This window comes from Zunongwangia mangrovi, assembly GCF_900112105.1.
In the GTDB taxonomy this organism is placed as follows: domain Bacteria; phylum Bacteroidota; class Bacteroidia; order Flavobacteriales; family Flavobacteriaceae; genus Zunongwangia; species Zunongwangia mangrovi.
In genome coordinates this window covers 1,209,013-1,324,355 of sequence record NZ_FOKV01000001.1, presented here as the reverse complement: position 1 = coordinate 1,324,355, position 115,343 = coordinate 1,209,013, and the positions used below count along the sequence as shown (strand labels likewise).

Genomic DNA, 115,343 nt, shown 5'->3' with positions numbered 1-115,343 from the left:
TGTTTAATGAAATGACGTTTTTTATAAATGAGATTTAGATTTCTCCGTTTCGCTACGCTACAGTCGAAATGACATTGAAAGTACATTGTCTAATTTCTAAAATCTAACAGCGAAGCGATCTAATATCTAACTTCTAGCCTATACTCTGCACTACTTCTTTTTTGGCTTCTTTTTTAGATCCATCGAATCCTTCTACTCCGCCAACCGTAGTATATTTAAGTACGTATTTTTTATCTGGGAAAATTCTCGCATAAGCACTTTGGCACATAATTGCTGCTTCGTGGAAACCAGATAAGATCAATTTTAATTTTCCTTTGTAAGTATTCACATCTCCAATCGCATAAACTCCAGGAATATTGGTTCCATAATCGTAAGAATTGTCAACTTTAATGGCATTCTTTTCGATCTCTAAGCCCCAATTTCCAATAGGGCCTAATTTTGGAGACAAGCCAAACAATGGTATAAAATGATCTACTTCTCTTAATTCTTCACCGCGCGCTTCATCTTTATGACGAATTACTACTTGCTCTAAATCATTTTCTCCTTTAAGGCCAACAACTTCAGCATTGGTGATCATCTCAATTTTGCCGAGTTTTGATAATTCAGACACCTTTTCTACAGAATCTAAAGCTCCTCTAAACTCTTTTCTTCTATGAACTAGGGCTACTTCTTCAGCAACATCTGCTAAATAAATCGCCCAGTCTAAAGCTGAATCTCCACCACCGGCGATCACTACTTTTTTACCACGATAAACTTCTGGATCTTTAATAAAGTACTCTACTCCTTTATCTTCGTAATCTGCAATATTTTGGATAGGCGGCTTACGAGGTTCAAAAGAACCTAAACCTCCTGCAATAGCTACTACCGGAGCATGGTGTTTTGTTCCTTTGTTAGTGGTCACGATAAATGTACCGTCATCTAACTTTTCTAAAGTTTCTGCACGTTCACCTAAAGTAAATCCTGGTTCAAAAGGTTTTATTTGTTCCATCAAATTATTCACAAGATCACCGGCATTGATTTCTGGGAAAGCCGGAATATCGTAAATTGGTTTCTTAGGATAAATTTCTGAACACTGCCCACCTGGTTGCGGTAAGGCATCTATTAAATGTGTTTTTAATTTTAATAATCCCGCTTCAAAAACGGTAAATAATCCTGTGGGGCCTGCTCCTATGACAAGGATATCTGTTTCAATCATTTTTATCTTTCTTTACGATTAAGGATTCGGTTATTGTATTTAATTGTTCCACCTTGGCTTCAAAATCGCCTTTGATGGTTTTTCGATATTTATTAAGATTTTCGACCATTTTATTTACATCTTCCGGAATCACCTCTTCGAAAAACTGACGTAAACGCTTGGCCGTTGTTGGCGATTTCCCATTGGTAGAAATCGCTATTTTCACATTGCCTTTATTTACAATTCCGCCCATATAGAAATCACATAACTCGGGCGTATCTGCAATATTTGCAAGCAAATACCGCTTTTTAGCATGCTTGTGCACTCTTTTATTAAGTTTTGCATCATTGGTTGCAGCTACTACAACGTGCCGTCTTTTAAGAAATTTTCTTTTATACCTGCTTTTGATCAACTTTACACCATGTTTTTTGGCAAGAGCTTCAGTTTCTGGCGCAAACCACTTGGCTACGACCTCAACATTGGCATTGGGACTCGACTTCAATAAAAAATGAAGTTTCTCATGCCCAACATTACCTCCACCTACAACAAGGATGTTTAAGTTGTTTACTTTTAGAAAAACAGGATATAATTCGTTTCTTGCTTGCATATTTTTTTAGCTATTAGCTCAAAGCTTCAGCAATTAGACCTCAGCGGAAATTAAAACTAGTTCACAGTTTACGGTTTACAGTTTGCTGTTCTTTTTAAAAAAAATCAATATTCAAGATTTAAAATTCCTTAGAATATGACCAAGGTTCTATTTTATTGATTTTTATAATTTAATTACAACTTAAAATAGTTCACAGTTTACAGAATTAATTACAGAACACTATTTTTAATATTTACAATTTATTGATCTAAATTCTAACAGCGATAGCGGTCTAATCTCTATGTTCTAATTACGCTGCTCCTATCTTCAAAAACTTTGAATATTCTGAAGCTGAAAATCCGCTTGCTTCTTTGATCTCTTTGGGTAATTGATGACTTTCTTTCACCACTTCACCAATAACGATAATTGCGGGTGCGGTTAAATTCTTTTCAGCAACTACTTTTTCTATTGTTTTAATGGTTCCAAAACCAGATTGTTCGTTAATTGTAGTTCCATTCTGAATGATTCCTACTGGCATATCTTCTTTCCCAAATTCGCTAAAAATCTTTACAATTTCAGCAAGCTTACTCATTCCCATCAAAATAACAACCGTAGCTGTAGATTGTGCAGCCAGGTAAACATCACTGGATAATTTTCTCGCTGAAGTTGTTCCGGTGATCACCCAAAAACTTTCGGCAGTTCCGCGTTGTGTTAGCGGAATTCCGACGCTTGCAGGTACCGCGATAGAAGAAGTTATTCCTGAAACTACCGCAGTATCTAAACCTTTGCTTTTGGCGTAATTGATCTCTTCTGAACCTCTTCCGAAGATAAAAGGATCACCTCCTTTTAAACGCACTACATGTCCACGTTCATTGGCATAATTCACAATAAGATCGTTGATCTCATCCTGAGAATAACGATGCTTATTTTTACGCTTTCCTACATAAATATGCTCGGCTTGCGGCGCATATTCCAGCAATTCACGATTAATAAGTGCATCGTAAAGCACCACTTTCGCCGATTTTAGCGTATTTAATGCTTTTAGTGTGATAAGCTCTGGATCACCCGGACCTGCACCAACAACACTTAATTTTGGAAGATTATACATCTTGTACCTCCTTTGTTCTATAAGCATCTACTCTTTTTAAAAATAAACGCGCATCTTCAATATATTTTTGAGCAAACTCTTCACTGGGTTCATGTTCATTTAATTGATACGTGAACTCTTTGAAAGAAGTTGAAAGTTCAATTTTTCCGGTTTCTACAAATAACTCGTCAAACTGAGAAATGATTCCCGCCTGTGTATTTGTCTTTACATCATCTGCGATCAATAAAGCTTTTGCTGAATTTACGATAGATGTGTAAGAGTGATAAATAGAATCTGACCATGCTTTACGATCGATCGCGCTTTGTGCGTTATCAATTTTCTCTTCACTTTCAAAAAGTAAAGTTGCAATAAGATCGATTACCACACCGGCACATTCACCAACACCAACTGCTTTGATATAAGGCTTCTCGTGTCCCCAATCAATAAAATCATTCTCACTAAGTTCTGATGTATCTGCAAGATCTTTTAATAGATCGTAGAAATAAGTTTTCCCCTGGCGATCGTAATATTGGATGAACTTCTCGTCTGCTTCAGCATTTGCATCAAAATCATTCAGCAATAATCTAAGTGCTTCAGGACCACGTTTACTTGGCACTTTTACCACTTTATCTGCAAAACGACCTTCGCCATTCCCAAGAACACCGCCACCAAGCAACACCTGTAATGCCGGTGCTACAGCTTTTCCAGATTTGATAGACATTCCTTGGAAACCAATTTCAGCCATATTATGCTGCCCGCAGGCATTCATACAACCGCTAATTTTAATGGTAATATCTTTTCCATTGATAAACTGTGGATATTCTTCTTTTAAAACATCTTCCAAAACATCTGCAATTCCCGTACTACTTGCGATTCCTAAGTTACAGGTATCTGTACCGGGACAAGCCGTGATATCTACCGTTTTATTATAGCCAGTTTCTGCGTAACCTAATTTCTTTAATTCAGTATAGAAAAATGGTAAAAATGCTTCTCTTACGTGACGAATTAATATATCCTGACGCAAGCTTAGACGAATTTCGTTACCTGCATATTTTTTGATTAGATCTGCCAATTGTCTTGCTCCACCGGTATAAAAATCTCCTAGCGGAACTCGGATTCCTACAGCAAATAATCCTTCTTGTTTCTGCGGAATTACATTCGTATTTCTCCAAACTTCATAATCTTTCTGATCTTCAATTTCTACTAAAGGAACCTCTACATCCTGAAGTGGTGGAGCAGCTTCAAATTTTTCGATATGAAATTCTGCTTTCTCCTGAGACAAGGCTTTTTTCTGCTCGTCTACTAATTCTAAGAAAGCTTCTAATCCTATATCCTTTATTAAAAACTTCATTCTTGCTTTTAATCGTTTTGCACGTTCACCGTGACGATCAAAAACGCGAAGTACAGATTCTATAAGTGGGATGATTTCTTCAGCATCAATAAAATCGTATAATTTATCAGCATGGCGTGGTTGTGAACCAAGTCCGCCTCCTAACATTACTTTAAATCCGCGTTTTCCATCCTGCAGTTTTGGGATAAAACCAAGATCATGAATATAACTTAGTGCTGTATCCTCATCTGTTGCAGAAAATGCGATCTTAAATTTACGCCCCATTTCCTGGCAAATAGGATTCCGTAGAAAAAACCTAAAAGTAGCATCTGCATAAGGAGATACATCAAAAGGTTCGTCTACATCTACACCAGCTGTTGGGGAGGCTGTCACATTTCTTACTGTATTACCACACGCCTCACGAAGCGTAATATCATCTTTCTCAAGTTGTGCCCAAAGCTCGGGCGTACGCTCTAAGCTTACATAATGAATTTGAATATCCTGGCGAGTAGTAATGTGTAATCTCCCGGTAGAATATTCATCTGAAACATCTGCAATACGATGTAATTGTTCTGAAGTTACTTTTCCAAAAGGCAGTTTTATACGAACCATTTGTACTCCAGCCTGCCTTTGGCCATAAACTCCACGCGCTAGGCGCAGGCTTCGGAATTTCTCTTCGTCTGCTTTGCCTTCGCGAAACAGGCGAATTTTCTTTTCTAAATCGATGATGTCTTTTTCGACAACAGGATTTTCAATTTCGGTTCTAAAACTTTGCATGGATAAATTATTTTAATTGAGGGATCTGCTTTAAACAGATGTAAATAAAAAAGTCCTTTTTCGGTTTACACTTAAAAGGACTTTATATATAACTAAATACAATCATGACTTTTAAGTGCATTTAATGCAACGCAAACACATCGATCTACACCACATCACTTTTGTATTTACTATAAAATTCATTTTTAATATTGGTTAAATTGAACACCACTTTTATTAAGCGTGTAAACCACATTCTCTATTAGCAAGTACTTTTGTAGGATCAAAATACTTATGCTCGTTAGGAAGATTATGTTCTTCTAGATAAAGATCCAGTTTTTCATCACTCCAGTGGTAAAACGGACTAACCTTTAAAAGTCCATCCTTACTATAACTAAGAATATCGATACTATCACGAAAAGCAGTTTGTCCTTTACGAAGATTTGTAAACCAAATATCCGGTTGTTGCTCTCTCATTGCTCTTTGGAAAGGTTCTAGCTTTACCTGGCGAGTGAACTCATCATGATCTGAACTATCTACTTGTGGAATCCCACCAAACATAGCATCACGATAAGCTGCAGTTTGCTTAGGGATATAGATCTTCACATTTAGATCTAAAGTATCGATCACTTCTTTGGCATGTTTATAAGTTTGTGGAGTATTATATCCAGTATCACACCAAACCACCTGAACATCAGATTTTATTTTTGAAACAGCATGTAAAATTGCCACCTCATAGGGTCTAAAATTAGTTGTTACAACTGGACGCTTACTGTTTAAAATTACCCATTGGATAATTTCTTCAGGGCTTATGCCTTTTAATTGCTGATTAAGGATTTTTAATTCTTTCTCTGTATACCTTTTCATAATCTTCTCTTTCCTGAAGTCCACTTTTCTATTCGTATTTTTCAAAACCTATTAACCTATCGATTTAGTAGGTTATTAAAACAAAAGTAATCTTCATTTTGTTATACACCAACAAATTGTGGATTATTTTTTGATTTTTAACATTTTATATTTTTCGAAAACGCTTATGTAAGATCTGCAAGTGTATTATCGCCCAAAACATTTAGAGTACTATCTCTAACCTGGATCATTAATTTATGAACAGAACAGGTTTTTTCATCTGGGCAATCATCACACTTTTCGTAGTAATTAAGACTTACACAAGGCACCATGGCAATGGGGCCTTCTAAAACTCTTATGATCGCAGTCATCTTAATATCCTTTGGTTCCTTGATAAGATAGTAACCACCACCTTTTCCTTTTTTAGAACCTAGAAATCCAGATTTTCGTAGTATTAAAAGAATACTTTCCAGAAATTTTTGAGAGATATTTTCACTCTTTGCAATTTCTGAAGTTTGCACAGGATTTCTTTCTGGCTGCCTGGCTATAAAAGTTAAAGCCTTAATTCCGTATTTCGTTTTCTTTGAAAGCATATGGCGAAGATAAATAATTTTAATATTTCATCCTTCGCCACAAACTTTCGCAAAATTCATTCATTTTTAAAGAACGTATGGGTAGGTCGTAAAGTTTTACCCTAACTAACAAACATTATGATAAAGCTTGTTTTATATCTGCTATAATATCATCAATATGTTCTAAACCAACTGATGTTCTAATTAATCCATCTGTAATCCCAACTTCTAATCGATCTTCTTCACTTAGCTTGCTGTGCGTTGTACTTGCCGGATGTGTAACTATACTTCTTGTATCTCCTAGATTAGCACTACGAGAACAAAGTTGTACGGAATTCACAAATTTTCGCCCAGCATCGATGCCTCCTTTAATCTCAAATGATATAATATTACCTCCTAAACGCATTTGCTTTTTAGCAGTCTCGTATTGAGGATGCGATTTTAAAAATGGATATTTTACATGCTGAACGTTTGGATGTGTCTCTAAGAATTCAGCTAATTTTAGTGCATTTTCAGAGTGTTTTTCTAAACGCACCGCCAGTGTTTCTAAACTCTTTGAAAGAATCCAGGCGTTAAACGGACTCAAAGCCGGGCCGGTGTTTCTGGAAAATAAATAGATCTCTCTAATAAGATCGGCATTACCAACGGTTACTCCGCCTAAAACTCTACCCTGTCCATCGATCATTTTTGTTGCCGAGTGGATCACCAAATGCGCTCCATATTTAATAGGATTCTGAATATAAGGTGTCGCAAAGCAGTTATCGATCACTAAAATAAGGTTATGTTTTTTAGCAATCTCACCTAATTTTTCTAAATCGATAATATCTACTCCCGGGTTGGTTGGCGTTTCAGCAAAGATGATTTTAGTCTCTGGCTTAATTAAACTTTCGATCTTTTCAACCTCGTTTACTTTAAAATAGGTATGCGAGATATTCCACTTCGGAAAAAACTTTGTAAAAAGGGAATGCGTACTTCCAAAAACAGATCTGGAAGAAATTACATGATCGCCACTATTTAATAAAGCTGCAAGTGAAGAGAATACGGCACTCATCCCGGTAGCGAAAGCGTACCCGGTTTCTGCACCTTCCATTTTGGCTATTTTTTCAACAAATTCTGAAGTATTAGGGTTCGAGAACCTGCTGTAAATATTCCGTTCTTTTTCTTCAGAAAACGAAGCGCGCATATCTTCAGCATCTTCAAAGATATAACTTGATGTAAGATACAATGGCGAAGAATGTTCTAAGAATTGTGAACGTTCTATTTGCGTACGTATGGCTTCGGTTTCAAAATGTGGAGTAGACATAGTATTAAAATTATTGTTTTTATCGCGGTGACCTGCACCATTCTTTCTGTAATCTAAATTATAGCTTTTAATAGCTATTCCCTAATTTTTATTGGCACCGCCAAAGGGTATTATACCCCAAGGTGGTTTACTTTATTGAAGAATTTTCAACTCTGCTTATCTAAAATCAAAAAAAATCCCCCGGAACATTTCTGCCAGAGGGATCTTCGAAATTAAATATATAACTAAGAAATACTTTCTGGCACTACTAAAATTGTACAGGCATATGCATTCGCATGCCGCTATCTGTAAAATTAGTTCTTTTAATAAATTGATTCATTTTATACTTCAATAAAAAAAGCCGCTGTTCTACACAGCGGCTTTTGCAATTTATATTTTCGATTTATGCAATAGAGCGCGCTGAAGGAAAATCCCACATCATCATAAAGCGCATCATATTGATAAAAATCATTTTTCGTTCTCTTTTGAGATTACAAAGATAAATGCGGAAATATTTCTTAACCAAAAAATTCGATAAAAAAATTTCAAATTATTTTACCTAAGACTTAGAATCTATGCAAAGATTTATCAATTATCACCTATATACTTCAGCATAAAACAGGACTAGACCAAAATTCAGCAAAAATCAAAATTCTCAAAAACCGGAAGCAAAAAACATTTCAAATTAAAAAGTCGTTAAAGAAAGTTGGAGTAAACACAATTTTTATACATTTGTAGCCAGTTTAATAACAGGGAAAGATTTGACTGATTGCAACCCTAATACTTCTGAAGAATTTAGAAGTATGCCAAATTCGAAGAACTTGGTTAAAATGCTAAAGCAGTGATACTTTTTATAGTCTGCCTTCACGTCAAATTTAGCCCGTCTTTTATAATATAAAGAGAAGATTTATGGCTTATTTATTTACTTCAGAAAGTGTTTCTGAAGGACACCCCGATAAGATTGCAGATCAGATTAGCGATACTTTATTAGATAATTTCTTAGCTTTTGATGAAGAATCTAAAGTTGCCTGCGAAACCTTAGTAACTACAGGACAGGTTGTTTTAGCCGGTGAAGTGCGCTCTAATACATATCTTGACGTACAGCAAATTGCCCGCGATGTCATTAACGATATTGGATATACAAAAGGTGCTTATCAATTTAGCGGAGACTCCTGTGGTGTGATTTCCTTGATCCACGAACAATCACCAGATATTAATCAGGGTGTAGATCGTGCAACAAAAGAGGAACAAGGTGCAGGTGACCAGGGAATGATGTTTGGTTATGCTACTACAGAGACTTCTAACTTTATGCCTTTGGCTCTGGATATTTCCCACAAAATGGTGTACGAACTTGCAGAGCTAAGACGCGAAGGAAATGAAATTCCTTACCTGCGCCCAGATGCAAAAAGCCAGGTAACTATTGAATATAGTGATGATAACATTCCGCAGCGAATCGTAGCTATCGTACTTTCTACCCAGCATGATCAGTTTATGGATAATGATGAAGAAATGTTGGCTAAAATTAAGAAAGACATTATCGAAATTTTAATGCCGCGAGTAATCGCTCAATTACCAGAGTACGTTCAGAAATTATTTAACGACGATATTAAATATCACATTAACCCAACTGGGAAATTTGTGATTGGTGGGCCACACGGTGATGCGGGACTTACTGGTAGAAAAATCATTGTAGATACTTATGGTGGTAAAGGAGCCCACGGTGGTGGTGCTTTCTCTGGAAAAGATCCTAGTAAAGTAGACCGATCTGCTGCTTATGCTTCAAGACATATTGCCAAAAATCTTGTTGCCGCTGGTGTTGCAGACGAAGTTTTAGTGCAGGTTTCTTATGCGATTGGTGTGGTAGAACCTACCTCAATCTCTGTAGACACTTACGGAACTTCTAAAGTTGAAATGAGTAATGGCGAGATTGCTAAAAAAGTAGGGGAGATTTTTGATATGCGCCCGTTTGCTATTGAGGAACGCTTAAATCTTAGAAATCCTATTTATCGTGAAACAGCGGCTTACGGCCACATGGGTAAAGAACCTAAAAAAGTAACTAAGATCTTTAAAAGCCCTTATAGCGGTGAAGTAAAGAAAGAAGTTGAATTATTTACCTGGGAAAAACTAGATTACGTAGATAAAGTAAAAGCCGCTTTTGGATTATAATCCCAGCTAAAAATATATAAAAAATCTCGATTTTCGAGGAAAAGTCCCCTGCTAATCAGGGGACTTTTTTTATTCATCTTATTTCCATTATTAAAATTATTAACGTTTATTTGGGAAATCATTAACACTCCTATGAAACGCTTAAAATCAATCTGCACGTTAATCGCGTGTTTCTGGCTGTGTGCAATATCAGCACAAAACAATAAAGTTTTTCAATCAAAAACACCAGATTGGGTTACACCAATAGAAGCTAATCTTTCTTCAGAAAAAAAAGAACTCGACAATGCACCATTTCTTTATTTGCTTGTCGATACCCAATATAATTTAATAGAAGAAAGATCATTTCATCGTCTCGCTTTTAAAGTTCTTAATAGCAAGGGCGTACAGGAAATGAGTGACTTTACTATCGAATTTGATCCAGATTATCAACGCCTGTTTTTACACAAAATCAATATTTACCGTGATGGTGAAGTGATCGATCAATTAGATCTAAACCGAATAAAAACTGTACAACGAGAAACCAATCTAGAACGTCATTTGTATGATGGCAGCCTATCTGCACTTTTTAATCTAACAGACGTAAGAGTTGGTGATATTATTGAATACAGCTACGGAAGGCAGGGATTTAATCCTGTGCATAACGGAAATTTTTCTACAGAAGAGTACTTAGAATATTCGCTTCCTGTAGTGAATATCTACGGAAGATACCTGGTACCTAAAAACAATGATTTTGAGATCAAATTTTTTAATGGCGCTGCAAAACCAGAAGTTACAGAACATGCCAATTACAGAGAATATGTAATTAAAAACGATGATCCTAAAACCATTCTTTACGACAATAACACACCTTCCTGGTACGAATCTTCAAAATCTTACCAGGTCTCCCAATTTCAATCGTGGAATGATGTTGCAAAAAATTATAATCAATTTTATCAAATATCGGCTTCAGATAGAAACTGGTTGCAGGCAAAAGCAAAAGAAATTGTTGAAGCAGATACCATTTTCGACGATCCTATTGTACCGCTAACAAGATTCGTTCAGGATAAAATAAGATATTTAGGTTTCGAAAATGGTTTAAGCTCTCACAAACCTAGTAATCCAAAAGATATATTTAACCGCAGGTATGGCGATTGTAAAGACAAATCTTTTTTACTAAGCGAACTTTTAAAGGCTTACGATATCGATGCGCATCCTATTTTGGTGAATTCTTCCTACGGAAACACTATCGACGAAGATTTACCTTCGCCAAACTCTTTTGATCATTGTATAGTACAATACAACAGGTTCAATAAAAATTATTTTATAGATCCTACAATTAACAATCAGGGGGGCGATGCTGAAGAAATTTTCACACCAGATTATGGATTCGGACTCATTTTAGACGACACTACTTCAGCACTTACAAAATTCGAACCTGTAGATTATGGCAAGACCAATATCACAGAAACTTTTATTATCGATTCTATTGGCGGGCCAACACGTTTAAAAGTCGAAACGATTTACAGCGGTTATAAAGCAGATCTTACCAGGGCTGAGTTTAATGGAAATGGATTAAGCAGCATTCAAAAAAGCTACCTCGATTTTTATAGTTTGGCTTACGCCGATATCGAAGTTGCTGAAGAAATTTATTTTAAAGATGATCGCGACCAGGAAAACACCTTCACAGTTTACGAAGAATACGTGATCCCAAATCACTGGGCAACAATGCCAGATGACGCAGACCAGATTTACTCAGAATATTATGCCTTGGCGATCGATAATTATATGTTTCCGCAGAAAACAGCAAAGCGGGAATCCCCATATTATATAAACAAAAGCACCAATATCGACTACAACATCGTCATTTTTACTCCGGAAAAATGGGGTGTAGAAACCGATTACTACAAATCTGACAATCCTTATTTTGAATATACTTATGAAACTAAATATTCGAATGCGAGAATCGATATTATTCATAAATATAAAACTTTAAATGACCATGTTCCCGCTGAAGATTATTCAGATTTTTTAAAAGCTCATGAAAAAGCTGCTGAAAATATTTCTTACTACCTAACCTATAGACCTGGACTTGCAAATAGTTTTGCTTCAAACGCTGATTCTAATATTTCATGGTTTGCAGTGATTTTATTTTTGGTTGTATTTAGCGGAGTAGGTTTTTTATGCTATTTACTCTACATCAAATTTGATATCCCATCTAAAGCACATCCAGACGATCATCGCCCAATTGGTGGCTGGCTAGTTTTAGTAAGTATTGGCTTATGTATTACTCCAGTCGCGATAATGGGAGAATTTTTAACAGGGGAAATATTCACTCTAGACTATTTTGTTTTAATGGCTAGTGGTAAAATTAGCATATTTCTATTTCTAATCTTATTGGTTGTATTGCATTCTGCACTAGTTGCCTACTCGATCTTTATGATTATCATATTCTTTAAAAGAAGGACTATTGTTCCTACTTTGATGATCGTGCTTTATGTATTCAATTTTATTATTAATCTTCTGTCTACATTTTTTGTTTATTTTATCCCTACACTTCAAACCGAAATTGGATTAGGCGAAATCTATATAGATCTAGCACGATCTATAATTTTGGCTATAATCTGGATTCCTTATTTCTCTATGTCCGAAAGGGTAAAAGACACTTTTGTAAATACGTACAACAAGAAAAAAATCGAAGTGAAAGATATCGAAAACTTGAATTTAGCTAAAGATAAGGGTTCGCTGAATTCTTAAAAATTAAGCCTTAAAACATCTAAAATCTCCTGATTAACTTCAGGGGATTTTTTATATCCTCCATTTCGCATAAGCAAGTATAAATCGTGCTACACTTTTGTAACGAAGTTCAGATCGTTCAAAATTATTGATATTCTGAAAACGATAATATTGAGTATTGAATAAGTTTTGTGCATTAAAACCGAAAGTCCAATTGCTTTGCTTAGGTCGATATTCAGCATTTATTAGGCTACTTTCAAAAAATTGATCGTCTACCAGAAATAATTCATTTTTAAGGTTCAAAAAATCTTATCGTTGATTCTAAAAACATTTTCAAAACTGGTCGAGTAATTTTCAATATTGGTTAAATTTCCTTCAATTTCTCCTGAATTTCTCATATAATTCAGCTGAAAATAAAAATCGTAATTCCCTTTAAAATAGGTTGTTCCCCGCAGGTAAAGATTTTGCGATTTATTCTTAATTAAAGAAAACTGATCATTCAAGACCGATGGCCTGGTAAACCACATTTGATTAATTCCAAGTTTGGCGGTCATATTCAATTTATCAATAAAGGTGGTTACCCCAGCATTCAGATTTAAAAAATCTTCAGAATTTGTATAAAATAAAGACGAGAAATTATAGTTTTCAGCAATAAAATTCTGGCGTAAAAAACTGTTTTGATAATCTACATAAGACAGTGTTGTACTCAGTAAAAATCGATCTTTTACTTTATTCAAAATATAGCTAAGGGAATAGCGGTGACTTTTTAGAAGTTCTACTTCCTGTGCTCCATATTGAATACTCCTGTAACTTTTTAAAACGCCAAAACCGGGCAAAGAACTAAGCCTTGGTAATTCCTGCTGAAATTTATAAGAAAGCCTAAAATTGCCAAAACTGTTTTTTAACCAACGATACGAAAGTTCAGGATTATAGATTAGATATTGATCTTTAAAAAAAGAATTCCTATAATCTACAATATCGCTTGCTATTTTCGCATTCATATCCATTTTTTCATTTATCTGGTAAGCGAGCTTTAGCCCTCCTCTAAAACTTAGCTGCCGCGAATCATTACCACCACTTAAGCTATCGATCGCGATTTCAGCATTTATTTCGTTTGATGTTCCGGTAAATTCCTCGTCTAAATGCTGCACTCCGCCAAAAAAACTATACGACCATTTCTTTTTCCTGAAAACGAAATCGGCCTCAATCCCCTGATAGTTTAATGTTGTTTTATAATTCCCGGTTATCGCTTTATCGGCTTCCAGAAAAGAAACCGGCGAAGCTGTAAAATCCTCGTCTAAATTTTTATGGGCTACATATCCATAAATGATCATAGCGCCATTTTTAATCTTTTTGCTGAAATTAACATCGGTTTCCAGATTTCTTTCCTGAGTGTCTAAATCCTGATCGATCAAATCGTTATTAAATTGAAGCGAAGTACCAGAGGCATAAGATTTCAGATCGACCACATTTGTAAAATTTAAATAATGATCTTTAGAAATCGCACTCGAAATTTCGATCTCATTTCTAAAATTCCGTGTTTTTCCTGCAAAATCATGTTGTTCATTATAGGTAATTGGATCATCCAGAAAATAAGTGTAACTACCGCCAAACTGCTGATCCAGCTGTTCGTTTATATACGATGTGGCGGCTCTTAATTTAGTGTCTTCGCTTAAAGGCTTATTGATTAAAAAATGATCGAAAAACTTTTATTCTGAATGTAATTTCGCTCATCGAGCATAATTGTACTTTCCTGTAAATACACCTGTGGATCTAATTTTATTGAAAAATCCTTATCAAAATCATTGAATCCTGAACTATTTTCTGAGACATAATTAGAAAGCTGTTCGTCTGCCCATTCGCCAGTATTATTCCATTTTCCTAGATTGAGGAATTTTATTTTTTCCTTAATCAGCCCCAGATTACTCTCTAGCTTTGAGCGTTCGCGGTTACCAATTCCGGCAGTATTTGTTCCAAAAAGTACCGTTTTTCGATCTTCCTTTAATTTTAGATTTAAGACTTTGGCATCTGAATTTAAGAACTTTTTTAAAACGGGATTTTCTTCATAATTGCTTATTACCTCAACTTCGTCGAGCACTTGAGCGTCCAGGTTTTTTGAAATGATCTTATAATTATTATCGGCCAAATCATCTCCTTCGATCAGTATCTTTTTAATGTACTGTCCCTGCGCTTTAATATTCCCATCGCCATCAATTTCGACACCGGGAATATTGCGCAAAACATCTTCTACGGTTTGTTCGGTTTTATTGGTAAAGGCGCTGACTTTATAACGTAATGTATCGGTTTTAATAACAATCTTTTCATCTGGTTGTAGTAAAACTTCGTCCAGGCTTTCTACCTGCGGTGCCAGTTTTACACTATAAGATTGTTGATTTTTAAGCAAAGAAATTTCTTGCTTAGCAAAGCCCATGCTGTTGGCGACCAAAACTAAATTTTCCTGAAATTCTGGAATACTCAGTTTAAAAACACCTTTTGCATCGGTGTAGCCAAAAGCCAGAAAACGGGTATCCTGCTTTAAAATTACAGAAGCGCCCTCGATGGTTTCACTTGTAATCGAATCCTGAACAATTCCCTGCACTACAAATTCACCCGATTGTCCATAAGTATTTCCGAGGCAGGCAAAAATAAAAACAACTAAAATCTTATTGATCGTCTGCAAATCCTTCTATATAACTTCTTAGCATTAAATTCTGGGTTTTATTGTTTACGTAAATGCCTCTTATATTTGCACTCTCAGCACTCATTCTACCTGAAATCAAAGCTCTTTTTAAAGACTCGATCATATGATTTTTAAAATCTTCAGTACTCATCCATTCCCCATCATGTTCGATTGGTTTTAATAAATATGATTTATCGGTAGGATATTCTATAGATTTAAAATACCAGTAAATTTCTTTGTTGGTATCATAAGCTTCCAGAATTAAGCCGGGCAAGCCTTGCATTTTCCAAGGGCCAATAGGTAACGGAATTTCGGGAGTAAACCAGGCCGTATAATCCCGACCTCTAAAATGAGCGGTAGCTTTATTAGCTGTAAACTTCCCGATGGCTTTAGTTTCCGAAGAAATATTCCAATCGATTTTGGGAGTATGATCTTTTATATAACTAAAACCTATATCTCTAGAAGTAAAAATTCCTTTTTTAAAATCGTTGTAATGTCTAAATCCTATTTCATTAGTAGTAACAGTTCTGGAGATTCTTGCGGTGCCTTCAAAATTACGTTGTTCTCTAATATGCTCCCCTTCCAGAGAATCCATCCTTGTAATGTATAAAGAACGATTGTTATCGAAAACTAATATAGCGTTTAGATCAGGACCCACCGGCGCTCCAGCTCCCATACTTTGTATTTCTCCGTAATAAACTAAACCTGTTTTGTTTTGGCTAAAACCATAAAAACTAAAAAGGAATGTACAGATTAATAATGTGAGTCTAATCATCTAAAATTCATAATTGAAATAAATTACATAAACTTAAGAAAAAAAACACTTACAACTCTTAGGTATAAAATTATATCTTGAATATTTAGATTTTCAGTCTATAATTCACTTCACTAAACCCTTTTCGATTTTATCTTTTTCTTCGGAATTTCTTAACAGCAGAGGGGCCTTTTAATCCTTAAATTGAGGATTATAACAAAAGCAATCCCATGTCTTTTTTCAAGAAAGTAAGAAACACGGTAAACCTGTTAAAGTCGGTTGATATGGATCAACTGGCAAAAATCAACAAACAAATCGATTTATCTGAAGCCATGAAGACTTTAGGTAAATTAGATGAGCGCCAGCTCGCCGGACTCATGAAAATGTTAAAAACCAAGCGTAAAAAGTCACAAAGTGACCTTCCTCCTATCGATGGAGATTTTTACAATTTGGATTACAAGCTTACCGAAGAACAGCGGGAACTTCAAATGAATGTCCGCAACCTTATGGAAGACGAAATTCGCCCATTAATTAATGACCATTGGAATCGTGCAAAATTCCCATTCGAAATTATCGAAAAGTTCAAAAAACTAAATATTGCCGGGATTCCTTACGAAGGTTATGGCTGCCCTAATCTTCCGTTTTTAATGGAAGGGATCATTGCCCAGGAAATTGCGAGAGTCGATGTTTCTACCTCAACTTTTTTTGGTGTACACAGCGGCCTGGCCATGGGCTCTATTTATTTATGCGGTAGTGAAGAACAAAAGCAAAAATGGCTTCCGCAGATGCAAAAATTAGAGAAGATCGGTGCTTTTGGTTTAACCGAACCCAATGTAGGATCTGGTGTTGCCGGCGGATTGGAAACTACCTGTAAATTTGATGGCGAAAACTGGATCTTAAATGGGCAAAAGAAATGGATTGGTAATGCCACTTTTGCCGATGTGATTATTATTTGGGCCAGAGATGTAGACAGCAATCAGGTAAAAGGCTTCTTGGTAGAAAAAGACAATCCCGGTTTTAAAGCTGAAAAAATGGAAGATAAAATGGCGCTTCGTATTGTACAAAATGCCATTATCACGCTTACCGATTGTAAAGTTGCAGAAAGTGACAGATTACAAAACGCCAACTCCTTTAAAGACACCGCAAATGTATTACGAATGACGCGTGCTGGTGTTGCCTGGCAAGCAGTGGGTTGTGCTCGTGGCGCTTACGAAAGTGCTTTAAAATATACTCGTAAAAGAGAACAATTTGGCCGACCAATTGCTTCATATCAATTAGTACAAAATCATTTGGTAGAAATGGTTTCTAATCTTACCTCGATGCAAACCTTATGTTTTAGACTTTCTGAAATGCAAGACCAGGACATGCTTACAGACGAGCATGCTTCTTTAGCCAAAGTGTATTGCAGCATGCGCATGCGAGATGTAGTAAGCCGTGCGAGGGAAGTAATGGGCGGTAACGGCATTCTCCTAGAACACGATGTTGCGCGTTTTGTGGCAGATGCCGAAGCGATTTACAGTTATGAAGGAACCAAAGAAATAAATTCACTAATTGTTGGTAGAGCGATTACCGGTTATAGTGCTTTTGTTAGCTAACAAAAATCAAATTAAAAATCAAATCCCTTTAAAAGGGCAAAAAATTAGAATTAAATGTCAGTATTAGTTGTAGCTCCCGGAAGAGATGTATCCCATTGGGTAGAAACCCTTAAAAGTCAGCATCCGGGAATGAATGTTTATGTTTACCCCGAAGATCATGATACCGAAGAAGTAGAGTTTGCCATAAGTTGGAAGCATCCACGCGGACTCTTTAAAAACTATCCTAATTTAAAAGTTGTGGCCTCGATGGGTGCCGGTGTAGATCATATCACCTCAGACCCGGAATTCCCGGAAGGTGTAAAGATCACAAGAGTGGTAGACGAACAATTAACCAGTGATCTAAGCGAGTTTGTTTTAGCCCTAGTAATGAACCACACACGTCATCTTTCAGCATATAAGCATCAGGAAAAAGATAGCAATTGGAACGTTTTAAAATATTGCCGAAACAGCGACATGAAAATTGGCGTTATGGGAATGGGGGTTATTGGTACCGCAACAGCACAGCTTTTAGCGAAAAATAACTTTAAAGTTTCAGGATGGTCTCGTACAGAAAAAGACTGTGAAGATATCACCTCTTATCATGGCGATAATAGTTTAGATGATTTTCTTCAGGAATCTGAAATTTTGATTTGCTTACTTCCTTTAACCGAAGAAACAAACGGAATTTTAAATAAAGAATTATTCGAAAAATTACCAAAAGGTGCTTACGTGATCAACGTTGGTCGTGGTGAACATCTGGAAGAGAACGATCTTATCGAGATGATTGATAGCGGTCACCTGGCCGGTGCAGCCTTAGATGTTTTTAAAGAAGAACCTTTACCAGAAGACCATGCTTTTTGGAAACACGAAAGAATAAGTATTACTCCGCATACCGCAAGTTTAACCGAAGCCGAATCTGTTGTACCGCAAATCGTAGAGAATTACGAACGTTTTCAAGACGATGAAGAACTTAAAAACCTGGTAGAACAAGATCGAGGTTATTAATAATCGAAAATTATGCTCATCAAAAACATCTTAGTAGCCGTAGATTTTAATGAAGCCGTTGGCGAAATGCTGACTTATGCTGAAAGTTTTGCTGAAAAGTTTGAAGCGAAGATATGGCTGGTTCATGTTGCCGATCCAGATCCAGATTTTGTGGGATATGAAGTTGGCCCAAAATATATTCGAGATACAAAAGCTGAAGAATTTAGGCAGGAACATCGAATGCTACAGCAATTATGTGATTCTTTTATCGAAAATAATATCAAATCTGAAGCTTTGCTCATTCAGGGGTCTACGGTTGAAACCCTTTTAGAAGAAGCAAAAAAACTTAACACCGATATGATGATCGTGGGAACTCATAAACATGGATTTTTTCATGATCTTTTTGCTGAAAATGTTTCTATGGAAATTTTAAAGCAATCAAAAATTCCGGTTTTTACAGTTCCTATTGAAGAGTAATAATTCATTCAAAACTTTTTTACTACTGCTGAAATTGGTTATTTTTCGAATCAATTTCAGCATTTGTTTTTATGGAAGTTTTTACCAAAGAGAGATTAGCTCAGGTTCATGAGCGTATTAAACTATACATTCATGAAACGCCAATATTGACCTCAGCTTTAATTGATGAAATTGCAGGCTGTTCTATCTTTTTTAAATGCGAAAATTTCCAAAAAATGGGTGCTTTTAAAATGCGTGGTGCTACCAACTCGATCTTACAACTGAGTAAAGAAGAGCAGCAAAAAGGGGTAGTAACGCATTCTTCCGGAAATTTTGCGCAGGCATTATCACTTGCAGCAAAAAGTTTAAATGTTCCAGCTTATATCGTGATGCCGTCTAGCGCTCCGCAGGTAAAAAAAGATGCCGTAAAAACCTACGGTGGAAAAATCACGGAGTGCCCACCTACTTTAAAAGATCGTGAAGAAACTGCCCAAAAGATCGTAGATGAAAAAGGAGCCACATTTGTGCATCCTTCTAATGATATCGAAGTGATCTTAGGACAAGGAACTGCGGCTTTAGAATTACTTCAAAAAAAGCCTAATCTTGATATTATAATTACACCAGTTGGTGGCGGCGGACTTATAGCCGGGACTGCTCTTGCAGTGAGTTTATTTTCTGAATACACTAAAACCATAGGCGCAGAACCTTTTGAAGTAGACGATGCCTATAGATCTTTAATTTCAGGAAAAATTGAAACGAACGAGAGTACAAATACCATCGCAGACGGACTAAAAACAAAACTTGGCGACCAAAACTTTCCTATTATTCAAAAACACGTCCAAGAAATTATTCGGGTTACCGAAGAGCAGATCAAAAATGCACTAAAATTGATCTGGGAACGTATGAAAATTGTCGTAGAACCATCTAGCGCTGTTGCTTTAGCAGCTATTTTAAAAGAGCCCGCTAAATTTAAAAACAAGCAAATTGGCTTAATAATTTCAGGTGGGAATGTAGATTTAGGAAAGTTGGCGGAGTTATTTTAGTTTTAAAACTTCTTCTTCAACACACTTATCGTTACCAGCATTTGCCCAATATGCCTTTGGCTATGTTCTGCGGCGTGAAAGTACAATCCGATTACGCTAGAAGGTAATTGCTTTCTACCTACAAAACGCTTTTCGGTTAGGATCGCTTCAGGTGTACTTTTAAATATCGCTAAAGCTTCATTTACTTTTTCAGAAAAATTATAGCTCAAATTATCGATTTTTAGCTCATTATTTTCAAGACCTTCATTCCGAAGATATTCAAATTGCTTTTCGGAAAGCGCTTTTCCTTCAGCATAAGTGAGCATACGATCTAAAACTCCGGTGATATGCTGCAGATGAAAACCAACGCTTGCTCTTCCGGCAGGTTTCTTCCACAGTAATGCTTCAGAAAAATCCTCAGTATATTTAAAAATCTCCTCTTTAGACTGCAAAAGTGCATGTGCAGCCGGTTGTAGCAATAAAGGAATTTCGGGAAGCGGCCCGCGTAACCAAACCTCTGGCAATTTTTCTAAACTCATATAAAATATCTTATGGAAGTTATAAAGTGAACTTACAAAATAAAAGAAATATTATCTTTAGCTAATTAAAAATTGAGTTTAAAACCTCAAAATATCAAACTTCAATTTATAGAATAAACATAGTATTATGCTACGAAACTCGCTCTTCACTTTATTTATTTTTTTAACGAATTTCGCGGTTTTTGCCCAGGAAAAACAGGACAAATGGGATGTTTCTAATCCTTATCCAGATAATGTTCCGGTAAAAACTGTCGACTTAAACACTACAGAAGGTACATGGATGAACCTGGATGTGAGTCCCGATGGAAAAACCATTGTGTTTGACCTTTTAGGAGATATTTACAGTATGCCAATTACTGGCGGAAAAGCAAAAGCGCTTCGTAGCGGAATGGCTTATGAAGTTCAGCCAAGATTTAGCCCAGATGGTTCTAAGATTTCGTTTACCAGTGATGCCGGTGGTGGCGATAATATCTGGATTATGGATGCCGATGGTGATAACGCCTGGGAACTAACCAGCGAAGATTTTAGATTGCTGAATAATGCCGTGTGGAAAGCCGACGGAAACAGCATCGTTGCCCGTAAACACTTTACCTCTACCCGATCTTTAGGTGCCGGTGAAATGTGGCAATATCACATCGCCGGGAAATCCGGACTTCAACTTACCGAAAGAAAAAACGACCAACAGGACGTAAACGAGCCAAGTATTTCACTAGATGGGAAATATCTGTATTACAGTGAAGATATGTATCCGGGTGGTATGTTTCAGTACAACAAAGATCCAAACAAACAGATCTATGTGATTAAAAGATACAGTTTTGGGGATAGTGAAACCATAACTATTACCGGTGGTCCCGGTGGTGCTGCTCGCCCGCAGGTTTCTCCAGATGGTAAGAAACTTGCTTTTGTTCGTAGAGTTAGAACGAAGTCGGTTTTATTTATACAGGATCTGGAAACCGGAGAAGAATGGCCGGTTTATGATAATCTAAGCAAAGACCAGCAGGAAGCCTGGGCGATCTTTGGAGTGTACCCGGGATTTAGCTGGATGCCAAATAATAAAGAACTGGTATTTTGGAGTAACGGAAAAATTAAGCGTGCTAATATTGAAACTACTGAAGTTAAAGAAATTCCGTTTGAAGTAAACGCGAAGATCGATATTGCTGAAACCGTAAGATCTGAACAGCAGGTGTATGCTGAAAAATTCAGCCCAAAAGTTATTCGTCACGCGACTACCTCGCCAGATGGTAAAACTTTGGTATTTAATGCGGTTGGATATCTTTGGAAAAAAAGCTTACCTAACGGAAAGCCAAAAAGAATCACTGAAGCAACCGATTTTGAGTTTGAGCCTGACTTTTCTCCAGATGGAAAAAGTATCGTTTATGTAACCTGGGATGATGAAAAACTGGGAAGTATCAAAAAAGTAGCATTAAGTGGTGGCACTCCAGAAACTTTAACTAAAGAAAAAGGAATTTACCGTAATCCATCGTATTCTCATAACGGTAAAATGATTGTTTACCATAAAGATCGCGGAAATAGTGACCAGGGACAAACCTTCACTAAAGAACCGGGAATTTATTTAATGAAAGCCGATGGTAGTGACGCTAAACGAATTTATAAAGGTGGTGATTTTGCCATGTTTAATCATGACGACACTCGCATCATTTTTCAAACCGGCGGCTATTATATGGGCGGTTTGAGCAAGGGCTTAAAAAGTATCGATCTTAGCGGAAATGACGAGAAAACTTTAGTGAACTCTAAATATGCAAATCGTTTATTGCCAAGCCCAGATGGTAAATGGATCGTATTTAGTAACCTTCATAAAGTTTATTTAGCGCCGCTTCCACATACCGGCCAAACCATCGATTTAGATCCAAACACTAAAGCTGTACCGGTTACCCAAATTGCCAAGGATGCTGGGATAAATTTACACTGGTCTGCCGACAGCAAAAAAGTGCATTGGACCCTGGGAGATGAGTATTTCACCAATGAAGTTTCACAGCGATTTACTTTTTTAGAGGATTCTCCGGAAGAAATTCCTGAAATGACCGAAAAAGGAACAAAAATAGGTTTAGAAATAGAAACCGATACGCCAGGCGGATTGATCGCTTTTACCAATGCTCGAATCATTACCATGAACGAGGATGAGGAAGTAATCGAAAACGGAAGCATTCTTATCGAAAATAATAAGATCAAAGCTATGGGTGCTGCCGGTGAGGTAAACATTCCAAATTCGGCTAAAGTTTATGATGCTTCAGGAAAAACCATTATGCCGGGAATGATCGATGTTCATGCCCATATTGGTGCTTTTAGATATGGATTAACACCTAAAAAACACTGGCCTTCTTATGCAAACTTAGCATTTGGAGTGACCACGGCTCACGATCCTTCAGCATTAAGTGAAACCGTTTTTGGCATTTCAGAATTAATTAAAAGTGGCGAAATGGTAGGGCCAAGATTGTACTCTACAGGAATCATTCTTTATGGCGCCGATGGCGATTTTAAAGCGGTGTTCAATAATCTTGACGATGCAAGATCGGCTTTAAGAAGAACTAAGGCTTTTGGTGCATTTTCAGTAAAAAGTTACAACCAGCCAAGACGTGAGCAACGCCAGCAAATTTTACAGGCGGCGCGTGAATTGGATATGAATGTAGTTCCAGAAGGTGGTAGTACATTTTTTCATAACATGAATATGATCGTAGATGGTCACACAGGGATAGAACATAATATCCCGGTAGCACCACTTTATAAAGATGTGCAAACTTTATGGAGCAATAGTAATGTTGGTTATACGCCAACGCTTATTGTGAATTACGGCGGAATTAATGCTGAATATTACTGGTACGATAAAACAAATGTATGGGAGAATGAAAGACTGCTGAATTTTACTCCGCGTAGCATTGTTGATTCACGTTCCAGACATCGTACAAAAATCCCTGATGAAGAATATGAAAACGGACCTGTTTTAGTTTCTGAAGATGCTAAAGCCTTAACCGATCTTGGAGTAAAAGTAAACCTTGGTGCTCACGGCCAGTTACAGGGATTAGGTGCACATTGGGAGTTTTGGTCGCTGCAAATGGGTGGAATGACCAATATGGAAGCTTTACAGGCGGCTACGATAAACGGAGCGCATTATCTAGGAATGGATAAAGAAATTGGTTCTTTAGAAGAAGGGAAATTAGCCGATCTTTTGGTGTTGAAAAAAAATCCTTTAGAGGACATTCAAAATTCTGAATCTATTATTTATACCATGGTGAATGGAAGATTATATGAAGCCGAAACCATGAATCAGCTTGGTAACGAGCCAGAAGAACGCTCTAATTTTTACTGGGAAAACAACAAATACAATGCGGCATTCCCATGGCATGAAGAATCGAATAGCTTCACATTGCCGGGATGTATTTGCCGTAAACTAGGACATTAACTTTTTGAAGATCTATGGAACTCTACATAACCGCGGCCATTATTTTTGTTGGAATCTTTCTTTTTATAAAGGATTATTTCTCGATCGATACCACATCGATCCTTATCATGGCGTTGTTTATTGTAAGCGGAGTTCTAAGTCCTGAGGAAGGTTTTTCTGGGTTTAATCATCCTGCTACTATAACTTTAGGATGCATGTTTGTGGTTAGTGCAGCTATTTTTAAAAGCGGGATCATAGATAGTTTTAGTGATAAGATCATTAGGATCGCAAAGATAAATTATGTCTTTGCCCTAATGATCTTTTGCTTTTCTGCAGCATTATTTTCAGCATTTATCAATGACACGGCAGTTGTTGCGATTTTAATCCCAATGGCTTTGCTTGTTTGTAGAGAAACAGGAATAAGCCCGGCAAGATTATTAATTCCTATTTCATTTTCAGCATTATTTGGCGGCACCTGTACTTTAATTGGCACTTCCACAAACATCCTTGTTAGCGGGATTGCTAAAAAAGGTGGATTAGAGCCGTTCAATATGTTCGAGTTCACTTTGCCTGCATTATGTTTACTTGCCATAGGTTTAACGTACCTGATCCTGGTTGGCCCATGGTTGTTACCAAAACGTGCCGAAGCTCACGAAAGCGGATTAACCAAAGAAGCCCAAAATTATCTAGCTGAAGTTGTTTTAAGTAAAGATAGTACAGATGTAGATCATTCGATCATCAAATCGAAACTGGTAAGCCAATACGGTGCACAAATTCTCTCCATCAAAAGAAAGCATCACCGCATGTACGAAATTAACGGCGATACGGTACTTCGTGCTGAAGATTCTATGAAGATCTTGATCGATCCTCAACATCTCTCAGATTTAATGGATAAAGGCGGCTATATTTTGACCGGTGATAACGACGATCTTCTTGAAGAAGAAAAAAAGAAGGATAACAAAGATGAAAAAACGATCTATGAAGTGATGATCCCGTACGGTTCTCCTTTAGCCGAACGTTCTTTACGACAATTAAACTTCAGGAATATTTATTATGCTTCGGTTTTGGCACTTAGGCATCGCAAAGAAATTATCACTCAAGATGTATCGAATGTGGTTTTAAAAGAAGGTGATATGTTGTTGCTTTATGCTGCGCAAAGAGATATTCAGGCATTAACTTCTAGAAAATTACTGGTAGTTTTATCAAATTATCACGCCAAAAAAGTGAACTACAAAAAAGCGATTCCGGCTTTATTAATTACGCTTGGCGTTGTTTTATCTGCGGCTTTAAATTTAACTTCAATCCTAATTAGTGCAATGATTGGTAGTTTGTTGCTAGTAACAACTTCAATATTAAAACCAAAAGAAGCTTACGATGCGATAGAATGGAAAGTGATCTTTATGATGGCTGGCGTACTTTCTATGGGAAAGGCTTTAGAAAAAACCGGCGGATCTGATGTAATTTCGCAGTTTATCTTTGATCAAATTGGTGATCTTAACCCAAGCATTATATTAAGTTTAGTTTTTCTTATTACCTTTCTATCAACAAACATTTTAAGCAGTAAAGCAGCGGCAGCGCTTATGGCGCCAATTGTAATAAGCCTTGCAAGTGCGTTACAGCTTAGTGAAAAACCATTTTTAATTGGTGTAATGTTTGCCTGTTCATTAACTTTTATGACGCCGGTTAGCTATCCAACCAACACCATGGTTTACGGTGCCGGAAATTATAAGTTTAATGATTTTTTAAAATTTGGAACACCATTAAATTTCATTATCTGGATCGCCGCATCATTCATTATACCGATGTTTTTTCCTTTTGAAGTTTAATTTTTGAAGCCTAAATAATGAGAAGAGTAAAACTGAGCAATCCTTTTAAAACAAGAATCATAGATGAGAAACTCATCAGGGAACATCTTGCTTTAGAAAGAACAAAACTGGCTAACGAGCGTACCTTGCTTGCTTACATAAGGGCTTCTCTTTATTTATTGATTGGTGGTTTAGCCTTGCTTCAGATTAAAGAATATCCAGAATTACACTGGTTGGGATACGGTGCATTTTCAGTAAGTATTATTTTTTTGTCGGTTGGGATTTCCAGATACATTCATCTAAACAGAAAACTTACAAAGTTGCTGCGTCCCGAAAACCAATCTGAAAACAACGAATCTTAAGCCCTGTTTTGCTACAGTCTATTTTTCATTATTCGATGCATTTTTTAGCGATAGGAATTATCGCTTATTTTTTTGATCAAAAAAACTGGAAGCATAATTGGATTATTTTAGCTGCAACCATGTTGGTGGATTTAGACCATATTTTTGCGAGTCCGCTTTTTGATCCTAATCGCTGCGGAATTGGTTATCATCCATTACATTCTCAAATAGCGATTATCTGCTATATTTTAGGAGCTGTTTTTCTAAAAAAAGGGATTTTTAAACTTATTTTCATTGGTTTGTGCTTCCACATGCTTACAGATTTTCTGGATTGTCTTTGGACCTTCTCTAAATGTGGGGAATGCTATGAAAATTCAGCCTTAAAACAGCTAATTTCGAATAGTTTATAAAAGCAAAAGCCGTTTTTAAAGAAAAACGACTTTTGCAAAAGGAAATAAAAACCTAAACTTAACCAACTTTAAATTCTAACTTTCTTCTTCATAAGAATTACATTACTATTTATCGATTTTGGGCATTATTGAAGCATTTTTTTTTAAATCTGGATTCTTTAGCCTAACCGATTTCACTTTCAGAATTCACTCCTTTTAAGAAGGATTAAAATGTTCATGCTCTTCTGTAGTAAGCATTCTGGATCTTATAATAAATCGTTTGCCTTTGGGAATTTCCAAAGAAAAGCTAGCGCCTCTACCTGGCGTGATATCTACAGTAAGATGGGTATGCTTCCAATATTCAAATTGATCGTGACTCATATAAAATGGCACTTTACCTACTTCTCCTAAATGAATATCGTTATCGTCCAGATAGAAATCTTCTTTTGGCAACAGCATTGGCGAAGAGCCATCGCAACAACCACCGCTTTGGTGAAAAATTACCTCGCCATGTTCTGCTTTAAGTTCTTCTAGCAAGGCTGCAGCCTCTTTGGTTATATCCACTCGTCTAAAGGTCATATCCTAAAAGAATCCAAGTTTATTCTTATCATAAGAGATAAGCATATTCTTAGCCTGGCGATAGTGATTAAGCATCATTAAATGATTCTCTCTACCAAAACCAGATTTTTTATAACCTCCAAATGGCGCATGAGCAGGATAATCATGGTAGCAATTCACCCAAACTCGACCTGCTTTTATCGCACGCGGAATTTGATATAATTGATGTGCATCACGTGTCCATACTCCGGCTCCTAAACCATACAAAGTATCGTTGGCAATTTCTATAGCTTCAGCTTCATCTTTAAACGTACATACTGAAAGTACCGGACCAAAGATTTCTTCCTGGAAAACACGCATTTTGTTATGCCCTTTTAAGATCGTTGGCTCGATATAAAATCCGTTTCCTAAATCTCCATCTAATTTTGCAGCGCCACCACCGCATAAAACTTCAGCACCTTCTTCTTTACCAATATTGATATACGACAAAATTTTCTCGTGTTGATCGTTAGAAGCCTGTGCTCCCATCATAGTATCTGGACTAAAAGGATCGCCCATTTTTATTGCTTTAGTTCTAGCGATAACCTTTTCGATAAAAGCTTTATAGATATCTTCCTGGATAAGTAAACGAGAAGGACAGGTACACACTTCACCCTGATTTAAAGCAAACAACACCGCACCTTCTATACATTTATCTAGAAACTCATCATCATGATCCATAATACTACTGAAGAAAACATTAGGTGATTTTCCACCAAGTTCCATGGTTACCGGATGCAGGTTTTTAGAAGCATATTGCATAATTAACTGCCCGGTTGTGGTTTCCCCGGTAAACGCCACTTTATCTACATCTGGACTTGAAGCTAATGGTTTCCCGGCTTCTGGACCAAAACCATGAATCACGTTTAAAACTCCTTTTGGTAATAAATGACCTACTTTTTCAGCAAATATTGTTGCTGAAGCCGGAGTTTGTTCCGCAGGTTTTAAAACGATACAGTTCCCGGCAGCCAATGCTGGTGCTACTTTCCAGGCCATCATTAACAGCGGAAAGTTCCACGGAATAATTTGTGCTACCACGCCAAGTGGTTCCTGAATAATAAGGGACAGTGTGTTTTTATTTAATTCTGAAGCACTTCCTTCTTCAGCTCTTATGACTGAAGCAAAATATCTAAAATGATCTACCGCCAAAGGAAGATCGGCATTTAAAGTTTCACGAATGGCTTTTCCATTATCTGAAGTTTCGATTTGTGCAAACTCTTCCAAATTTTCTTCTAAAATATCTGCGATCTTATTCAGGATAGCAGAACGCTCGGTCACTGATGTATTTCCCCACTCCTCTTTTGCGGCATTTGCTGCAGCAATCGCATTTTTAACATCAGCTTCTTTAGATCTTGGAAATTTTGCGATAAGCGAATTATCTACCGGAGAGTGATTATCAAAATACTCGCCATCGATAGGGTCTACAAAGGCTCCGTTAATATAATTGCCATATTTTTCCTGGAATTTTGGTTTGGAATAACTCATAATAGATATGTTTTTAATATTTCAATCTAAAACTCCGTAATTATTTGCATTAAAAATTGAACTTTCCTATTTTTAATTACTACTTTTCTATCGATTTAATAATTTAGTGAGTTTTGAATGATAATCTTTTAAAATACGAGAGCTCTAGAAAGCTGCAAACCTTTATCGAAAATCGCACTATTTACAGTGCAGATTATGCTGAACTAAATGTTTTTGAGACGCAGCAGGTCGCAGAGAAAGTTGATTTACAGTTTTCTTATCCTATAATTGCCAGTATGCTTTCAGGAAAAAAGATTATGCATTTAAAAAACAGAAATCCGTTTGATTTTTATCCGGGTGAAAGCGTAGTGCTTCCTTCAAACGAAAAAATGATTATCGATTTCCCTTTAGCCACTAGCGCTGAGCCAACTCGCTGTTTAGCTTTAGGAATCGATCCCGATAAAATTCAGGAAACCGTAAATTATTTCAACGAAAATACCAGGCTAGATTTTGAGAATGATCATTATGATCTTCAGGCAAATTCAGCTCATCTTGAAAATAATGTTCAGGTTCAATATGTTTTAGATCGCATTTTTAAAACTTTTTTGAGTGACGAAAAAGCTAAAGATGTCTTATTAGATCTTATGGTAAAAGAACTGGTGATAAGACTTTTGCAAACCAAAGCAAAATTAATGTTGCTGGACGATTCTTCGCTTTTTGATAATAACCGCATGGCTTTTATTGTAAAATATATGCGCGAAAATTTATCTAAAAACATTTCTGTAGATGAGCTTGCCGCAAAAGCCTGTATGAGTAGTTCTAACTTCTACAAAACTTTTAGGAATACACTAGGCGAAAGCCCGATTGATTACTTAAATGGCGAGCGTATTAAATATGCTAAGAAATTGATTCAGCAAACTTCAGATAAACTGGCAGACATTGCTTTTCAATCTGGATTTAACAATGTTAGCTATTTCAACAGGCAGTTTAAAAAATTGGAAAGCATTACGCCAAATCAGTATCGCAAGAGCGTTAGAGCGAACAAATACGCTTCTTAAAGTTTAAAAAAAACTTAAAGTTACAGCAATATTCCTTAAGAAGTTTAAGATTCTATACCTTAGGCGCCAGTCAATTAAACAGAAGTGAAAGGCATTTAAATGTCAGGATTATTGTATTTTGTAATAATTAGAGGAGTTTGTAAAAAGTATGCTTAAGTAAATCTTGTATCTTTACACCCTAAAATTTATCCAAACAAACTAAGCGAAGAATAACAATTATGCATGTAGCGATTGCAGGGAATATTGGTGCTGGTAAAACCACGCTAACAAGATTACTCGCCAAACATTACAAATGGGAACCTCATTACGAAGACGTTCTTGAAAATCCTTATCTCGAAGATTTTTATAACAAGATGGAACGTTGGTCTTTTAATCTGCAAATCTATTTTTTAAATAGCAGGTTTAGACAAATTTTGCAGATTAGGGAAAGTGGTAAAAAGATTATACAGGATCGTACTATTTACGAAGATGCACACATCTTTGCTCCCAACTTACATGCAATGGGATTAATGACCAATAGAGATTTTGAAAATTATAAATCTTTATTTGAACTAATGGAAAGCGTTGTACAGGGCCCAGATTTACTAATTTACCTAAGAAGCAGTATCCCCAACTTGGTAGCCCAAATACAAAAAAGAGGAAGAGACTATGAAAACTCGATTTCTATCGACTATTTAAGCCGATTAAATGAACGATATGAAGCCTGGGTACACGATTATAACAAAGGAAATTTACTAATTGTAGATGTAGATAATATTAACTTTGTAGATAATCCAGAGGACCTTGGTGACATTATTAACAAGATTGACGGAGAAATAAACGGACTATTTTAAATTTGGATTATGGAATCTACTAAACTGAAACGACCTAAGCATAAAGGATCACCAAAATTATTTGAGAATCCTATTTTAGAAAAATTAACGCATACGCATATTTCTGCTCCATTAATTATCTTTTTTGGAACCGCTGCTGCACTTATTTACTACGGAATTTTTGAAAAAGGATTTAGAACTCCTGAAATTTTAGCCTGGTTTGCCGGCGGATTATTATTCTTTACTTTCATAGAATATATAGCACACCGCTATTTATATCATATCCCGGCAACAACACCTAGAAGGCAAAAAATTTCATACACCATGCATGGTGTTCACCACGATTATCCAAAAGATAAATCTAGATTAGCTATGCCTCCTGTTTTAAGTCTAATCGTAACCTCTGTACTTTTTATAATATACAGAGCAATTTTAGGCGATTACGTTTTTGGATTTTTAGCAGGTTTCTTAGTAGGATATGCAGGTTATCTTGCGGTACATTATTCAGTGCATGCATTTAAAGTGCCTAACAACTTTTTAAAGATCTTATGGCATCACCATAGTATTCACCATTATCGTGAACCAGATCGTGCTTTTGGGGTATCTTCTCCTTTTTGGGATCATATCTTTAGAACCATGCCAAGACAAACTCCGGCCAGTGCAAAAACTGCTGTAGGAAAAAGTATAGACGACGAAAATCAAGGAAAAGGACATACGCATTAAATAAATTCCCTTTCAAGAAATTAAAGCCGAATGATGATTGTCATTCGGCTTTTTTATTAGCACCGCCAATGGGTGTAACACCCAGAGGCTTGCCTCAAAATTAAAAATTTGTTTCCAGCGAATGCCTGGTAGGCTTAGCCCTTGGTAGTTTACTACTTAATAAATCCATTTTCACGGGCATGAGTAATTGCTTCAGCAGAGCTATGAACCATTAGCACAGGTGTGGTGTCAAAATCATCGATAATGCTTTGCACACGCTGCATTTGCTTTTTATGATTTACACTTCTTAAATATATCGCCAAAATACGATCTGAATGCTGTACTGCAATATCTGTATAAATGCTAGCATCATGTTCTCCACTATCCCCAATCAAAATAAACTTAAGATCTGGATAGGTTTTAAGGATATTAAAGATCTCTCGCTGCTTATGTGGTTTTTCTGGCTTTATTGTTTTTTCGAATGGATGTCTTATATCTCTAAGCAAGATCGGGCCTTTGGGAAAACCATTATAATCCAGGAACAGTTTTAAATATTCATACATATTCCAGGGGCTATTACTTAAATAGAACATTGGATTTCGGTTTCCTTCTGCCCTGCCTTTATGCAATAGTTTATAAAGATCTGGTGCGCCCTTTAAAGGCATTCGTTTATAGGCATTGGTAAGCAAGCTGTTTTTCAGCAACCGCCATTTTAAGAAAGAGGTGACTCCCGTATGCAAGATCGTATCGTCGATATCACTAATAACGCCATATTCTGCATCTACAGATGGAATCAGAAATTCGCCTTCAAAAGGATCGCCTAAAAGTTCGGTTTTGGGTTCCAGTTCTTCACGATAATACAGCTGATAATCTACCCAACCTTCATCATTGGATACTTCAGCAATATTATTTTCAAGATTTTGATTGAAGAGAAAATAGCCTTCATCATTGGTTGTTGTTTTTAGATTGATCTTCCCGGGAATTTGCAATTCAACCTCAGCATCGGGAATTTCAAAACTATCAAATTGCTTATATGTGTTCACAAAGGTTTTCCACTTATTTTGATCTTGATGAATCTTTAGCGGCGCATTATCCAGAACACGACCTTTCACAAATAACCTTGAGTAGGTTCCATAACTTCGATAGGGCACGATAAGTACCTGATCCAGGTTTTTATATCGCCCCAGTAACTTTTTTATTCGTTTAAACATTCAAGTAATTTTCCGTCTATAAGTTTACAAATTTTATTCGGCATTAAGCCTCTCTAGGGCATTTTCCATATTAATTGCTTTTGAACCTAATTCTTTAAAAAGGTCTCCTATTTCTGAAATTCGCTGCGGAACATTAAAAATGTTAAAATCGGTGATCTTCAAACCGCTTTTTACCTCGTCCCATTCTAACGGAATAGAAACAGTAGCTCCTTTTCTTGGGCGTACCGAATAAGGTGCGGCAATCGTTTGCCCACGGCGATTTTGCAAATAATCCAAATATATATTTCCTTTTCTGGCTTTTACCACTCGCTCCATACTAGTGAGTTCTGGTAATTTATCCTGAACAAAATAGCAGAGTAATTTTATAAAATCTCGTCCTTCCTGGTATGAATATTGTCCACCAAACGGAATATAAATATGTAATCCTCTGGAGCCTGAAGTTTTACAAAACCCATCGATATTCGCTAAATCCAGCACTTCTTTTACGGCTTGTGCCACTTCTATCACTTCTTCAAAAGTATTTTTATCTGAAGGATCTAGATCGATCACGCCATAATCTGGCGCATCCAGATTACCGATTTTAGAATGCCAGGGATTAATTTCTATACAACCCAGATTAGCCATATACAATAAAGTCGCTTCATTTTGGCAAAGCAGATATTCGATATTTTTTTCTGAAGATTCAGAATAAATACTCGTTGTCGCCACCCAATCTGGTAAACTTTCGTTGTCTTTTTGATAGAATCCTTTTTGCTGAATCCCGTTTGGATGTCGATGTAAATTTTGCGGACGATCTTTTAAATACGGAAGCATAATTTCTGAAACCTGAAGATAATATTCGATAAGGTCGTACTTACTTATTTTATCTTTTGGCCAGTATATTTTATCCAGGTTGGTAAACGGCACTGAAATCCCTCCAATATCAAGATTCCCCGAATTTGAAGCCGATTTTTCTGAACGCTCTGGAGTTTCAATCTTAGCTTCAGGTTTTACTTCTGTGGTGGTTTTATCTTCTCGCAAACCTTTAAAAACCGGGTGACGCATCGCACCAGATTTTGTCCATTCAGAAAATTTTACTTCACAAATTAGTTCAGGAATTATCCAATTTGGGGTTCTTCCTTTTAAATTTATTTTTTTGGAAAATGGAGATTTTTCCGCACTAAGATCTTTCATTTTAGCAAGCAATTCTTTTTGCTTTTCGTTAGAAAATCCACTTCCGCAGTTACCAACATAAGTAAGTTGCCCATCTTTAAACATTCCCAGGATCAATGACCCAAAAACAGCTCCTTTAGAATTTGTATAACCACAAATTATGGCTTCTTCACTTTCTACCGCTTTAATTTTTAGCCAGTTTTCGGTTCGATAACCGGGCGCATAGGTCGTATCGCTTTTTTTCGCGATCACGCCTTCCATCCCGCTATCGATCGCCTTTTTATAAAATGCAGTTCCCATACCTTCTATATGATCGCAATAAAAAGTATAATCTAAATCCTCTAAAACCTCTGGAATTAGACTTTTTCGATCTATCAACGGCAATTCTAACATGCTATGTCCATTTAAAAAAAGCATATCAAAAACATAGAATCTTAGCGTACCCGGAGTATTTTTATCATAATTCTGCAAAGCCTGGAAATCTGGCAACCCATTTTTATCTACGATTACCACCTCGCCATCAACAATAGCTTGTTGATCGATCTGTTCTAGATCCTTTACCAAAAGCGGAAATTTTGAATTGTAATTAATTCCGTTTCTAGAATAAATGCGCACCTCGCCATGATCTACATGTGCTATTAATCGATACCCGTCCCATTTTAACTCGTAGATCCAATCTGGATGATTAAAAATTTCTTTGGCCGTAGTAGCCAACATTGGTTTTACGGTATCTTCAGGTTTTAACTTTCGTACTTTTGGAGGTCTTATCTTTTTATTTTCTTCGGAAATGTTTTCAGAATAAACTTCAGCATAAACCTCGGCGTCATAAATAAGATCGGTAGAAAACTCGTCTTTCTTTTTAATTAGCAACCAGTGATTTTCCTTGCCCTGCTTTGTATTAACCAGAGCAAAATTCCCTTTTATCTTCTTCCCTGAAAACTGAAGCTTTAGATCTCCATTTTGATATTGCTGAAGCAAATTCTTATTCTCTAGCGGACTGCTAAATTCGCCTTCGTCCCAAATATCCATCTGGCCTGCGCCATAATTCCCCTTCGGAATTTCTCCTTCAAATTTTAAATATTTAATGGGATGATCTTCAGTATGAACAGCTAATCGCTTATCTCTTGGATTCATTGACGGACCTTTGGGAATTGCCCAACTTTTTAGCGTTCCGCCAATTTCCAGACGAAGATCATAATGTAATCGAGTGGCCTGGTGCCGCTGAATTACGAACCTGTTTAGATCTTCATCGTTCGATTCAGCTTTAGGTTCAGGAGTATTATTAAAATTCCGTTTCTTTTTATACTCGTCTAAACTCAAAATTAAGAGGCTTTATTCTTTTTCTTTTTATCTAAACTGGCTTTTAGCTGCGCCATTAGATCTTTTGCCGGTGTTGGTTCGCTATCAAATTCTTCGGTCTCTGGCGCTTCACCGGCGGCTTTAGAATCGATGATCTTTTGCAACTGCTCGTTATAAACATCTTTAAATTTATCGAAACTAAACTTAGTGGTATATTGATCAATAAGTGAAATCGCCATATCCACTTCTTTTTTCTGAACTTTGGTTTTTGGCAGTTTTAGATCCTTTGGATTCCTAATTTCATCTGCAAATCGAATAACATGAAGCACAAGTGCATTGTTATAAACGCCCACCAAACTAAGGTGCTCTTTTTGACGCATTACAAAAGTAGCCACGCCCAACTTCTTGGTTTTCTTTAGCGCATCGCGAAGCAAATTGTAAGATTTACCACCTTCTTTTTGTGGCTCCAAAAAATAAGGCTTCTTAAAAAGAACATCTGCAACTTCTTTTTCTTCGATAAACTCTTCGATATCGATGGTTTTACTCTTCTTCATATTAGCCTTTTCGAAGTCTTCTTTTTCTAGGATCACATAGCCTTCATCCTTTTTAAAACCTTTTACGATATCTTTCCATTCAACTTCTTTCCCGGTATCTTCGTTCACTCGCTTATATCTTATTCGTCCCTGGTCGCGACGATCTAGCATATCAAGATCAAGTTTACGATCTTCTGATCCCGAATATAATTTTACAGGAATCGATACGAGCCCAAAGCTTATCGAGCCATTCCAGATTGATCTCATAGTTTTCTGCGCTTTCGTCTAAAATTAAGAGAAATATAAGAGCACCTGCGTTGTAGAGAAGTTAAAATAAATGATGTCTGGAATATCTAATCTTGTATGGTAGGAAAAACATCACTGCTATAAAATAAAAAAGCAATAACCGTTTAGTTATTGCTTCGTTACCCGTAAGGACTATAATAGTTTTTGAGTGTCTTATAATTTAAGACGATTTTGATCACCTTCGTAGTTTTCGTATCGAGCTACACATTCTTTGATGATCTTTTTAGCTTCATCTGCGTCTCCCCAATCACCAACATCTACTTTTTTCTTTTCAAGATCTTTATAAACTTTAAAGAAATGTTCTATCTCTTTTATTAAGTGACCGTTTAATTCTTTAAGATCATTAAGTCTATTCCAAATAGGGTCTGATACTGGTACACAGATAATTTTTTCATCTGGTCCTTTTTCATCTGCCATGTGGAATACACCAATAGGTTTTACTTCCATAACGATACCAGGGAAAGTTGGTTCGCTTACCAATACAAGTACATCCAGTGGATCATCATCTAGTGCTAAAGTTTCTGGAATAAAACCATAATCTGCAGGATACATCATTGAAGAGAAAATCATCCTGTCGTAACGTACTTTTTTAAGTTGGAAATCGTATTCGTATTTATTTCGACTTCCTTTAGGAATTTCAATTAGTACATCAAAAGTTTCTGACATTTTATTTGTTTTTGTTGAACTTTATTAGATTTTCAAATATAGTGAATTCTTATCTTTAACAGTGTTACTTAAAAGTGAAAACCAAAATTTATAGTCACTCCAAATTGCCTTGCATCAGGATTATCCAAATAATTTCCGCGGAAATGAGCATCGATCCTAATGATTTTAAAAATGTTTCCAACCCCAAGGCTATACTCCCAATATGGCTCATCATTAGGCGCTAATAAAGGTATACCTGAAGCATTTAAACGAATATTATCTTCTGAAATTTCTCCCCAAACCCCTTTCACTCCAATGATCTCTCTTAAGTTTAGATCCCGCAATAACGGAATTCTTGAAAATAAGCGGCCATTAAAATTATGCTCAAAATGTGCTGCAACATAGGTATCTGTTACAAACTCGTAATAATCCAGTTGCGCAAAGGTATTGTATAATTGGAAATAAGTTTGATTTCCCGGCACGACACTAAGTAAGGCTAAAGGTACTTCACCGTAAGTTTTACCAGCTTCAAAACTAAGATTAGCTCGACCAAAACCACCAACCATAAAAGGTTGATTGTAAAAGAACTGAAGTTTTTTATAATCAAAATCACTTTCAAAAATATTGCTTACACCCAATGTATAGTTCACGAACATTGTGGCGTGATCATCTTCTATTTCTTCACGTTCTACACCATAACCTGCGGTTTTTCTTCCTGGTGTATACATAATAAGGTTGGAAATTTCAGTCTGTTGCAATTCAGATGATACCTGAGTTCTGGTTTCATCAGTATAAAAATCGAGGCTAAAGCCTTCTGAAGCGGCTTCAATTTCACGATACGAGCCACTTACCCTAAAAGTTAGATTTTCAACAGGTTCTATTTCTACGGCTAGAACCGAAAGATTGATCGAACTTAAGCTATTATTTGAACTTGTACTTATTAATGCCGAAGATGCTAAGCTTCTTCCTAAAACATCTGTCGTATTGGTTAAATTAGTTCCCAACTGTTCTACATCCCTACGATTACCTGCAGAAATGATTAAGCGATTATCAGGATCCAGCAAAACCTTTCCCTGGATACCATATTTAAATTTATTATCCTCAAAACCGTAGGCACCATAACCTTCAATTCGCCATTTATCATGTTGTGAAAAATAGGTTCTACCACCAGCTCTAAGTCGGATTCCTTCTACATCATTAAATCCTACTGTAGAAAAAATAGGACCATAATCCCAACCTTCAAAATCTAAATACCCGGTAGCAAGAGCGGTAGATACATTGTATAATCGCTTAAATTGTTTTACGGTCTTAAGTGTATCGAGCATATCATAGACTCCGCGTTCGTCTCCGTTTAATTCTTCGAGCCTGTTTTCCTGCCAAAAATCATCTTCACGATTATAGACTTCTTCGCGATAGCGGTTTACCGTTTTATTATAAAATGATGACGGACGTTCGTTATCAAATTCATATTGGTCGTATAGGACGGTTCTTTTTCCGTAGATACCACGAGAATCTTCTTTCTCTCTTAAGGCAAAATCGGCTTGAAAAAAGTCTCTCTTCAGCAAAAAAACCGAGTCATTTAAAACATCGAATTCCTGTTCTATATAAACACCTTTTACCCAGTTTAAATTGGCACCTTCAGACATTTCAAGATTAATATCTTTAATGGCCCAGGTGGTATCATTTACCCAAAAGTCTCCTCGAAAGGTAAGTTCGTTTTCCCGACGTGGATAATACACAATATTATAGCAGTATTTATCGTCTACATATGCACTATCGGCAAGTACATAATTGTACACATTGATACCAGTTTTAGACAACGGACTCACAAAATTCTTATCAAAAAATCGTAAATAGTTATCGTAAACATCGATCTCGTCGTAAATATCCCGCACCGTAGAAATTAGCATTTGGTTATCGCTAAAACCAGAGTTTTTATTTCCTTTTAAATCGGTAAGTTCCTGGCCTGTGGTATTGTCACCATAAACCATACTAACGGATTCGTTTAGAAATACGGGCAGATAAGTTTTTCCTGTGATCCGATTGGTATCCAAATCTTCAAAAATAAATTCCATCCCGTTAAAGATTCGGCTTTCAATAAGCGAACTATCAATAGTATTTAAATCGAATTCTAATTTTTCATAACGACGATAGGCATATTGATCGAATTTCTTTACACCATTACCTCGCCTGTTTGCCCAGATCTTCCGCAGAATATCTATAGCAGGATTGTTCTTTTTCGAGGTTTCTCCTTTATATATTCTCACCTCTGAAAGTGATTCTGAAGACGCGTATAGCGTCACCTTCAGGTTATCTAGATTTTTATTCTGAAGGCTTACATCTTTAGTTTGATAGCCTAAAAATGAAAAAGTAACTGAAGTATAATTTTTTTGAGAAGACAGCGAGAAATTCCCTTCTTCGTCTGTTGTGGTACCTTCACTAGAATCTGTAAAGATCACATTGGCAAAGGGAATTCCCACACCATTTTCATCTACAACAATACCGCTCACCTGGGTCTGCGCAAAGACCTTGAAGCAACTAAAAATAAATAGGGTAGATAAGAGAAAGTACTTCATAAAGATAAACAAAAAACCCCTCATCTTTGAGGGGATGAGGGGTCAAATATAGTTTATCTGAATTACTTGTACATTACCTTTTTTACAGCTTTAACAACATCTTCACTATTAGGCAACCATTCCTTAAGAAGAACTGGAGAATAAGGAGCCGGAGTATCTGCTGTGTTTATTTTGATGATTGGTGCATCAAGAAAATCGAAAGCTTGTTCCTGTACCTGATAAGTGATTTCTGTAGAAATGTTTCCAAATGGCCATGCTTCTTCAAGAATCACCAAACGGTTTGTTTTCTTTACAGACTCGATAATGGTAGCATGATCCATAGGACGAATAGTTCTAAGATCGATCACTTCCGCAGAAATTCCTTCTTTTTCTAACTCATCTGCAGCTTTGTAAGCTTCTTTAATGATCTTACCAAAAGAAACGATCGTTACATCTGTACCTTCACGTTTAATATCGGCTTTACCAATTTCGATTACATACTCTTCCTCTGGCACTTCACCTTTATCACCATACATTTGCTCACTTTCCATAAAGATAACAGGATCGTCATCTCTAATTGCTGATTTTAAAAGTCCTTTTGCATCGTAAGGATTAGAAGGAACGATTACTTTTAAACCAGGGCAGTTTGCATACCAGCTTTCAAAAGCCTGTGAGTGTGTTGCACCAAGCTGACCAGCAGAAGCTGTTGGCCCTCTAAATACAATAGGACAATTAAATTGCCCACCACTCATTTGGCGAATTTTAGCTGCGTTGTTTATAATTTGATCTATTCCAACAAGGGAAAAGTTAAAGGTCATGAACTCTATAATAGGACGGTTACCATTCATAGCACTACCAATACCTATCCCTGAGAATCCAAGCTCAGAAATTGGAGTATCGATAACTCGATCTGGTCCAAACTCGTCCAACATTCCCTTAGAAGCTTTATATGCACCGTTATATTCGGCTACTTCTTCACCCATTAAATAAATGGACTCATCTTTGCGCATTTCTTCGCTCATAGCCTGTTGAACGGCTTCCCTAAATTGAATTGTCTTCATTATAGTTCTTGATATTAATTTTTATGTCTTATAGGAACACAAAAATAGTAATTAGATAAAGTTTTTACCACATAAACCATTAAAAATTTACCTTCTAAAAAAACTTAAATAATTCATAGCACTACACAGCGACTATATCATCAAAAAACCAGCTATTTTATTATCAAAAACTCATCAAAAACGTCGATTTTTAAGCTTAACGCAAATACTGAGCAAATTTTTATGATATTTTTATTATGCACGCATAGTATTTTCTAATTTATTTATGTAACTTCGTAAACATATCGTTTAATAAAAAAAGAACTACAAATATGAAGATATTAGTGTGTATTAGCCATGTTCCTGATACAACCTCAAAAATTAACTTTACCGAAGGTGACAGTAAGTTTGACACTAACGGAGTTCAATTTGTTATAAATCCCAATGATGAGTTTGGTTTAACCCGTGCTATGTGGTTTAAAGAAAAGCAGGGAGCCAGCGTAGATATTATAAATGTTGGTGGCCCAGAAACCGAGCCTACCTTGCGTAAGGCCCTGGCTATTGGCGCAGATACAGCTATTAGAATTAACACTATTCCTACAGATGGTTTTCAGGTAGCTAAAGAATTGGCAAAAGTTGCAGGTGAAGGAAATTACGACCTTATTATCTGCGGAAGAGAATCTATAGATTACAATGGCGGCATGGTACCTGGTTTACTTGCCGGGATGCTAAAAGCCAACTTTATAAATACCTGTATAGGTCTAGAAGTTGAAGGTGTTAAGGCAACTGCCATTCGTGAAATCGATGGTGGTAAAGAAACTTTAACGGCAAGTCTTCCTTTAGTAATTGGCGGGCAAAAAGGAATCGTAGAAGAAAGTGACCTTAAAATACCTAATATGAGAGGTATCATGCAGGCGCGTAAAAAACCTTTAAATGTTGTAGAACCTAGTGGAGCTGAAGCTGCTACAAAAGCAGTGAAATTTGAAAAACCAGCACCAAAAGGTGATGTAAAATTAATAGATCCAGAGAATTTGGATCAATTGATCGATCTATTGCATAATGAGGCTAAAGTTATTTAAAACTCAAGCCGATTTTATCGATTTTCAACAAAGGTTTTTAATCTAATTAAAATTTAAAGAATGTCAGTTTTAGTATATACAGAATCAGAAGACGGAAAATTTAAAAAAGGAGCGCTAGAGGCTGCTTCTTACGCAAAAGGTATCGCTGAAGCTATGAGCACTAGCCTTACCGCTATTGTTTTTAATGCTGAAGATACCAGCGAGCTTGGTAAATATGGTGTAGATAAGGTTTTAAGTGTAAGCAGCGATAAATTAAAGAATTTTAATGCTGAAGCTTATGCTGATGCGATTAAACAGGCTGCTGAAAAAGAATCATCTAAAGTAGTCGTTTTAGACCAGTCTGCTAACGGAAAATATATCGCACCGCTTGTGGCCGTGCAGTTAGAAGCTGGTTATGCTTCAAACGTAGTTGCACTTCCAGAGAGTACTTCTCCATTTCAAGTGAAAAGAACAGCTTTCACAAATAAAGCTTTCAATTTTACTGAAATTTCTACGGAAGTAAAAGTTGTAGGGCTTTCCAAAAATGCATTCGGACTTAAAGAAAGTGAAGGCGCAGCAGCTTCAGAAGCATTTGAACCTCAACTTTCAGCCGAAGATTTTACGGTAAACGTAGAATCTGTGGACAAAGCAAAAGACAAAGTAACAATTGCCGATGCAGAAGTTGTTGTTTCTGGTGGCCGTGGATTAAAAGGTCCAGAAAACTGGGGAATGATCGAAGAAATGGCAGATATTCTTGGTGCAGCGACAGCTTGCTCTAAACCAGTAAGTGATATGGGATGGAGACCGCACAGCGAACACGTTGGGCAAACTGGTAAACCAGTAGCCTCTAATCTTTATATTGCAGTAGGTATCTCTGGAGCGATACAGCATTTAGCAGGGATCAATGCTGCCAAAACGAAAGTGGTGATTAACAACGATCCAGAAGCACCTTTCTTTAAAGCTGCAGATTATGGAGTTGTTGGCGATGCATTTGAAATTGTTCCTAAGCTAAATGAAAAATTGAAGGAATTTAAGGCTAAAAATGCATAAATTTTATAACTTGTGCCCCTTAAAAGGGCTGTCTAAATTTGGTAAAATGCTCTATTTAGACAGCCTTTTTTAATTTATGGAATATGAGTTTAGTGCGTCTGAATATCAAAGGAATATCTTACAGTCAAACCCAAAATGGAGCATACGCTCTTATATTAAGTGAAGTTGGTGGTGATAGAAAATTACCCATTGTAATTGGTGCATTCGAAGCTCAATCCATAGCGATTGCGCTCGAAAAAGAAATACGCCCACCAAGACCGCTAACGCATGATCTATTCAAAAACTTTTCAGATCGATTCGATATCACAGTAAAACAGGTAATTATCCATAAACTTGTAGATGGTGTATTTTACTCCAGTCTTATATGTGAGAGAGATAAGATCGAAGAGATCATCGATGCCCGTACAAGCGATGCCATTGCATTAGCTTTAAGGTTTGATGCCCCAATCTTTACCTATAAAAATATCCTCGAAAAAGCCGGAATTTACCTTCAGGGTGAAGACCAGCAACAAAAAGAAAAAGAAGAAAACCAGGAAGAGATTATTTCTGAAGAGCTTCTAACAGACGATATTGAAATTTCTAAAGAAGATAATAACTATAAAAAGTTATCTTTAAGCGAACTGGAAAGTTTATTATCCCAGGCTGTTCAAAACGAAGATTACGAAAAAGCAGCCAGACTTAGAGACGAAATCTCTAAAAGACATTAATACCCCTTTTTAAATATGAAGAGATTACTATGCCTTCTTTTTTTAATGCTTTTTAGCTTCCCTTTACTGCAAGCTCAAAGTATTACGAAAAGCTGGAAGATCGAAACTAATGTAGACAGCATTTCTGGAGACATCTTTAAGCCAGAAAGTATACTCACCATAAACAAAGGAAGATTTAGCTTCTCTAAAGAAAATGATACTCTGGCTCGTGGTGACTATATGTATCAAAACGATATTCTGGTTCTTTTTTATACCAGGCCCAACAGAGCAATGGAAAACTACAGAGTCACCAAATTATCAGACTCTTCTATGGTGCTTAAAAGCGGTAAAAATGGCATCGATTTAAAAGCACATCAACCTAAGATCGCCGAAGTTATCCCGGCTAAAACCGCAAAAAAGATCATCCCTAATCAGGGAATTACAACTACAGGTATCTTACGCGGAATCTTAGGAATGTTCTCTCTTATACTTCTTGCATTTTTATTTAGTAGTAAGCGTAAAGCCATCAACTGGAAAACAGTAGGTATTGGTCTGGGGATGCAATTATTACTGGCTTACGGAGTTTTAAAAATAAACTGGGTAAAATCTACCTTCGAATTTGTTGGAAAAATCTTCGTTAAAATCCTGGAATTTACAGCCGCAGGTAGTGAATTCCTTTTAGGTGGATTAATGGATACGTCGAGTTTTGGCTATATCTTTTTATTCCAGGTATTACCAACCATAATTTTCTTTTCAGCACTAACTTCTATTCTTTTTTACTACGGAATTATACAGGTAGTAGTTAGAGTTTTTGCTATGGTTTTAACCAAACTTCTAGGAATATCTGGAGCTGAAAGTTTAAACGTTGCCGGAAATATTTTCTTAGGCCAAACCGAAGCTCCCTTAATGATCAAAGCTTACTTAGAGCGTATGACGCGTTCTGAAATCTTATTGGTAATGATCGGTGGAATGGCAACTGTAGCAGGTGGAGTTTTAGCAGCATACATTGGCTTTTTAGGTGGTGACGATCCTGTTGCTCGATTAGAATTTGCCAAACATTTATTAGCAGCTTCTGTAATGGCAGCACCGGGAGCCATTGTAATTTCAAAAATACTATACCCGCAGCAGGAAAAAATTAATACTGATGTAGAGGTTTCTTCAGAAAAAATAGGATCTAACGTATTAGATGCGATCGCTATTGGTACTACTGAAGGTTTAAAACTTGCAGCCAACGTTGGGGCCATGCTATTAGTTTTTGTTGCTTTAATTGCAATGCTTAACTATGGTTTTGCAAAAATTGGTGAGTTCACTCATTTAAATGACTTTTTAGCAGCAAACACCCCATATCAAACATTTTCTATAGAAGCGGTTTTAGGTACTGTTTTCGCTCCATTAATGTGGCTTATTGGTGTTGCTAAAGAAGATATGATGCTAATGGGACAGTTACTGGGGATTAAACTGGCAGCAAGTGAATTTGTTGGATATATCCAGTTAGCAGAACTTAAAAATCCCGCGACAGCATTAAGTCTAACCTATCAAAAATCGATCATTATGGCAACCTATATGTTATGTGGATTTGCAAATTTTGCTTCGATAGGTATTCAGCTTGGAGGAATTGGCTCTTTAGCGCCAGGACAGCGTAAAAACTTATCTGAATTTGGTATAAAAGCAGTAATAGGGGGAACTTTAGCTTCTTTACTTTCTGCAACAATCGCAGGTATGATCATCGGCTAAAAAATATTAATTTTAAGAATAACAAAAAAGGTGTAGCGGTTTTAGGCTACACCTTTTTTTATGCATATTGAATCAAAGATTTAGAACATATTATCTATTTTAGCATTCAATTATTAGTATTCTAGATAAAAAGGGCAGCAGAATTATGAAGCAATATCACGACTTATTACAGCACATATTAGATAACGGAGCTGAAAAAGGAGATCGCACCGGCACAGGAACTAAAAGTGTTTTTGGTTACCAGATGCGTTTCGATCTAAGCGCAGGCTTCCCTATGGTCACTACCAAAAAAGTGCATCTAAAATCGATAATCTACGAATTGCTTTGGTTTTTAAAAGGTGATACTAACGTTAAATATCTACAAGAAAACGGTGTTAGGATCTGGAACGAATGGGCCGATGAAAATGGCGATCTAGGACCGGTTTATGGTCACCAGTGGAGAAACTGGAATAGTGAAGAAATCGACCAGATTTCAGAAATTATAGAAACATTAAAGACCAATCCTAATAGCCGTAGAATGCTGGTTTCTGCGTGGAATCCTTCAGTAATGCCAAATACTTCGGTTTCATTTTCAGAAAATGTAGCCAACGGCAAAGCTGCGCTTCCACCCTGCCATGCATTTTTTCAGTTCTATGTAGCAGATGGCAAATTAAGTTGCCAGTTATATCAACGTAGTGCCGATGTATTTTTAGGCGTTCCTTTTAATATTGCGTCTTATGCTTTGTTCACGATGATGATGGCCCAGGTTTGTGGGTACCAGCCGGGAGATTTTATTCATACTTTTGGTGATGTACATATTTACAGCAATCACATGGAACAAGTAAAACTTCAACTAAGTAGAACGCCAAAAGCGCTACCAACAATGAAGTTAAATCCTGAAATTACTAATATTTTTGATTTTTCCTTTGAAGATTTTAAATTAGAGGGTTACGATCCGCATCCAGCCATAAAAGGTAAAGTTGCGGTTTAAAAAATCTTTAATTTAAAATTTTAACAATCATGAAAAGCTTATTGCTAATAGCAAGTTTTGTATTTGGAAGTATCACCACTGTTTCGGCGCAGCAAACTTCGCCAGTTTGGCCGGGTTGTGAGGATAGCAAAAATGTAAAGACCTGCTTTAACAAGAAACTTAGCGAGCACGTTAGAGAAAATTACGAATATCCTAAAAATGACGCCGGCGAATATGTTCGTGGCGAAGTGACCATCAAGTTTGAAGTTGATGAAAAAGGCAAAGTGAATGTTTTAAATATCGAAGGTGACGAACCTTTGGTAAATAAAGCAGCAAAAAAAATGATCGAAAAAATGCCGAATATGGAACCGGGAACACTTCAGGGAGAACCCGATGCGCGCGAATTTACCGTTCCGTTTAAATTCTAAAATTATATCTGAAATTAGATAAAATAACCTTCAGTTTTTATGAAAAATCTACTACTTATTGTTTTCTTTCTTTTCACCACTTTAGGCTTTGGACAGGAAGGCGTAAAAACTGAAGGTAATACAGTTAAAGTTTCAGAAATTGCTGCGGTTTGGCCAGGTTGTGATTCCGCAGAAAACAAAGAAAAATGCTTTAGTCAAAAATTCCTTGAGCTTGTAAAAACTACTTATAAATATCCCAGGAAAGATACTGGGGATTTTCTTCGAGGTAAAGCCACAATAAAAATGCATATCGATAAAAAAGGTGTGGCAAAGATCGATACGATCGAAACAGAAGAACCAAGAATAAAAGCGGCCTTAGAAAAAATGCTTGCTAAACTTCCTAAAATGACGCCGGCTAAAAAAGCAGGAAAACCTATTTCTATAAAATACACGATACCGTTAGATCTTTAATTTTTTTTCATACATTTAAAGGTTTCATTTTCTGAAAACTACCAACCTCTAAATTATGAAAATCACTGCTATTCTTTTTTTGTTTTTCTTCCAGATATCAACAGTAAGTAGCCAGAAAATGATATCCTGGCAAGAATTAGACAACAAGCCTATTATTGATAGTTGTAAAAGTAAAACAGAGGATTGTACTCTTAAAAAGATAAAAGTTCACATACAACAGAATTTCAATACCAATATTCTTAGTGACACAATTGCAAAATTACCAATAAGTGCAAAGATTATTATTGACTCCTTTGGTGTTGTAAAATGGTCCAGATCTTTAACAGATAATAAAGAGATTTCTTCAGAAATAGAAAACCTGATAATGACGCTTCCAAAATTTACCGCGGGAATAAAAAATGGTCATCCTGTGAATACAATTTTAGATTTTAAAATGGATTTGAACAACTTCAAAAAGTTTCCTTCAGCATTAAGCACTAAGGATTATGATGTACCACCTTTACCTAAAAAATGTAAAACTACAGAAACACCAAAAAAATGCATCTCTGAATATTTCGCAAATTATATACTTCCAAGAGTAAATACAAGTTTACTGAAAGAAGAATCTTTCTCTGCTTCATTAAGTTTTGTGATTTCAGAAAATGGAGAAATTAACATCGCAAAATGTGTTGGAAAAGACGATAAATTGAATAGAAATATAGAGAATATAATCACAAAAATTAACGACTTTATTCCGGCACAAAAAGATGGAAAAAATGTAGCGGTTACGTATCACATGCCATTTTTTGGATATACCAATTAAATTCAACCCGCGAATAACGTTATTCACTTCGTTACGATCGCTATTCCTTTTTTAACTTGGGATTAACGGAAACGAAAACTTATCGCCTCTAAAAAATTGTAAATTTGAGAGATACACACTAATCGCACATCTCTTTTTATGCTTCTACAATCTGAATTATTAGATTTTTTCAACGAAACGCGAGCACAATCTGAACTTATTTGTTCTTTTCTGGAAACCGAAGATTACGTTGTACAACCCATTGTAGATGTTTCTCCGCCTAAATGGCATTTGGGACATACGACCTGGTTCTTTGAAGAATTTGTGCTAAAACCTTACAAAAGCGACTATCAGCTTTTTGATGATCATTCGGCTTATGTTTTTAATAGTTATTACGAAAGCGTAGGCGAAAAGGTGATACGTACAGATCGCGGAAATCTTTCGCGCCCAACCGTTGCATGGGTGTATAAGTACAGGAATTATGTTTCTAAAGCATTAAAAGATTTTATCGAATCTGAAGAGTTAAGTCCTGAAATTTTAGAAGTGATCGAGATTGGCTGCCATCACGAAAAGCAACACCAGGAATTATTATATACCGATATAAAATACATTTTAGGAAACAATCCGCTTTTCCCCAAATACAACGACCAGTTTGAAGAAAACCCGATTCAGGATATTCCGCAGGAATGGATCGCTGTAGAAAAGGGGAATTATGATATTGGCCATAATAACACCGATTTTTGTTACGATAACGAACTTGGTCGCCACACCGTTTATTTAGCCGATTATCAAATTTCGAATAAACTGGTAACCAATAAGGAATATATCGAATTTATTGAAGCCGGTGGTTACAAGGATGTTTTACTTTGGCATGCTGAAGGCTGGGATTGGGTAAATACCAATCAAATTTCAGCACCTTCTTACTGGCACAACATCGATGGCGATTGGCATCAATTTACACTGCAAGGTTTACAAAAATTAATTTTAGATGCGCCGCTAAGTCATATTAGCTATTACGAAGCTTTTGCTTTTGCACAATGGAAAGGTTTACGCTTGCCAACCGAGCAGGAATGGGAAGTTGCCAACAGCAAATTTAACTGGGGATCACGTTGGGAATGGACAGAAAGCGCTTACTCTCCATATCCCGGTTACAGCAAAGCTCCTGGCGCTTTAGGCGAATACAATGGTAAGTTTATGGTGAATCAAAAGGTGTTACGTGGTGGCTCTGTTGCTACTTCCAACAAACATACAAGACCAACTTATCGCAACTTTTTCCATGCCCCTTTACGCTGGCAATTCACAGGAATTCGCCTTGCAAAATAACGATCAACTTACATTATGAAATCTACACCAACTACCACAAAATATGAAACTGCTTTTGAAGAAGATGTTGCTAAAGGCCTAACCAGCTTTCCTAAATATCTACTTTCAAAATATATTTATGATGAAAAAGGAGATAAGCTCTTTCAGCAGATCATGAATATGCCAGAGTATTATTTAACCAATTGCGAACTTGGCATTCTTCAGCAACATACAGCTTCGATCGCCGATTCTTTCAATAGCGAAAAAGGCTTTGACCTTATAGAACTTGGCGCCGGCGACGGTAAAAAAACGAAAGTTTTACTAAAGCATCTGGTGGCTAAAAATTATGATTTCAATTATCTACCGGTCGATATTAGTCAGCATGTTTTAGACGAATTAGAGGAGGCTTTAAAAACAGAAATTCCCGGCGTAAACATAAAAACTCAGCAAGGAACCTATTTTAAAACCTTAGAGAAACTGGCCGATTATAACTCGCGCAAAAAAGTGATCATGGTTTTGGGCTCTAACATTGGGAATCTTTTGCATGAAAAAGCGATCGATTTTTTAAAGAATATCTGCGAAGCGATGAGTGAAGAAGATATGTTATTTATGGGCTTCGATCAGAAAAAAGATCCTCAAATAATCCTGGATGCTTATAATGATCCCCACGGAATCACAGAAGCTTTCAATAAAAATCTTCTGGTAAGAATGAATAACGAGTTGGAAGCCGACTTTAATACCGATGATTTTAAACACTGGGAAACCTACAACCCTGAAACCGGTACGGCAGCGAGTTACCTAGTGAGCAAAAAAGAACAGCAGGTAAAAATCGACAAGCTTGGCCTGGACATTCATTTTGATGCCTGGGAAACCATTCATACTGAAATTTCACAGAAATACGACGATAATATTGTGCAATGGCTAGCCAAAGAAGCTGGCTTAGAAGTTATTGAAGAATTTAGCGATTCGGAAAACTGCTACAAAAATTATATCTTTAGAAGGAAAGATCTTTAGATCTGAAACGAATAAAATCAATTTACGAATGTCCGCAATAAATTATAATTGGAGGTAGTCACCCTGAACTCGATTCAGGGTCTCATCACAATAAGTTGTTTTCAGTGTAGTATAGTATGAGATTCCGGATCAAGTCCGGAAAGACGAAAACAAAAAATTATGACTAATTACGGATAATCAAATCTATTTCTATGAAAAAGTTACTTTTCCTTTTTTCTGCCATTCTTTTAAGTTTCGCATTTATCCCGATGCAGGATTATGCTGAAACTTCAGAAAATACAGGCTTAAAGCGATTCATTCCGCAAGGGAAAATCATTTTTTCAGAAATCGAAACTGTTGAAAAATCAAAAAGAAATACCGAATTAGAGAAGAGTCTACAGTTTGAAGATAAACCAGACGGTTCTATACTAAATTTTCTTTCAGAAAAGGCGAGAATCAAAGAAAACACTTCTTCCGGGGAAAATGAATATTCTAAAATTATAAGAACTAATAGCCATTTATCTTACGATATAAAAAAGACCGCAGAAAGTATCGAATTTCGATCTACTGAAGATACTTATCCCAATTTCAGCTTAAATTCAGAGGAAAACAGCATTGTGTTGGGCGAAAAAACCTATTCATTTTCAACAAAAATGAATATTGAGCATTCTGAAAATGCTTTTAACAGCGCTTGGACTGGTTTTGTTTATAAGAACGGAAAATCTAATATTGTTTTAGCGAAATTGGATAATAATCGCTTCGGAATTTTAATTCAACTTCCTAATAAAACTTCTCAGGTTTTTATCGAAAATCAGTAATTATGAAAGCGATTTGGAAAAATACCGTGATTGCTGAAAGTGCAGATACTAAAAAAGTAGAAAGCAACTGCTATTTCCCGATGGAAAGTATAAAAAAAGAATACTTTAAAAACAGCAAAAAACAAACACGCTGTCCCTGGAAAGGTCTTGCATCCTATTTTACGTTAGAGGTTGATGGCGAGAAAAACGAAGATGCTGCCTGGTACTATCCGCAAGCCAGCCACGCTGCAAAACCCATTCAAAACTACGTAGCCTTTAAAAATGGTGTAGAAATTAAGGAGTGAGAATTAATAAATTCTTGAATTTCAGATAGCATCTATCCTTTGTAAGCTTTAAGTGCCTTTTCCAGAATTTCCAGTTCTTCTTCGGTATTAAAATAGTGGAAACTCACACGTAAACCTTCACCGCGCTGCGAAACTATGATATCTTTTTCTCGTAAATACTGATATAATTTATCGTCTCCTTTTATATTGAAAATCGATGAATGATCGCCTCTTTTTACAACAGCATCTTCTAATAAATTCATTTCAGTAAAAAGCTTTTTAGCCTGACCTTTTAAAATACTCACCTGATCTTCTATCGTAGAAATACCGATATTTTTGATCAATTTTAGAGCTTCACCTAAACTCCCATAGTTTAAAGTATCCTGATGCCCAGGTTCAAATTTACCCAGGAAATTGCCTTCATGCGCTTTATACTTTCCTTGCAAAGAACCAAAACCCAAATGTTTTGGTGATACTTTACCTTCGATATCTTTATTGAAAAGCATAAAACCATTACCGTAGCCGGCATTTAGCCATTTATACGTACTGGAGATTAAAACATCTATTCCCGTGGCATCAAAATCGAAAGCTTCAGTTCCCAAAAACTGCGTCCCGTCTGCAATAAAAATAACGTCTGGAAAATCCTTTTTTAGCTGGGTGAGGAATGCGATACTTAGCTTAATTCCGTTGATATATTGCACAACACTAAATGCAAAAAACTCAGGTTGTTCCTTCTTTAAAGCTTCAACAATATTTTCTTCTAAAAACTCATTGATTTCAGCATAACAAATTTCAAAATCTCTGGATTCTACAGGCCAGTTGATCGACGGGTAATCATTTTTCAGCAACAACACCTTTTTGGGTTTTTCGACTCCTTCCAAAAGCGTATTAAAACCATAAGAAAAATTAGGTACCAGTCCTACCCTGTTTGGCGCACAATTAAAAGCTTCACCAACTTCTTCACGAACGCCGGTTAGAAGTTTTCCTTGGCCTTCTTTTAAAACACTGCCTGAAATTAAAAAATCGAGATCGTGCTCTTGCCTGAATTCTAAAACTTTCTCGTGAAGTAATCCCGAAGCTGCTGTATTTAGGTAAGTATATCGGTCTAAAACGGGAAAGCCTTTTCTTAAATTACTCATAAGCCTTAAAGAATTCAGTTCTAAAAAATGTAAATTTGTTAATAGCACTAAAGTACCTTTATTTATGTTCTCTAAAAAGAAAAATACTTCTAAAGTAGATGCCGAACAGCGCGAATTGTACGAAAATGCCAGAAAAAGAACACTTCAGAAAAAAAGACTCTTTCAGCACTTTATCGTATTTCTTGGCGCTTCTATTTTGGCTATTATTTTAAATGTGGTAATAGGCTTTAAAGAAGATATATTACTATTAGGCTATAATTGGTTTGTTTGGGTTATCCTTATTTGGGGATTTATCTTTTTGATTCACTTCTTTAATGTGCTTTTAGTAAATACGTTTATGGGAAAAGAATGGCAGGCAAAACAGATCGATAAACTTGTTGCTAAGCAAAAAGAAAAGATTGCTAAATTACAGCAACAGGTAGAGAAAGATCATCCGCTACCTAATAAAAGTAATCAAAAAAACTTCCCAGAAAACAACGAAACTAACGAAAGATTTAAACCAATCTCTCCAGATAAACCAGACCAAAACAACAATCACTAACTTATGGTTACAATGATCGCGGCTGCGGCCGAAAATAATGCTCTTGGAAAAGAAAACGACCTTTTATGGCGATTACCAGATGATTTTAAACGATTTAAAAAACTAACCAGTAATCACCCGATTATTATGGGCCGCAAAACCTTTGAAAGTTTTGATGGATTACTACCAAATCGTACTCATTTTGTAATTACCAGAAACGAAGATTACGATCCTGGCAAAGGAGTTTATGTTGTAAAAAGTTTATCACTGGCATTAAAGATCGCACAAGACCTGGATCCAAATCCGTTTATAATTGGTGGTGGTGAGATCTATAAAATGGGATTGGAAAGAACAGACAAGATCGAACTTACCCGTGTTCATGAAAGCTTTGATGATGCCGATACTTTTTTTCCTGAAATCGACGAAAAGGAATGGAAGTTAACTGAAGAGGTTTTTCATGAAAAAGACGAGAAACACAAATACTCTTTTAGTTACCTAACTTATGAGCGTAAATGAAAACTATCAGCCACTTTTTAAAATAATTGAAGAAAAAAACAATCTAAAAATCAACAATATCACCTCGCTATCTGGAGGAGATATTAATGATGTTTTTTTGCTGAATACTACGGAAGGAAAGAAGGTGGTAAAAATGAATAGCGCCACAAAATTCCCAGGAATGTTTGAAGCTGAAATGGCGGGAATGAAAGCTTTAAAAGCTGCTGAAGCCATCGATGTACCACAAATGATCGATGTATATACTGAAAACGACTACTCCTGCCTTTTAATGGAACATCGGGAAACAGGTTCAAGATCATCCAATTTCTGGACAGTTTTTGGGAAGCAAATGGCCGACTTACATAAAAACACGCAGCCGAAATTCGGTTTTTCTGAAGATAATTATATTGGCAGCCTACCTCAGCAAAATAACGAGCACGAAAATATTGTTGACTTCTATAATGAAGAGCGCTTAGAACCACAATTCAAACTAGCGAAAGAACAAGCTTATGATTTAGGCGACACAAAAAAATTCTGTTCAGAATTATACGATCTTATCCCACAGGAAAAACCGGCTTTAATCCATGGTGATCTTTGGAACGGTAATTACCTTGTTAATGCTGAAGGAAGTCCCTGCCTAATCGATCCTGCCGTTGCTTATGCGCCACGAGAAATGGATCTTTCGATGATGAAACTTTTTGGCGGATTCGACTCGGTTTTATTTAACACCTACTTTGAAGAATTCCCCGTAGAAAAAGGTTTTGATGATCGCGTACCCATCTGGCAACTTTATTATTTACTTGTACATCTCAATTTATTTGGTACCGGCTATTTAGGTTCCTGCAAAAATATTATCGACCGCTACACCTAATTTCACAATTCTTAACAGCAAGCATTTCGTTTTTAGCAGTTTATTAGCGGCTAAGCTCTAAGCTGAATTGTATCTTCATAATAAATAAAAAAGACTATGAGCACAGAGAATTTAGAATACAGTGAAGCTAGAAAAAAAGTAAAATCTTTTGTTGAAGATATTAAAACCGGTATGCTGGTAACCAATATTGGTAGCAAGCCAGTAGATGCCATACCTATGACCACTAAAAAAGTAGATACCGAAGGTAATATTTGGTTTTTAAGCGGTCTAAACAGTGATCACAATGCCAATATTGTAAAAGATAGTGATGTTCAGCTTCTTTATAGTGATGTTAAAGATTACGAATTCATTAGTATTTATGGCCAGGCATCTATAGTTACCAAAAGCGATATTTTAGAAGACCTTTATAGTAGCGTAGACGATACTTGGTTTAAAGGAACAGATGATCCAAACCTTAGCGCAATTAAGGTGAATCCTGAAGAAGCTTATTACTGGGATACAAAATCTAACAAATATGTATCGCTATTTAAAATGGGCGTATCGGCCGTTACAGGAAATCAACAAGATATAGGAGAAAAAGGAAAATTAGACCTATAATATTAATAGTGTATTTGTCGAAAAGACCTCGCAGCTACTTTTTGTTGTGAGGTCTTTTTTATTCTTCCTATTTTTGCCATTATTCCGTTATTTTTTCTGCTGAAGAAAATGACGTAATTATTTATAATTTCGAGTTTCGAAGCCAATATTAGGATCGAAACAGCTATTAAAGCCCTTTTTTAAGGATAAAATTTAGAAAATGAAAGCATACGTTTTTCCCGGACAGGGAGCACAATTTTCAGGAATGGGAGCAGATCTATATGAAAAGTCTGCTGAAGCTAAAGAATTATTTGATAGAGCAAATGAAATTCTTGGCTTTTCTATAACCGAAACAATGTTTAGCGGATCTGCTGAAGATCTAAAACAAACTAAGGTTACCCAGCCTGCAGTATTTTTGCACAGCGTGATTTTAAGTAAAGTTTTAGGAGCAGATTTTAAACCAGATATGGTTGCCGGGCATTCTTTAGGAGAATTTTCTGCTCTTGTAGCTAATAATACTTTAGAATTTGAAGACGCCCTAAAACTTGTTTCTCAACGTGCTTTAGCTATGCAAAAAGCCTGCGAAATCACGCCATCTACAATGGCTGCAGTTTTAGGATTAGAAGATGAGTTGGTAGAAGCTGTTTGTGCTGAAATTGAAGGAACTGTTGTTGCGGCCAATTATAACTGCCCAGGGCAATTAGTAATTTCTGGCGAAGTTGCAGCTGTAGAAAAAGCCTGCGAAGAATTAAAAGGAAGAGGAGCTAAACGTGCATTACTGCTTCCTGTTGGTGGAGCTTTCCATTCACCACTTATGGAACCGGCAAGAAAAGAACTGGCAGCAGCAATAGAAGCTACAAACTTTAAGAATCCAAGCTGCCCTATTTATCAAAATGTGAGTACTACTGCGGTAACAGATCCGGTTGAAATTCAGAAGAATTTGGTATTTCAATTAACAGCTCCGGTAAAATGGACTCAATCTGTGCAAAATATGATGAAAGATGGTGCTACAAGTTTTACTGAAGTTGGCCCAGGAAAAGTTTTACAAGGACTCGTAAAAAAAGTAGATCGTAAAATGGAAACTTCTTCCGCAGCGATTTAAATTCTTCAGAATAAATAATACATACAAAAAAGCCCAATCTTTAAGATTGGGCTTTTTTTAGCGTTAACTTTAAAATTAAGCGTTCACAAACTCGATAAGAGTCGATGTAATAAATTCGATTTGCTCTTCATCTAATTCGGTATGCATTGGTAAAGAAATTACTTCTTTTACCAGTTGATTGGTCACTTCAAAATCGGCTTCATTGTAACGTTCATCGGCATAGGCTTTTTGCTTATGAAGCGGAATTGGATAATATACGCCGCATGGAATATTATTTTCCTGAAAATGCTTTACCAAATCATCCCTTTTTCCGTTCGTGATTCGTAAAGTATATTGATGAAAAACATGGGTATCGTCTTTGCCAACACGAACCGGTGTAATTATATTTTCCTGTTCTTTTAAAGCTGCATCGTAAAGATCTGCTGATTTTCTACGAGCCGCATTATAAGTATCCAATTTTGGTAATTTTGCTCTTAAAACTGCTGCCTGCAAACTATCTAATCTAGAGTTCACGCCAACCACATCATGATGATAACGCTCGTACATTCCGTGGTTTACAACCCCGCGAATGGTATGCGCCAATTCATCATCGTTAGTAAAGATCGCTCCACCATCTCCATAACACCCTAAGTTTTTAGATGGGAAAAATGAGGTGGCTCCAACATGACCAATAGTTCCGGTTTTATGGGTTTTCCCGTTTTTATCGTGGTAGTTTCCGCCAATGGCCTGCGCATTATCTTCGATCACAAAAAGATCGTTAGCTTCAGCAATTTCCATGATCGCATCCATATTTGCCGACTGGCCAAATAAATGTACCGGCACGATTGCTTTGGTTTTTGGCGTAATTGCCGACTTAATTTTTTCAGGATCGATATTAAAAGTATCTGGCTCAACATCAATTAAAACCGGCGTTAAACCTAACAAAGCGATAACTTCTACGGTAGCTGCAAAAGTAAAGTCTACAGTAATCACCTCGTCACCAGGTTTTAAACCTAGCCCCATCATGGCAATTTGCAAAGCATCTGTCCCGTTCCCACAAGGGATTACGTGTTTTACACCAAGATATGCTTCGAGTTCTTTTTGAAAATTTTGAACTTCTGGTCCGTTTATAAAAGCTGTGGAGGTTATCACCTCTTCAAAAGAAGTATTTATTTGATCTTTTATTCCGTCATATTGACCTTTAAGGTCAACCATCTGTATCTTTCTCATTTGTTTTTTCTTGTGGAATCAAAATTACGAAATATAGCAGCTATTGCCATACATTTTTAAGGAAACCCCTACTTTTGTAATCCAAATTCTTTGTTTTGCGAGGCATTTATAATTTACTTACTTATTTAACCAAAGCGGCGCTTCCTTTGCCGGCCATGTTTAACCCAAAACTCAAACTATTTGTAGAGGGTAGAAAACAGGTTTTTCAGCAATTAGAAAAGATTGATTTTTCTAAAGATTGGGTTTGGTTTCACGCCTCATCTTTGGGAGAATTTGAGCAAGCTGTTCCTATTATGGAAGCTTTAAAAAACCAATATCCAAATTATAAGATTTTGGTTAGTTTTTATTCGCCTTCTGGCTATGAAAACAAGAAAAAACACCCTTTGGCAGATGCGATCGTGTATCTACCAATAGACACTCCAAAAAATGCAAAAGGCTTTGTATCGACAGTAAAACCAAAGCTTGCCTTTTTTATCAAATATGACATTTGGCCTAACTTTTTAAAAGAATTAAAAAAGCACAATATTCGCACATTTCTAATTTCTGGTGCGTTTAGAAAAGACCAGATCTATTTTAAGCCCTACGGAAGTTTATTTAGACAGGCACTTCAGGTTTTTGAACATATTTTTCTTCAGAATGAATCTTCAAAACAGCTTTTAAAAACAATTAATATTGAAAATACCACGGTAAGCGGTGACACTCGTTTTGATCGAGTTGCGAGACAATTAGAATATGATAATCAGCTTGAATTTGTAGCAAAATTCAAAGAAAACAAAACCTGTATCGTTGCCGGAAGCACTTGGCCAGAAGACGATGCACTTTTACTGGATTTTATCAATAATGCTTCTGAAGATGTAAAATTCATCATCGCTCCGCACGAAATAAAGTCTGAAAAGATCGAAAAATTAAAAGCTCAAATTGCTAAAAAAACGATCTTATTTTCAGAAAAAAAAGATACTGAAATTAACGAATATCAGGTTTTAATTATCGACACTATTGGATTGCTTACAAGAGTTTACAGCTACGCAGACATTGCTTATGTTGGCGGCGCAGCAGGCACAAGCGGCCTTCATAACATTTTAGAACCTGCAACTTTTGGTGTTCCTATTGTTATTGGGAAGAACTTCGAAAAATTTCCTGAAGCTAAACAACTTCAGCAACTTGCTGGATTATTTTCGGTTGCTTCCGCAGAAGAATTATCCCAAACAATGACCAAACTGGTAGAAGACAAAGAATATAGATCTAAAACGGGGATGATTAGCGGCCATTTTATAAACAGTAACACAGGTGCAACTCGCACTGTTCTCTCCTATCTAGACCAAAAACATTAATTTTTTGAGTGTATTTTAAGACTTTCTACTAAAATTCATTTAAAAAATATCGATAAAAATTTATTCGTCGTAATTTCGACCTGTACAACAATATTTAAAAATCATGAAACGATTAATTTTATTAGGTGGATTTATGGCAATAAGTGCAACGACTTTTTTGTCTTGCCGTGAAGAACCTCAAAAAACCGTTGTAAAAGAAGTTGAAGTCGAAAAAACCGAAAACGAAGGAGTTTTGGAACGTACCGCTAAAAAGGTAGACAAAAAAGTAAATGAAGAAATCGACGAGGAGATCGATAAAATTGGTGATGATAATTAAGGAGATTTAACAAAAACCTTTATTTGTACCGTGTTTTAAAACAGTCTTAGTAAAATTTTACAAGAATTTTTAGCAAGCCTGTTCAATTAGATTATACTTTTATTTTAAACTAATAAATCAAAAAACTATGAAACGATACTTTTTAATATTAGCTTCTTTTTTAACCATTTCTTTTACAGTAACTTCTTGTAGAGAAACCGCAGAAGACAACACTGATGATACCGAATTAAACGACGGTATGGTTGAAGACCAGGAGGATGAAATGGACGATTACAATGATGACGATAATGGAGTTATCAACGATATAAAAGAAGCGGGACAGGATGTTGGCGATGCAGTTAACAATGCAGCTAACGAAACTGGCGACGCTGTAAATACTGCGGTAGATGAGACTGGAAATGCGGTTAATACCGCTGCAGATGAAACTGAAAATGCTGCAGAAGAAGTTGAAGACGAAATTGACGGATCAGACGACTACTAAGAATTATAAATAACCAACCAAAACTTAATATTATGAAAAGAGCCTTAATTATTTTTGCCGCACTTGTAACAACTATTGTACTTACTTCTTGCCGAGAGGAAAAATCTGGTGTAGAAAAAGCTGCAGATAGCGTAGAAGAAGCTGCCGATGATGCAGGTGATGCTGTAGAAGACGCGGTAGATTAAGACACAAAGACTAACAATCAACTTACTAACCAAAAAAAAAGCCCTTTCAGTTTTGAAAGGGCTTTTTTTATTCTTAATATCAGATTATTGATACACTTTTATATAATCGATATAGAATTTAGTAGGAAAAATACTGTCATCTACCTCGGGACCGCCAAAGTTTCCACCAATCGCCATATTCAGTAAAAAATAGAATTTATGTCTAAAAGGATAATGCTCGTCGTCCTTCACTTCTGGTGAAAAAGTATATACTTTTTTTCCGTCGATAAAATAAACAATTTCATCTTTAGACCATTCTACTTTATACACATGAAAATCGTCTTCTACATTATCGATTTTCGTCACTTTAGTACTGGCGTTATCGCCGTGCGTCGCAGGTGTGTGTAAAGTGGTATGTAACGTGTCTTTCATTCGACCTACATATTCCATAATATCGATCTCTCCGGATGCAGGCCAGCCCACTTCGCCAATATTATCACCCAGCATCCAGATCGCCGGCCAAATTCCGTGTCCACCAGGAACTTTAGCTCGGGTTTCTATGGTTCCGTATTGAAATTTGAACTTTTCCTTGGTATTTATTCGAGAACTGAAATAATCGTCACCGTCTTTTTCAGCAGTAATTACCGCCATGCCGTCTTTAATTTCAAGATTTTCCGGACGATAAACCTGGCGTTCGTTATTTCCCCAACCACAAATATCAGGGCAGCCATCACCATTCTCATAGCTCCAATAATCCATATTTAAGCTATCTCCATCAAAATTTTCTTCCCAGATCAATTCTTTTTCCTGAGCATCGCAACTTTGCAAACTCAGAAAAACCAGTCCTAAAATCGCTAATCTTGTCTTCATATTATTTAAATTCAAAATTAGCTTTTTTAAGATCTACAGAATTTCCACCAATCATCACTTCAAAATCCCCGGCTTCAGCTTCCCATTTTTTATTAGCCGTAAAGTATGTGATCATTTCTTTATCGATAGTAAACTTCACGGTTTTGCTTTCTCCTGGCGCTAAAGAAACTTTTTCAAAAGCTTTTAATTCTAGATTTGGTCTTGTAATACTTCCTACAAGATCATGCAAATACAGTTGAACGGTTTCTTCACCGGCCATTTCCCCTGTATTTTTTACTGAAATTGTAGCTTCTATTTCTCCATTTTCAGAAAATGAATCAGCACTTAATTTGATGTCATCGTATTCAAAATCAGCGTAACTAAGTCCGAATCCAAAAGGAAACAAAGCTTCTCTTGGCGAGTCTGTGTAATGAGAGTAGGTTACCTGGGCGCCACCATCTGGTCTACCGGTGCTTTTTTGGTTATAATACAAAGGTTCCATTCCTGAATTCTGCGGAAAAGAAACCGGTAATTTCCCAGAAGGATTGTATTTACCGAATAAAACTTCGCCCACCGCATTACCATGTTGTGAACCTAAAAACCAAGATTCTACAATAGCAGGAACATTTTTAGCACTCCAATTAAGATCCATTGGGCGACCATTCATTAAAACCATCACTACATTTTTATTCGCTTTTTGAATAGTTTTAATAAGAGCGTCCTGAACTCCGGCAAATCCAACATTTGCCTGGCTACGCCCTTCTCCTGTTTGAAAAGCATCTTCACCAACAACCAAAACCACCAAATCTGATGCTTTTGCTAATTTTTCAGCTTCAGCAAAACCACTTTTATCATCTTCGTTAAAGGTCATAGGATTTAAGAACGAACGATCTCCTGTAGAAAGCTTAGCACCTTCAGCATAAGATACTTTTACACCTTTTGGTGCATGATTTTTAATCCCTTCTAAAACTGAAACAGCCGAATTCTCCACAGCGTGTGCTCTCCAATTCCCAAGCGGCGAATCTTTATCGTTCGCCAGTGGCCCAATAACAGCGATGTTTTTTATCGAATTTGAAATTGGTAAAATATCGTTCTCATTTTTTAAAAGAACGATCGATTTTTTCCCGGCTTCTAAAGCGACTTGTTGATTAGCTTCAGAATATAATTCAGATTCCTCGAAAGCTTCATCACAATATTTATAAGGATCATCAAATAGCCCTAATCTGAACTTTACTCGAAGAATTCGTTTTACTGCATCGTCAATCAATTTTTCATCAACTTTACCTTCTTCGATCAATTCTTTTAAAGAAGACTCGTACGCGCCACCTTCCATATCCATGTCGCTACCAGCTTTTACCGCTAATTTTGCAGCAGCTTTTTTATCCTTTGCAACCCCATGCGGAATAAGCTCGGTTATAGAGCCCCAATCTGAAACTACAAATCCGTCCCAATCCCAATCAGCTTTAAGCAAATCTCTCTGTAAATAGGTACTTGCCGTTGCCGGCACTCCATCTATTTCGTTAAATGAATTCATAAAAGTTGCGACACCTGCATCTGCAGCCGCTTTAAACGGAGGCAAGATTGTATTATTTAACTCGTAAATTCCAACATTTACAGTATTATAATCTCTACCAGCTTCAGCAAAACCATAACCAGCAAAGTGCTTGGCACAGGCAGCAATAGTTTTAGCATCTGAAAGATCGTCCCCCTGAAAACCTTTTATTCTGGCTACAGCAATTTTCGAATTCAGGTAAGGATCTTCCCCGGCACCTTCCATAATTCTACCCCAACGGGCATCGCGAGAAATATCCATCATTGGCGCGAACGTCCAGTGAACTCCGGCAGCTGCAGTTTCTCTACCCGCAACTCTTGCCGTTTTCTCCATCAATTCCAGATCCCAACTTGCACTTTCGCCAAGCGGCACAGGAAACATAGTTTGATACCCATGGATTACATCATAACCAAAAATCAACGGAATTTTAAGTCGGCTATTTTCCATCACGATCTTTTGTGCTTCACGCGTGTGCTCTACAGAAGTCACGTTAAGCATAGAACCAACAAGACCATTTTTAAGATTCTCGAGTTTCTTTTCGTTATCTGTTCCGGTAGCGGGACCGGTTACATCCCAGCTTCCGTTATATTGTACCATCTGCCCGATTTTTTCTTCGAGCGTCATTAAAGCCAAAACCGAATCTACTTTTTGCTCTATATCGGCTGGATCTGTAGATTTTACCACAGGCTTTTTATAGGTGGAGAATGCCAGTAAACCTAATGACAGAAATACTCCTATTATTGCTAGTCTTTTTTTCATATCCAAAAATTAAATAAGGGCTACGAGGAAGAACAGATTAACCTCCAGGCAACCCCTATTTCATTAAAAATCTAACCTGAAATTATGTATTTTCTTTATTGAAAAACTTTCACATAATCTACTTCCATAGTATCCTGAGTAAAATCAGGATCTATTGCTCCTCCTAGCGTTCCGCCCATGGCCACATTCAGAATTAAGAAAAATGGCTGATTGAATGGTGTACTTGCATTATTCTCAAATTCATGAAACACTACATTGTCTACAGCAAAAAGAATATGATCTGCAGTCCACTCTAGAGTATAGGTATGGAATTCAGATTCCACATTTTCAACTTCAGTTCCTTTAGAAATTCCTTCTCCACCAGAGTTTCCTGGCATATGAAGTGTACCTAAAACCTCTCCAAGATCGTTACCTACATGCTCCATAATATCGATCTCTCCACTATTTGGCCAACCAACTTCAGCAAAATTAGATCCCAGCATCCAGATAGCAGGCCAGGTCCCGGCAGCAGAAGGAAGCTTAGCTCGCACCTCAACTCTACCATATTCAAACTCCTGTTTATCCATCGTAGTTATTCTTGCTGAAGAATAATCAAATCCATTTGTATTTTCGGCAATCGCATTGATTTTTAAAGTACCGTCACTTACTACTGCATTATCTGCCGTGTAAGACTGGCTTTCGTTATTTCCCCAACCATTATCACCATTACCGGTTTCGATATTCCAGCTATCGGCATCTAAAGAAGCACCCTCAAATTCTTCTTCCCAAACAAGGTTTTCGAATTCAGTTTCTAACTCACTTCCTTCAGCAGATTGGTTTCCTCCGCCAGCACCACCTTCAGGATCTGTAGTGAATTTTATGTACCATGCTAATGCAGGATTAGAACCAGGAATTCCGCGTACATGTAAATAATCGTCTGTAATCTCTAAGATCTCGTAAGTACTTGTGCCTATGTAATAGGACATAAAACCACCATCTGAGATCATCATTTGCGTGCCGGTAGAAACATCTTCTCCCAAGCCCGATTGCGCTGAAGCCAGATTTACGAATTTATTGCCAGAAGTATCAAATAAAAGACATTGATCTTCTGAACCGCCACCACCACCAACGCTTAAGAAATCTACGTTAAAGAATGTAGCATCGTTGTTATTATGATCGAATACGATATTATTATTAGCATCTAAACTAAAAGTGATCATATCGTCATAGAAACAAGGATTTCCTGTTTTCTCGAACGGTGCAGCAGCATAATAATCTGGTGTTACCGTTTCCACCGGCCCAACTCCTAAATGAGCTGGTAGTGCAGCTGCTACATACCATGTTTTAGTATCGTCCCCTGTTAATAAAGATTTGGTTTCTGGATCATCAAATTCGCTAAACACAGTTACTGTAGTTGTCATTGAAGATGCCGTACCACCTGTACCTGTAGCAATCACGGTCACCACGTACTCATTTACCCCTGTTGAAGTAAACGAATGCATTACATTACCATCTGAAACATTAGTTGAAGTATTATCTCCAAAAGCGAATTTGTAGTTTATCGCATTCTCTGCTGAAGCCACAAACTGCACCTGCCCACTACCGTCTCCATAAGGATTATCAGCATCTGCATTAACAATAGTTGCTTCTAAAGAAAGATTTGAGGGCGCCACGACTTCTCCAAAGTCGTGATCATCATCCTGGCAGCTTTGTAAAAAGCTACCAAGAATGATCAAAAGGCCTAGTATATATTTAAAATTCTTCATTTTACGTCTAATTTTTAATTATGGAAATACACATTATCGATATAAACCGTATGCTGTCCCGTAGGATTTCCAGAGAATATGATCTGAGCGATATGTCCCTTAGTTACAAGATTGGTAAAATCACTTAAAGCAATATCCATGCTTACCCATTCGCCTTGCGCCGGAGCTGAAAATGCCAGTTCGTGTTCTACATCATCGCCACCACCATAAGCCGCATCTGCTCCAAAGTCTACCAGTTTTACTCGGAATTCAGTAAAGTCTGAAGACCATACATCTACGTGAAAATGCGTCATTGCAGAAGCATCGATCATTGGTGAAGTTGCTTCTATACCCACATAATCTAAAGCGGAATATTTTTTAACAGCATCGCCTTCTATACTTACTTCTTCATATTCGGCTACAGACCAATCTGTTCTCCAGGTATTCACATTTACATTTGAGTATGCATTACTGAATAAAGAGATCACATTTACTGCATCTAAAGAAAGAACCGGTGCAGCAGCCTGCGGGCCGGAAACTGCTCCATTAGTTTGCATAAGATCGTCGATATAGAATGTACCGCTTGTTTCACCAGGACCATCAACAAACATAGTTATTGTACCGTATTGGCCAGTTGGAACAAATGCTTCGCCAACTCCCTGACTACCGTCGATGTAACTTTTCGTAGCTGTATTAAAATCGAAAGTAAGTTCTTCCCATCCTGTACCGCCGTGAGTTACGACCACTTCGTTTTGACGTTCACCGTTAACTCCGCCTTCTAATTTTAGAAGAATAGGAACAGAAACTTCAGAATAAAATTTAAGTGTAATTAGTTTATTGTCCCCACTGAAATCCAAGGCTTCACCTAAATTGAAAGATCCACCTTCGTAAGCGTTACCAGAATTAGTGATCGCTCCAACATTAGTTTCTACATTGTGAATTCCTGATAGTTGAGGATTACTAACTACTTCGAAACTTGCTCCATTAAAGGTTACAAATTGATAGTCTACTGTTGCATCGTCAAAAGTTACAGGGAATGCTACCGCTCCACTAGCACCATCGATAACAACTTCTTCTGTATACTCTGTAGTTGCAGCCCCTCCACTTAAGGCGACTACTCGTACTGTATAAGTCCCTACATCACTATATTCGTAAGCTGCAGTTTCTCCCTGCATCAATAACACAGGAGTTTCATCTGCTATTTCACCAAAATAAACCTCGTAACCCGAAGCATTATCTGCTGTTGCACTCACTGTAATCTCGTAAGGATTTGTTTGAGTTGGTGTGATCGTTACTTCCAGGTTTTCTGGAGCTAAGAACGAAACGTTTAAAGATTGAGAAGCTTCAGCAACCTCTCCATTAAGGTTCATCGCATAGATAGTTACATCGTATTGCCCTTCAGCGTACGTATGGTCTACCTGAGTACCGGGAGCAAATGAATCTGAAACTTCGCTACCATCTCCAAAATCTACACTAAACATATTTGCTCCAGTAGCCGAAGGCAATATGCTTACTTCACCAGAATTATCCTGCTTTACAGTAAACTTAGCAGAGATATCTGATGGCATTGCAATTTCTACGCTTTCCAGACTATCATCATCTGAACATGATAATAATAGAAGAAAAGAAAAGCATGCTATAATTGATTTTATATAATTCTTCATAATCTATATTTTAATAACCAGTGTTTTGATCCCAGTTACCCTGAGCGAATTGTATTTCTTCTAACGGAATAGGAAAAACCTCGTTCTTATTTGCTGTGAAACCATCGATAAACTGCTCGGCTCTACCTGTTCTTACCAGGTCAAAGAATCGATGTCCCTCTCCAATCATTTCAGATCTTCTATCCTGATAAATTTGCTCGGTAAGTGCAGAACCGGTAAGATCTACTGCATCTAAACCTGCACGATCTCTTACCATATTTAAGTATGTTCTAGCCTGAGCATCATCTATACCGCCGCGATTTAAAGCTTCAGCAGCCATTAATAAAACATCTGCATATCTTATCGCTCTATAATTATTAGGTTGCGTTAAATTAGCATCCCCAAGATTATCGTTTTGTCGTGGTAAATATTTACGGTTGAAATAGCCGGTATGACCAGTTACCTCATCCTGGTTTCCTATATTATAAGAAGCTCCAGTTTCTGAAGCCCAAGCTTCGATATCTAAAACACTAACATCCTGTCTTAGATCACCATCCTGAAAAGAATTATAAGCTTCTTCTGTAGGAAGGTTGAAACCGTAACCAGATTCGAAAACAGGACCAGAATATCCACGGATCCCGCTAAATCCAACCATTACATTTCCTTCACTACATTGTAAACATTCGAAACCTGCACCTTCTGTACCTGTATATTGAATTTCGAAAACAGATTCGGCGCTATTCTCTGCAGAATACTCAAAAAGATTTTCATAGTTTTCACTACCCTGAGTACCATAAAGGTGATATTGGCCAGAATTGATCACTTTTTGAAGTTCTGTTGTAGCTTCAGAGAATTTATCCTGATATAAATACACTTTACCAAGTAAAGCCTGCGCAGCACCTTTGGTTACACGACCAACTTCTGGAGCATTTACCGCTAAATTTTCTTCGGCGTATGCCAAATCCTGCTCGATTAGGGCATAAACTTCACTTCTGGAAGCTCTTGGAATAGTTTGCGCTTCACCTAAAGTAAAACGTCCTTCAGGTTTAATTGGAATTGGTCCAAACCACTTTAATAATTCAAAATTGAAATAAGCTCTTAAAAAGTAAGCCTCGGCTAATAATTGAGATTTACCTTCAAAATCGATATTATCGGCATTTTCTAACACAAAACTTGCACGATAAACACCTGCAAAATTCCAGTCCCAAATATCATCAAGATTATCGTTTACCGGGGTATGCTGCATACGGTCTACCTGCTGCCAGCCAATTACATCTGTTGCACTTTCTCCACCTGCATTAGCATTATCTGATGCTATTTCTCCTAAGATCACATTTACATAAGTACTTTGTAGAATATCGTAAGTTCCTATTAATGCATTATAATAATCATCTTCTGTAGTGAAGTAAGAATCTGAGTTAATCCCGTATGGCGGATCTACTTCTACATAATCATCTCCGCAGGAAGTAATCCCCAGCGAAGCGGCAATTGCTGCCAGAATTATATTTCTTTTGATATTTATCTTCATCATCATTTTTTTAAAATTCAAGATTTACACCTAACATATACGTTCTTGGTAATGGATAGAAACCTAGATCGATCCCTCCACCAATTGGCGCTCCTGTTGAAGCTGTAGGATCGTAACCAGAATATTCAGTAAACGTGTAAACATTATCTACTTTACCGTAAACTCTGAATCTATCAATAGAAACCTTCTGAGTAAATTCAGACGGAATCGTGTATCCTAAACTCACGGTTTGGATTCTTGCGAAAGAACCATCTTCGATATAAAAATCTGAGAATACTTTGTTTGCTGTCGCTGCTGTAGTTACTCTTGGAACAGTGTTGCTTGTACCAGCACCCGTCCAACGATCTAACACGTAACTCATTTTATTTACATTTGGCTGATCTCTTTCGTAGTTACGCACAATATCATTCCCCAGGTTAGAGAACATATAGGTTGCGAAATCAAAATTCTTAAAGTTGAAGCCAAAATTAAAACCTAAGGTTACCTCTGGAATTGGATTACCTAAATCTGTACGGTCATTATTGTCTATCACTCCGTCTCCATTTAGATCACGATATCTAATATCTCCAGGCATTGCCTCTGCACCTAAAGCTAATTGAGAAGGATGCGCATCTACTTCAGCTTGATTTTGAAAGATCCCATCGGTTTGATATCCATAGAAATAACCAATTGGTTTACCTTCTTCCATTCTTGAAATTAAAGGCTGACCTACACCAAAGTTTCCACCTTCGATAAAATCGGTTCCGTTTACCTGAGTAACTTCATTCTCTAGGGTACTTACGTTGAATGAAGCATTTAAAGAAAAGTCATCGTTAAACTTGTTATTATAACTTAAAGCAAATTCCCATCCAGCGTTTCTTACAGAACCTGCATTGATGGTTGGACTTCCCGAAGCAGGAGCTCCAACTCCATAAATTCCTGAAACCGGAATATTAGAGATCAATAAATTATCACGATTATTAATAAAGTAATCTACTGTAAATTCGAATTTTCTGTCTAAGAAGTTAGCATCTAAACCAACATCAAATTTCTTCGCCTCTTCCCATTGTAAATTTGGGTTTGCTAATTGTCCTAAGGCACGACCATTTACTAATAATTGCTCTTGGCCAAGCACATAAGTTGCTTCACCATTTAGCAAAGCTAAATATCCAAAATCTGGAATTTGATCGTTTCCTAACACCCCGTAACTACCACGTAGTTTTAAGAAATTAAGGAATCCATCTTCGTTAAAGAAGTTTTCTTCTGATATTACCCAACCCGCAGTTGCCGATGGAAAATAAGCTACACGATTATTTGGTCCAAACTTGGTTGAACTATCACGACGTAACATTGCAGATAATAAATATTTATCCTGAAATGCATACTGAATACGTCCAAAATAAGACAGCCTTCTTAATTTATAGGAATAAGATGAGTTTGTTTGCTCTTCCCCAGTACCATTTGCACTACTAAGATCTGCAAACTCCCAGCTATTGGCCTGCACTCCGGTTCTTGATCCATAAAGACCTTCACCATTAGTTTCGTAAGCCGTCATCCCTACCAAAAAGGTTACATCGTGAGCATCTGCAAATGTATTTTCGTAAGTATTAAAAAGATCGAATGTATAATCGTTATCGTTTATCTTTCCTAAAGTGACCGAACTATTCGCATTGGTATAGATCTTACCAGTACCATAATTAAATTGAGGTGTAAACTCTCTATTCTTAGTATTGCTTGTATTGAAACCAATACGAGCCTGTAGATTTAGATTCGTAGCATAGTCCAAACTTGCCTGCACAGTACCACTTAAACGATTGGTAATATACTTATTGTACGTATTATCTAGTTGTGTTAATGGGTTTACCACCTCGTTTCCAAGATTTATTTGTCCGTCTAAATTACTTACTGAAGGATCTATCGTTGGCGCAATATTCGCTGCATTAAATAGAACAGACCCTAAACTAAAGCTGTTTACCGTACTACTCTCTGTACTATTATAAAATAACTTTGTCTGAACATTAAGCTTATCGGTAAGATCTGCATTTAAAGTTACCTTGGCAGTACTACGTTCAAATTGTGATTTTTCAGGAGAAATGATACCTTCCTGCTTTAAATTTGAAGCACCAATAGAATAAGTGATCTTCTCTTCCCCACCAACTATAGAAAGATTATGGCTTGTTACCATCGCTTCCTGAAAAACTTCATCCTGCCAGTCTGTACCAGCACCAAGACCATTTACATTAGGGAATGGTAAAGATTGCCCTGCATTAGCATAGCTTTCGTTTAAGATAAGTGCATATTCTGTAGCATTCAAAACGGGTAATTTTCTGGTAGTTTCCTGGATACCGGTATAACCCTCGTAAGAAACCTTTGCTTTCTGATTTTTCTTACCAGATTTTGTAGTCACTAAGATAACACCATTCGCACCTATGGTACCGTAAATAGCAGCCTGAGCATCTTTTAGTACGGTGATGTTTTCGATATCTTGAGGGTTTATGCTATTTAAACCTCCTTCGTATTGAAAACCATCCAGAATTACTAGTGGTTTGTTTTGCCCGTTTGTTGAAATTCCACGAATCCTGATGTTCGATTCTGCTCCTGGAGAACCTCCCGTTGGCGTAACGTTTACACCTGAAGTTGTACCTTGTAAAGCCTGAGCAGCATTTACAGGTTCCAGTTTAGAAATGGTTTCAGCTCCTACATTAGAAACCGCTCCCGTAATATCTCGTTTTCTTTGTTCTCCATATCCAATAACCAATACTTCATCTAGCGCCTGAGAATCGACCGCCAGAATCACATCAATAGATTCCTGATTGGTAATGGTAACTTCCTTACTTGTATATCCAATAAAAGAAAATACAAGCACATCTCCTGTAGAAACATTCTCTATAGAATAATTACCATCAAAATCTGTAATTACTCCATTGGTAGTTCCTTTCACTACGACGTTAACACCGGGTAATGGCATTTGTGTTTCATCTTCTGAAACTGTACCCGAAACCGAAAACGTTTGAGCGTGTATGCCAAATGAAAGCATACAAAATAAAATAAGTAACAGTACTCTATTCATTTGTTGATTGTTTTGTTTGGTACGCAAATTAGTATTTAATGGAAGCTTAAAACGAATTTCTAACCCTTACAAAAAGTATACATTTTAAAATTACAGTGTTAAAATTGAAGAATCATCAATAAACACCTGTATAAATAGCGATTACAATGAATTTATAAATGATTGCTTAAAACACAGACAATGAGAAAAATAAGCTAATGTTGAGGTAATGTTGAGGCAAATTTTACACTTGTAAAGGAATTAGAAGCTTAAGATGTACTCTACCAAACCTTCGCCATGAGCTAAATTCATCTTTTTCCTCAAACGATATCGTTTAATTTCTACACTTCTAACAGAAATATTAAGAAGTGGCGCTATTTCTTTGGAAGATAAATTTAGTCTTAGGTAAGCACAAAGCTTAAGATCGTTAGATGTTAAATTGGGATGTTTTGCTTTTACAGCCTGCAAGAAATCTTTATCTGCATTATCAAAAGCTTCTTTAAAGAACTTCCAGTTGTCTTCTTCATTGATATTATCATCGATCGTTTTAAGCACTGCTTTAATATCCTCTAATTTCGAAACGGCTGTAAGTTCATCTTTAATTTGATTAAGCACTTCACTTTTTCTGATGATACTCATTGTAGATGCAGCTAGCTCCCTGTTTTTTGAAGAAACATCAGCTTCTAATTGTTCATTCTTAAGTTTCATAATTTCCTGCTCGGCTTCCAGTTGTTGCATTTCAGCTTTCTTTTTCTGAACACTGATCATTTTTTCATGTCTCCTATTATAATAGCGCGTATAAAAATGATGCGTAACAAACAGAATGATCACAAAAATTATTATGTAAACAAAAACAGCAAGATTCGATAAAAACCAGGGCTTTTCTATCGAAAATGAATAGGTAGCTGTATTAGTTTCTTGTCTGTCGTATTTTGCTTTTACCTGGAATTGATAATCGCCATAGGGCAAATTTTCAAAGCTAGCCGTACTTGTTGATTTGAAAGGTGTCCAGGTTTCGGTAAAACCTTCAATCCGATAGCTGTAAGTTATATTTGCAAATTTTTGGTAAACTGGCGCATTAAAATAAAATTTGAAGTAATTTTCAGCATTCTTAAATTCAGGATTAGAGGTATTCTTATCGATTTCTACATAATTTAAGCCCTTGTTAGCGTTTTCGACCTTATTAATTTCCAGTTCAGGAATTTCAGGATTAGAAAAAGGCGTTTTAAAAATCGCATATCCGTGGTTGCTACCTACTAAATATTGATCTTCGTTGATTTCAGATATATTTTCAAAACCATTCGATATATTTCTAAACTCATAGGATAAAGGAATTGTTTCTATATTCAATCCTTCCTGAAAAGCGTCATTTTGCGTATAATAAATCTCATTTTCTGAAAATGACCACCATTTACCATCCTTAGTTACCTGCGAAATCCCAGAGCTACGCTTAAAATTTTTGGATGTGCGCTGTAATTCATTGTCTAAAACAAACTCATCTGAACTTCGATCATACTTGAAAATGTTACTTGCGGTAGAATAATAAATATCATCATTAAATCGAAATAATTTAATCCCCGAAGCATCTTCGTATTTCACAGGATATTTTTTTGTCTCGCTAATACTGAAATTGGATATATCTGGCGTTAATTTAAAAATACCTTTGTGATCGTGACCAACCCAAATCTCACTGTTATTGAAATTTAAAATATTTCTGGAAGAAAGATTAAAACCATCTAAGTAAGCGATATCATTGAAGCTTTGCTCATTTTCGAAATAACTAAGACCATTATAATGCCCTTGTATAAATCCGTTTTTGAAAGGGATTACCTGCCAGGTTCCTAAACCATCAAAAATATAATCAAGCTGATCGTTCTTTATGATAAAAGTACCACGATCGTGCCCTATAAAAAGTTGATCATTATATTCGGCTAAACTCCAAACCTGCCCGCTTGTACCATCGATCAAATTAAAATCACCAGCTTTTACATTTCTTTTATATAATCCCTGGTTGGTCCCCAGGTACAACTGCTCGTTATACATGATGCTACAATACACCGTTCCCAGTTTACCGGTAATATCTGAAAATATAGAAAACTGGCTGTCTTTTTCGATAAGACTAATTCCGTTATCCAAACCACACCAAATATGGCCTGCTTTATCTTCATACAACGACAAGACTGTATTATTAAGAATATTCGGCTGAACGATTTGCTGAATTTCTCCCCGAAGCAAATTCAGGATAAACAACCCATCACCTATACTTCCTAAAACTAGCTGATCGTCATTAGTATATTCCGCAGAAAAAAAACTAGATGAAATTGGATAATTTGGGATACTCAGTTTTTCCCACTTGTTATCTCCAAAAGAAAATAGCCCATCATCTCGTGTAACCGCTACTTTTATATCATTCCATTCAAAGATCTGAATAATCGCTTTTACTCCTATTTGCTCGAAGTCTACTTTACGCTCGATTCCAGAATCTTCTATCGCGTACAAGCCATCTTCGGCAACCTGAAAATAAACGGTATTATTCGCTTTATATAGATTAGAGATAGTTTTACCCAGATCGATGATGTTGATAGACTTATCCTCGATATGATAACTGAAGATCCTGCTTAAACTTTGAAAAATGATATAATTACCAAATTCTTCGATATGCCAGATCTGCTCGCCATCTCTTATTTTTGAAGGTAATTTATCTAAAAGTGAAGTATAATCAAGTTTTCCATAGGCATTAGGTTTCCAATAACCAAAATCCATGTAAGCACCGGTAAAAATTAAGCTATCCACTACCTTTACTGAACGTACCGGGCTACCATCCTTCATTTTGTAAAGGCCCCACTGCTCGCCATTATACGATAAAAGTCCAGAATTATTGGCGAAATACATCCAATTATTATTCGCCTCGCTAACCATCCAGTTCTGGTTACCGGCATTATACGTTTTAGTATCAAAATTGGTGATTGGCGGTAATTCCTGACTTATTATTAAAGACGGAAGACAAAAAATAAATAACAATAGCCAACGCATAGAAATAGCTTTTGGTAAAATTATCAAATCTGCTAAAACTACAATAAAAGATGGGGATGCCCTACGAAAGCTTTGGTGAATTATTACTTTTAAATTGCTGCAGTTCTCTTTTTAATTCTTCCATAGATTGTTGTAACTGCTGAAACAAACCATTTTCTGAAGGATTATCGAGATTAAAAGTAAGTTTACTATTTACCTGCCATAATTCCTGAATATCGCCAAGCTTTACTTCGATAGGTAAATATTCCTCGTTTAAAGAGATTAGCAAAAGTTTTGAAGGATCTGGAAGTCGCTGAATTTTCTTGATCAAAACCGAATCGTACATCACTACTACATAGACACGATTATTATTCACTTCGTCCATACTGCCAACACCTTTGGCCATCACCCATTCGCCCGGGCGGTAATTGGGAAGCATACTATCCCCTTCTACCTGAAATCCTCGATAACTTGCATTTCTAAATTCGGGTAGCGGGATTTCGAATGCTGGTAATTGCGTGTACCACTCTACATCCTGAACGTTATGAGGATAACCCGCCGCAGCCTTTTGATTAACCATCACAATGTTTTCGTTATCGCCATCACGATCTACAGTAACTACTTTAGGGCTCACATCTCCTTTAGAGATCTTAAGGTATTTTTGGCCGCTATCGCCAAATAACCAAAGTGGATTGATACCAAACTGACGAAGAAGCTCTGCTACCACCTTCCCGGAAAGTTTGGTTCTACCACGCTCTATATCTGCAGTTGAATTTTTAATTCCTAAAATCTCTGCAAATTCAGCCTGTGTAAAATTATTTTCTTCCCTTACTTCTTTAAAATGCTTAATTTCGATCGACGATGCTGCCATGATTCTTTGTTAGGAATTATTCCATGCAATATGCAAATTAATTGGATTAATTCCAATTATTAAAACTAATTTTATGCTGAAGAAGATATTCGTTATTTGTACATTCTTTTTTTTGAATTTAATAAGTGCTCAACCACCTGAGGGTTTTGTTTATTTATCAGACCTTATTCCAGATATTGAAGTTGAACTTCGATATTTTGGAGACCGTAATTTTACCGGAAGACCTGTTCCTGGTTACGATAAAAGAAAAGTAATTCTCACCACTGAGGCTGCAAAAGCTCTTGCCGAAGTACAACAAGAACTCGAAAAAGATGGTTACTGCCTTAAGATCTTTGATGCCTACAGGCCGCAAACGGCCGTGAATAGTTTTATCGAATGGGCAAAACATCCTGGCGATACTTTAACAAAAGCGGAGTTTTATCCAGAAAAAAAGAAAAGAAACCTCTTCAATTTAGGTTATATCGCTACCAAATCTGGACATTCCAGAGGTAGCACTGTAGATCTTACCATAGTAGATGCCAATACGCTTAAAGAAATAGATATGGGTGGCACTTACGATTATTTCGGTGAGCGTTCACATCACAATTTCACAAACATCACAAAAGAACAAAAAGCCAACAGAAATTATCTAAAATCGATTATGCATAAGCATGGCTTTAGACCGTATAGTGAAGAATGGTGGCACTATACTTTAAGAAATGAACCTTACCCAGATACTTATTTCGATTTCACAATTAAATAAGCTTTAACAGAATTAACACTTAAATTATTGATTTTTAACCTTATATTTAAAAATGATTATAATAATTTAAAATTATGATCATTTATTTTTGAGGAAAACTAATCAATATATGGAAAAAGTCAAATCTCTGAGACTACAAAATCGACTACAACAATTAAAAAACAGATACGAACTAAGTGATTTGGATTTAGAAATCCTCGAAAAAGTACAGCAATACCAAATAAAAAGTATCTGTTGCACTACAGAAGGTGGTTTTGATAAAAAAACCGGAGCCTTTTATACTGAAGACCGCACGCTCAACTACAAAATAAAAATTGCTTACAAACGAAATGACTCGGCTCCCACCGAATTCGTTTTAATCAAAGCAGAAGAAGCAGAAGAGGAAGATCTATTTCAATTTCCTCAAAAAACAACCCATTTAGAAAAAGCGGTTTAATAATTTATTATTTTAAATAGGGTGTTTTTAGCTTTTAATCAAAAATAAGCTTAATTTTTTAACTTTTATACATTGTATTTTTTTTCTATTTTTCCGCTGACAAATGTTTTTCAGGAAAATGGAAGAGGAAATACTTAGACAGGAGTTATTAAGCGGTTTTATATTTAAAGATAAAGCTTCAGAAAAAATACTAGACGAATTAACCCAAATGGCAGCAGCTATTTGTGATACTCCTATCTCATTAATTAGTCTTGTTGGTAAAGAAAAGCAATGGTTTCAGTCTAAAATAGGACTTGACCTTGATGAAACACCAATCGAAAATTCTTTTTGTAGACATGCCATCGAAAAACCGGGAGAGATCTTTATTGTCGAAAATCCTTTAGAAGACATTCGGTTTAAGACAAATCCATTAGTACAAAGTGATCCTAATATTCGATTTTATGCCGGTGCACCTCTAACAACTTCAGATGGTATCACTCTTGGCACTTTATGCGTTATCGACAAAAAGCAAAGAGCCTTAAGTAAACTTCAGATCAAAGCGCTTCAGATTCTCGCCAATCAAACTATCGATTATCTAGAGCATAAAAGAGAGCATGTTAATCAAAATGACCTGCTTAAAAAAAGCATCTCCAAATTCAACAAACTCAGTAATCATTCTTTAGATGCTCTTTTTCAGTTAGAATTAAACGAAGAGAAAAACATTTATTTTACATATATCAATGAGACTATAAATGATCTTCTACCACAATTAGAAATAGAAGATTTTAAAAATCATCCTTTTAAAGCCTTAGATTTTGTATTTCACGAAGATCGTCTAATGGTAGAAAATACCTTTGTTGATGCTGTAAGGCATAAAAAAGATTGGGACATTACTTATAGGGTATTAAAGACAGATGGCACTTTCGCCTGGCATCAATCCAGGGCTTTCCCCGATAGATCTTCGAGTGAAAAAGTTGTTTGGTACGGCAGTTTTAGAGATGTCACCGATAAAAAGAATTATCTGGAACTTTTAGAGAAGATCATATTCGATATTTCTCATATTATGCGCCGACCAATAGCAAATATGCTTGGCTTGATACATTTACTGGAAGTTTCTGACGATGGGGACATGCTTAATAACAGAGAGATCATTAAGTATATAAAAATAGTTTCTGAAGAGATTGATGGGGAAATTCAAGGGTTGAATGAAAACTATCAAAAAATTAAAACCAGTTTTAAAAATATCTATTAGAACGATTTTCTATAAAATTGATTCACAAAAAAAAGCGCCTATTTTCGTAGGCGCTTTTTTTTATATATAAATCTTATAGAAATAATCTAATGCTTAGTTTTTTACTACTTCGAAATATGGCTCAAAACTGTCTCCTGTAGACCAGCTTAATTTACCGTTGTAATAAATCTTATCCTGAATGATATATCTATCACCTTTTAAGTATTCACTCTGAATTGTATCAACATCTGTTTCATTCCATTGGATTAAAGTTAATGGTCGATCATCTGAATCTACATGATTTTGAAGGATTCTCATTCTATAAGTACCTCCGGTTTGAAAGATCATAAAGCTTTTTGGTAGATCGCTTGTTTCATCATATACTTCCTGAGCTTTACCATCCTCTACATAATATAACTTAATGTCTTCTGGATTGATAGCACCCTCTGTTTTGGGATCTAATAAATTCTGACCTTTTTCATTTTGAACGGTAATTTCAACTGCAACATCTAAATTAAATGTATCTGCACCTGGTCTTTCCTGACTACATCCGATTGCTAAAAAAGCTCCTAAGATTCCTAAAAGTAATTTTGATTTCATACGATTCTAATAAGATTTGATATTTCGTTTATTTCGATATGGTAAAATTAGAAAAAAAGAACATTCGAAACACACTAAAAATCGATAAAATGCACTTATTATATAAAAAACACCTACTTTAACACTATTTTGTAAGTAAGATATTACAATCTATACCAAAAAATGTATTTCGTCGAACCAAAAAGTAGGAATTTACTTTCTATAATTGTAGTGATAAAACGTAAATTAAGGATAAAATGCACTATAAAACCATATTATCGTCGCTAAAAGACAAAAAAAGCATCCACAAGGGATGCTTTTTATCGATAAAAGACACGTTTAAATGTTTACTTCGCTGTAAAAGCTTTTTCGATTCTTGCAATTAAGTCTTTATAATGGTACCTGCTTAATCGATCTGAAGTTGAATACTGCATGCGATTTAATTGAGATTGTAAAGTCTCCAATTCACCTCTCATTAAAGCTATAATATCTGTAGTTGCTACATCATCGTCTTCTTCAAGCTTATTTATATAATCGATCGCAATAGCTACGTAAGAACGCTGTAAGTTTCTTCGGTAAGCGTCAACTTTCTTTCCGTTATATAATTCAGCAAAAATACCTTTGCGTAAATCTTCTAAAAGTTCGATCACCGCATAATCGTTATCGTGTAATTGCTGATTTTCGATCATACGCAATAAACGATCTTCGTTAAGTAGATAGTTTAATACCCTGGATTGTAAACTTTGTATACGCTCTATTGCTCCATTGGACTCTATACGATCTAAAATATCCTTGTTTAATAACCAATCTGGCGTTGTAAATGCATTTTCATTTAAGAACTTTACAGCACCTTCCTGAATATCATCTGGAACCGGAGTATAAACAGCACCTTCCTGATCTGAAGTTTTACGAGTTTCGTACACACCGCCAACATTAGTTACTACATGATAAAGATATCCTCTCCAAAGCCCAATAAGTTCTCTATAGACTTCTTCCAGTTCGTCATAGCCGTAGCCATCTTTTGTAGTCCACTTGATTAAATTTGGCACTACTTTTTTCATGTTTGCTAAGCCATATTCGCTGGCTTTCACCTGGTCTTTTCCTAAACTCTCACGTTGAGCTTGCGGATCTACACCACCGTAACCGCCACCAAATTCGTAAACAGGATCACCTGCTTTTTCAAGAATCCATTTATCCAGGCTTTCTTTTTCGTCTTCTGAAGTTTTAGCTTCAGGCAAATAACGATAGCCCCAATTAATAGCATAAAGATCGTAAGGCCCCATCATTCTAATATAGCGTACACCTTTATCTTCTGGTTGTGCTACATAATTCACTCGGGCATAATCCATAATCGATGGGGTAAGCCCATATTTTTGAGTAAACTCGGCTGAACGTAAAGAATCTGTAGGATAAGCGGCACTAGCTTTCATATTATGTGGTAATCCTAAAGCATGACCAACTTCGTGAGCGATTACCATTCGCATCATCTCTCCTATTTCTTCTTCTGGAGTTTCTAGAGTTCTTGCATTTGGATTTTGCGCGCCAGCTTCAATCATAAACCTGTTTCGATAAGAGCGCAAATGATTGTGATACCATATAATATCACTTTCGATAATTTCACCTGTTCTTGGATCTACAACAGATGGTCCTACCGCATTTCTTGTAGTACTTGCCACATAACGTACAACAGAATATCGTACATCTTCCGGACTAAAATCTGGGTCTTCCTCTTTAGAAGGCGGATCTTTAGCAATAATCGCATTCTTAAAACCTGCTTTTTCAAAAGCCTTGTTCCAATCCTCGATACCCTTTTTAAAATAGGGTCTCCAACGTTCTGGTGTTGCAGGATCCAGGTAATAGACAATTGGTTTTACTGGTTCTACCAGTTCTCCGTTTTTATACGCTTCAATATCTTTAGGAACCAGTCTCCATTTATTAATGATTCTATAGTCATCAGATTTTAGAGCGTCAGAATTATAATCATACTTTCCGGTAGTAAACCATCCTACTCGATAATCTGCAATTCTAGACATCATTTTATCTTCAGGAAGTAACACCATCGATTGGTTCATTAGCATAGAAATGGTACTAGCCTGACCTCTTTCTGGTGGTTGTTCGGCTTCGTAAGTCATCACGTGTCTTACTTCTACGTTCTGCGGAAAAGAATTCACATCTTCAATATACGACCTGCTTTTATCAAGGCGTCTTACTTTATATCTTTTTTTAGCTGAAGCATCCATCCCGTTAATAGCGGCAACTTCATCTTCGAACAAACTGGTAACATCGATCACATAAGCGCTACTATCTGCTTTCATAGTTTCGATCTTGGCGCTGTACAGAATAGGCTCAAAATTATTGGCCTTTACAGATTTATAGATCGGTGATTCTTCGTCGCTCTGGTTCTCGAAGCTCATCACCTTAATATCTACATTTTTACCACGCTTGCTCCACCGCACCACCTGTTCGTTAACCTTAGAGCCGGCATTTACATATCCGCCACCGTAACCCGATGGAACTTTAGCAATTCTACTTACCCAAAGCATATCTTTATTAAAAAGAGAATCGGGAATTTCGAAATACAATTTATCGTCTACCTTATGGGTAATAAATAATCCTTTATCTGAAATTGCTTCAGCAGTAATTACCTTATTATAAGGTTTAAAATCTCCTTTCTTTTCGGTTGCAGGAGCTTCGGCGACAGGTTTAGAAGTTTTACAGCCAACACTTAATGCGGCTAATACTCCAATCGCTAGTACTTTTTTTATCATGAAGGTTTGAAATTTTTCCACAAGATAAGTAAACTTCAATTTATGCCGAAAAAAACACCAGACTCCGCACTTTGGCTAAGCGATCGCTTATTAAGCTAATTTCTTCAGAATAAAAAACACTTCAAAAATGTATAATATCAATATTAGCTATTCTGCAATTATTTTTCAGCAATCATAAATTTTTAAATCACTAGATATTTTCAGAAAAGAAAAGTCAACAATCGCGGCTTAAACTGAAGAATACTTTTATTAGAATTTATAATTCGCTATTTTTAAGAAGTATTTTTTAAGCAATTAGCACATATTTAGTTTTAAGCTATAAATTTCACAATAACCACGATAGCTTTTTACTATAAAGAAACCCCAAAACATAGCATTTCGTTATCTAATTTTAACCTGGTAATAATTAAAATCTTAAGTTATGGCAAAAAACAATCACCAAAACAATCCAGATAATCATAAAGTTTGGGAAGTGAATGATTCTAGTAAATGTCCTTTTCTAGGCGGATCAAAAAAGTTTACAGCAGGTACGGGAACAACTAATAAAGATTGGTGGCCCAACCAGTTAAATCTAAGAATATTGAGTCAGCATTCTTCCAAAACCAATCCTATGAACGAGGATTTTAATTATGCTGATGAGTTTAAAAAACTAGACCTAAAAGCGGTAAAAAAGGATCTATTTGAATTGATGACCGATTCGCAGGATTGGTGGCCAGCCGATTTTGGACATTACGGTCCATTTTTTATTAGAATGGCATGGCATAGCGCAGGTACTTATCGTATTGCTGATGGTCGTGGTGGCGCAAGCTCAGGATCACAACGTTTTGCACCTTTAAATAGCTGGCCAGATAACGCGAATTTGGATAAAGCCAGACTCCTTTTATGGCCAATTAAACAGAAATATGGTAAGAAAATTAGTTGGGCAGATTTGATGATCCTTGCCGGAAACTGCGCTTTAGAATCCATGGGATTCGAAACTTTTGGTTTTGCGGGTGGTCGTGAAGATATTTGGGAACCCGAAGAAGATATTTATTGGGGATCTGAAGGTGAATGGCTAGGAAACAAAGAACGCTACGAAAACGGAAACACTTTGGAAAATCCGCTTGGCGCTTCGCATATGGGATTAATTTATGTAAATCCTGAAGGACCTAACGGAAATCCAGATCCACTGGGTGCCGCTAAAGATATTAGAGAAACTTTTGGCCGTATGGCAATGAACGACTACGAAACCGTAGCATTGATTGCTGGCGGACATAGCTTCGGAAAAACCCACGGTGCTGCTGATCCTGAAAAATATGTTGCTGAAGAACCTGCAGGAGCAACTATCGAAGAAATGAATTTGGGATGGAAAAATAGCTTTGGGACAGGAAATGCTGGCGACACCATCACAAGCGGACTAGAAGGTGCATGGACCACTACTCCTACAAAATGGAGTAATAATTTCTTCGAAAATCTATTTGGCTTTGAGTGGGAGCTTACTAAAAGCCCCGCCGGTGCCCACCAATGGAAACCAAAAGATAATGCTGGTGTAGATACTGTACCAGATGCACACGATCCTAATAAAAAGCACGCGCCTTTTATGCTTACAACAGATCTTGCGCTTAAAATGGATCCAGATTATGAAAAGATCTCACGACATTTTTACGAAAATCCAGATGAATTTGCGGATGCTTTTTCCAGAGCCTGGTTTAAATTAACGCATCGTGATATGGGGCCACTTTCAAGATATTTAGGGCCAGAAGTTCCGAAGGAGGAATTAATTTGGCAGGATCCTGTACCAGCGGTAGATCACGAACTGGTAAATGCTGAAGATGTAGCTATTCTAAAGGAAAAGATCTTAAACTCAGGATTATCGGTTTCAGAGCTTGTTTCTACCGCGTGGGCTTCAGCTTCAACTTTTAGAGGTTCAGACAAACGTGGTGGTGCCAATGGCGCAAGAATTCGTTTAGAGCCACAACGTAACTGGGAAGTTAACAACCCGGCACAACTTCAAAAGATCATCTCGAAATTAGAAGAAATTAAGGCCGATTTTAATAATTCTTCGGAAAGAAAAATCTCTTTAGCAGATCTTATCGTTCTTGCCGGAAATGCCGCAATCGAGAAAGCTGCTAAAGACGCAGGAAGTGATATAAAACTTGAATTTACTCCGGGACGTACCGATGCTACCGAAGAACAGACCGATGCTGATGCTTTTAATGCTTTAGAACCAGAATCTGATGGATTTAGAAATTACATTAGAGGAGGCGAAGATGTGAGCACTTCTGCAGAAACCATGTTAATCGACAGAGCGCAATTACTAACGCTTAATGTACCAGAACTTACCGTTCTTTTTGGCGGACTAAAAGTTTTAGACATTAACTACGATGGTTCTAAAAAAGGAGTTTTTACTGAAAAACCGGGTGTTTTAAGTAACGATTATTTTATGAACCTATTGGATATGAGTACAACGTGGAGTTCTACAAACGATGCACAAACCGAGTTTGTTGGAAAAGATCGAAAAACCGGAGATACAAAATGGACAGCCAGCCGTGCCGACTTAATTTTTGGTTCAAACTCTGAACTACGCGCACAAGCCGAAGTTTACGCCTGTGCTGATAGCCAAGAGAAATTCTTAAAGGATTTTGCTAAAGCTTGGACTAAAGTAATGAACTTAGATCGCTTTGATTTAAAATAATAATATCGATTTAAAATATCTAAAAGCAGCTTCTTGATGGAGCTGCTTTTTTTGCTTAACTTCACCTCAAATTTTTTGAGATAATACAAAATATGATAAAAAAGATCATAGATAAAATTGACAGGATTCTATATCCACTAAATCTAAATTTTGATAAATTAAAAATACTGGAATATAGAGAACTTGACATTTATGATTTAGACCAAACAATATATGAGGGCAAATCTATATATTGATCAAAAGTTACCATCTGAGCCACCCGATGGAGTAACTTATAATTTTGGGCCATCAGGATTCATGAAAATTGGCAGTGGATCAAATTGTTATGTTATACCTACAAGTGATAGAGGCATAAATAATTATTGTCATTGGAACTTTAACGAACTTCCGCTTCTATTTTTATGTTTTGAAGGCGTCGAAAATAAAATTGTTCTACCAGACAATATATTCTATGCTTCCAAAAGTTTCCAAAAAGATTGGATAGCAACTTTGAAAGAAATATACCCTAAAAAGAAACTAAAACGACTCACAAAAACTGGTATACCAAAAAATGCTTATATCCCAATCAATCACAATACCTCTACAAACGAATCACCTATAGGCAAAAGTCCTTATAAACTTTACCACAAAGGAAGAGCCACTCCATATTTGATCGACCGAATCGAAAATAAATATTTGGGCTATATACTTGAAAAATCGACATTAAATAAAAGTTTACCATGTATATATATAAATAGAAAATCTCGAAGACTAGTTAACGAATTAGAAATACAAGATTTCTTGAATAGCAAAGGCTTCAGTACCATCTCCCTAGAAGAATTTTCAATTTTTGATCAGGCATATATTTTTAATCAGGCAGAAACTATAATTGGATTTCATGGCGCAGGCCTTTCTAATTTACTGTTTTCGAACAAAAACTGCCATGTAATTGAGATTGTAGATAAAGACCACGTTTACCCGTGCTATAAAGATGGCACTCATATCCCTGGTCAAAAGGCCACAAAAACTTATTTTCATATGCTATGCAAAATGAAAAATATTAAATATGATGTACTAGAGACAAACCAATATAAACTTGAAAAAAAATTACTGGAAACAAAAACAAAAAACCCTCTAAATCAAAAAGATAAAGAGGGTCTTTGTACTCGGAGCGGGACTTGAACCCGCACGAACGTTGCTGTTCATTGGATTTTAAGTCCAACGTGTCTACCAATTCCACCATCCGAGCATAATGCTATATATACTGAGCGAAAAACGGGATTCGAACCCGCGACCTCCACCTTGGCAAGGTGGCGCTCTACCAACTGAGCTATTTTCGCGTATTTAAAAGAACTTTCGGTTTTACCGATGCGCAATTGTTTATTGCGGATGCAAATTTAGCACATTTCTTAAAACGACAAAGCTTTTTTTTACTTTTTTACGTTTTCAGCCTTCTTTTTTTGTTTAACCGAAAGCATTCGTTTTATCTCGTTTAATTTCATTAAAGCCTCTACCGGCGTAAGTGTATCAATATCAATACTTACCAATTCGTCACGCAGATCTTCCAGTAAAGGATCATCTAAATTAAAAAAACTGAGTTGCATCTCTTCTTCAGCAGATTTTTTTAAAACCTCGCTGCTTTCTTCCATTTTATGGGTTTGCTCCAGCTTTTGTAAAATCTTATTGGCACGATGCAACACCTGTTGTGGCATCCCTGCCATTTTCGCTACATGAATCCCGAAACTATGTTCGCTACCACCGGGAACCAGCTTCCGCAGAAAAAGAACATTATCTTTTAATTCTTTTACAGAGACATTATAATTCTTTATTCGGCTAAAGGTATCACACATTTCATTTAATTCGTGATAATGCGTTGCAAAAAGCGTTTTTGGACGCGATGGATGTTCATGCAAGTATTCACTAATGGCCCAGGCGATCGAAATCCCATCATAAGTACTGGTACCACGGCCAATCTCATCCAGAAGCACTAAACTTCTTTCAGAAATATTATTCAGGATATTCGCAGTTTCGTTCATTTCTACCATAAATGTAGATTCGCCCATCGAAATATTATCGCTGGCTCCTACCCTGGTAAAAATTTTATCTACTAAACCTATATTCGCTGCTTTTGCCGGCACAAAACTTCCCATCTGTGCCATGAGTACAATTAATGCAGTTTGTCGCAAAATAGCCGACTTACCACTCATGTTTGGCCCAGTGATCATAATCACCTGCTGATCTTCTCTATCCAGAAAAACGCTATTAGTCACGTAAGATTCGCCAATAGGTAATTGCTTTTCGATCACGGGATGGCGACCGTCTTCAATTTGTAATTCGAATCCTTCTTCCATTTCGGGCTTACAGTATTGTTCGATCTTGGCCTGCTGTGCGAATGAACACAAACAATCCAACTGCGCAATAAGCTGGGCGTTTTGCTGTACAGGCTGAATATAATCGTTCATCCAAAGCACCAATTTCGAAAATAGATTTTGCTCTAGTTGCAGTATTTTCTCTTCGGCACCTAAGATCTTCGCTTCATATTCTTTTAATTCTTCAGTAATATAACGCTCGGCGTTTACCAGCGTTTGTTTTCTAACCCACTCAGCCGGCACTTTATCTTTATGCGTGTTTCGCACTTCGATATAATAGCCGTACACATTGTTATTCCCGATCTTCAATGAAGTGATTCCGGTTGCAGCACTTTCCCGCTCCAACATATTATCGAGGTAATCTTTTCCCGAAAATGCGATATCACGAAGTTCGTCCAGTTCCTTATGAAATCCCCTGGCAATCACATTCCCTTTTTGCACCAACACAGGCGCTTCCTCGTTAATGCTTTCTTTTATTTTAGATCTAAGCAACTCACAGGCATGTAAATTATCGCCAATCACTTTTAAAGCTTCGTTCTCGCACCCTAAAGCTGTTTCCTTTACCGGAATAATGGCTTCTAAAGAATTTTTAAGCTGAATAACTTCTCGCGGTGAAACTTTACCCGTTGCTACTTTTGAAATTAAGCGTTCTAAATCGCTCATTTCTTTTACCTGCTCTTGGATCTTATATAAAACCTCGGGATGCTCTAAAAGATAACCTACAACCTCGTGGCGTTTTTTTATTTTTTCTGAATTCTTTAAAGGCAGCGCCAACCATCGTTTTAGTAATCGGCCTCCCATAGGCGAAATCGTCTTATCGATCACATCTAAAAGTGTCACCGCATTGGCGGCAGTGCTATGATATAATTCGAGATTTCTAATGGTGAATCGATCCATCCAAACATATTCTTCTTCTGCAATTCGATTTATCGCAGTGATATGCTGAAGTTTGTTATGCTGAGTTTCGGCCAGGTAATGAAGAATTGCTCCAGAAGCAATAATTCCTTCCTCTAAATGTGACACTCCAAAACCTTTTAAAGAGTTGGTCTTAAAATGCCCGTTTAAAGTTTCGCTGGCAAAATCGTTTTTAAACACCCAATCTTCCAGATAAAAAACATGGTAATCTTCACCAAAATCTGCCGCAAAATTCTTTTTATATTTCTTCTGAATTAAAACCTCGCTCGGGTTAAAGTTCTGAAGCAATTTATCAATATATTCCTGCGTGCCCTGCGCAGTTAAAAATTCACCCGTAGAAACATCCAAAAACGAAATTCCAAGATTTCTTTTTCCGTAGTGAATCGCACAAAGAAAATTATTCGATTTACTATTTAAAACCTCGTCGCTTAAGGCCACACCCGGAGTCACCAATTCGGTTACTCCACGCTTCACGATCTTTTTGGTCATTTTTGGATCTTCTAATTGATCGCAAATGGCCACACGTTGCCCTGCTTTTACTAGCTTAGGCAAATAGGTATTTAAAGAATGATGCGGAAAACCTGCAAGCTCGCTTCGCTCGCCGCCGTTATTTCTATTGGTTAGAACAATGTTTAAAGTTCTGGCAGCAACCACGGCATCTGCTCCAAAAGTCTCATAGAAATCCCCGACTCTAAACAATAACATTGCATCTGGATATTTAGCTTTTATCGCTAAATACTGCTTCATTAAAGGGGTCACTTTTGCTTCTTTTTTTGCTGCCAAACCAAGGAAATTTTAGAACCGCTAAAATACAGAAACCTCATTGCGATTAGAAAATTTGAGCTTAGCTTTTATTCACATTTTTTTGACAGCTAACAGCTAACAGCTAACAGCTAACAGCTAACAGCTAACAGCTAACAGCTAACAAAGTTTAGAGCTCTGAAGAGAAATGGAAATTCTATTAATAAGTTTTATGAACTACTTATTAATGTAGATCGTTTTGTTTCCTCATGGTGAAGTTATCCATATGAGAAACTGGATTAATTCAGCATCTCATCAGGATGAGATTCCGTGTCAAGCACGGAATGACGATCACTTAAAATTAGCTGAAAGCTGATTGCTATAAGCTTTTCTGCTAATTGTTCATTGTTAATTGACTTTTGAAACCAATTTTCCTGTCGAGCCGTTTTCGGAAGGAAATAATTCGTATTCAAAATCGGGATTTAAGCCTTTTTCTTTTCTGTGGGAAACATAAATAATTGCAGTGTCACTTTGCGCAGCGATTTGATTGATAAGATTGGTGATTTTTAAAGCACTTTTATCGTCTAATGCTGTAGAAGGTTCGTCCAGAATTAACAAGGGAGGATGTTTTATCATGGCACGAGCGATTAGAAGCATTCGTTTTTCAAGATTGGGCAAGTCATTAAATATTTTTTTAGCTTTTTCCTGAAATCCTAAAGTTTCCAGCCATTGTTTTGCTAAAGCTTTCTGTTTGTCGCTTGGTTTTTGATACAAACCAACGCTATCTACCAATCCAGAGATTACCATATCTTCAACCGTATTTCTACGATTAAACATTTCAGTTAAAGCAGGAGAAAAATAGCCAATCTTCTTCTTGATATCCCATACAGATTCACCGCTACCTTTTTTCTTTCCGAAGAGAAAAAGATCAACACCGTAGGCTTTGGGATTATCGCCGTAAACCATGCTCAAAATCGTGGTTTTTCCCGATCCGTTTGGGCCGGTAAGTTTCCAGAATTCACCACGCTTCACTTCCCAGCTGATATTCGTTAAAATTGGGCGATTCTCATAAGAAACATTAACCTCTTCCAGCTTGATAAGGCTTTCAGGAATATTTTCAAAAACTTTAGGAGCAGGCGGAATCGCTTTTACTTCAGCTAAAAACTGCTTCTTATTTTCGCTAAAATCGGCTTTATTTTTCAGGATAATTTTTCCGTTTGAATTAAAAGTGAGCACCTTATCGATAAACGCTAAAATATCTTCTTCTCTTCTAAAGATTTGCAGCATCGCAAAATCAGATTTTACTTCTGCTAATCTAGATTTAAAATTCGCTACAGATCGTACATCCAAACAATCGAAAGGATCGTCTAAAATAAGGTAATCCGGTTCTTTTTTCAGTAAAAATTCGAGTAAAGCTTTACGTTTTTCACCACTAGAGAAAGTCCGCAAACTACGATCCTGATCTTTTACTAAAACCGAATTTCCATGTTTCTGATCTTCCTTTATAAAACTTTGAAGCACAGCTTCAGAATGTTCTAATCCTTTTTTATGCTGAAATCCTTCAAATCCGGGTACTTTTTTATCCTTTTTTAGATCATCAATTAGCTGGGAAACCAACTTGTGATCCTCTGCATAAATTGCAATATGTGTCATAAATTAATTCAAATTCCGTAGCCAATCGGTTAATCGCTCACTCCAGCTTTCCAGGTAATAAACTCCGTTTGCCAGCGAAAATCCGTGACCACCTTTGGGGTAAATATGCATTTCTGTCTGCACTTTATTTTCTTGCAAAGCCTTGTACATTCTAAGACTATTTTCAACCGGCACCGTCTGGTCGTCACCGGTATGTAATATAAATGTTGTTGGCGTATTTTCTGTAACCTGCAGATCGTTAGAAAACTGCTTTTCTAATGCTGTAGTTGGATTTTTACCCAATAAATTATCGCGAGAGCCCTGGTGGGTAATTTCAGGATCCATGCTGATAACGGGATAGATCAGAATCATAAAATCCGGGCGAATTTCTTCGGAATCTATGTCGTCTATTGCTGAATAAAAAGCATCCTGAAAATGCGTTCCTAAAGTCGAAGCCAAATGCCCGCCAGCAGAAAAGCCCATCACGCCAACTTTATCTTTATCGATATTCCAATCTGAAGCATTTGCGCGCAGCATCCTAATACCACGTTGCGCATCCTGAAGCGGCGCTTTAAAATTTTCTTTTACTGAAGCTGAACCAGGCAACCTGTATTTTAAAACTCCGGCCGCAATTCCTTTTGAATTTAGATATTTTGCAATTTCAGTGCCTTCCCAATCATAAGCCAAACCGGCGTAACCACCACCGGGACAAACTAAAACTGCCTGTCCGTTCGCTGAAGCCTGCGGCGGAAGATAGATTTCTAAAGTAGGTTGCTGCACTTTCGAGATCCAGCTAATGGTATTCACATCGATCTCTTCCTTTTCGTCTGACTTTTGGTAATTGGGCATTTTCCCTTCCGGCCAAAGTGGTAAAGTTTTGATTTGTGCCGAAACAGATAAACTTAAAAACAGGACGAGAACACTAAAGCTTTTCATTAGAATTGAATTATTTAGCATAAATGTAATTAATTCTTGGGGGATAAGATGAGAATAATTGAAAAACGACTATCCGTGGTTAGTTTTCAGTAAAGAAAGAAACCGCCGGTTTCCCAATTCAAACCTTTAGGCATTATCTAACTTTTTTAGCAGAAACCTCACAGGTTTTCAAAACCTGTGAGGTTTGATTTTGATAAAACACCAAACTTTAGATTTTCTAACTTTTTATTGATATCCCGCTGCCTGAAGATTAAATAATTCGGCATATAATTTATCGTTTTTCATCAATTCTTCGTGGGTACCGATTTCTAGAACTGCGCCATTTTTTAGCACCATAATTCGATCTGCAATTCTTACCGTACTAAAGCGGTGTGAAATGATCACCGCAGTCTTGCCTTTAGTAAGATTTATAAAACGATCGAAAGCTTCGGTTTCTGCCCGTGCATCTAATGCTGAAGTTGGTTCATCTAAGATCAAAACTTCGGCATCTTTCATATACGCCCTAGCGATCGCGATCTTTTGCCATTGCCCGCCAGAAAGATCTTTTCCCTGCTTAAATCGTTTGCCTAATTGCTGATCCAGTCCTTTTGGAACATCATCGATTACCTGATTCGCCAGACTTTTCTCGGCTGCAGCATCTAATTTAAATTGATTGTCGATTTCACGAATATCGCCCATTGCAATATTCTCTCGAAGCGTTAATTCGAACTTTACAAAATCCTGAAAAATGACTCCAAAATATTGCTGGTATTGCGTTTTATCGTATCGCTTTACCGGAATATCTTCTAATAGAATTTCACCTTCAGTTGGTTCGTAGAAACGGAGTAACAATTTGATCAATGTTGTTTTTCCGGCGCCATTTTCTCCCACGAAAGCCAGTTTTTCACCGGCACGTAATTCAAAATTAATATTCCTTACTACCCATTTATCTGATTTTGGATATTTAAAACCAACATTTTTAAAACTGAATCCTTTTTTAATTTCCTTAGGAAGTGGTAAACCGTCTACTACGGTGTCTTCATATTTAAGGTCTAGAAACTCAAAGTAATCCTGAAGATAAAGTGCACTCTCTGTAATTGCTGTAAAACGAGTGAAAAATCCCTGCAATTTTGATCGTAAACGGTTAAATGAACCCGATAAAAAGGTAAGATCACCCAAACTAAACACGCCTAAAACCGTTCTGTAAACAATAAGTAAATAAGCTCCATAATAAGCCGAAGTCCCAATAACGTTAAAAACCGAACCCCATCCTGCACGTTTTTTGGCCAGTTTTTTATTCGCTAAATAATATTGGTCTGAAAGTGTCTTAAAACGATTTGCCAAATATCCCGAAAGTCCGAATAACTTAACCTCCTTTGCCGTAACGTCACTTGCCCCGGCATAACGTAAATAATCGAGTTCGCGGCGCTCTTGCGTCCAGCTTCTGGCTAAAGAATAACTGGTGCCACTAAACTTGATTTCATTTAGAATCGTCGGAACGATAGAAACTACGAGTAAAATGAGCAACCAGGGTTCAAAAACCACAACACCGGCAAGCAGGGAAATGATCACAATTAGATCTTCGCCCTGGGTAAGAATATTAGACATTAAACCAACTCTTCCGGTGGTCTGTCGTCGTGCTCTTTCCAGCTTATCGTAAAATTCAGAATCTTCTAATTGATCTAAATTCAGCTCGGCTGTTTTTTCAATAATTTTTACTGAAGTATCTATCGAATATTGATCACCAAGCAAAGCATCTGTCAGTGAAACTCCCCGACTCAAAAGATCTGATAAGATCGCCAAACCAAATTCAGCAGCAACAAAAATCCATAATCTGGAAAGATCTTTTACTTCAGCATCGATCTGTACCACAACCTCATCGATAATGATCTTTCCGATCCATAATAAAGCCAAAGGAATCACCGCACTTAAAATTCGGCTACCAATATTGGCGTAAAACAAAAATGGATTCACTTTTCGAATCTCTTTAAAGAATCGAGGTACGAATTTTAAAGAAGCAAAACTTTCTTTAAGATTGATCTTATTAGGTTCTAAGGACTTTTTTGGTCTTGGCAAATGAAATTGATTTTATTGCGTTCTTAAAAATGGTCTGTTAATTTACTAAAACCTTACTTTGGACTGAAAAGTAAAATACCTCTGGGGCATTATATTCTTTTGGCGATGCCAATAAAAAAGCCCCGAAAATGAATTCGGAGCTTTTATGATTTGAGGTTTTTCGAGAATTACTCTTCAGCAACCTGATCTAATAAAACCTCTATACCTTTTTCCAACTGTTGGTCGCGACCATCGCTAATCACGCCCGGCATATTTTTAACGATAATATCTGGTTCGGTTTGGTTATTTTCCATCCATTCTCCAGCTTTATTTTTAGCACTCACCGGAACAACTCCCCAGCGTGTACCATCGGCTAGGCCTTCCCAACCTGCAAAACTACAGGTTCCCGGTACCGGCATTCCAATCGTTGTACCAATATTTAGATCTGTATATCCACTTGCATAACAATGCCCATCTGAATACATACTTTCATTAAATAATGAAAGCGTAGGCTTCGTCCATCGAGAAGTTGGCTCGCCACCTACAACTTTAGCTTCAGTTTCGTAAGTGATAAACGGAGTTCCTGTAAAGAAAGCAGCAAGATCTGCAACCAGGTCTCCACCACCATTAAAACGCGTATCCACGATCACTCCTTCGGTTTCAAAATATTTTCCCATCATATCTTCATAGATCGAACGATAAGGTTCATCACTCATTCCCGGGATATGAACGTAACCGAGTTTTCCGTTGCTTTTTTCTTCAACTTCTTTTCGGTTGATTCTTACAAAACGGTTGTATAACAAACTTCGCTCCTGTCCTAAAGAAATAGGCTTCATAGTAATTTGTTTCGGCTCTTTCGCTTCAGGATCTTTAATCTCTAACAACACGAATTTATTAGCTTTATGATTTAGATATTTTGCAATATCCTGATCACTTTCGATCGTTTGGCCATCGATCGCTGTAATTATCATTCCCGGTTCGATATCGTAAGCGGCTTTATCTAATGGCCCGCTTTTAATAACCTCAGTAATTTTAATTCCGTCGCCTTCAAAATCGTAATCCATAAAAATTCCTAATGAAGCGGTTGCGTCGCCATCGTTGCTACGGTTACTGTAACGCGCTCCCGAATGCGAAACATTAAGCTCTCCCAACATTTCAGAAAGCATTTCAGCAAACTCATACGAATTTCCAATATGCGGAAGATATTTTTTATACTGAACATATAAAGAATCCCAATTTTTACCGTGGAATGTTGGCTCGTAGAAAATATTCTTTGTTCTTATATAAACATGATCGAACATTTTTTCACGCTCGGCATCTTCATCGTAATACATATCTCCGGCGATCTTAATTCCTTCAGATTTACCTTTATCTACATCGATCTTAGAGATATTTCCGCCGCTTAATAAATAAAGATTTTCCTGTTTTTTATCCCAAACTAAACTTCCTCCTCTGGAATTCAGTTTTACAGTCATTTTGGTTTCACCGGTTCGAAGATTGGTTTCCCAAAGGTTGTTTCTATCCTCAAAACTAGATAGGTAATATATCTTTTCTCCGTCTTTAGAAAGTACAGCATCGCTTAAACTGCTAGAGTGTGTGGTAAGACGTTTTTTACGTTCTTCCATGCCATCCCAATCGAACTTAAGTTCTTTTACTTCTTCGTCTTTCTTATCCTTCTTATCTTTTTTATCCTCTTTTTTGTCTTCGTCTTTATCAGCTTTCTGAGCTTCTTCAATAGCTTTCATTAGCTTATAATCTTCCTCAGACATATTGAATTTATCAAAAGCATCCTGCGTAAAGAACATCGAATACACGTCAGCTTCAGTTCTACCGCTGGTGGCGTAACTTTTTAGTCCGTTTCTATTACTAAACCAAAGCATTTGCTTCCCGTCGTTCACCCATTTTGGATTATAATCCTGGTAGCCACTTTCAGTTAAATTTTCACGTTTACTTCCATCTGCCGCAAGTAACAAAACTTCATTATTGCTCAGTAATTTCCCCCAGCTCATTAATAGCCACTTGCTATCTGGGCTCCAGGTAAAATCTTTATCGCCATCACGCATGGTAAACAGATCATCTGGAGTTAAAAGATCAACTTCTTTTCCTGAAGAAAGATCCTTTACTCTTAAAGTTCTTCTTCCTGAGATATACGCCAGCTTTTTACCATCTGGAGAATATTTTGGGATGTAACTATCGGTTTCAGCTTCGATAACCGGCTCTTCTTTAAGTAAGGTTGAAGCATAGAAAAATGGCTCCTCTTTTCTTACAATTTCGGTTTTATAGATACTCCATTTTCCATCGCGCTCACTAGAATACACTACAGACTTCCCATCTGGTGTAAAGGATACAAAACGTTCCTGGTTTGGTGTGTTGGTGATTCTTTTAGTTAAAGATCCATCTACCGATGTTACAAAAACTTCCCCGCGAGCTACAAAAGCAATTTCTTTGCCGTTTGGAGAAACTTCCATTTCCTGAACGCCATCTCTAATATTTATATAATTATCGCTATTGTCTAGAGATTGCGTTCTAATAGTTACATTCACTTTTTTAGGCTCGCCATCTTCTTTCATGGTGTATAATTCGCCATCGTAACCAAAGGCCAAAGTCCCATTTCCGTAGCTTAAGAAACGTACCGGAAAACCTTCAAAATCGGTTAATTGCTTAGATTCTCCAGGATTCCCTAAAGCTAATTTGTGAATATTAAAGTTGCCACTTTCTTCACTTAAATAGAATAAATTTTCTTCAGAATCATCAAAAATCGGCTGGCGATCTTCTCCTTTAAATGAAGTTATCATCGTGTGCTTATCGCTTTCAACATCGTATTTCCAAAGATCACGAGTTACTGAAGACACATGATGTTTACGCCATTCGTTCTCTCCTCCAACTTTATCGTGATACACCATTGTTTTTCCGTCTTTACTTACCTGAACATATTCTGCCGGAATCGTAAAAATCTGGTCTACACGTCCGCCGTCAACAGGAACACTATATAATTCTGGTTGGTAGCTGGTAGGAAACTGGCGATGTTCTGCTAAATCCTGGCGAACTGCACCAAAAATAACCGACTTACCATCTGCGGAAAAACTAAAAGGTTGCTCGTCGTTACTATGATAGGTTAACCGGGTTGCCGGGCCACCCAAAGCATCCATTACAAAAACATCAAAATTGCCGTAGCGATCTGAAGCAAATGCTAATTGCTTACCATCTTTGCTCCAAACCGGCATATAATCGTGCGCTTTATGGAATGTGATTTGTTTAGCATCGCCGCCACTCGCAGCAACCGTAAATAAATTGCCTTTATAAGTAAAAGCAATCGTTTCCCCATCTGGAGAAATAGATTGATATCGAATCCATTTTGGAGTGACCTGAGCAAAACTTTGGCCAATTCCCAAAAGAATCGCGAAAAGTGAAAAGAGAATTTTCTTCATGTTATGGATTGTTATTTTTGAAGTGATATTGATCTTCCAAAGATGCCAAAAAAAGCTGAGCTACGAAATAGCAGGCTCTGACAGGATTTATTGCTTTCTTCTTGTTTGTAATAAACTACCTCAGGGCACGCCCACAAGTCATTCACCAAAAAAAATTAATTTCGAGACAAGCCCCCGGAGTATTATACCCTTTGGCGGTGCCAATAAAAGCTTTATTTTTTGCTGAAATTCGATAAAATCGCCTCAAAATTTTTAAAAATTCGGTTTTCAGTTATTAATTCTGAAATTGTATCTGGAATGTTATGGGTGTTAAAGCCGACAAATATTTTTATTTTTGCGGCATGAAAAACAGAAAGATCAAAAACAGCGAGCTTAATCGTAAATCGGTTGAAGAATTTAAAGAAGCTAAAAAAACACCAATTATCGTTATTCTTGATAATATTAGAAGCCTGAATAACATTGGATCTGTATTTAGAACGGCCGATGCGTTTTTGATCGAGAAAGTTTATTTATGCGGAATTACCGCCAAACCGCCACACAAAGACATTCAGAAAACCGCACTTGGCGCTACCGAAACAGTTGTTTGGGAACATGTTGAAGACACGCTTGCATTAGTTGAAAAACTGAAAGAAGACAACTTAAAAGTATTTTCTATAGAACAGGCTGAAGGTGCCGTAATGCTTAATGACTTTAAACCTGAAATTGGCGAAAAAATCGCTGTAGTTTTTGGAAACGAAGTAAAAGGAGTGCAGCAACAAGTAGTTTCAGCAAGTGATGGTGTAATTGAAATTCCCCAAGCCGGAAGCAAACATTCTTTAAATATTTCGGTGAGTACAGGCGTGATCCTTTGGGATCTATATTCAAAACTAAAATCCGCAGATTATAACGCTGCTGGCGGGCATGGACATTAATTCAGTTAGCAGTCTCAGTTGGGAGTTTTGTTTAGATCGCCTTGCTTATAGAAGTTAGACCGCTTCGCTTTTAGATTTTAGACAAGAGAAAATAGACTAGAGACACAAAAATCGAAATTGTACATTGAAAACCTGGCCTACCGAAAATTGCTCATAAAATTGGAAGTGAGAGAAGCGTAAAATTTTAGGCTGTTTGAGCGTAGCGAGTTCCTAAAATTTAGCTTCCGAACGAACAATTTAGAGCAAAATTCGTAAGCCTAGACTTTTTTGTTTCTTTTTTCGGCAATGGAAAAAAGAAAAAGAATGAATCCCAATAAACTTATTTTTTCGTCATGTTGAACTTGATTCAGCATCTCATCTTGCATAATAAGATTCCGAGTCAAGCACGAAATGACAATAAACAAGCCGCTGCAAACTGTAAACTGTTAGCTGTAAACTAAAAACTTCTACTTTAACTCAATTCCCTTCAGCAATTTTAAATAATCTGCCCTGTTATTCACAAAATCCATTTCAGAAATATCAATTATCTGGACTTTCATGTTGGTTTGAGATTTGATAAAAGAGAGATAACTTTTATTAATGTTCATTAGATATTCAGGTTGAATATTTTGCTCGTATTCACGACCTCTTTTTTTGATATTCTGAAGTAATCTTTCTGTGTTTTGATAGAGATAAATGTACAGATCTGGTTTTACCAGTTCTTTATACATTAAATGAAACAACTTTTGATACAGCGAATATTCGTCTTCTTCCAGAGTGATTTTTGCAAAAATCAGTGATTTGAAAACATCGTAATCTGAAATCACAAAGTCTTTAAACAAATCGTATTGCGCTAAATCATCAGATAATTGCTGATAACGATCGGCCAAAAAAGACATTTCTAAAGAAAAAGCATAGCGTTCTTGGTCCTCATAGAATTTCGGTAAAAAAGGATTGTCTTTAAATCGTTCTAAAATAAGCTTCGCATTAAAATCCTGAGAAACCATAGTGGAGAAACTGGTTTTTCCGGCGCCAATATTCCCCTCTACCGCGATATAATTACAGGAGCTAAATTTATTTGTAATCTTTGGCGCTTTTAGCCTTGCATCGATTTTCGATAATTCAGCATCATCTTTTACTTCAAGTAATAATTGCTGAATTTTCTTTTTCAGTACTGGATGAATTTCACTCGAAGCAATATCATTCAAAGGTTGCAAAACAAAACGTCGATGCTGAATTTGTGGATGAGGCAGCGTTAAAATTTCAGTTTCGCATACTTTATCTTCAAACAATAAAACATCAAGATCTAATGTTCGATTTTGGTAATTTTTAGCTTCTGTTCTTTTTCTTCCAAAATGAGCTTCAATCGCTAATAACTTCCGCAGCACATCTTCCGCAGTAAAACGGGTAGAAACAGCAATACAGGCATTAAGAAAAGCATTTCCTGTAAAACCCCAGGCCGGAGTTTCATAAACCGAAGAAATTTGTTCGATCTCACCAATCTCTTCAAAGATCTTGTTAACGGCATTTTGTAAAATCTCAAAACGCTCTCCTTCATTGCTTCCCAGCGCTATATGTACTATCTTAGGGGATTTCAAACTGTAATTAAGAAAATTTTAATAAGGAATATGCTATAATTTCACAGCAAATTAAGCAAAACAAATGCACATACCCTTAATTTTGTGGGGAAGTATTTTAAAAAAAATTTGGCAAAACTCTACTTAAAAGATAAACTTACGGCGTATAGATTTTACCTGATTCTGGCCGCATTGTTCATTGCATCACTGGTAGTTTCTAATTTGATATTTCAGAAGTTTTTTAGCTGGGATTTTTTCGGCATTTATACTTTCGAAATTTCAGTGGGTATTTTGCCATATCCGGTTACGTTTTTAATTACCGATATTATTAGTGAGGTGTATGGAAAAAAGAAAGCCAATCAGGTGGTAACTGCCGGGATCTTTGCCTCGCTCTTTTCTTTATTGATCGTTTACGCTGCAGATGCTGTACCGGCTACAGATTGGTCGCCAATTGGAGACGAATTATTCAAAACTGTTTTTGGTGCAACCGCAATTGCTGTAATTGCTTCGATGCTGGCTTATTTGCTAGCACAATATATCGACATACAGCTTTTTCATTTTTGGAAAAAACTCACCAAAGGAAAACATCTTTGGATTAGAAATAACTTTTCGACCTTTCTATCCCAGTTTGTAGATACGTTTTCTGTACTGTTTTTGCTGTGTAGTTTTAATAAAATTGAATGGGATCGCTTTGGAGCGCTTTTGTTAAGCGGATTTTTGTTTAAAGTGATCGTTGCCATTTGCGACACTCCATTTTTATATGCGGCGGTATATGCAATGAGAAAGCGCTTTTGGCCGAAGGCGAAGAAATTGTCTTAGAAGAAGAAGACTAATTCGGGAATCATATCCTGAAAAATTACTACTACTTAACCTTAGTTACGATGAAAAAAGTATTTAAAATTATAGGAATCACACTGCTTGTAATTATAGTTTTACTAATTGCAGCGCCGTTTTTATTTTCGTCTCAAATAGAGAATTTCGTTAAAAAGACGATCAATAATAATGTAAACGCTAAAGTTGAATTTGCTGATATCGACCTTAGTTTGTTTAGAAGTTTCCCGGAAGCTACAGTAGTTTTAAGCGATGTGAGCGTAATTAATAATGCCCCTTTTGAAGGTGATACGCTTGCCGATGTTGAAGAAGTTACCCTACAAATGAGCATCAAAGAACTTTTTAAAGGTAGCGACGAGCCAAAACGCATTGATGAATTCAATGTTAATAATGCATATATCAATATTTTGGTGGATTCGTTGGGGAGAGCTAATTACGATATTGCAAAAGTAGATACGACTGCGACAACTACAACTCCTACAGATACTACCGGAGGTTTCAGTTTAGATCTTCAGCATTACGAGATCAATAATTCGCGATTAAATTATATCGATAAAGGTGCCAAAATGGCCTTAAAACTGGAAGAACTAAATCACCAGGGAACCGGAGATTTTTATTTAGATCAAACCGAATTAGATACCGATACTGAAGCGATCGTTTCTTTTGAGTTTGACAGTATTAATTATTTAAGCCGAAATAAAGTCGATCTTGATGCCGTGATCCAAATGGATCTGGAAAATATGAAATATACGTTCCTTGAAAACGAAGCGCATATTAATCAGTTGCCCTTAACTTTTGACGGATTTGTTCAGGTTGATGGTGACGATACGAATATAGATCTGACCTTTAAAACCCCATCGTCTGACTTTAAGAACTTTCTGGCTGTGATTCCTGAAATTTATGCCAAGAATATCGAAAATGTAGAAACCAATGGTGATTTTGTGGTCGATGGAATGATAAAAGGAACGGCGAACGAAACTTATATTCCGAAATTAGATATTAAAGTAACTTCAAATAACGCTTCTTTCAAATATCCAGATTTACCAAAAAGCGTTGAAGATATTAACCTTGATTTACGTGTTTTGAATGAAACCGGAATCGTAGAAGATACTTACCTTACTTTTAATAATGTAAAATTTAGAATCGACCAGGATCGTTTTGCAGCTAACGGAAGTGTAAAAAACCTACTGGGCAACATGCTTGTTGATCTTGATTTAGATGGAACGCTAAATTTAGCGAATCTCGATAAAGCTTATCCTTTGGATATGGATCTTGATCTAAACGGAATTTTAACCGTGGATGCTTCTACAAGTTTTGATATGAACAGTATCGAAAAAGAGCAATATCAAAACGTGAAAAGTAGCGGTACGGCCGCAATCAAAAACTTCAGTTATAAATCGCCTGAAATTCCGAATGAAATTAAAATTTCCAGTGCAAGAGTGAATTTGACTCAGGGAAATGTTTCTGTACCTGAACTGAATTTAACTACCGGACAAACCGATTTGCAAGCTACAGGATCTATTCAGAATTTAATGGGCTTCCTGTTTACTGATCAGGAATTAAAAGGTGACTTCAATGTAAAATCCAACACCTTTGCGGTAAACGATTTTATGGTGGCTCAAACTGAAGAAAAGCCGGTAGCAACTTCCGAAGAAAATACGTCTGAAACACCTAAAACTGAAAAAGTAGCAACGGGAGAAGAAGCAATAAAAATCCCATCTTTCTTAGATGTAGCACTTACTTTCAACGCGAATAATATTCTTTACGACAACCTGAAGCTTACAAATGCGAAAGGGAAACTGATTATTCGTGATGAAACCGCAACACTGCAAAATATCACGACAGATATTTTTAATGGAAATATCGCGCTAAATGGTAATGTTTCTACAAAAACGGAAACGCCAACTTTCGATATGTCGCTAGATCTAAATGCGATTAGTATTGCTGAATCTTTTAACGGATTAGAATTAATGCAGGGACTGGCGCCAATCGCCAACGCACTGCAGGGTAAAATCCAGACAAACTTAAATTTGAAAGGAAACCTTAATAATGATCTTACGCCAATTCTAACCAGTTTAGCTGGTGATGCTCTGGCACAAATCTTAACGGCTGATGTTAATCCAGAGAAAATGCCATTGTTGTCGAAATTGGACAGTCAGCTTAGTTTTATCGATCTAGATAACTTAGATCTAAACAATCTTAAAACGAAACTGTCTTTTGATAATGGAGCGGTGAATATTCAGCCATTCGATTTTAATATTAAGGATGTTATGGTTCAAATTTCGGGAAGTCATGGTTTTGATATGAATATGAATTATAAGTTGAATTTAGATGTTCCGGCGAAATATTTAGGAAATCAGGTAGGAAACACCTTAAGTCAGCTTAGCGGATCGACTTTACAAAACACGAAAGTCGAAATTCCTGTTGGATTGAGCGGAACTTTCCAAAGTCCGCAAATTAACCTGAATATGCAGCAGGCTATTAATAATTTAACCTCAAAGATTGTTGAAGAGCAGAAAAATAATCTGAAAGACAAAGGTAAAAATGCCTTAAACGACCTGATCAATAAACAACTGGGCAAAAACGACCAAAATCAGCCAACAGCTACAGATAGTACCGCGACTACATCGCCACAAACAAAGGCTGATTCAACAAAAACTCAGGAAAAGAAACTTGAAGACGCCGCCAAGTCTATTTTAGGAGGCTTGCTGAATAGGAATAAACAGAAGAAAGATACCGCGCAGTAAAAAGATAAAGTTGGCAGTGGGCAGTATCAGTTCGCAGATGTACAAAATTCAATAAACAACAATCAATTAGCATAAAAGCTTTTGGCTGTTAGCTACTACTGAAGGTGTATTAGACACAAATTTATATGAAAAAACCAATAATACTTTTATTCCTTATTTTTCATGGAACTAGTTTCTGTATTGGCCAGACTATTCAGGAAATCTTTAAATCATTCCCATCAACGTATATACCTGAAATGACGAATGAAGCAAAGGACTCATTATTGAAGAACGGCACCTATATTTTTCCAAAAGCTGAGGATTACATGGAAACTATGAAAGCTGACTACTGGACAGAAAATAATTATATTAGATTAGAATATTACTTCCCGGATGGCCCAAGCGGTTTTTTTATTATTGAATTGAAAAAATTCCAAAAGAATGATGGTACACCTTTCGTAGTGTATTCCAAATTTGGTGGTTCGCCTAAAGCATTTGACCAGCATGTTCTACTGACTTTTAGTTATGAAAATAATACCTTAGAACCAATTAAGGATCTAGGGCTACCAAAAACCATTGAAACAAAAGAGTTTTTGAAAGAGAAGATACTAGATAGCTTAGATGGAAAAAAGCTTAAAATGAATACGAGCTACAGCTTAAAAACAAAAGATAATAATTGTGTACAATACAACATTTATCCGGAAATATATCTATATCACGAATGGGTTAAAACAGAGAAATTCTCATATATATGGAACGGAGAAAGATTCGAACCTAAAGAAAATTAATTATCACATTAAGTAAGCAAAAATCGCAGGCCGAGATTAAATAATTTCAGCATAAATTTTAGTTTAAAATAAAGGTGTAATGACTACTGCTCGATCTGTTTTATCACTTTACAAGGATTCCCGGCAGCAAATACATCATTTGGAATATCTTTGGTAATAAAACTTCCCGCGCCTATTACTGCACGATCTCCAATTTTAATTCCGGGGCAAATCGTTACATTTCCACCAACCCAAACGTCTTCACCAATTTCTATGGCTTTAGAAAATTCGAGCAGCGAAGCACGCTCTTTTGTGTTTAATGGATGCGAAGCTGTATATATCTGCACATTAGAACCAAACATACTTCTGGAACCAATTTTCACTTCCATTCCGTCTAAAATAACGCAATTAAAATTGAAATAAACTCCGTTTCCGGTTTTAATATTATAGCCGTAATCGCAATAAAATGGCGGTTGGATAAACAATCCTTTTCCACCTTTAGGAATTAATTCCCTCAGGATAGATTTTAGTTTTGCAGGTTCATCTTCTGGGCAGGAATTATACTTTTTCATGAGCTCTCGAGCCTTTAGTCGCTCGTTAGTCAGTTCTTGATCTCCGGCGAAATACAGTTCACCGGCAAGCATTTTTTCCTTTTCAGATTTCATGATTTAAGCATTAACTTACCTGTATTTCTACCACAAAACCTTCGTGAGCTCTTACGTTAAAAACGGTTCCGTCCTCAAACAAAAGATATTGTCCTTTTATGCCTTTTAATTTCCCTTGGTAAAAAGGCGATTTTGTAAGATTTAAGGTCTTTATTTTCTTCGGAAATTGTTTTACCGGAAACTTAATTTCTGTCTCTTTTTGATCGGCTAAAAAGTAAGCTTTGGCTTCTTCAGGAATAAAATCTTTCAGTTTTTCGCGTTCTTCTTCAAGATTTAAATCCAAAATATCGTTGGTAAGCATCTTGCGCCAATTAGTTTTATCTGAAACATGATCCTTTAGCGCAACTTCAGTAATTCCGGCTAAATAACGATTAGGCAATTCAGCAATTTCGATCGCCTCGTGCGCACCCTGGTCGATCCATCTTGTAGGCACCTGTGTTTTACGGGTTACCCCAACCTTTACATTGCTGGAATTTGCTAAATACACGATATGAGGTTGCAGCTGCACGCTTTTCTCGAATTCGAGATCACGATCTTCCTGGTCTAAATGTGCTTTACTTAGTTCTGGCTTCATGATCCAGTCTCCTGCCTGTGGAATCGATCTAAAGCAGTCGTAGCAATATCCCTGGCGAAAGATCTTCTTTTGTTGCCCACAATTTAAACACTGAAAACGTAAAAAATTAAGACTAATATTTTTATCTAAAAGCTGATTAAGATTTAAAAAATCATTCTCAAAATCAAGGTAATATTCAACCTCGTCTAAAAGTTCCGTTTTCATTTTGGTAAGCACACCCTCGTATCTCATAGCTTTTTCATATATTTTTAACTGATGCGTTTTTGCAGGCTTCAAAGAATCGATTATTTTTAACCAACCAACCAAAAAGCTCTGCCAAGAGCTGATAAATATATAATAAATAAATGCCAATTCCATTAGTAAATTCCATTGCTTCCTGGTTCCTAAAGAAGCGTATCCATCAAATGGAATTATTTATAAAATATCCAAACGAGGTACAGGAAGAACTACTAAAAGAGCTTATTAATAAAGCTCGAAATACTGAAATTGGCAGAAAATTCAACTTTTCTGAAATAAAGAATTACCGGGATTTTGCTAGTCGGGTTCCGCTTCATTGTTACGAAAATTATTATGAAGCCATCGAGAGAAGTCGGCAGGGAGAAACCAATATTTTTTGGCCTACACCTATAAAATGGTTTGCAAAATCCAGCGGAACTACCAATGCTAAAAGTAAGTTTATCCCGGTTAGCGAAGATTCGCTGGAAGATTGCCATTATGCCGCTGGGAAAGACTTGCTTTGCATGTACTTAAATAACAATCCAGAGTCGCAGATGTTTACAGGAAAGAGTTTGCGACTTGGTGGAAGTAAAGAAATTTATCGCGAAAACGGAACTAGTTTTGGTGATCTCTCGGCCATCCTAATCGATAATATGCCTTTTTGGGCAGAATTTAGTAGTACGCCCAGTAACGAAGTTTCGCTAATGCACGATTGGGAAACTAAAATGGGCGCTATCGTACGGGAAACAGTTCAGGAAAATGTAACCAGTCTTGCCGGAGTACCTTCCTGGATGCTGGTTTTACTGAATAATGTTTTAGAGCATACCGGTAAAGAAAGCATTTTTGAAGTTTGGAGAAATATTGAGGTTTATTTTCATGGCGGAGTAAGCTTCGATCCTTATGCAGCGCAATACCAAAAGATTCTTCCCAATGAAGATTTTAGGTATTACGAGATCTATAATGCTTCGGAAGGTTTTTTTGCCTGCCAGGATCAAAACGATAACAAAGAAATGTTGTTGATGCTGGACTACGGAATTTTCTATGAGTTTATTCCTATGGATAACTACGGAAGTGAAGCCGAAAAAATTATTCCTTTATCTGAAGTTGAAATTGGTAAGAATTACGCCATCGTTATTACCACCAACGCCGGACTATGGCGCTATAAAGTGGGCGACACCGTAAGGTTTACCTCAACTAATCCATACCGAATAAAAGTTTCTGGCAGAACCAAACATCATATCAATGTTTTTGGAGAAGAACTTATTATTGAAAATGCTGAAACTGCGCTTAAAAAAGCATCGCTTACCAACAATTGCGAAATTGTAGATTATACGGCTGCTCCTGTTTTTATGGAAGGAAAAGAAAAAGGAGCGCACGAATGGATCATTGAATTTAAACATCCTCCAAAATCGATGGAAGAGTTTAATGCAGATCTAGATTTAGCGCTACAGCAGGTAAACAGTGACTACGAAGCAAAACGTTATTTGAATATGACGCTTAATGCGCCTAAAGTTCATGTAGCGCGAGAAAAATTATTTCACGACTGGTTAAAGAAAAACGGAAAACTCGGCGGCCAGCACAAGATCCCAAGACTATCGAATTCTAGGGATTATGTAGAGGAATTATTGGGAATGATGTAGATGAAGTAGTTTACGGTGTATAGTTCGCAGTACGCAATTTTACAAAGCTCAATTAACAATTATCATTCTGTGCCTTACACGGAATCTCATCCTTCTACAAGCTCTTCAACTATCCGATCGAGTCGAACTGATAAGTTAATTGAATGTCACTTCGAGTGGCAAATTTCGAAATGCAGTGGAGAAATTTGTTGTATCGAGAAGTTTTTTCAGTTGGCAGCACTTTTTCAAAATACAATAATCAATTAGCAATAATCAGAAGCTTTTAGTTATCAGCAATTAGCCTTTAGCTTTTAACTCATTTCAATCTATTGTCATTCCGTGCTTGACACGGAATCTCATCCCTCTAGCTCTTAAACTATTCAATCGACTCAAACTTATAAGTTAATTGTATGTCACTTCGAGTGGGAAATTTCGGAATGTAATGGAGAAATTTGTTGTATCGAGAAGTTCTTTTCAGTTGGCAGCACTTTTTCAAAATACATTAATCAAATGGCAATTATCAGAAGCTTTTAGCTCATAGCAATCAGCTTTCATCTTTTTTAAAAATATGCTCTTAAATTGTACAATCTTGATAATTATCTATCGCAAGTAAAGCACCTATACCCTTTGGCGGTGCCAATAAATAAACCTCACAGGTTTTGAAAACCTGTGAGGTTAGCTGTTTAAAAATGTCGAGAAGTCTCATTAACTTAATCCTCAAAACAAAAAAACCGGCATTCTGAAACTCAAAACGCCGGTTGGTTTTATATAAAATCGATATTAATCGAAATCTTTGGTCACTTTTTCAACCGCTGCGATCGTTTTATCAAGATCTTCATAACTCAACGCATCACTTATAAACCAGGTTTCAAAAGCACTTGGTGCAATATAAATTCCGTTTTCCAGCATTCCGTGGAAAAACTTATTAAATTTCCCGTTTTTAGCCGCTTCCGCAGAAGAAGCAAAATCGCTTACCGCATCTTCAGAAAAATGCACCGAAATCATTGAGCCCACACGATTTATTGTATGCTTTACGCCGTTTGCTTTCAATACCTTCTTCATTCCTTCATGAAGATATTCGGTTTTTTTATCGATACTTTTAAAAATTTCAGGATGCTCAGACAACTCGGTTAACATTGCTAATCCGGCTGCCATCGCCAACGGATTCCCACTTAAAGTTCCTGCCTGATAAACCGGCCCAACGGGTGCCAGATAATCCATAATTTCGTTTCGGGCAGCAAAAGCTCCAACAGGTAAACCTCCACCAATTACTTTCCCAAAACATACAATATCGGCATTGATTCCCAATCGTTCCTGAACACCTCCGGCAGCTAATCTAAAACCACTCATCACCTCATCGAAGATCAGTAAAATTCCGGTTTCATTACATAGTTCCCTTAAACCTTCCAAAAAACCTTCAGCAGGTGGAATACACCCCATATTTCCTGGCACAGGCTCTACGATAATACAGGCAATTTCATCTTTATTTTGATCTACGATCTGCTTTACACCATCTAAATCATTGTAAGCTGCAAGCAAGGTATCTTTTGCAGTTCCCTGGGTAACTCCCGGACTGTTTGGCGTTCCAAAAGTCATCGCTCCACTACCCGCCTGAATTAAAAACGAATCGCTATGCCCATGGTAACAACCGGCAAATTTGATGATCCTTTCTTTACCGGTAAATCCTCTGGCTAATCTTACCGCACTCATACAAGCCTCGGTACCCGAATTTACCATCCTGATCTTATCGATATTTGGCACCATTTTCACCGCTAATTCGGCGATTTTGGTTTCAATTTCTGTTGGCGTTCCAAAAGAGGTTCCTTTTTTGGCTCTTTCGATCACGGCATCTACCACAGGTTTATGCGCATGGCCAAGGATCATTGGTCCCCAGGAATTAATATAATCGATCAGTTTATTTCCGTCTTCATCATAAATATAAGCGCCCTCTGCTTTTTCTATAAAAATAGGATCTCCTCCTACGGCTTTAAAAGCTCTAACCGGTGAGTTTACTCCACCTGGAATTACTTTTTTCGCTTCAGCAAATAAGGCACTACTTCTTTGATAAATCATATTTTGCAATTTTTATCTTCTTTCTTTTACTAATAAGGTTTGGCCAATATCAATATTGGTTCCGCTTAAATTATTCAAGCGCTTAATCTCTTCAACCGTGGTGTTGTAGCGTTTGGAAATTGAATATAACGTATCTCCTTTTTTCACGATATAACTATCTCCTTTAGCTTCAAAAGTGGTCGTATAACTTGGTGAAGGACGCTCTAAAACATCGGCGTCATAGCGGTATAATTCGTAACGTTCTATAAGATCGATCAATTTTTGTGGATATCGGCGATCTGTAGCATAACCCGCCTGGCGTAATCCTCTTGCCCAGCCTTTATAATCATCTTCATCTAAATCGAAAAGTTCGGCATAGCGGCGACGTTCAGCTAAAAATAAAGAGTGATCTCTAAAAGAATATTTTGGATGTTTATATTTTCTAAAACATTCCTGGTTACGATCGTCGTCATGATAGATCTTAGCGCCTTTCCAATCGTGACATTTAATCCCAAAATGATTATTAGCCTGCTGCGCTAATCTTCCTTTTCCAGAACCAGATTCTAAAATTCCCTGCGCCAAAGTAATACTGGCCGGAACTTTATACAATCGCATTTCCTGTTGCGCAATAGGCGCATAATCTGCAATATAATTTTCTACGGTAAAATCGTAGGTTCTTACCGGCATCGTTTCAGAATCAACCACTTCAGCCGGAGTTTCTGTATTTCTATTTCCCTGATTGCGGTTATTAATTACCGCTTCATTTCTATCCTTTCGGTTTTTACGTGTAGTCACCTTTTTTTTACTTCCGCATGAAGCCATAAAAAGTGCAAAAACCATCAAAAGCAGATAAGGTTTTAACCTCATATTATTCAATTATTAAACTCATTTTCTTTTTCTCCAATCGGCGATTCATCCCCGCAATTCCTTGCAAACCGCCCGTATGGATCGCTAAAATACGGGAATTTTCAGGAACTTGATTTTTTTTGATCATCTCGAAAACTCCAAACATCATTTTGCCGGTGTAAACAGGATCAAGCTGAATCCCAAATTCGATTTTAAACTCATTTATAAAACTTACCAACTCTTCATTTATTTTAGCATAACCACCAAAATGCTCATCGCTAACGAGTGTCCAGTTTTTTTTATTGCTGAAACGACCAATTTCGTCTTTTAGAAAATCACCTTTTAATGCTGAAAATGCCAAAACCTTTTGATTTTCTTCTGAAGCATTTATTAATCCTGAAGCTGTGCCGCCAGTACCCGCTGCTACACAAATAAGATCAAAATTCTTATCTTTTTCGCTCAACATCTCTTCACAACCTTTTATAGCAAACACGTTAGTTCCACCTTCTGGCACCAAATAAAAATCTCCAAATGCAGCATACAGAGATTCGATAAAATCGGGATCATTTTTTCTTCGGAAATCTTCTCGCGACACAAAATGAAAATCCATTCCGCATGATGAAGCAAATTTCAAAGTAGGATTCGACTTTAGTGTTTGCTGAAGATCATTTACGAGTTCTTCTCCCCTAATCACTCCGATTGTAGGAATGTCATACAACTTTCCGGCCGCAGCTGTGGCGGCAATATGATTAGAAAATGCCCCACCAAAGGTCAAAATTCGTTGCTTTTGAAGCTTTTTTGCTTCCAGAACATTGTATTTAAGTTTTCTGAATTTATTCCCGGAAACTTCAGGATGCAGCAAATCTTCCCGTTTTAACCAGACTTCAATATTCTTCTCTTCAAACTTTTTTATAAAATCGTTCCTAGAAAAAACAGGTTCATTTTTATCGAATATCGACTCGATGTTTTCCGCAGCATTCATAATGCAAAGATGAGAAAGGCTAAAATCGCTGCAAAGAATTTAGCGATAATATTTTAGGAAAGAAAAAGCTTTTCTCGACCTTAAGTAGTCTTCATCTTTTTCGTGCGCGTATGCTTCAACCTCAAAACTGATATTTCGATAAGCGGTCATTGCGTTTTTATATTTTATCCATCTAAAGATAAATTCCGCAGCATAAAAAATATAGAAGAAAACCACCAAAAGCTCTAATTGCTGACGCAGGTGAATTTTTTCATGATTCAGCAACATCTCATCCTGCATATAATCTGCATCTTTCACAAAAATTACAGGCCAGATGGTAACGGCAATAAAATTCTTGCCTAAAATATGTTTATTCACCAAAATCATAATCTTCAATATAAGAATTGTAATTTTGTTTTTATGAGTTTTTCACGAAAAAGAATACCGCTAGAAGAAGGCGATTATTATTTAACACCAGAGGGTTATCGTTGTTTTACCGAGCAATATCATCTAAAGCGCGGCTATTGCTGTGAGAGTGGTTGCCGGCATTGCCCTTATGGCTATGATAAAAAGACCAATTCTCAATAATGAATAAAATAGTTAATTATTCGGTAGAACCATAGAAACAGCGTAGGTGAATTCGTTTAATTCGGCATGATATTTGAGATTATTAAACAGTCTAACAAGCGATTAGAATGCTTGTTTAGCATTTTATAAATAAAAAATATAACACCTATGAAAGTTCTAAAATTTACTCCTGTGTTGCTATTGCTGGCAATTTTTGTGACTTCGTGCAGTACCGTAAGAGTAGCTTCAGACTACGATCGCGAAGCAAACTTTAATTCGTACGGCTCTTTTGCATTCTTTAAACCAGGAATTGATAAAGCTGAAATTTCAGACCTTGATAAAAAACGGATTATGCGTGCGATTGAGGGAACGATGTCTCAAAAAGGATTTGAAAAATCACAAAGTCCAGATCTTTTAGTGAGTATTTTTACCAAAACCCACGAGAACATTAATATCTACCAAAATAATCCGGGTTGGGGTTATGGCTGGGGCTGGTCTCCTTGGTATTGGAATACAGGTTTCAACACAGTAAATAGAACTAGCGACGGTACTTTATATATTGATCTAATCGACGCAAAAACAAAAGAATTAGTATGGCAGGGAATGGGAACTGCTGCCCTTGCTGAAAAAGTTGATAAAAAACAGGAAAGAATCGACGAAATCGTTTCTAAAATTCTAGAAAAATACCCTCCAGGAACTGAAAAATAAGATTAATGAATCTTTAATAATCCTGAATCCATATTACATTAAGCCTCTCAATCGAGAGGCTTTTTTATTAGCATATTTTCTACATCTGAATTATTTTTTTATAAATTTCGTATATTTATTACCTTAAAATGGGATAAATTTATGCTTAATTCAATTGAGTCTAACGAAATATTAAATCGCTTACCGGCACATCTTCAGCAGTATATCAAACCACAAAACTACGAAGATTATACGCCTATCAATCAGGCGGTATGGCGCTATGTGATGCGTAAAAATGTTGAATATTTAAGCAAAGTTGCGCATAGATCTTATCTAGACGGCCTCAAACAAACCGGAATTTCTATAGATCATATCCCGAATATGTATGGCATGAACCGCATTTTAAAAGCTATTGGCTGGGCGGCTGTTGCGGTAGATGGTTTTATTCCCCCGGCTGCTTTTATGGAATTTCAGGCCTATAATGTTTTAGTGATCGCAAGCGATATTAGGCAGCTAGAAAATATTGAATACACTCCTGCTCCAGATATTATTCACGAAGGTGCCGGCCATGCCCCAATAATTGCAAATCCTGAATATGCTGAATATCTGCGACGATTTGGAGAAATTGGCTGTAAAGCGATATCCAGTTCTCATGATTATGAAGTGTATGAAGCCATTAGAAAACTTTCTATTTTAAAAGAAGCTGAAGGTACTCCGCCTGAAGAAATCACAAAAATTGAAAAACTTGTTGAAGATCTTCAGCAAAAAGAAGTAACCCCAAGTGAGATGTCTTTAATTAGAAATCTACATTGGTGGACGGTAGAATATGGTTTAATTGGTACTCCTGAAGATCCCAAGATATATGGTGCCGGTTTGTTATCCTCGATTGGAGAGAGTAAATCCTGCTTAACCGATAAGGTAAAAAAGATACCTTACTCGATTGAAGCTATGCACCAGGAATTCGATATTACCAAACCGCAACCTCAGCTTTACGTAACACCAGATTTTGCACATTTAAGTTTGGTTTTAGAGGAATTCGCTAATAAAATGGCATTGCGTAAAGGCGGTTTAAGCGGAATCAAAAAGCTAATTGATTCCAAAGGCTTAGGTACGATCGAATTTAGTACCGGTTTACAGGTTTCTGGGAATTTTGAAAATGTAATCGAGTTTGAAGGAAAACCTATTTACATTCAAACAAAAGGAAAAACAGCATTGGCTTACCGGGAGAAAGAACTGGTTGGTCATGGTACAAAATCGCATGCCGAAGGTTTTGGATCTCCCATCGGAAAATTAAAAGGTATCAATTTAGCGATCGAAGATATGAGTCCGCGTGACTTAAAAGCCTACAATATTTACGAAGCCGAAAATGTTAGCTTAGAGTTTGAAGGTGGCATTACAGTAAACGGAGAAATTATTACCGGAACGCGAAATCTTCAGGGAAAAATTACACTTATAAGTTTTAAGAACTGTAGCGTTAAATATTTTGACCAGGTTTTATTTAAACCCGAATGGGGACAATATGATATGGCTGTTGGTAAAGAAATAGTTTCGGCATTTGCCGGACCGGCAGATCATCATTCGTTCGATTTAATTACCCATAAAACAAGCTCCACCACTATAAAATCTCACAAAACTGCAAAACGAACAGAATTGGAAGATCTATATGAAGCGGTTCGCAATTTTAGGGAAGGAAAAAACACAAAATACAGCCTTCAGGCAGTTTCTGATATTCTGAAAAAAGATCATCAGGAAGATTGGTTATTAACTACTGAGATTTATGAACTGGCTTTAGAGCACGACCCGAAATTGGCCAAAATCAGCAAAGATTATTTAAAAAAACTTCAGCAAAAAAGATCGAATATCGCACATCTAATCGAAGACGGAATTTCGATGGCAGAAACAAAACTGGTTAGCGAAAAATAAAAGATCTAAGCAGTATTCTCACTATTTTGAAAGGAACATTTCAAAATTATCAAAAATGATCCTCGGTGAGAATTACAGCTTAATATCACTAAAATCTTTCTGAGAATTTACCGGCATGTCATTATATTCTAAGGTCCAGCCCATGCTATTGGTTAGAATATAAATTTTAGAAAGTTCGCTAATTAGGCGATTTTGAGCGTTAGACTTTATCGTTGATCCTTCTACTTTTTTCCTGATCGAAGCTGAAACTTTCTTTTTGATGGTATTATAATCTGAAGCTTCAAACTGGTTTAAATAATCCTGCGTAACATCATAGTATTGAATATCTGGATAAATATTTAATTCTTCCTTTGGGATACTCTTTATGATCACGCGTTTATTTTCTTCATCAATTTCGGTTTCTAATTCACTAAGATCATAACTAACGGTCACTTTCGCGTTCACCACGATCAATGCTTTTTTTCTTGCTGAAAAAACGTCGAGATAAAACTTTTTAGAATCTTTATACGACCAAACCTGAGAAAAATTACCTTCGGTAACCACTAATTTCCCCACATTTTTGATCTGCTCCTGGATAAGTTGCGAATTCTGCTCTAACTGTTCACGTTCTGTTTGGCGATTATCATAATATCGATAACCAAAAACAATTAGCAAAACAACTATAGCGCCTAAGAGGAACTTTTTCATTTTCTAGATATTAAAGATTCTAATAATTATTGTCTTTTCTACACAATTTCGGGTCTAAAAATAGAGACATAAGCATTAACTCAATGCGTCATTTTAGACAATAAAAATTTTAATCCAATTTGGACAATTTCAATAACTAAAGATAAGGATTTACAAATAGGAAAGTGTTATAAAAAACTTATGGACGGCCCCACCCGTCCATAAGATTAAAATTTCTAAAATCTACCCCAAACAAATTTTAGAAAAGAAAGTTTAATTAATCATTGTATTCTTAAGGCGAATACTTCAATCAATAAATTAGAATTAATTTACAATGTGAATTTACGATTATTTTACAATATTCAAAATAAATATTATACTTTTTTAATAGTAAGCGACAAATCAAGCTTCTAAAATGATAAATTCAGAATTTAATTGATGGGTTTTTATGCTGTACCTTTTCCATTCTCTGGCTTAGTTTATCAAGAAATTCGCGGTGTTTCGGGCTATCTTCATTAAAAGGACGATGATCTAAACCTTTTTGGATCGTACTTACTTCTTTCATCACAGAAAAAACTTCAGGATCGATCCAACTATCTTTAAATTTCTCCCAGATATAATCTATAGCAACTTCAGAAAGATGAATCATGTCTTTTCCGTAAAATCGATAATCTCGTAGCTCGTCCATCACAATTTCGTAACTCGGAAAATAAGCTGTTTTTTTATCGAATTTCAGCTTTATTTCTTTTCGATAGTCGTGTAAAGCATTAATGAGGTTTGCTTTACTTAATTGATTTTCTACAAAACCGTCTTTTAAATGTCGCACCGGCGAAATGGTAAAGATGATCTTACTATTTTTATTCAGCTTCCAGATGATATTGGAGATTTCAGCTATACTTTTTTTTATTTCTTCCGAAGAAAAAATCTTTTTGGTAAAATTAGATTGCGCGACCTTATGGCAATTAGCTACTAAACGCTCATCCTGATTCAAAACATAACCCCAGGCAGTTCCTAAGGTGATAATTACATGAGAACTTTCCTGTAAGAAAGACCGAGTGGTTTCCAGCGAATTATTTAACCGATTAATCATCAAAGATCGATCTGGATGACTCATTTGCGAATGCACATCGAAACAGGAATACAGATCATTTAGCTGAAAAACATCACGCTCTGAATACACGTAATTTTCATCGATTCTTCGGAATAAATTGCGCAAAGCGACAGGATGAAATATAATTCCGAAGGGATTTTGCAGCGCATTAAACTTAAAATACTGAAGTTTATCGCCTATATTTTCTACAAAACAGGAACCAAATAATGCAATATTAGCATTATAATCGATCTTTGGCGATTGATTTCTAACCGGGACAATTGTTCTGAAATCCATAGCAATAAAATAATAAAGGCGTATAGAGATCATTCTTCCATACGCCTATCCTTTTCATTAAAGAAAGATACTAAATTTCTTAGAATCCTGTTATTCGATATATTTTTTAGCTTTAGTTAAGGCCTCTGAAATTCCTGCAGGATTTTTACCACCTGCTGTTGCAAAAAATGGCTGGCCACCGCCACCTCCCTGGATATATTTACCCAGTTCGCGAACAATGGTTCCTGCATTTAAATCTTTAGTTCCTACCAAATCTTTAGAAATATAGCAAGAAAGTAAAGCTTTGCCTTTTTGCTCGGTTCCAAAAAGAAGGAATAAATTATCGATCTCTCCACCTAATTGAAAAGCAAGATCTTTAATTCCGCCGGCATCAAGATCTACTTCTTTAGCTAAAAACTGAATTCCGTTAATTTCCTGAATCTCATTTTTGATCTCAGATTTCAGGTTTTTAGCCTTGTCTTTTAGTAACGTTTCTACCTGCTTTTTAAGCTCGGCATTCTCGTCCTGCAATCCAGAAATCGCTTTTACAGGATCTTTAGCATTTTTAAGTAAGCCCTGAACTTCCATTAAAAGTTCGGTTTGCTTCGTAAAATATTCTTTTACCGCATCGCCGGTAATTGCTTCTATCCTACGAATTCCTGAAGCTACTGCACTTTCCCCGGTAATTTTAAAATACCAGATATCTGCCGTATTTTTTACATGCGTACCACCACAGAGCTCCATGGATTTCCCAAAACGAATCGCACGTACGCTATCTCCATATTTTTCACCAAACAAAGCAATTGCTCCCTGATCTAAAGCTTCCTGGTGTGCTATATTTCTTTGCTCTTCTAATTCTAAACTTTCCTTAATCCTATCATTTACAAACTCTTCTACTTGTTCTATTTCTTCTGAAGAAAGCTTGCTAAAATGACTAAAATCGAATCGCATATAATTTGGCTGCACCATAGAACCTTTTTGCTCTACGTGCGTTCCAAGAATTTGGCGCAATGCCTGGTGCAATAAATGCGTGGCAGTATGGTTTGCCGCAGTTTTTGCTCTTGCTGAAGCATCTACGACAGCAGTAAATTCTGCTGAAATATCCTGTGGTAATTTCTTTGCAAAGTGAATGATCTGGTTACTTTCTTTTTTAGTATCGATAATACTAATTTTCTCGTCTCCAGCTTTTAAATAACCTTTATCACCAACCTGGCCACCTCCTTCTGGATAAAAAGGAGTTTTGGTGAGCACGATCTGGTAAAGTGTTCCCTGCTTTTTGGTTTCTACTTTACGGTATTTGGCAATTTTAACCTGAGTTTCTAATTGATCGTAACCAACAAAAGCATTTTCGTCAACATCAGTGATCTCTTTCCAATCTCCGGATGTGACCTGCGTTGCTGCTCTGGAGCGTTCTTTTTGTTTTTTAAGTTCTGCCTCAAATTCAGCGATATTAAGACTATAGCCTTTTTCTTTTAAAATAAGTGCGGTAAGGTCGATAGGAAATCCAAAGGTATCATATAGCTCAAATGCTTTTACACCAGAGATCTCTTTATCTTTAGATTCGTTTACAATATTTTCCAACATTACCAATCCCTGCTCTAAAGTTCGAAGAAACGAAAGTTCTTCTTCCTTAATAACATTTTCGATAAGTTGTTGCTGCTTTACCAATTCTGGGAAAGCATCACCCATTTGCGTTTTTAGTCTTTCAACTAACTTATAAATAAAAGGCTCTTTAGTATCTAAAAAGGTAAAACCATAGCGAATCGCACGACGTAAAATTCTACGTATTACATAACCCGCACCATTGTTACTTGGTAATTGCCCATCTGCAATGCTAAAAGCAACCGCACGAACGTGATCTGCTATTACACGAATAGCGATGTTTGTTTCCTCTGATTTATCGTAAGTTGAATTTGTAATTTTTTCGATCTCGGCGATAAGCGGTGTAAAAACATCGGTATCATAATTAGACTGCTTGTCCTGCATTACCATACACAAGCGCTCGAAGCCCATCCCGGTATCGATATGTTTTGCCGGAAGTTCTTCTAAAGAACCATCTGCTTTCCGGTTAAATTGCATAAAAACCAGGTTCCATATTTCAACCACCTGCGGATGATCTGCATTCACTAGTTCTCTACCCGATTTTTTAGCTTTTTCTTCAGCTGAACGAATATCCACATGAATTTCTGAACAAGGACCACAAGGTCCCTGATCGCCCATTTCCCAAAAGTTATCCTTTTTGTTTCCGTAGATAATTCTTTGTTCAGGAACGATCTTTTTCCAAAGCTCTAAAGCTTCAGTATCTAAACCTACACCATCTTCCTCGCTTCCTTCAAAAACCGAAACATATAGACTCTCTTTATCGATCTTAAAAACTTCGGTTAATAATTCCCAGGACCAGTTTATGGCTTCTTCTTTAAAATAGTCTCCAAAACTCCAGTTCCCCAACATCTCGAACA

At 36.7% G+C, this 115,343-nt stretch carries 94 protein-coding genes and 2 tRNA genes (1 of these 96 running past the window's edge); 47 read left to right on the top strand and 49 right to left on the bottom strand.

Annotated elements, in window-relative coordinates; translation table 11 throughout:
- Nucleotides 1-133: 133 nt before the first annotated feature.
- The 7 genes from BM201_RS05785 to BM201_RS05755 form a co-directional block, all read right to left on the bottom strand.
- Nucleotides 134-1,195: an NAD(P)/FAD-dependent oxidoreductase gene (locus tag BM201_RS05785; protein ID WP_092540393.1), complete on the bottom strand. Its 1,062-nt coding sequence runs from the start codon at nt 1,193-1,195 to the stop codon at nt 134-136.
- A complete protein-coding gene (locus tag BM201_RS05780) occupies nt 1,188-1,781 on the bottom strand; it encodes a precorrin-2 dehydrogenase/sirohydrochlorin ferrochelatase family protein (RefSeq protein WP_092540391.1) in 594 nt (197 codons plus the stop codon). Before BM201_RS05780 ends, BM201_RS05785 begins: the two co-directional genes overlap by 8 nt.
- Before the next feature lie 289 nt (nt 1,782-2,070).
- The gene (gene cobA, locus BM201_RS05775) at nt 2,071-2,868 is read right to left on the bottom strand and encodes a uroporphyrinogen-III C-methyltransferase (RefSeq protein WP_092540390.1); all 798 of its coding nucleotides are present in this window, start codon (nt 2,866-2,868) and stop codon (nt 2,071-2,073) included.
- Nucleotides 2,861-4,954: a HEPN domain-containing protein gene (locus BM201_RS05770; RefSeq protein ID WP_092540389.1), complete on the bottom strand. Its 2,094-nt coding sequence runs from the start codon at nt 4,952-4,954 to the stop codon at nt 2,861-2,863. Before BM201_RS05770 ends, cobA begins: the two co-directional genes overlap by 8 nt.
- A gap of 216 nt (nt 4,955-5,170) precedes the next feature.
- A complete protein-coding gene (locus tag BM201_RS05765; RefSeq protein WP_092540677.1) occupies nt 5,171-5,800 on the bottom strand; it encodes a phosphoadenosine phosphosulfate reductase domain-containing protein in 630 nt (209 codons plus the stop codon).
- 164 nt (nt 5,801-5,964) lie between these two features.
- The gene (locus BM201_RS05760) at nt 5,965-6,372 is read right to left on the bottom strand and encodes an RrF2 family transcriptional regulator (RefSeq protein ID WP_092540388.1); all 408 of its coding nucleotides are present in this window, start codon (nt 6,370-6,372) and stop codon (nt 5,965-5,967) included.
- 115 nt (nt 6,373-6,487) lie between these two features.
- Entirely contained in the window at nt 6,488-7,654 is a 1,167-nt protein-coding gene (locus tag BM201_RS05755) for a trans-sulfuration enzyme family protein (protein WP_092540387.1), read from the bottom strand.
- 888 nt (nt 7,655-8,542) lie between these two features.
- On the opposite strand from BM201_RS05755, the gene metK reads away from it, so the two are divergent.
- Nucleotides 8,543-9,799, top strand: coding sequence for a methionine adenosyltransferase (gene metK / locus BM201_RS05750; RefSeq protein ID WP_092540386.1), 1,257 nt, complete (start codon nt 8,543-8,545; stop codon nt 9,797-9,799).
- Nucleotides 9,800-9,931: 132 nt separating this feature from the next.
- Entirely contained in the window at nt 9,932-12,532 is a 2,601-nt protein-coding gene (locus BM201_RS05745; protein WP_092540385.1) for a DUF3857 domain-containing protein, read from the top strand.
- Between the two features lie 51 nt (nt 12,533-12,583).
- On the opposite strand, the gene BM201_RS05740 is transcribed toward BM201_RS05745, so the two are convergent.
- The 4 genes from BM201_RS05740 to BM201_RS05725 form a co-directional block, all read right to left on the bottom strand.
- Nucleotides 12,584-12,814, bottom strand: coding sequence for a hypothetical protein (locus BM201_RS05740; RefSeq protein WP_092540384.1), 231 nt, complete (start codon nt 12,812-12,814; stop codon nt 12,584-12,586).
- Nucleotides 12,811-13,980 (bottom strand): hypothetical protein, encoded by a 1,170-nt coding sequence (locus tag BM201_RS05735; RefSeq protein WP_092540383.1) that lies wholly within the window; start codon nt 13,978-13,980, stop codon nt 12,811-12,813. The genes BM201_RS05740 and BM201_RS05735 overlap by 4 nt, the downstream gene beginning before the upstream one ends.
- 218 nt (nt 13,981-14,198) lie before the next feature.
- Nucleotides 14,199-15,191 carry a carboxypeptidase-like regulatory domain-containing protein gene (locus tag BM201_RS05730; RefSeq protein WP_092540382.1) on the bottom strand — a complete coding sequence of 331 codons (993 nt, stop codon included), beginning with the start codon at nt 15,189-15,191 and terminating at the stop codon, nt 14,199-14,201.
- Nucleotides 15,175-15,966 carry a GLPGLI family protein gene (locus BM201_RS05725; RefSeq protein ID WP_092540381.1) on the bottom strand — a complete coding sequence of 264 codons (792 nt, stop codon included), beginning with the start codon at nt 15,964-15,966 and terminating at the stop codon, nt 15,175-15,177. Before BM201_RS05725 ends, BM201_RS05730 begins: the two co-directional genes overlap by 17 nt.
- 209 nt (nt 15,967-16,175) lie before the next feature.
- Here BM201_RS05725 and BM201_RS05720 point away from each other — a divergent pair, with 209 nt between their 5' ends.
- The 4 genes from BM201_RS05720 (at nt 16,176) to BM201_RS05705 (ending at nt 20,002) form a co-directional block, all read left to right on the top strand.
- Nucleotides 16,176-17,540 (top strand): acyl-CoA dehydrogenase family protein, encoded by a 1,365-nt coding sequence (locus tag BM201_RS05720; protein WP_092540380.1) that lies wholly within the window; start codon nt 16,176-16,178, stop codon nt 17,538-17,540.
- A 54-nt stretch (nt 17,541-17,594) separates the two neighbouring features.
- The gene (locus BM201_RS05715; protein WP_092540379.1) at nt 17,595-18,524 is read left to right on the top strand and encodes a 2-hydroxyacid dehydrogenase; all 930 of its coding nucleotides are present in this window, start codon (nt 17,595-17,597) and stop codon (nt 18,522-18,524) included.
- Nucleotides 18,525-18,536: 12 nt separating this feature from the next.
- Nucleotides 18,537-18,980 (top strand): universal stress protein, encoded by a 444-nt coding sequence (locus BM201_RS05710; RefSeq protein ID WP_092540378.1) that lies wholly within the window; start codon nt 18,537-18,539, stop codon nt 18,978-18,980.
- Nucleotides 18,981-19,051: 71 nt separating this feature from the next.
- Nucleotides 19,052-20,002 carry a pyridoxal-phosphate dependent enzyme gene (locus tag BM201_RS05705; protein WP_092540377.1) on the top strand — a complete coding sequence of 317 codons (951 nt, stop codon included), beginning with the start codon at nt 19,052-19,054 and terminating at the stop codon, nt 20,000-20,002.
- 2 nt (nt 20,003-20,004) lie between these two features.
- Here BM201_RS05705 and BM201_RS05700 read toward each other — a convergent pair whose 3' ends face one another.
- Nucleotides 20,005-20,520 (bottom strand): DinB family protein, encoded by a 516-nt coding sequence (locus BM201_RS05700; protein ID WP_092540376.1) that lies wholly within the window; start codon nt 20,518-20,520, stop codon nt 20,005-20,007.
- A gap of 127 nt (nt 20,521-20,647) precedes the next feature.
- On the opposite strand from BM201_RS05700, the gene BM201_RS05695 reads away from it, so the two are divergent.
- The 4 genes from BM201_RS05695 to BM201_RS05680 are packed head-to-tail and all read left to right on the top strand — an operon-like array spanning nt 20,648 to nt 26,473.
- A complete protein-coding gene (locus tag BM201_RS05695) occupies nt 20,648-23,938 on the top strand; it encodes an amidohydrolase family protein (protein WP_092540375.1) in 3,291 nt (1,096 codons plus the stop codon).
- A 14-nt stretch (nt 23,939-23,952) separates the two neighbouring features.
- Nucleotides 23,953-25,743, top strand: coding sequence for an SLC13 family permease (locus BM201_RS05690; RefSeq protein WP_092540374.1), 1,791 nt, complete (start codon nt 23,953-23,955; stop codon nt 25,741-25,743).
- A 17-nt stretch (nt 25,744-25,760) separates the two neighbouring features.
- The gene (locus BM201_RS05685; RefSeq protein WP_084839702.1) at nt 25,761-26,084 is read left to right on the top strand and encodes a DUF202 domain-containing protein; all 324 of its coding nucleotides are present in this window, start codon (nt 25,761-25,763) and stop codon (nt 26,082-26,084) included.
- Nucleotides 26,085-26,092: 8 nt separating this feature from the next.
- On the top strand, nt 26,093-26,473 hold the full coding sequence (locus BM201_RS05680) for a DUF6122 family protein (protein ID WP_092540373.1): 381 nt from the start codon (nt 26,093-26,095) through the stop codon (nt 26,471-26,473).
- A 195-nt stretch (nt 26,474-26,668) separates the two neighbouring features.
- Here the strand turns inward: BM201_RS05680 and BM201_RS05675 are convergent, their stop codons facing one another.
- Both BM201_RS05675 and BM201_RS05670 read right to left on the bottom strand, forming a co-directional pair.
- Nucleotides 26,669-27,031 (bottom strand): DUF779 domain-containing protein, encoded by a 363-nt coding sequence (locus BM201_RS05675; RefSeq protein WP_092540372.1) that lies wholly within the window; start codon nt 27,029-27,031, stop codon nt 26,669-26,671.
- Between the two features lie 3 nt (nt 27,032-27,034).
- A complete protein-coding gene (locus tag BM201_RS05670; protein ID WP_092540371.1) occupies nt 27,035-28,534 on the bottom strand; it encodes an aldehyde dehydrogenase family protein in 1,500 nt (499 codons plus the stop codon).
- Between the two features lie 113 nt (nt 28,535-28,647).
- Between BM201_RS05670 and BM201_RS05665 the strand changes: the two genes are divergently transcribed.
- From BM201_RS05665 to BM201_RS05655, 3 genes are all read left to right on the top strand, one after another.
- Nucleotides 28,648-29,571 carry an AraC family transcriptional regulator gene (locus BM201_RS05665; RefSeq protein WP_092540370.1) on the top strand — a complete coding sequence of 308 codons (924 nt, stop codon included), beginning with the start codon at nt 28,648-28,650 and terminating at the stop codon, nt 29,569-29,571.
- Nucleotides 29,572-29,789: 218 nt separating this feature from the next.
- Complete coding sequence (locus BM201_RS05660; RefSeq protein ID WP_092540369.1) at nt 29,790-30,404, top strand: deoxynucleoside kinase; 615 nt, start codon at nt 29,790-29,792, stop codon at nt 30,402-30,404.
- Nucleotides 30,405-30,413: 9 nt separating this feature from the next.
- The gene (locus tag BM201_RS05655) at nt 30,414-31,106 is read left to right on the top strand and encodes a sterol desaturase family protein (RefSeq protein WP_092540368.1); all 693 of its coding nucleotides are present in this window, start codon (nt 30,414-30,416) and stop codon (nt 31,104-31,106) included.
- 152 nt (nt 31,107-31,258) lie between these two features.
- Here BM201_RS05655 and BM201_RS05650 read toward each other — a convergent pair whose 3' ends face one another.
- From BM201_RS05650 to BM201_RS05625, 6 genes are all read right to left on the bottom strand, one after another.
- Complete coding sequence (locus BM201_RS05650) at nt 31,259-32,296, bottom strand: App1 family protein (RefSeq protein ID WP_092540367.1); 1,038 nt, start codon at nt 32,294-32,296, stop codon at nt 31,259-31,261.
- A 33-nt stretch (nt 32,297-32,329) separates the two neighbouring features.
- The gene (gene ligD, locus BM201_RS05645; RefSeq protein WP_092540366.1) at nt 32,330-34,768 is read right to left on the bottom strand and encodes a DNA ligase D; all 2,439 of its coding nucleotides are present in this window, start codon (nt 34,766-34,768) and stop codon (nt 32,330-32,332) included.
- Between the two features lie 2 nt (nt 34,769-34,770).
- On the bottom strand, nt 34,771-35,547 hold the full coding sequence (gene ku / locus BM201_RS05640) for a non-homologous end joining protein Ku (protein ID WP_092540365.1): 777 nt from the start codon (nt 35,545-35,547) through the stop codon (nt 34,771-34,773).
- A gap of 192 nt (nt 35,548-35,739) precedes the next feature.
- On the bottom strand, nt 35,740-36,252 hold the full coding sequence (locus BM201_RS05635; RefSeq protein ID WP_092540364.1) for an inorganic diphosphatase: 513 nt from the start codon (nt 36,250-36,252) through the stop codon (nt 35,740-35,742).
- A 68-nt stretch (nt 36,253-36,320) separates the two neighbouring features.
- Entirely contained in the window at nt 36,321-38,807 is a 2,487-nt protein-coding gene (locus BM201_RS05630) for a DUF5686 family protein (RefSeq protein ID WP_092540675.1), read from the bottom strand.
- Between the two features lie 62 nt (nt 38,808-38,869).
- On the bottom strand, nt 38,870-39,847 hold the full coding sequence (locus tag BM201_RS05625; RefSeq protein WP_092540363.1) for a pyruvate dehydrogenase complex E1 component subunit beta: 978 nt from the start codon (nt 39,845-39,847) through the stop codon (nt 38,870-38,872).
- Between the two features lie 311 nt (nt 39,848-40,158).
- Here BM201_RS05625 and BM201_RS05620 point away from each other — a divergent pair, with 311 nt between their 5' ends.
- The 12 genes from BM201_RS05620 (at nt 40,159) to BM201_RS05565 (ending at nt 50,359) form a co-directional block, all read left to right on the top strand.
- Nucleotides 40,159-40,905 (top strand): electron transfer flavoprotein subunit beta/FixA family protein, encoded by a 747-nt coding sequence (locus tag BM201_RS05620; protein ID WP_092540362.1) that lies wholly within the window; start codon nt 40,159-40,161, stop codon nt 40,903-40,905.
- Between the two features lie 60 nt (nt 40,906-40,965).
- Complete coding sequence (locus tag BM201_RS05615) at nt 40,966-41,934, top strand: electron transfer flavoprotein subunit alpha/FixB family protein (RefSeq protein ID WP_092540361.1); 969 nt, start codon at nt 40,966-40,968, stop codon at nt 41,932-41,934.
- 83 nt (nt 41,935-42,017) lie between these two features.
- Nucleotides 42,018-42,641, top strand: a complete 624-nt coding sequence (locus BM201_RS05610) for a bifunctional nuclease family protein (protein WP_084839689.1) — start codon at nt 42,018-42,020, stop codon at nt 42,639-42,641.
- A gap of 15 nt (nt 42,642-42,656) precedes the next feature.
- Complete coding sequence (locus BM201_RS05605) at nt 42,657-44,354, top strand: NupC/NupG family nucleoside CNT transporter (protein ID WP_092540360.1); 1,698 nt, start codon at nt 42,657-42,659, stop codon at nt 44,352-44,354.
- Between the two features lie 145 nt (nt 44,355-44,499).
- Nucleotides 44,500-45,324: a thymidylate synthase gene (locus BM201_RS05600; protein WP_092540359.1), complete on the top strand. Its 825-nt coding sequence runs from the start codon at nt 44,500-44,502 to the stop codon at nt 45,322-45,324.
- A gap of 29 nt (nt 45,325-45,353) precedes the next feature.
- On the top strand, nt 45,354-45,731 hold the full coding sequence (locus BM201_RS05595; RefSeq protein WP_092540358.1) for an energy transducer TonB family protein: 378 nt from the start codon (nt 45,354-45,356) through the stop codon (nt 45,729-45,731).
- 39 nt (nt 45,732-45,770) lie between these two features.
- Nucleotides 45,771-46,181, top strand: coding sequence for an energy transducer TonB (locus tag BM201_RS05590; RefSeq protein ID WP_092540357.1), 411 nt, complete (start codon nt 45,771-45,773; stop codon nt 46,179-46,181).
- Nucleotides 46,182-46,236: 55 nt separating this feature from the next.
- Entirely contained in the window at nt 46,237-46,983 is a 747-nt protein-coding gene (locus BM201_RS05585) for a hypothetical protein (protein ID WP_092540356.1), read from the top strand.
- Between the two features lie 138 nt (nt 46,984-47,121).
- A complete protein-coding gene (gene egtB, locus BM201_RS05580; RefSeq protein WP_092540355.1) occupies nt 47,122-48,285 on the top strand; it encodes an ergothioneine biosynthesis protein EgtB in 1,164 nt (387 codons plus the stop codon).
- Between the two features lie 15 nt (nt 48,286-48,300).
- Entirely contained in the window at nt 48,301-49,278 is a 978-nt protein-coding gene (locus tag BM201_RS05575) for an L-histidine N(alpha)-methyltransferase (RefSeq protein ID WP_092540354.1), read from the top strand.
- A gap of 191 nt (nt 49,279-49,469) precedes the next feature.
- Nucleotides 49,470-50,075, top strand: a complete 606-nt coding sequence (locus tag BM201_RS05570; protein WP_092540353.1) for a hypothetical protein — start codon at nt 49,470-49,472, stop codon at nt 50,073-50,075.
- 2 nt (nt 50,076-50,077) lie between these two features.
- Nucleotides 50,078-50,359, top strand: coding sequence for a DUF427 domain-containing protein (locus BM201_RS05565; RefSeq protein WP_175486987.1), 282 nt, complete (start codon nt 50,078-50,080; stop codon nt 50,357-50,359).
- Nucleotides 50,360-50,391: 32 nt separating this feature from the next.
- On the opposite strand, the gene BM201_RS05560 is transcribed toward BM201_RS05565, so the two are convergent.
- Nucleotides 50,392-51,477 (bottom strand): aminotransferase class V-fold PLP-dependent enzyme, encoded by a 1,086-nt coding sequence (locus tag BM201_RS05560; RefSeq protein ID WP_092540351.1) that lies wholly within the window; start codon nt 51,475-51,477, stop codon nt 50,392-50,394.
- A 64-nt stretch (nt 51,478-51,541) separates the two neighbouring features.
- Here BM201_RS05560 and BM201_RS18225 point away from each other — a divergent pair, with 64 nt between their 5' ends.
- The 5 genes from BM201_RS18225 to fabD all read left to right on the top strand — a co-directional run bounded on the left by BM201_RS18225 (nt 51,542) and on the right by fabD (nt 55,041).
- Complete coding sequence (locus tag BM201_RS18225; protein WP_245758581.1) at nt 51,542-52,018, top strand: 2TM domain-containing protein; 477 nt, start codon at nt 51,542-51,544, stop codon at nt 52,016-52,018.
- 3 nt (nt 52,019-52,021) lie between these two features.
- On the top strand, nt 52,022-52,513 hold the full coding sequence (locus BM201_RS18220) for a dihydrofolate reductase (protein WP_245758580.1): 492 nt from the start codon (nt 52,022-52,024) through the stop codon (nt 52,511-52,513).
- Nucleotides 52,500-53,363, top strand: coding sequence for a fructosamine kinase family protein (locus BM201_RS05550; protein ID WP_092540350.1), 864 nt, complete (start codon nt 52,500-52,502; stop codon nt 53,361-53,363). Before BM201_RS18220 ends, BM201_RS05550 begins: the two co-directional genes overlap by 14 nt.
- A 96-nt stretch (nt 53,364-53,459) precedes the next feature.
- Nucleotides 53,460-53,960 carry a pyridoxamine 5'-phosphate oxidase family protein gene (locus tag BM201_RS05545; protein WP_092540349.1) on the top strand — a complete coding sequence of 167 codons (501 nt, stop codon included), beginning with the start codon at nt 53,460-53,462 and terminating at the stop codon, nt 53,958-53,960.
- A gap of 199 nt (nt 53,961-54,159) precedes the next feature.
- A complete protein-coding gene (gene fabD, locus BM201_RS05540; RefSeq protein WP_092540348.1) occupies nt 54,160-55,041 on the top strand; it encodes an ACP S-malonyltransferase in 882 nt (293 codons plus the stop codon).
- A 75-nt stretch (nt 55,042-55,116) separates the two neighbouring features.
- On the opposite strand, the gene BM201_RS05535 is transcribed toward fabD, so the two are convergent.
- Nucleotides 55,117-56,250, bottom strand: a complete 1,134-nt coding sequence (locus BM201_RS05535; protein ID WP_092540347.1) for a DegT/DnrJ/EryC1/StrS family aminotransferase — start codon at nt 56,248-56,250, stop codon at nt 55,117-55,119.
- 95 nt (nt 56,251-56,345) lie between these two features.
- Between BM201_RS05535 and BM201_RS05530 the strand changes: the two genes are divergently transcribed.
- The 4 genes from BM201_RS05530 (at nt 56,346) to BM201_RS18100 (ending at nt 58,563) form a co-directional block, all read left to right on the top strand.
- Nucleotides 56,346-57,581 carry a 3-deoxy-D-manno-octulosonic acid transferase gene (locus tag BM201_RS05530; RefSeq protein ID WP_092540346.1) on the top strand — a complete coding sequence of 412 codons (1,236 nt, stop codon included), beginning with the start codon at nt 56,346-56,348 and terminating at the stop codon, nt 57,579-57,581.
- 103 nt (nt 57,582-57,684) lie between these two features.
- On the top strand, nt 57,685-57,897 hold the full coding sequence (locus BM201_RS05525) for a hypothetical protein (protein WP_092540345.1): 213 nt from the start codon (nt 57,685-57,687) through the stop codon (nt 57,895-57,897).
- A 127-nt stretch (nt 57,898-58,024) separates the two neighbouring features.
- Nucleotides 58,025-58,378, top strand: coding sequence for a hypothetical protein (locus BM201_RS05520; protein WP_092540344.1), 354 nt, complete (start codon nt 58,025-58,027; stop codon nt 58,376-58,378).
- A 32-nt stretch (nt 58,379-58,410) separates the two neighbouring features.
- The gene (locus BM201_RS18100) at nt 58,411-58,563 is read left to right on the top strand and encodes a hypothetical protein (RefSeq protein ID WP_175486986.1); all 153 of its coding nucleotides are present in this window, start codon (nt 58,411-58,413) and stop codon (nt 58,561-58,563) included.
- Between the two features lie 84 nt (nt 58,564-58,647).
- Here BM201_RS18100 and BM201_RS05515 read toward each other — a convergent pair whose 3' ends face one another.
- The 8 genes from BM201_RS05515 to BM201_RS05480 all read right to left on the bottom strand — a co-directional run bounded on the left by BM201_RS05515 (nt 58,648) and on the right by BM201_RS05480 (nt 73,508).
- Nucleotides 58,648-59,412 (bottom strand): glycoside hydrolase family 16 protein, encoded by a 765-nt coding sequence (locus BM201_RS05515; protein ID WP_092540343.1) that lies wholly within the window; start codon nt 59,410-59,412, stop codon nt 58,648-58,650.
- Between the two features lies 1 nt (nt 59,413).
- Nucleotides 59,414-61,702 carry a beta-glucosidase BglX gene (gene bglX / locus BM201_RS05510; protein ID WP_092540342.1) on the bottom strand — a complete coding sequence of 763 codons (2,289 nt, stop codon included), beginning with the start codon at nt 61,700-61,702 and terminating at the stop codon, nt 59,414-59,416.
- A gap of 95 nt (nt 61,703-61,797) precedes the next feature.
- Complete coding sequence (locus BM201_RS05505; protein ID WP_175486985.1) at nt 61,798-63,447, bottom strand: family 16 glycosylhydrolase; 1,650 nt, start codon at nt 63,445-63,447, stop codon at nt 61,798-61,800.
- A gap of 14 nt (nt 63,448-63,461) precedes the next feature.
- Nucleotides 63,462-65,090: a hypothetical protein gene (locus tag BM201_RS05500; protein ID WP_139219139.1), complete on the bottom strand. Its 1,629-nt coding sequence runs from the start codon at nt 65,088-65,090 to the stop codon at nt 63,462-63,464.
- A 10-nt stretch (nt 65,091-65,100) separates the two neighbouring features.
- Nucleotides 65,101-66,597: a RagB/SusD family nutrient uptake outer membrane protein gene (locus BM201_RS05495; RefSeq protein ID WP_092540673.1), complete on the bottom strand. Its 1,497-nt coding sequence runs from the start codon at nt 66,595-66,597 to the stop codon at nt 65,101-65,103.
- A 10-nt stretch (nt 66,598-66,607) separates the two neighbouring features.
- The gene (locus BM201_RS05490) at nt 66,608-69,646 is read right to left on the bottom strand and encodes a SusC/RagA family TonB-linked outer membrane protein (RefSeq protein WP_245758579.1); all 3,039 of its coding nucleotides are present in this window, start codon (nt 69,644-69,646) and stop codon (nt 66,608-66,610) included.
- A gap of 240 nt (nt 69,647-69,886) precedes the next feature.
- Entirely contained in the window at nt 69,887-72,658 is a 2,772-nt protein-coding gene (locus BM201_RS05485) for a helix-turn-helix and ligand-binding sensor domain-containing protein (RefSeq protein ID WP_092540339.1), read from the bottom strand.
- A gap of 61 nt (nt 72,659-72,719) precedes the next feature.
- Nucleotides 72,720-73,508 carry an XRE family transcriptional regulator gene (locus tag BM201_RS05480; RefSeq protein WP_092540338.1) on the bottom strand — a complete coding sequence of 263 codons (789 nt, stop codon included), beginning with the start codon at nt 73,506-73,508 and terminating at the stop codon, nt 72,720-72,722.
- Between the two features lie 73 nt (nt 73,509-73,581).
- Between BM201_RS05480 and BM201_RS05475 the strand changes: the two genes are divergently transcribed.
- From BM201_RS05475 to BM201_RS05465, 3 genes are all read left to right on the top strand, one after another.
- A complete protein-coding gene (locus tag BM201_RS05475) occupies nt 73,582-74,250 on the top strand; it encodes a M15 family metallopeptidase (protein ID WP_092540337.1) in 669 nt (222 codons plus the stop codon).
- A gap of 109 nt (nt 74,251-74,359) precedes the next feature.
- A complete protein-coding gene (locus BM201_RS05470; RefSeq protein ID WP_092540336.1) occupies nt 74,360-74,686 on the top strand; it encodes a hypothetical protein in 327 nt (108 codons plus the stop codon).
- A 118-nt stretch (nt 74,687-74,804) separates the two neighbouring features.
- Nucleotides 74,805-75,917 (top strand): GAF domain-containing protein, encoded by a 1,113-nt coding sequence (locus BM201_RS05465; RefSeq protein ID WP_175486984.1) that lies wholly within the window; start codon nt 74,805-74,807, stop codon nt 75,915-75,917.
- A 93-nt stretch (nt 75,918-76,010) separates the two neighbouring features.
- Here the strand turns inward: BM201_RS05465 and BM201_RS05460 are convergent, their stop codons facing one another.
- Both BM201_RS05460 and BM201_RS05455 read right to left on the bottom strand, forming a co-directional pair.
- Nucleotides 76,011-76,496 (bottom strand): hypothetical protein, encoded by a 486-nt coding sequence (locus tag BM201_RS05460; protein WP_092540334.1) that lies wholly within the window; start codon nt 76,494-76,496, stop codon nt 76,011-76,013.
- 326 nt (nt 76,497-76,822) lie between these two features.
- Nucleotides 76,823-79,243 carry a zinc-dependent metalloprotease gene (locus tag BM201_RS05455; protein ID WP_092540669.1) on the bottom strand — a complete coding sequence of 807 codons (2,421 nt, stop codon included), beginning with the start codon at nt 79,241-79,243 and terminating at the stop codon, nt 76,823-76,825.
- 421 nt (nt 79,244-79,664) lie between these two features.
- Here BM201_RS05455 and katG point away from each other — a divergent pair, with 421 nt between their 5' ends.
- A complete protein-coding gene (gene katG, locus BM201_RS05450) occupies nt 79,665-81,917 on the top strand; it encodes a catalase/peroxidase HPI (RefSeq protein WP_092540333.1) in 2,253 nt (750 codons plus the stop codon).
- A gap of 213 nt (nt 81,918-82,130) precedes the next feature.
- Nucleotides 82,131-83,078, top strand: coding sequence for a glycosyltransferase family 61 protein (locus tag BM201_RS05445; protein WP_092540332.1), 948 nt, complete (start codon nt 82,131-82,133; stop codon nt 83,076-83,078).
- Here the strand turns inward: BM201_RS05445 and BM201_RS05440 are convergent.
- The 7 genes from BM201_RS05440 to BM201_RS05410 all read right to left on the bottom strand — a co-directional run bounded on the left by BM201_RS05440 (nt 83,060) and on the right by BM201_RS05410 (nt 93,951).
- Nucleotides 83,060-83,145: transfer RNA gene (locus BM201_RS05440), tRNA-Leu, on the bottom strand. The two genes, BM201_RS05445 and BM201_RS05440, sit on opposite strands and share 19 nt — an antisense overlap.
- Before the next feature lie 18 nt (nt 83,146-83,163).
- A tRNA-Gly gene (locus tag BM201_RS05435) sits at nt 83,164-83,236 on the bottom strand.
- 90 nt (nt 83,237-83,326) lie between these two features.
- The gene (gene mutS / locus BM201_RS05430) at nt 83,327-85,927 is read right to left on the bottom strand and encodes a DNA mismatch repair protein MutS (protein ID WP_092540667.1); all 2,601 of its coding nucleotides are present in this window, start codon (nt 85,925-85,927) and stop codon (nt 83,327-83,329) included.
- 402 nt (nt 85,928-86,329) lie between these two features.
- The gene (locus BM201_RS05425; RefSeq protein ID WP_092540331.1) at nt 86,330-87,574 is read right to left on the bottom strand and encodes an ATP-binding cassette domain-containing protein; all 1,245 of its coding nucleotides are present in this window, start codon (nt 87,572-87,574) and stop codon (nt 86,330-86,332) included.
- Between the two features lie 3 nt (nt 87,575-87,577).
- Nucleotides 87,578-88,489, bottom strand: a complete 912-nt coding sequence (locus BM201_RS05420) for an alpha/beta hydrolase (RefSeq protein WP_092540330.1) — start codon at nt 88,487-88,489, stop codon at nt 87,578-87,580.
- 225 nt (nt 88,490-88,714) lie between these two features.
- A complete protein-coding gene (locus BM201_RS05415) occupies nt 88,715-90,544 on the bottom strand; it encodes an ABC transporter ATP-binding protein (protein WP_092540329.1) in 1,830 nt (609 codons plus the stop codon).
- Between the two features lie 167 nt (nt 90,545-90,711).
- Nucleotides 90,712-93,951, bottom strand: a complete 3,240-nt coding sequence (locus BM201_RS05410; RefSeq protein WP_092540328.1) for a S41 family peptidase — start codon at nt 93,949-93,951, stop codon at nt 90,712-90,714.
- A 341-nt stretch (nt 93,952-94,292) separates the two neighbouring features.
- Here BM201_RS05410 and BM201_RS05405 point away from each other — a divergent pair, with 341 nt between their 5' ends.
- Nucleotides 94,293-94,862: an RNA methyltransferase gene (locus BM201_RS05405; RefSeq protein ID WP_092540665.1), complete on the top strand. Its 570-nt coding sequence runs from the start codon at nt 94,293-94,295 to the stop codon at nt 94,860-94,862.
- A gap of 446 nt (nt 94,863-95,308) precedes the next feature.
- Here BM201_RS05405 and folK read toward each other — a convergent pair whose 3' ends face one another.
- On the bottom strand, nt 95,309-96,439 hold the full coding sequence (folK, locus tag BM201_RS05400) for a 2-amino-4-hydroxy-6-hydroxymethyldihydropteridine diphosphokinase (RefSeq protein ID WP_092540327.1): 1,131 nt from the start codon (nt 96,437-96,439) through the stop codon (nt 95,309-95,311).
- Nucleotides 96,440-96,547: 108 nt separating this feature from the next.
- Here folK and BM201_RS05395 point away from each other — a divergent pair, with 108 nt between their 5' ends.
- From BM201_RS05395 to BM201_RS05385, 3 genes are all read left to right on the top strand, one after another.
- The gene (locus tag BM201_RS05395) at nt 96,548-97,237 is read left to right on the top strand and encodes a queuosine precursor transporter (RefSeq protein ID WP_092540326.1); all 690 of its coding nucleotides are present in this window, start codon (nt 96,548-96,550) and stop codon (nt 97,235-97,237) included.
- A gap of 62 nt (nt 97,238-97,299) precedes the next feature.
- Complete coding sequence (locus BM201_RS05390; RefSeq protein WP_092540325.1) at nt 97,300-99,996, top strand: AsmA family protein; 2,697 nt, start codon at nt 97,300-97,302, stop codon at nt 99,994-99,996.
- Nucleotides 99,997-100,121: 125 nt separating this feature from the next.
- On the top strand, nt 100,122-100,763 hold the full coding sequence (locus BM201_RS05385) for a hypothetical protein (protein ID WP_139219137.1): 642 nt from the start codon (nt 100,122-100,124) through the stop codon (nt 100,761-100,763).
- An 83-nt stretch (nt 100,764-100,846) separates the two neighbouring features.
- Here BM201_RS05385 and BM201_RS05380 read toward each other — a convergent pair whose 3' ends face one another.
- Both BM201_RS05380 and BM201_RS05375 read right to left on the bottom strand, forming a co-directional pair.
- A complete protein-coding gene (locus BM201_RS05380) occupies nt 100,847-101,407 on the bottom strand; it encodes a sugar O-acetyltransferase (protein WP_092540323.1) in 561 nt (186 codons plus the stop codon).
- Between the two features lie 10 nt (nt 101,408-101,417).
- Nucleotides 101,418-102,212, bottom strand: a complete 795-nt coding sequence (locus tag BM201_RS05375; protein WP_092540663.1) for a DUF2797 domain-containing protein — start codon at nt 102,210-102,212, stop codon at nt 101,418-101,420.
- 113 nt (nt 102,213-102,325) lie between these two features.
- On the opposite strand from BM201_RS05375, the gene BM201_RS05370 reads away from it, so the two are divergent.
- Entirely contained in the window at nt 102,326-103,837 is a 1,512-nt protein-coding gene (locus tag BM201_RS05370) for a GH3 auxin-responsive promoter family protein (RefSeq protein ID WP_092540322.1), read from the top strand.
- 759 nt (nt 103,838-104,596) lie between these two features.
- Here the strand turns inward: BM201_RS05370 and hemL are convergent.
- From hemL to BM201_RS05350, 4 genes are read right to left on the bottom strand one after another with little or no spacing between them, the layout of a single operon-like run.
- On the bottom strand, nt 104,597-105,889 hold the full coding sequence (gene hemL / locus BM201_RS05365) for a glutamate-1-semialdehyde 2,1-aminomutase (RefSeq protein WP_092540321.1): 1,293 nt from the start codon (nt 105,887-105,889) through the stop codon (nt 104,597-104,599).
- 12 nt (nt 105,890-105,901) lie between these two features.
- A complete protein-coding gene (locus tag BM201_RS05360; protein WP_092540320.1) occupies nt 105,902-106,735 on the bottom strand; it encodes a glucosaminidase domain-containing protein in 834 nt (277 codons plus the stop codon).
- Between the two features lies 1 nt (nt 106,736).
- Nucleotides 106,737-107,696 carry a 1-aminocyclopropane-1-carboxylate deaminase/D-cysteine desulfhydrase gene (locus BM201_RS05355; RefSeq protein ID WP_092540319.1) on the bottom strand — a complete coding sequence of 320 codons (960 nt, stop codon included), beginning with the start codon at nt 107,694-107,696 and terminating at the stop codon, nt 106,737-106,739.
- 39 nt (nt 107,697-107,735) lie between these two features.
- Nucleotides 107,736-108,062, bottom strand: coding sequence for a hypothetical protein (locus BM201_RS05350; protein WP_092540318.1), 327 nt, complete (start codon nt 108,060-108,062; stop codon nt 107,736-107,738).
- Between the two features lie 33 nt (nt 108,063-108,095).
- Between BM201_RS05350 and BM201_RS18095 the strand changes: the two genes are divergently transcribed.
- From BM201_RS18095 to BM201_RS05340, 3 genes are all read left to right on the top strand, one after another.
- Complete coding sequence (locus tag BM201_RS18095; protein ID WP_175486983.1) at nt 108,096-108,263, top strand: C1orf53 family protein; 168 nt, start codon at nt 108,096-108,098, stop codon at nt 108,261-108,263.
- 147 nt (nt 108,264-108,410) lie between these two features.
- Entirely contained in the window at nt 108,411-108,950 is a 540-nt protein-coding gene (locus BM201_RS05345) for a DUF4136 domain-containing protein (protein ID WP_092540317.1), read from the top strand.
- A 141-nt stretch (nt 108,951-109,091) separates the two neighbouring features.
- Nucleotides 109,092-110,852, top strand: a complete 1,761-nt coding sequence (locus tag BM201_RS05340; RefSeq protein ID WP_092540316.1) for an aromatic amino acid hydroxylase — start codon at nt 109,092-109,094, stop codon at nt 110,850-110,852.
- Nucleotides 110,853-110,924: 72 nt separating this feature from the next.
- On the opposite strand, the gene BM201_RS05335 is transcribed toward BM201_RS05340, so the two are convergent.
- The 3 genes from BM201_RS05335 to alaS all read right to left on the bottom strand — a co-directional run.
- Entirely contained in the window at nt 110,925-111,539 is a 615-nt protein-coding gene (locus BM201_RS05335) for a DUF4230 domain-containing protein (RefSeq protein ID WP_092540315.1), read from the bottom strand.
- A gap of 403 nt (nt 111,540-111,942) precedes the next feature.
- Nucleotides 111,943-112,905 carry a GSCFA domain-containing protein gene (locus BM201_RS05330; protein ID WP_092540314.1) on the bottom strand — a complete coding sequence of 321 codons (963 nt, stop codon included), beginning with the start codon at nt 112,903-112,905 and terminating at the stop codon, nt 111,943-111,945.
- A 90-nt stretch (nt 112,906-112,995) separates the two neighbouring features.
- Nucleotides 112,996-115,343 carry the 3' portion of an alanine--tRNA ligase gene (gene alaS / locus BM201_RS05325; protein ID WP_092540313.1) on the bottom strand. It continues 262 nt past the right edge of the window, so 2,348 of the gene's 2,610 nt are visible here — the last part of the coding sequence; its start codon lies off the right edge, out of view — the gene reads right to left on this strand; the stop codon is at nt 112,996-112,998.

Excerpts from the sequence above, each read along its gene's own strand:
- BM201_RS05660 (WP_092540369.1), top strand. The coding sequence starts at position 29,790 with ATGCATGTAGCGATTGCAGGGAATATTGGTGCTGGTAAAACCACGCTA.
- BM201_RS05630 (WP_092540675.1), bottom strand. The coding sequence starts at position 38,807 with ATGAAGTACTTTCTCTTATCTACCCTATTTATTTTTAGTTGCTTCAAG.
- BM201_RS05600 (WP_092540359.1), top strand. The coding sequence starts at position 44,500 with ATGAAGCAATATCACGACTTATTACAGCACATATTAGATAACGGAGCT.
- BM201_RS05545 (WP_092540349.1), top strand. The coding sequence starts at position 53,460 with ATGAGCACAGAGAATTTAGAATACAGTGAAGCTAGAAAAAAAGTAAAA.
- BM201_RS05715 (WP_092540379.1), top strand. The coding sequence starts at position 17,595 with ATGTCAGTATTAGTTGTAGCTCCCGGAAGAGATGTATCCCATTGGGTA.
- BM201_RS05560 (WP_092540351.1), bottom strand. The coding sequence starts at position 51,477 with ATGAGTAATTTAAGAAAAGGCTTTCCCGTTTTAGACCGATATACTTAC.
- BM201_RS05685 (WP_084839702.1), top strand. The coding sequence starts at position 25,761 with ATGAGAAGAGTAAAACTGAGCAATCCTTTTAAAACAAGAATCATAGAT.
- BM201_RS05385 (WP_139219137.1), top strand. The coding sequence starts at position 100,122 with ATGAAAAAACCAATAATACTTTTATTCCTTATTTTTCATGGAACTAGT.
- BM201_RS05485 (WP_092540339.1), bottom strand. The coding sequence starts at position 72,658 with ATGCGTTGGCTATTGTTATTTATTTTTTGTCTTCCGTCTTTAATAATA.
- BM201_RS05520 (WP_092540344.1), top strand. The coding sequence starts at position 58,025 with ATGAAACGATACTTTTTAATATTAGCTTCTTTTTTAACCATTTCTTTT.
- BM201_RS05375 (WP_092540663.1), bottom strand. The coding sequence starts at position 102,212 with ATGAGATACGAGGGTGTGCTTACCAAAATGAAAACGGAACTTTTAGAC.
- metK (WP_092540386.1), top strand. The coding sequence starts at position 8,543 with ATGGCTTATTTATTTACTTCAGAAAGTGTTTCTGAAGGACACCCCGAT.
- katG (WP_092540333.1), top strand. The coding sequence starts at position 79,665 with ATGGCAAAAAACAATCACCAAAACAATCCAGATAATCATAAAGTTTGG.
- BM201_RS05590 (WP_092540357.1), top strand. The coding sequence starts at position 45,771 with ATGAAAAATCTACTACTTATTGTTTTCTTTCTTTTCACCACTTTAGGC.
- bglX (WP_092540342.1), bottom strand. The coding sequence starts at position 61,702 with ATGAAAAAAAGACTAGCAATAATAGGAGTATTTCTGTCATTAGGTTTA.
- BM201_RS05455 (WP_092540669.1), bottom strand. The coding sequence starts at position 79,243 with ATGATAAAAAAAGTACTAGCGATTGGAGTATTAGCCGCATTAAGTGTT.
- BM201_RS05410 (WP_092540328.1), bottom strand. The coding sequence starts at position 93,951 with ATGAAGAAAATTCTCTTTTCACTTTTCGCGATTCTTTTGGGAATTGGC.
- BM201_RS05625 (WP_092540363.1), bottom strand. The coding sequence starts at position 39,847 with ATGAAGACAATTCAATTTAGGGAAGCCGTTCAACAGGCTATGAGCGAA.
- BM201_RS05465 (WP_175486984.1), top strand. The coding sequence starts at position 74,805 with ATGGAAGAGGAAATACTTAGACAGGAGTTATTAAGCGGTTTTATATTT.
- BM201_RS05610 (WP_084839689.1), top strand. The coding sequence starts at position 42,018 with ATGAGTTTAGTGCGTCTGAATATCAAAGGAATATCTTACAGTCAAACC.
- BM201_RS05605 (WP_092540360.1), top strand. The coding sequence starts at position 42,657 with ATGAAGAGATTACTATGCCTTCTTTTTTTAATGCTTTTTAGCTTCCCT.
- cobA (WP_092540390.1), bottom strand. The coding sequence starts at position 2,868 with ATGTATAATCTTCCAAAATTAAGTGTTGTTGGTGCAGGTCCGGGTGAT.
- ku (WP_092540365.1), bottom strand. The coding sequence starts at position 35,547 with ATGAGATCAATCTGGAATGGCTCGATAAGCTTTGGGCTCGTATCGATT.
- BM201_RS05390 (WP_092540325.1), top strand. The coding sequence starts at position 97,300 with ATGAAAAAAGTATTTAAAATTATAGGAATCACACTGCTTGTAATTATA.
- BM201_RS05620 (WP_092540362.1), top strand. The coding sequence starts at position 40,159 with ATGAAGATATTAGTGTGTATTAGCCATGTTCCTGATACAACCTCAAAA.
- BM201_RS18100 (WP_175486986.1), top strand. The coding sequence starts at position 58,411 with ATGAAAAGAGCCTTAATTATTTTTGCCGCACTTGTAACAACTATTGTA.
- BM201_RS05480 (WP_092540338.1), bottom strand. The coding sequence starts at position 73,508 with ATGGCAGCATCGTCGATCGAAATTAAGCATTTTAAAGAAGTAAGGGAA.
- BM201_RS05405 (WP_092540665.1), top strand. The coding sequence starts at position 94,293 with ATGAAAAACAGAAAGATCAAAAACAGCGAGCTTAATCGTAAATCGGTT.
- BM201_RS05370 (WP_092540322.1), top strand. The coding sequence starts at position 102,326 with ATGCCAATTCCATTAGTAAATTCCATTGCTTCCTGGTTCCTAAAGAAG.
- BM201_RS05505 (WP_175486985.1), bottom strand. The coding sequence starts at position 63,447 with ATGAAGAATTTTAAATATATACTAGGCCTTTTGATCATTCTTGGTAGC.
- BM201_RS05710 (WP_092540378.1), top strand. The coding sequence starts at position 18,537 with ATGCTCATCAAAAACATCTTAGTAGCCGTAGATTTTAATGAAGCCGTT.
- BM201_RS18225 (WP_245758581.1), top strand. The coding sequence starts at position 51,542 with ATGTTCTCTAAAAAGAAAAATACTTCTAAAGTAGATGCCGAACAGCGC.
- BM201_RS05345 (WP_092540317.1), top strand. The coding sequence starts at position 108,411 with ATGAAAGTTCTAAAATTTACTCCTGTGTTGCTATTGCTGGCAATTTTT.
- BM201_RS05760 (WP_092540388.1), bottom strand. The coding sequence starts at position 6,372 with ATGCTTTCAAAGAAAACGAAATACGGAATTAAGGCTTTAACTTTTATA.
- BM201_RS05780 (WP_092540391.1), bottom strand. The coding sequence starts at position 1,781 with ATGCAAGCAAGAAACGAATTATATCCTGTTTTTCTAAAAGTAAACAAC.
- BM201_RS05420 (WP_092540330.1), bottom strand. The coding sequence starts at position 88,489 with ATGAAAAGCTTTAGTGTTCTCGTCCTGTTTTTAAGTTTATCTGTTTCG.
- BM201_RS05335 (WP_092540315.1), bottom strand. The coding sequence starts at position 111,539 with ATGAAAAAGTTCCTCTTAGGCGCTATAGTTGTTTTGCTAATTGTTTTT.
- BM201_RS05675 (WP_092540372.1), bottom strand. The coding sequence starts at position 27,031 with ATGACCTTTAGACGAGTGGATATAACCAAAGAGGCTGCAGCCTTGCTA.
- BM201_RS05650 (WP_092540367.1), bottom strand. The coding sequence starts at position 32,296 with ATGTTTAAACGAATAAAAAAGTTACTGGGGCGATATAAAAACCTGGAT.
- BM201_RS05515 (WP_092540343.1), bottom strand. The coding sequence starts at position 59,412 with ATGAAGACAAGATTAGCGATTTTAGGACTGGTTTTTCTGAGTTTGCAA.
- BM201_RS05355 (WP_092540319.1), bottom strand. The coding sequence starts at position 107,696 with ATGAATGCTGCGGAAAACATCGAGTCGATATTCGATAAAAATGAACCT.
- BM201_RS05695 (WP_092540375.1), top strand. The coding sequence starts at position 20,648 with ATGCTACGAAACTCGCTCTTCACTTTATTTATTTTTTTAACGAATTTC.
- BM201_RS05670 (WP_092540371.1), bottom strand. The coding sequence starts at position 28,534 with ATGAGTTATTCCAAACCAAAATTCCAGGAAAAATATGGCAATTATATT.
- BM201_RS05570 (WP_092540353.1), top strand. The coding sequence starts at position 49,470 with ATGAAAAAGTTACTTTTCCTTTTTTCTGCCATTCTTTTAAGTTTCGCA.
- BM201_RS05615 (WP_092540361.1), top strand. The coding sequence starts at position 40,966 with ATGTCAGTTTTAGTATATACAGAATCAGAAGACGGAAAATTTAAAAAA.
- fabD (WP_092540348.1), top strand. The coding sequence starts at position 54,160 with ATGAAAGCATACGTTTTTCCCGGACAGGGAGCACAATTTTCAGGAATG.
- BM201_RS05700 (WP_092540376.1), bottom strand. The coding sequence starts at position 20,520 with ATGAGTTTAGAAAAATTGCCAGAGGTTTGGTTACGCGGGCCGCTTCCC.
- BM201_RS05655 (WP_092540368.1), top strand. The coding sequence starts at position 30,414 with ATGGAATCTACTAAACTGAAACGACCTAAGCATAAAGGATCACCAAAA.
- BM201_RS05475 (WP_092540337.1), top strand. The coding sequence starts at position 73,582 with ATGCTGAAGAAGATATTCGTTATTTGTACATTCTTTTTTTTGAATTTA.
- BM201_RS05770 (WP_092540389.1), bottom strand. The coding sequence starts at position 4,954 with ATGCAAAGTTTTAGAACCGAAATTGAAAATCCTGTTGTCGAAAAAGAC.
- BM201_RS05425 (WP_092540331.1), bottom strand. The coding sequence starts at position 87,574 with ATGACACATATTGCAATTTATGCAGAGGATCACAAGTTGGTTTCCCAG.
- BM201_RS05565 (WP_175486987.1), top strand. The coding sequence starts at position 50,078 with ATGAAAGCGATTTGGAAAAATACCGTGATTGCTGAAAGTGCAGATACT.
- BM201_RS05330 (WP_092540314.1), bottom strand. The coding sequence starts at position 112,905 with ATGGATTTCAGAACAATTGTCCCGGTTAGAAATCAATCGCCAAAGATC.
- BM201_RS05360 (WP_092540320.1), bottom strand. The coding sequence starts at position 106,735 with ATGAGGTTAAAACCTTATCTGCTTTTGATGGTTTTTGCACTTTTTATG.
- hemL (WP_092540321.1), bottom strand. The coding sequence starts at position 105,889 with ATGATTTATCAAAGAAGTAGTGCCTTATTTGCTGAAGCGAAAAAAGTA.
- BM201_RS05720 (WP_092540380.1), top strand. The coding sequence starts at position 16,176 with ATGTCTTTTTTCAAGAAAGTAAGAAACACGGTAAACCTGTTAAAGTCG.
- egtB (WP_092540355.1), top strand. The coding sequence starts at position 47,122 with ATGCTTCTACAATCTGAATTATTAGATTTTTTCAACGAAACGCGAGCA.
- BM201_RS05350 (WP_092540318.1), bottom strand. The coding sequence starts at position 108,062 with ATGATTTTGGTGAATAAACATATTTTAGGCAAGAATTTTATTGCCGTT.
- BM201_RS05470 (WP_092540336.1), top strand. The coding sequence starts at position 74,360 with ATGGAAAAAGTCAAATCTCTGAGACTACAAAATCGACTACAACAATTA.
- BM201_RS05705 (WP_092540377.1), top strand. The coding sequence starts at position 19,052 with ATGGAAGTTTTTACCAAAGAGAGATTAGCTCAGGTTCATGAGCGTATT.
- BM201_RS05340 (WP_092540316.1), top strand. The coding sequence starts at position 109,092 with ATGCTTAATTCAATTGAGTCTAACGAAATATTAAATCGCTTACCGGCA.
- BM201_RS05595 (WP_092540358.1), top strand. The coding sequence starts at position 45,354 with ATGAAAAGCTTATTGCTAATAGCAAGTTTTGTATTTGGAAGTATCACC.
- BM201_RS05635 (WP_092540364.1), bottom strand. The coding sequence starts at position 36,252 with ATGTCAGAAACTTTTGATGTACTAATTGAAATTCCTAAAGGAAGTCGA.
- BM201_RS05745 (WP_092540385.1), top strand. The coding sequence starts at position 9,932 with ATGAAACGCTTAAAATCAATCTGCACGTTAATCGCGTGTTTCTGGCTG.
- BM201_RS05585 (WP_092540356.1), top strand. The coding sequence starts at position 46,237 with ATGAAAATCACTGCTATTCTTTTTTTGTTTTTCTTCCAGATATCAACA.
- BM201_RS05500 (WP_139219139.1), bottom strand. The coding sequence starts at position 65,090 with ATGAAGAATTATATAAAATCAATTATAGCATGCTTTTCTTTTCTTCTA.
- BM201_RS05525 (WP_092540345.1), top strand. The coding sequence starts at position 57,685 with ATGAAACGATTAATTTTATTAGGTGGATTTATGGCAATAAGTGCAACG.
- mutS (WP_092540667.1), bottom strand. The coding sequence starts at position 85,927 with ATGAAGCAGTATTTAGCGATAAAAGCTAAATATCCAGATGCAATGTTA.
- BM201_RS05460 (WP_092540334.1), bottom strand. The coding sequence starts at position 76,496 with ATGAAATCAAAATTACTTTTAGGAATCTTAGGAGCTTTTTTAGCAATC.
- BM201_RS05380 (WP_092540323.1), bottom strand. The coding sequence starts at position 101,407 with ATGAAATCTGAAAAGGAAAAAATGCTTGCCGGTGAACTGTATTTCGCC.
- BM201_RS05755 (WP_092540387.1), bottom strand. The coding sequence starts at position 7,654 with ATGTCTACTCCACATTTTGAAACCGAAGCCATACGTACGCAAATAGAA.
- BM201_RS05765 (WP_092540677.1), bottom strand. The coding sequence starts at position 5,800 with ATGAAAAGGTATACAGAGAAAGAATTAAAAATCCTTAATCAGCAATTA.
- BM201_RS05690 (WP_092540374.1), top strand. The coding sequence starts at position 23,953 with ATGGAACTCTACATAACCGCGGCCATTATTTTTGTTGGAATCTTTCTT.
- BM201_RS05445 (WP_092540332.1), top strand. The coding sequence starts at position 82,131 with ATGAGGGCAAATCTATATATTGATCAAAAGTTACCATCTGAGCCACCC.
- BM201_RS05535 (WP_092540347.1), bottom strand. The coding sequence starts at position 56,250 with ATGAGAAAGATACAGATGGTTGACCTTAAAGGTCAATATGACGGAATA.
- BM201_RS05575 (WP_092540354.1), top strand. The coding sequence starts at position 48,301 with ATGAAATCTACACCAACTACCACAAAATATGAAACTGCTTTTGAAGAA.
- BM201_RS05785 (WP_092540393.1), bottom strand. The coding sequence starts at position 1,195 with ATGATTGAAACAGATATCCTTGTCATAGGAGCAGGCCCCACAGGATTA.
- BM201_RS05550 (WP_092540350.1), top strand. The coding sequence starts at position 52,500 with ATGAGCGTAAATGAAAACTATCAGCCACTTTTTAAAATAATTGAAGAA.
- BM201_RS18095 (WP_175486983.1), top strand. The coding sequence starts at position 108,096 with ATGAGTTTTTCACGAAAAAGAATACCGCTAGAAGAAGGCGATTATTAT.
- BM201_RS05495 (WP_092540673.1), bottom strand. The coding sequence starts at position 66,597 with ATGAAGATAAATATCAAAAGAAATATAATTCTGGCAGCAATTGCCGCT.
- BM201_RS18220 (WP_245758580.1), top strand. The coding sequence starts at position 52,022 with ATGGTTACAATGATCGCGGCTGCGGCCGAAAATAATGCTCTTGGAAAA.
- BM201_RS05490 (WP_245758579.1), bottom strand. The coding sequence starts at position 69,646 with ATGAATAGAGTACTGTTACTTATTTTATTTTGTATGCTTTCATTTGGC.
- BM201_RS05725 (WP_092540381.1), bottom strand. The coding sequence starts at position 15,966 with ATGATTAGACTCACATTATTAATCTGTACATTCCTTTTTAGTTTTTAT.